Below are 110,993 nucleotides of genomic sequence, written 5' to 3'. Positions count from 1 at the left end.
CCCCGAGCGCTGGCTGAAGGTGGACCTGATCTGGAACCGGTTGGCGCCCTGGCTGGCGCGCCGCCAGGGTTTTCTGGCTGCCCGCAAGTTGAAGATAGGGGCCGATGATGAGCCCTTGCGTTACCTGCAGGAGACCATTCCCTGGGTGAAATGCGGGCCCTGGCAGGATCCCCACGACGGCTTTGCCTATGACGAGGCCGCCGCCAGGGTGAGCTGGCCGCCGCTCTGGATGATCTCGGCCAAGGCGGACAAGGTGCTGGGTCACCCCACGGACGTGCGTCGCTTTAGCGCCGAGATGGGATCGGCGACCCGCCATACCCGCCTCGGCCGGGATAACGGCAACCGGCTCGATTACGATCACATCAACATGCTGACGGCGCCCCAGGCCCAGGAGGATCACTTCCCCGAGATCCTCGCCTGGCTGCTCAATCCCCAGGCGGCCTGAGCGCCCGCTGAAACGGGCCGCCATCTGCCCGCCTCCCGCCCCGGATGCCGACACCTGACGGGTGAGGGCACCCGGTGTCGGCCTCTTCCGGCCTCTTCCGGGCTACTTCGCCGGGGGCTTGATGCCGAGCCGGAACAGGGTGGCCTCAGTGGTATCGGTCAGCTCACCGACCCCCACCACGCTCCACAGCTCCTCCTCCAGCTGCTTGGCCTTGTGAATGGCGAACTTGGCGATGTAGTCCAGCTCCCCAGCGATGAAGCTGGTGTCGGGGCGACCGGTGCGGGAGATGCCGACCAGCACCGAATAGAACTCGCCCTGCTGCAGGGCCAGCTCGATGAAGCGGCGCTTCGCCTCCGGCGAGGAAAAGCTGCTGGCCAGGTGGCTGCGAAACAGGGGGGCACCGCCCCGGGAGTGCAGGCTGGCGATGTAGACCTCTTCTTCCTCCGGCTTGTCTTCCCGCGCCAGGGTGCGCAATGGGTTGAGCAGCACTGTCTTGAGCAGGGCCCCCTGGAACAGGGGGTAGAGGTTCAGCTGCTTCTCCTGCCCGGCGCAGGCCTGCAACAGGCCGGAGAGACTGCGCGGTCGGGGGGCCATGCCCACGGCGGAAGGCCTTGCGGCCGCCTTGAGCTTGTTGACATAGACCGGCGAGTTGAACAGGTGGTGGGTATAGAGGTTGCGCAGCGCCCGTGCCATGCCGCGGTAGCGCTTGTGCTCCCGGGTGGTCTTGAGCTTGTTCTGGTTGCTCTCTATCAGCAGGCTGAAGAACTGATGGCCGATGTGGCGCTGCGCCGTGCCTTCGATGCACAGATGCAGCACGGTACGGCTCAAATTGAGGCTGACCAGCCGATAGGGCAGGCGCTGCAAGTCCATGGTCTTGGCGAGCTCCTGCAACCTGGGCAGGGCGACGGTGACCGTCTCCCCCTTCTCCCCCTCGAATGCCTCCTCCAGCTCGATCTGCATGCCATGGGCCGAGATGTCTCGGGTCCAGCCGATCCAGGCGCGATCCTTGTGCCTGAGCACTATCGCCGTCTTGTGGACATAGCGGGCCTCCTTGCGCAGTTGCACATAGTGCAGCGTCTCTATCTCGAAGGGGGCTGCCTGGGTGTCGTGGCCGAAGCGTTGCAAGGCGTTGGCGTTGGGCTGCTGGTTGTCGTAGTGGAATTCGCTGCGCTGGTGGTCCAGCCCTATCTCCTGCAGCAGGCCGACATAGCCTATCTGGCCGAGGCGTTCGCGCAGCAGCATGTCCTGCAGCTGGTGCGACTCTCCCCGCTGGCTGTCGAGGTCGGCCTCATGCAGGGCGCAGGCCTCCAGGCTGAACTTGTAGACGCGCCAGCTGGGACGACGGGCACCGACCTGGAAGAAGAGGGCGGTCAGGCCGCTCTGCTGCAACTCTTCGCGGGTGGCGGAGAAGAAGTAGAGGTGACTGCGCACCGAGTGGGTGAAGCTGTAGATCAGGGTCTCGCGCAGCCCCCCTTTGGCGGGCAACAGGGAGGGCATGCGCGCCGCCGTGAAGAGGCTGGCGAGCATGTCGCGGTTCTTGGCGTCACGCCAGTACTCGAGGATGTGCTGGTTGTTCTCGGTGCGCAGGGCGATCTCGAGACCAGGGGCGTCGCCCTTGCCGAAGTAGAGCGGCATGCCGGTCATGCGCGGCAGGTAGAACTGCTCGTATCCCTTGATGATGGCGGCCGACAGCAGGTAGTCGACACTGACCCGATAGCGGCTGCGGTTGCGCTCGATGAAGTCGCGCAGGAACTCGTCGAAGGCGGGGTGCTCGCCGCATCGAACCAGCCGCAGCCAGAATTTCCCCTCTTTCTGCTCCTCTCCCAGGATCTGGTAGCTGATCGAGTCACGCAGCAGGGGGTGGGGGTTTTCCCGCTCCAGGCCGGTGAAGAAGACCTCGATGTGGTCGCCGGTCTGGTAGTCGGGCAGATGGGGGACCGAGGCCCGGATCCCGCCCAGAGAGATGTCCGAACTCTTGGCCTGCAGCTTCTCCCCGCTCGCCAGCTTGAGCACCATGGGGGAGCTGAAGTGCATCCGCTCCTCCTGCCGGCCGTAGTGGCTGGCGAAGGGGATGGCGTTGACGTCGAAGGGGCTGAACGGGCTGACGGGCAGGGAGAGGCTATCGCTGCGCCCCTGATTGAGCCTGTACCAGGCTTGCAGCGCCTCGTAGACCCCGAGGGTGTAGCTGTCCCGGTAGAGGTAGCACTGGGACTGGAACTGCTCGATGGCCTCGGCGGGCATGAAGTGGGTCACCCCTTCGAACTCGTGCACCTGGCAGAGAGCCCCCAGCTCGTTGCGCATGTCGATCACCCGCCGACAGGGGGTGCACTTGCGTTTGAGTTCCATCTTCAGCAGGAAGCGGCCGTTGGTATTCTCGTTTTGGGTCAGGCGGTTGAAGATCTCGTCGAAGTCCTTTTCCCGGAGCAGGGGGACAAGTTGTTCTATCAGGTGGAGTGGTTGTTCTGAATCCATGTATTCCTGCCGCGGAAAGTCACTTTTCCGATTCTGGGTTTGATCTGCCGGTCGCAAACCAGTATATCAAGCAGGAATTCATCCTGTCCCCGAGTTATCCATGGCCAAAAACAAAACCGCCTATGTTTGTTCCGAATGTGGCGCCGACTTCACCCGCTGGCAAGGTCAGTGCAGCGAGTGCAAGGAGTGGAACACCATCACCGAGGTCCGGCTGGGCGTCACTACCCCCGGCAAGAGTGCCCGCTACACAGGTTATGCCGGCGCCGTCGGCAGCCAGGTGCAGACCCTGGCCGAAGTGGCGACCACCGAGATCCCCCGTTTCAGTTCGGGCTTCAAGGAGCTGGATCGGGTGCTCGGCGGCGGTGTGGTGCCAGGCTCGGCCATCCTCATCGGCGGCAACCCGGGGGCGGGCAAATCGACCCTACTGCTGCAGACCATGTGCGGCCTGGCCCAGCGGATGAAGACTCTCTATGTGACCGGGGAGGAGTCCCTGCAACAGGTGGCTATGCGGGCCGGCCGGCTGGGCTTGCCCACCGACAAGCTGCGCATGCTGTCGGAGACCAGCGTGGAGCAGATCTGCATCATTGCCCAGCAGGAGCAGCCGCAGATCATGGTCATCGACTCCATCCAGGTGATGCATGTGGCGGATGTGCAGTCATCCCCCGGCTCCGTCTCCCAGGTGCGCGAATCCGCGGCCCTGCTCACCCGCTACGCCAAGCAGAACCATGTCGCCATCTTCATGGTGGGCCATGTCACCAAGGACGGTACCCTGGCCGGCCCCAAGGTGCTGGAGCACTGCGTCGACTGCTCCGTGCTGCTGGACGGTGCCCACGACTCGCGTTTTAGGACCCTGCGCTCCCACAAGAACCGCTTCGGTGCGGTCAACGAGCTTGGCGTCTTCGCCATGACGGGGCAGGGGATGAAGGAGGTGAGCAACCCCTCCGCCATCTTCCTGAGCCGCGGCGAGGAGCAGGCCCCCGGCTCTATCGTCATGGTGATCTGGGAGGGGACGCGCCCCCTGCTGGTGGAGTTGCAGGCGCTGGTGGACTACTCCCAGGTCTCCAATCCGCGGCGGGTGGCGGTGGGCATGGATCACAACCGTCTCGCCATGCTGCTGGCGGTGCTGCACCGTCACGGCGGCTTGCAGATGGCGGATCAGGATGTCTTCATCAACGTGGTCGGCGGGGTCAAGGTCGAGGAGACCAGTGCGGATCTGGCGTTGCTGCTGGCCATGGTCTCCAGCTTCCGGGATCAGCCCCTGCCCAAGGATCTGGTGGTGTTCGGCGAGGTGGGGCTGTCTGGGGAGATCCGGCCCGTGCCCTCCGGCCAGGAGCGGTTGCAGGAGGCGGCCAAGCACGGCTTCCGCCGCGCCATAGTGCCTCATGCCAATGCCCCCAAGCACCCCATCGAGGGGATGGAAGTGGTGCCGGTGAAGAAGCTGTCCGATGCCCTCGAGGCGTTGTAGCCACCTAAAAGAGAAACAAAAAGGAGCCAGTCAGGCTCCTTCTTCATTGCTGGCGGGTCAGGAGGGGGGATTGTGCTCCCTGTGCTCTTGCAGCAACTGCTCCAGCTCGCGATACAGCAACTGCTCTTCACCTATGTTCAGCTCCATCATCCGCTTGAGGTGGGTGGCGCTGTCGATGTCGATGTGGTGGCAGTAGAACCCCAGCTTCTTGCTGGCTTCGTGGGTCAGTTCGACCTGCATCTTGATCTCGATGTCACTGCCGCCCAGCATGAAGCAGATCTCGTACTCCTTGTCGTCGCTGCCGACCCAATCCTCGGGCCTGAGCAGCAGGGCACCCTGCAGGGAGACATCCACCAGCTGGGTACGCCACTGGCGCGCCCCCTGGGTCAGCTTGGCGGCGGTCAAATAGAAGATTCGGGTAAAGTGGCGGCGCTCGGCCATGTTCATCTCCGGTCTGCGTGGGAGCACAGTGCTAACCATCCATGCCACAGAGTGTAATGTAGCCGGCGCATCAGGATGTTGAACTGGCTCCGATATTGAACATCAGACCTGCTGGCGGCTGAGGGATTCGACCACCTGAAGCGCCTTGACCAGCCTGTCTTCCTGCTTGAACCTGTCCTCCAGCACGGGACCCAGCTGATTCAGATCCTCATCGAGCTGCAACAGCTGGGCCTCGTCGGCATTGCTGTATTTGTCGTTGAACTCCAGGGCAAACTCGGTGCAGGCACGGATATGGGGATAGATGCGTTTGGCCAGTTCCAGCTTGTCACCGCTGGCTTGCTCGAAGGCGGTGACCACGTGGTTGTAAATCTCGAAATGACCGGCGCTGACGTAGTCGACCAGTTGCTCGCAGAAGCGTTGCAGTTCGACATGACCGGGAAGGGAGCGTTGCTTGGACTTGGTGGGCATGAGCCCGGCCAGTCGCATGTACTCGACCAGCAATGCCTGCCTGGCATCCAGCCAGTCATCGATTGCCCTGTGCTTGCCTGCCAACGCGCGCTTGGTTTGTTCCAGTTCAGTTAACATAGTCCCTCCATGGGCATGGCATGAAGCGCGATGGCTGCAGGCCTTCGGTCATTCTCAGCGACTGACGACACTCCTATAACTAGGGAAAATCCTGTTGACCGTCAATAGGAGTGTGGGGATATTGTTACATCAGGCGGGGGTTTGCATACAAGTCTCCGTCGGTTTCTGGTCCCGTGTCGCCTGTCAGGAGGACGCAGGGGCGAGATATGTGACTATTTCCGCAGATCTTGATGAAAACCCCAGCATTCAAGCCAATCCGGCTGATAAAGCCTTTGCCTGAGTGTTTTTTTTTGAATAGAGTGGCCCGGTGCTAAATGCCCGATCATAAAGGAAATGTTATGAACAAAGCTCAACTTGTCGATGCAATTGCCGCCAAAGCAGACCTGAGCAAAGCTCAGGCCAAAGTTGCTCTGGAAGAGATCATCAATGGTATTACCCAGAGCCTGAAAGAGGGCGATGCCGTTCAGTTGGTGGGTTTTGGTACCTTCAAGGTCAACCATCGCGCGGGCCGCACCGGTCGCAACCCGCAAACTGGCAAAGAGATCCAGATTGCAGCCGCCAATGTGCCGTCCTTTGTGGCAGGCAAGGCGCTGAAAGACGCCGTCAAGTAATCGCGTAAAGTAATCAAATGAAACCCGGCGCCTGCCGGGTTTTTTCTTGCCATCTTCGTTAAAATTTGTTTCAGATACACTCAGGATATGGCATGCGCTGTAGTGAGGTGGATATGGAACAGAAAAATGCCATCCGGCAGGTGGCCGTGCCCTGGGCACCCTCCCGCCAACTTCCCCCCGGCCTGGTTGTGGCCGAACTGCATCAGGATATCTGGAGTGACAATCTGACGGTCGTGTTGGGGCGCGCCCGCAGCATAGACCTGCCGCCGCAGCCGCTGTGCCGGGTCAGTTTCCGCCATATCTTCGCCGTGAGGGTGATGGAAGATTGCGATCTGGCGGAAGGGCGGGACAGCCACGTCATCGAGGAGCAGATCCAGCTGATCACCCCGTCCCGTTTTGCCAGCTGGTTCCATCAGGAGTCCGATGGCCTGCACCTGGACGAGGACTTGCAGCACTATCGCATCTCGACCTGGGATTACTGCGCCGACGTGCTGACCTCCTCCCCTCCGGAATTGCAGTTTGTGGCGCTGGAGGAGTGAACGGGCGCCATCATCCAGATAAAAAAGCCGGAACATCGCTGTTCCGGCTTTTTCTTGCCTGAGTGGCTGGCGGGCTCAGCCGAGCAACTGCTCCCTGTGCAGACCGAGCACTATCAGGAGCCCGAGCAGATAGAAGGCGCTGAGCTTGATGCCGAGGATGGCCAGCATGCCGGCACAGAGGCGAACCAGCGCCTTGTGCAGCCAGGAACCGGTGAAGCGATACATGCTTACTCCACCGACTCGGCGCTGGCGAATTCCGGCACCTTGGCCATGGCGTCCAGCACCACCTGGATGCCGGCCCCGGGTTTGCAGGCGTTCTCGCTCAGGTGACGGCGCCAGGCGCGGGCCCCCTGCATGTTCTGGAACAGGCCCAGCATGTGGCGGGTCATGTGGGAGAGGTAGTTGCCCTTGGCCAGCTCCTGCTCCATGTAGGGCAGCATCATGCGCACCACCTCGTGGCGGCTCGGCACCTCGCCCCCCAGACTGAATACCCGGTTGTCGACCTCGGCCAGAATGTAGGGGTTCTGGTACGCCTCGCGCCCCATCATGACCCCGTCCACCTGCTGCAGGTGCTCCAGAGTCTGCTCGAGGGAGTTGACCCCGCCGTTGATGGCGATGGTCAGCTCGGGATAGTCCTGCTTGACCCGGTAGACGCGCGGGTAGTCGAGCGGCGGGATCTCGCGGTTCTCCCGGGGGCTCAGGCCGCTCAGCCAGGCCTTGCGGGCGTGGACGATGAAGGTCTCGCAACCGGCATCGCGCACCTGCTCGATGAAGGCCTGCAAGAATTCGTAGGAGTCCTGTTCATCGATGCCGATGCGGGTCTTCACCGTCACCGGAATGCCCACCACATCGCGCATCGCCTTGATGCAGTCGGCCACCAGGGCGGGCTCTCCCATCAGGCAGGCGCCGAAACGGCCGTTCTGGACGCGATCCGACGGGCAACCCACGTTGAGGTTGATCTCGTCATAGCCGCGCTCCTCGGCCAGCCTGGCACAACGGGCCAGGTCCGCCGGGTTGCTGCCACCGAGCTGCAGGGCGAGGGGATGTTCCTGCTCGCTGTAACCCAGATAATCCCCTTTGCCATGGATGATGGCGCCCGTGGTCACCATCTCGGTATAGAGCAGGGTCTGGCGGGTCATCAGACGGTGGAAATAACGGCAATGCCGATCGGTCCAGTCCAGCATGGGGGCGATGGAGAAGCGCTGCGCCTGCATAAAAATCATCCGAGTTGGCAAAATAAGGGGCCGGATTCTACCACAAGGTGAGACAGCCTCAGAAAATGAATTTTGTCGCCGCGCACAGGGGGCCCTGTGATAGTATCCGGCTAATTGACAGGGTATCTGCGTGAACATGAATCAAGACCTACTTCTACAACGAGCGGAACGTCTCTGCGACCAGCGGGGGATCCGTTTCACCCCGACCCGGCGCCAGGTGTTCCGGCTGCTTGCCGCCCATGGCAATGCCATCAGCGCCTACGATCTGCTGGCCCAGTTGCAGCAGACCGAGGCACATGCCAAACCCCCCACCGTCTACCGGGCGCTCGATTTTCTGCTCGAGCAGGGGTTCGCCCACAAGGTGGAGTCGCTCAATGCCTTCATCTTCTGCTGCCACTTCGACCATGCCCATCCCATGCAGCTGCTGATCTGCGATCGCTGCAAGGAGGTGGTTGAGCTGCACGATCCCGCCATCGACAGCGCCTTTTCCGAGCAGGCTCGCCAGCATGGTTTTACTATTACCAACAAGACCATAGAGGCCCATGGTCAATGTGCTCGTTGCTCTGACACAGTAGGAAGTGAAGATGAAGGCTGATTTTGTAAACCCGTTCCTGCTCTCCCTGCTCAATGTGCTCTCCACCATGGCACAGCTGGAGCTCAAACCCGGCGCACCCAAGCGCAAGACGGACGAGCTGGCGCGGGGGGATGTCTCCGGTCTCATCGGCATGGTGGGTCCGCAGACCCGGGGGTCGCTCTCCATCAGCTTCGAGAAGGGGCTGGCGCTGGAGATCATGCGCCGCATGCTGGGGGAGGCACCGGCCACCATCAACGAAGAGGTGACCGACATGGTGGGCGAGATCACCAACATGGTGACCGGCGGCGCCAAGCGCATGCTGGGGGAGAAGGGCTATGAGTTCGACATGGCGACCCCTATCATTGTCTCCGGTCCCAACCACACCATCACCCACAGGGCTGACGGTGCCAAGATCATGATGCCGTTCGATTCCGAGTACGGCCGTGCCACCATAGAGATCTGCTTCGAGTAACCGCCATGTGGACGATGCTGAAATGGAGTGTCATCGGGGGAGTCGTGCTGCTTATCCTGTCGGATATCCAGATCAGCACCTCCCTCCACAAGTACGAAGACAACAGCGTGCAGATCAACTTCCCGCGCTGGCAGAGTGAGCAGCCCTGGGGCACCCTGCGCTGGCATGCCGGCCAGGTCGAGAGCCACTGGTACGGGCTGGCCGGCAAACCCAGGCCGGCATCCGTGCTCTGAGCACTAACCCGATTTGCCATGCACCCGTTGCACAAACACAAATGAAAGAGGCCAGCGAAAGCTGGCCTCTTTTTCATGTCGTCGGGATGAGGATCAGGCGGCTTCGGCGGCCAGCTTGTCACCACCGCGCACCAGGGTGCCCAGGCCGCAGGCCAGCAGGGTGGGCAGCAACCAGGCCAGACCCTTGTCGAACAGAGGCAGGAAGGCGAACGCATCCATCTTCATGCCGGCAGCACCCAGACCGTCCAGGCAGCCGAACAGGAAGGCAACCAGCAGCACGGAGCGGAACACCAGGCGGGGACGCCCGAAGTAACCCTTCAGGAAGGTGACCAGCACCAGGGCCACGGCCACCGGATAGATGGCGACCAGCACCGGGATGGAGAGGCTGATGAGCTGGCTCAGGCCGACGTTGGCCACCACGGCGCAGACGACCCCCAGCAGCACCACCAGCTTCTGGTAGCTCACGCCGGTGAGGTTGTGGAAGAAGTCGGAGCAGGCGGAGATCAGGCCCACGGCGGTGGTGAAGCAGGCCAGGGTGATGATGGCTGCCAGGATGAACTGACCCGGCTGGCCGAACAGGCTCAGCACATAGGCGTTGACGATGGCGCCGCCATTGCTGACGTCGGTGGCGACACCGGCCGCGGTGTTGCCCAGCTGGAACAGGGAGACATAGACCACGGACAGGCCGATGGCGGAGATGATGCCGGCGATGGCCAGGTACTTGAACTGGCTCTGGTAATCGTGGATGCCTTTCTTGCGCAGCAGATCGACGATCAGGGCGCCAAACATCAGGGACGCCAGGGTATCCATGGTGTTGTAGCCTTCCAGGATCCCTTTCACCAGGGGGCTGTTCTGATAGTCGCCGGACGCGGCGGGCATGGAGCCCTGCGGTGCGACGAAGACGCCGACGGCCAGGGTCAGCAGCAGCAGCATCAGCACCGGGGTCAGGAATTTGCCGATGGCGTCCATCAGCTTGCCCTGGTTGAGGGAGACCAGGATGGCGATCCCGAAGAAGACCACTGTGTAGGCGGCCAGGCCGGATTGACCCATGTCACCGAGGAAGGGCTTGAGACCCATCTCGTAGGCCACCAGGCCGGTACGGGGGGCGGCGAAGGCCGGGCCTATGATGATGTAGATGGCGACAGCCAGCGCGGTGGCGACGCCTGTGGGCAGCAACTTGGTCATGCCGGCCCAGCCGTTGCCAGCCTTGGCGACGGCGAGAATGGTGATGAGGGGCAGGCCCACTGCGGTCACCAGGAAGCCCAGCATGGCCAGGGAGAGGTGCTCACCCGCCATGTAACCGGCCAGGGGCGGGAAGATGATGTTGCCTGCGCCCAGATAGAAGGCGAAGGTCATGAAGCCCAATCCGAGTACATCGGACAATGTGAGTGATTTCGTCAAGTTCAACCTCGTCTGTCTTGTAAACTATTGCTTGTTATAGTTTTTTATTGGTCAGTGACCGGCGTTGTTCAGGGGTAAAAAAAAGGAGCCCCGCTGCTTTTTTCATCGCCACCAGTGGTTTGAGCTGGTCTTGAGCGGGCGCTCGTTTGCTAGTCAGCATAATGATGTGAAAAAATAGTTCAAGGCGAAATTTACATCTTCAAATAGAAGGGGCAGGTTAGTTGGATGTATCTGTCGGAATAGCCTCCGGCAGTAGAATGGATCACAATTTCACCCTGCTCGCACCTGCTTAATCCTCTGCCAAGTAGCAATAAAACGCGATTTGCCTCTTTCCCCTCCCTGGTGATAACAGCTGTATAACAAAGGCTGTACAGATCATAATCTGCCGAGATGCATAAAATTTCATCAGCCATGGCGGTGGGCAGCACCAGCGCCAGCCGCCCATCCTGACTCAGCAGACGACGGCTTGCCGCCAGCAGCGCATGGGGATCGAGCGCGCCAGTGTGGCGGGCGAGCGCCCTGGCCGGATCGCTAAATACCTGACCTGCAACGAAATAGGGCGGGTTGGAGACGATGAGATCGTAAGGGGCCGCCCGATAATCCTGAATGGCGCTCTCTATGATGCTGACCCGGGCGGCCCAGGGGGAGGCCGCCACGTTGTCCCTGGCCTGCTCGGCTGCATCCTTATCCAGTTCCACCCCGTCGATCCGGCAGTCGTTCGTGCTGCGCTGGGCCAGCATCAGGGCGATGAGGGCGGTGCCGGTGCCGATGTCGAGGATCCGGCGGGCGTTGTCGACCGGCGCCCAGGCCCCCAGCAGTATGCCGTCTGTGCCCACCTTCATGGCACAGCGGTCATGGTCGATGTGAAATTGTTTGAAGGTAAAACCGCTGCTACGCCCCATCTGACCCTCGTTGCTCGTCTGCCATGGCGAAAATGGTCGGCGATTATAGCGGCTAAGCCACAGTCGCCATAGGAGCCGGCGGCATAATCGCCTATAATCTGCCGTTTCCTTAATGACCGAGTATTGCCATGAGCCAGTCCTTTGATGATTTCGACCTGAATCCAGCCCTCAACCGGGCCTTGGCCGAGATGGGTTTCACCCGCCCCACCACCATTCAGCAGATGGTGCTGGAGCCAGCCCTGGACGGCCGCGATATTCTGGCATCCGCTCCGACCGGTACCGGCAAGACAGCCGCCTTCCTGCTGCCCGCCATGCAGCACCTGCTGGACTTCCCGCGTCGCAAGCCGGGCCCGTGCCGCATGCTGATCCTGACCCCGACCCGCGAGCTGGCGCTGCAGGTCAGTGCCCATGCCAGGGCGCTGGCGGTGCATACCCATCTCAGCATCGAGACCATCATCGGCGGCGTCAGCCATGAGGAGCAGTTGCCGGCCCTGACCAAGACCACCGACATAGTCGTGGCCACCCCGGGTCGCCTGCTGGAGTACATAGAGAAGGAAGAGTTCGAGAGCCACGACATTGAGGTGCTGGTGCTGGATGAAGCGGACCGCATGCTGGACATGGGCTTCATCAAGGATGTGAACCGCATAGTGGCAGAGGCCCGCTACCGCAAGCACACCATGCTCTTCTCCGCCACCCTGGAAGGGGCCGGTCTCGAGAAGTTCGCGAGCGAGATCCTCAACGATCCGGTGGAGCTGCATGCCGAGCCGCCCCGCAGCGAGCGCCGCCCCATCACCCAGTGGGTGCACCTGGCCGATGATGCCGCCCACAAACTGGCGCTGCTGATCCACATTCTGAAGGATCCCCAGACCCAGAAGGCCATCGTCTTCGTCAAGACCCGCGAGCGGCTGGCGGAGCTCTCCGGCCAGTTGCAGGCCGCCGGCGTCCCCTGTGCCTGGATCCGTGGCGAAATGGAGCAGAGCAAGCGCGTCGAGTCGATCCGCAAGTTCCATGAAGGGGAGGTACCCTTCCTCATCGCCACCGACGTGGCCGCTCGTGGCATCGACCTGCCCAACGTCAGCCACGTCATCAACTACGACATGCCCTACGGCACCGACGTCTATGTGCACCGTATCGGCCGGACCGGCCGCGCCGGCAACCGGGGCTGCGCCATCAGCCTGGTGGAAGCCCACGACATGGCCATGGTGGCCAAGATTGAGCGCTACACCGAGGAGCGTCTCAAGCGCCGGGTGATCGAGGAGCTGCGTCCGAGACACAAGGAGGCGCGGGTGCCGGTGAAGAAGAAAAAGCCGAAGGATGGCAAGAAGAAGAGCGCCAAGAAGAAAAAGAAGTAATGCCCATCGACGCTGCAACGGCCATCCTCGGATGGCCGTTTTGCTGCCTGTCACCCGGGCCCGAGCCGATGTGGTGATAAGCGCGCAGAAAAAAGCCGACGCATGAACGTCGGCCAACAAAAAGTGCTTACAACAGAGGATTCATAGGTTCAGACCCGGGGATCCCGAACTTGGTTCCCTCCATTTGTAATTAATTTTCAGCGCGCTTGAACATCAGGGTGCGATCGTCGGACTCTTGTGGCACGAAATAGTAGCCAGCCTCATTGAACCCGGTCAGCTGGGTCACCTCGGTCAGCCTGTGCTTGATGATGTGGCGAGCCATCATGCCGCGGGCCTTCTTGGCGTAGAAGCTGATGATCTTGAACTGGCCGTTCTTCTCGTCCTTGAACACCGGCGTCACTATGCGGCCCTTCAGGGCCTTTGGGCGAACCGACTTGAAGTATTCGTCGGAGGCCAGATTGATCAGCACCTCGCTGCCCTGCGCGGCCAGCGCCTTGTTCAGGTGCTCGGTGATGATGTCGCCCCAGAACTGGTAGAGATCCTTGCCGCGCTCGTTGTCGAAGCGGATCCCCATCTCCAGCCGATAGGGCATCATCAGATCCAGCGGTCGCAACACCCCGTAGAGGCCGGAGAGCATGCGCAAGTGCGCCTGGGCGAAGTCTAGGTCCGCCTCGCTGAAATCCTCCACGGCCAGGCCGGTGTAGACGTCCCCCTTGAAGGCCAGCAGCGCCTGGCGGGCATTGCTCGGGGTGAAGTCCGGCTGCCACTGGGCAAAGCGGGCGGCGTTGAGCCCCGCCAGCTTGTCGCTGATCTTCATCAGGCTGGCGATCTGATCCGGGGTCAGCTGCCTCGCCCTGTGGATCAGCCGGACGGAGTGATCCAGCAGCTCGGGCAGGGTGAAACGGGAGGTCACCAGCGGCGACTCGTAATCCAGCGTCTTGGCCGGGGAAACCACAATCAGCATAACTGTCCTTTACTAGCGGTGACGCACGCCCCTCATTCATCCAGGGTCACGTTGTCGAGTGTGCCTGCACCCAGCTGCTCGCGACCCGACAGCTTGATCAGCAGTCGCAGGTCGTTGGCGGAGTCGGCATGGGCAAGGGCCTCACTGTAGCCAATTTGGCCGGCGCAGAACAGGGCGAACAGCGCCTGATCGAAGGTCTGCATGCCGAGCTCGCCGGATTTGGTCATCACCTCCTTGAGTCTGTGCACCTCTCCCTTGCGGACTATGTCGGTGATGAGCGGGGTGTTGAGCAGTATCTCGAAGGCGGCGACACGGCGCTGCCCGTGCAGGGAGGGTAGCAGTTGCTGGGCGACGATGGCGCGCAGGTTGAAGGAGAGATCGAACAGGAACTGGCGATGCTTCTCCTGCGGCACCAGGTGGAGGATGCGATCCAGCGCCTGGTTGGCATTGTTGGCGTGCAGGGTGGCGAGACAGAGGTGGCCCGTCTCGGCAAACTGGATGGCCAGCTCCATGGTCTCCTGGGTGCGGATCTCGCCGATGAGGATGACGTCCGGTGCCTGGCGCATGGAGTTCTTGAGGGCCACGTCGAAGGATTCGGTGTCGATTCCCACCTCCCGCTGGGTCACCAGGCAGCGCCCATGCTGGTGGACGAACTCCACCGGATCCTCCACCGTCAGTATGTGACCGTCGCCGTGCTGGTTGCGGTAGCCGATCATGGCCGCCTGGGTGGTGGATTTGCCGGCCCCGGTGGCGCCGACGAACAGCACCAGGCCGCGCTTGGCCATGGCGACCTCCTGCAGTATGGGGGGCAGCGTCAGCTCCTCGAAGGTGGGAATGCGGGTCTCGATGCGGCGCAGCACCATGCCCGGCAGGTCCTGCTGCCAGAAGGCGCTGACCCGAAATCGCCCCAGCCCCTCGCGGTGGATGGCGTAGTTGGCCTCCCGGGTGCGCAGGTAGCGCTCGAAGTGCGCCTCGTCCAGGCTCTCCCTGACCAGGGCCAGCGCCGCCTGCTTGTCCAGCGGGCTCCCCCCGAGCGGCGCCAGGCGCCCGTTGACCTTGAGGGTGGGAGGGGCATCGACCGTGATGAAGAGATCCGAGCCCTTTTGTTCAACCAGTGCGGCGAGCAGAACATCCATGTTCATAGCGACTCCTTGGGTGTGAAAGTGTCTTAAATGCTGTTGGGATCGGCCGCCTTGGCCCTGGCGTCCAGGGCGGCAACCACGCCCCGGTTGACCAGCTGCTTGAGGCTCTGATCCATGGTCTGCATGCCGTGGGTCATCCCGGTCTGGATGATGGAGTAGAGCTGGGCGACCTTGTCTTCCCGGATCAGGTTTCGCACCGCCGGGATCCCCAGCATGATCTCGTGGGCCGCCACCCGGCCACCGCCGATCCGCTTGAGCAGGGTCTGGGAGATGACAGCCCGCAGGGACTCGGAGAGCATGGAGCGCACCATGTCCTTCTCCGAGCCGGGGAAGACGTCGATGATACGGTCTATGGTCTTGGCCGCCGACGAGGTGTGCAGGGTGCCGAACACCAGATGACCCGTCTCCGCCGCCGTCATGGCGAGGCGTATGGTCTCCAGATCGCGCATTTCCCCCACCAGTATGATGTCCGGGTCTTCACGCAGGGCCGAGCGCAGGGCGTTGGCGAAACTCTTGGTATCGCGATGCACCTCGCGCTGGTTTACCAGGCAGCGCTTGTTCTCGTGCACGAACTCGATGGGATCCTCGATGGTGAGGATGTGGTGGTGGAAGTTGTCGTTGATGTAATCGACCATGGCCGCCAGGGTGGTTGACTTGCCCGAACCGGTCGGGCCCGTGACCAGCACCAGGCCGCGGGGAAACTCCGCTATCTTGCGAAACATCTCCGGCGCCCCCAGATCTTCCAGGGTCAGGACCGTGCTCGGTATGGTACGAAACACGGCGCCAGAGCCCCGCGCCTGCTGGAAGGCGTTGACCCGGAAGCGCGCCATGCCGGGCACCTCGAAGGAGAAGTCCACCTCGAAATTCTCCTCCAGCTCCTTGCGCTGGTGGTCGTTCATGATGTCGTAGATGAGGGCGTGTACTTCACGGTGATCCAGGGCGGGCAAATTGATCTTGCGAACCTCCCCATCAACCCTGATCATCGGGGGAACCCCGGCCGAGAGGTGTAGATCCGAGGCCTTATGCTTTACACTGAAAGCCAATAACTCTGTGATATCCATAGATTTGTTATTCTCCCATCACAAGATCACGAACGAAATATGAGCCAGATTGCCCAGCACCTGCTTCAGGTAAAGGAACGTATTGTAGAGGCTGCACGGCGAGTTGGCCGTGGCGCCGATCATATCCAGCTGCTTGCGGTCAGCAAGACCAAGCCGCTTGAAGACATCCAGGCCGCCTATGCCGCCGGTCAGCGCCGCTTTGGCGAATCCTATGCCCAGGAGGCCGCGCTCAAGATTGATGCCCTGCGTGAGCAGGCCGCCTGCCAAGACATAGAGTGGCACTTTATCGGCCCGCTGCAATCGAACAAATCCAGGCTGGTGGCGGAGCGATTCGATTGGGTGCAAAGCGTCGATCGTGACAAACTCATCGAGCGCCTCAACAACCAGCGTCCAGCCGGGTTGGCACCGCTAAATGTCTGTCTGCAAATCAATATTAGCGGAGAGAGCAGCAAATCCGGTACGTCGGAGCAAGAGATTTTCCGGCTGGCCGCCCTGGTTGCCCAGAGCGGGCGACTGGTGCTGCGTGGCCTGATGGCCATCCCGGAGCACACCAGCGACGAGGCGGTGCTGGCCGCGCAGATGCTACGCATGCAGGCTCTGTTCACCGAGCTTGCGCAACAATACCCGAGCGTCGACACCCTTTCGATGGGCATGACCGAGGATCTCGAGGCCGCCGTCGCCCATGGCAGCACCATGGTCCGGGTCGGCACCGCCATCTTCGGTGCCCGTGATTATTCATGAACAGAAGCACGCGGTGCCGCCTCTCCCCGCCTTCGCCGGTGCGGGCACACCGCCGTATTGGAAGCCAATAACAGGAGTGTGTGATGCAACATAGAACCCTCGCCTTTATCGGGGCGGGCACGCAGGGCTCCGCAGTCATTTCATCAGCAGGAGTGCAAGATGCAGCATAAGAGAACCATCGCCTTCATCGGGGCGGGCAACATGAGCCGCAGCATCATTGCCGGTCTGATCCAGGCCGGTTATCCGGCCGGGCGGATCACTGCCGCCAACCCCAGCCGCCCCAAGCTGGACGCGCTGGCCGACCAGTTCGGCATTCGCATCACCCAGAACAACGCCGAGGCGGCCCGTGAGGCCGAGGTCATAGTGCTGGCGGTCAAACCCCAGCTGATGGCGGCCATGCTGGAGGCGCTGGTGGCCGAGCTGGGCTCCCTTGAGGGCAAGCTGCTCGTCTCCATCGCCGCCGGCATCAAGGTCGCGCGGTTGCAGGAGATGGCGGGGGGCCACGGCCGCATCATCCGCACCATGCCCAATACCCCCTCCCTGCTGGGATTGGGGATGACGGGCCTCTATGCCCCGAGCGGCATAGAACAGGTGGATCGCGACTTCGCCGAGCAGATGATGCAGGCCGTCGGCAAGACCCTCTGGGTCGCGCAGGAGAGCGGCATCAACGGCGTCATCGCCGCGGCGGGCAGCGCCCCGGCCTACTTCTTCCTGTTCATGCAGGGGATTGCCGAGGAGGCGGAGGCCATGGGCTTCACTCCCGAGCAGGCCCGTCTGCTGGTGCAGCAGACCGCTCTTGGCGCCGCCGCCATGGTGGAGCAGAACCCCGAGCTCTCCCTGCAGACCCTGCGCGAGCAGGTCACCAGCAAGGGCGGCACCACGGCCGAGGCCGTCAGGACATTCCAGGAGCAGGGGCTGAAGCCACTGACCGCTCGTGCCATGCAGGCGGCCGTCACCCGGGCCGCCGAGATGGAAACCCTTTTCTGAACCTTTTTAGCAAGGAGCCCGGATGAACACGGCTTACTTTTTGATTAACACGATTTTTGATCTCTACCTCATGGTGGTGCTGCTGCGCGTCTGGTTGCAGTGGGCCCGCGCCGATTTCTACAACCCCATGAGCCAGATGGTGGTCAAGGTGACCAATCCCCTGGTGATCCCGCTGCGCCGCATCATCCCCGGCTTCGGCGGGCTGGACATGGCCTCGGTGCTGCTGGCGCTTATCATCGCCTTCGCCAAGCTGGCGCTGCTCAAGAGCATGAACGTGCTGCTGACCGACTGGCTGACCCTCAGCCTGTTTGCCCTGCTTACTGTGCTGAAGAAGACGGGCTCCATGATCTTCTGGGTGCTGCTGATCCGCGCCATCCTGAGCTGGGTCAGCCAGGGCCGCAACCCCATCGAGTACGTGATGCATCAGCTGACCGAACCCTTCCTGGCCCCTATCCGCCGCATACTGCCGGCGCTGGGTGGCCTGGATCTTTCCGTGCTGGTCGCCTTCATCGCGCTGCAGGCCATAAACTATCTGTTGGGGGATCTGTTCGGTCAGCTGTGGTGGATGATCTGATGCCAGCCGTCCTGCTGGAAGGGGACGCGCTGATACTGCACCTGATGATCCAGCCCAAGGCGAGCCGGGATCAGATCGTCGGCTTGCACGGGGACGAGCTGAAAGTGGCCATCACGGCGCCGCCGGTGGATGGCCAGGCGAACAGCCATCTGATCAAGTATCTGGCCAAGCAGTGCAAGGTGGCCAAGGGGCAGGTCCGCATAGTGCGGGGGGAGCTGGGACGGCACAAGACGGTCGCCATCGAGGCACCAAGACAGATCCCCGCCGAGATCGCCGCCCTGCTGGAGAGTGGAACAGGAAAAGGATGACATCATGAAAACAGTCTGGATGAGCTGCCTGCTGGCGCTCTTGATGACGCTGCCGGTGCGGGCCGAGCAGATGAAGGAGCTGGGCCCCTGGCAGGTTCACTACAGCGCCTTCAACTCCAGCTTCCTCACCCCTGAGGTGGCCAAGGCCTATGGCCTGGAGCGCAGCCGCTACAACGGCATCGTCAACATTGCGGTGCAGAACAAGCAAGGGGTGGCTCAGGCGGTGGGCATAAGCGGCGAGGCCAAGAACCTCACCGGCACCATACGTACCCTGAGTTTCCAGGAGGTGAAGGAGGGGGACTCCATTTACTACCTGGCGGTGCTGCCCTACCGGAACGAGGACACCTACCAGTTCACCCTGAAGATCATGGGGGAGGGGCAGCAGCAGACGCTGACCTTCCAGCAGACCTTCTACGTCGACTAGCTGTCCGGATGGGATGAAAATGCCCCGACCCCACAGGTTCGGGGCATTTTTTTATCCGGCTAGAACCAGCCTTCGCAGTTAGTGGCTGGCCAGCGGGTAGGTGAACAGGGCCAGGTGGGCGAAGTTGAACAGGAAGTGGATCGTGATGGCGACGCCGAGGCGCCCGCTCAGCAGGAAGGCCAGGCCATAACAGGCCCCCGCCAGGGCGGCAAACAGCACCAGCAGCGGACCACCGGCCAGGTGGGCGGCCCCGAACAGCAGGCTGGCGATCAGGAGACCGAGCCAGGGCTTGCTTCGGCTCGCCACCCCTTGCTGGATGAGGCCGCGAAACAGCGCCTCTTCCGCCACGCAGGTGAACAGCAGGTTGTTGAGAGCGAACAGCCACCACCAGTGGGGCAGCCCCACTTCGGGCTTGAGGGCCCCCAGTTGCCAGGCGGCGATCAGCAGGGTCGCCAGCGGCAGTATGAGCAGGGCCAGCGGTCGCCAGCGTATCGCGCCGCCCGGGCCGAGCAGGGCGGGCCAGGCCAGCAGCAGGCCGAAGAAGATGAGCGGCTTGTCCAGATTGAGGTAGAGGGTGAAGGGGACGCTGGCGGGACCGGCCTGTACCCGATCCAGCACCTTGAGGTTGTCAAAGCCCGGCACCAGGTGCAGCGTCAGGGCCAGGGCCCACAGCAGCACCAGCGTCAGTGCGACGCCACGCCAGGGCTGGGGCAGGGTGGGCGTGCGCCAGGCCAGCAAGAGACCGGCGAGGCTGACCAGCGCGGCGATGGGGCCGAGTCGCTCCAGCCAGAGCGCGGTCAGCAGGGCGACCCCCAGCAGGATCAGACCGCTCCGCTGCTGGCGGGCCAGGCAGAGCAGCACGGCCAGTCCCAGGGCGAGCCAGATGAGAGTGTCAGGGAGTGGTAACATTGAGTCTCCTTGTGGGTTGCAAGGGGCGCACCTTAACGAGCCTTCGCCTCTGGCACAAGGCGCAATGGACTGGTCGGAGCCCAGTCGGGCTCCTTCTTGCCGACAGCGCTGACCGGCCTGGGCAATAAAAAGCCGGAGCTAGGCTCCGGCTTTGGGGATAGGTGGTGGCCCGGGTGAAGGGGCCCAGACCAGATTAACGGCCGGATTCGGCGATGACGCGGGCTATGATGTCGGCGCGCTTGCTCGCTTCCAGCTCGCCCAGGGCGATGAGGCCGGCCTTGAAGATGACATTCTTCGGCAGGCTGACGTCGTCCAGGGTGGTGATGGCTTCGACGTGCAGGCCGTTCAGGCGGCTGGCATCGCGCGGGCTCAGGTTGACCTGGGTATTCATCACCTGCTTGCCTTTCTTCTTGGCAGGCACGGCGGCTTTCTGGCTGGATTCCTGTTCTTCGTCTTCCGGCAGTTCGTCATCAAAATCGTAAATGGACATAGTCAATCCTGTTGGGTTGCAAGGGGCATGCTCGCCCGAAATGTGGGTATTCAGCCCATATCCTCGTTGCGGATAAAGGCGCGCCAGGAGCCGAGCACCTGGGCAAAGTCTTCCAGTCCGCACATGGCCAGCTGCTCATCATCGTAGTAGGCGAGATCGTCGAGATCCTCATCCAGCTCGATATTGAGGACGTTGGCTTTCACCTCGGCCTCCTCAGGGGTGAGCAGCAGCGAATAGTCACCGCCGTGACGCCTGTACTCCGTGCGGGTTCGATTGGAAAGCTGGTCGATGATGGAGAAGAGCTCGTCGAGGGTATCCTCATCCTTGCCAACTTCATCGATCAGCCACTGACCTATGGCCTCATGGCCCATGGAGAACCGGGCGCGATAGCCACCGAACGGGTCGCGGCGAAATTCATAGTCCATAGCGGAGTCCCTATCGGAAGGGTGGAGCCACCACAACACGGAACGGCGTGACGCCGGTTCCATGATCCCGGGTGGGGCACAGATAGCGTAAAGTGGCCTATTCTAGCGATCCCCCCCGCGCTTGTCTTGATGATGTGGGATCTTTAACGGGTCTGTCCCCCGGATCCAGGCCACCCGGGGGCCTGTCAACGAATGGTATGGAGAGGCAATGCAGTTCAATGACACCCTTGCCCGTCAGATAGTGAGCCGGGCGATGAAGATACTCTCCTTCTCGGTCAAGGTAATGGACGAAAGCTGCCTTATCATCGCCTTCGGCAACCCTCTGCTATCTATCCGGAGATGTTATGCAGCTCAATGACACCCTTGCCCGTCAGATTGTGAGCCGGGCGATGAAGATACTCTCCTTCTCGGTCAACGTGATGGACGAGCGGGGCCTCATCATCGCCTCCGGCAACCCGGAGCGGCTCCATCAGCGTCACGAGGGGGCCGTGCTGGCGCTGACCGAGAACCGGGTGGTGGAGATAAGCGAAGCGACCGCCCAGCAGCTCAAGGGGGTGAGGCCCGGCATCAACCTGCCCATCGCCTATCAGGGGGAGTTGCTCGGCGTCATCGGCATCTCGGGGGATCCGGAAGAAGTGCGTGCTTACGCCGAGCTGGTGCGGATGACAGCCGAGCTGATCCTGGAGCAGGCGGCGCTCACCGAGCAGTTGCAGTGGGACAAGCGCCACAAGGAGGAGCTGGTGCTGCAGCTCATTCGCGGCGAGGGGAGGGCCGATCAGCTGCAGCAGGCAGCCCGCTTCCTCGATCTCGATCTGGCCCAGCCTCGCGTCGTCGCCGTGCTGGCGCTGGAGGAGGCGGATCCCGCACGTCTGCGGGAGCTGGTGCACCTCCTGGAAAATCCGGAGCGGGACAACCTGGTGGCCATCAACGGCCTGGACGAGATAGTGGTGCTCAAGCCGGCCCAGCTCAGCGATGGCGTCTGGCAATCGGCGCAGGAGCGCAGCCGCATCAAGCAGTTGCTGGCCCGCATTCCCCATTTCAAGGTGCGCATAGGGGTGGGTGATTACTTCGCCGGGACGGGCGGATTGGCGCGCTCCTACCAGACCGCCCGCGACACCCTGCGCCGAGGCATGAGCCAGGCGCCGCGCAAGCAGGTCTACTTCTTCGAGGATTATCGCCTGCCGGTGCTGCTCGGGAGCCTGGCGGACTCCTGGCAGGCGGATCAGCTGCGGGCCCCCCTGCTCAAGCTGGCAAAAGAGGATGCAAAGGGAACGCTGCAAAAGACGCTGCGGCAATATTTCTTGCAGGATTGTGATCTGCATCCCTGTGCCGAAACGCTCTTCATCCACCCCAATACCCTGCGTTATCGGCTGACCCGGATAGAGCAGATAACAGGCTTGAATTTCAATAGGTTAGATGACAAGTTCCTGCTCTATCTCGGGCTCAATCTCGATGGCTGATTTGTTCATATGAACAAAAACATAGGCTGATGAAGCGCAAGCTTTGGCTTTTAAGCCAAAGCATTTAGGGTCGGGATCACCATAATGGCCACCACTCACTCATTTGAAAGGTGCCCGTCATGATCCCTGTATCCGCGCTCGGCGCTCTCGCCGCGCTCTCCATCGCCATCTTCCTGATTCTGAAGAAGGTGCCGCCCGCCTACGGCATGATAGTCGGTGCCCTGGCCGGTGGCCTGATCGGCGGCGCCGACCTGACCCAGACCGTCGCCCTGATGATCGGCGGCGCCCAGGGGATCACCACGGCCGTGATGCGGATCCTGGCGGCAGGCGTACTGGCCGGGGTGCTCATCGAATCGGGTGCCGCCACCACCATAGCCGAGACCATAGTCCGCAAGCTCGGCGAGACCCGTGCCCTGCTGGCTCTGGCCCTGGCGACCCTGATCCTGACCGCGGTCGGCGTCTTCGTGGACGTGGCCGTCATCACCGTCGCCCCCATAGCGCTCGCCATCGCCCGTCGCGCCGATCTCTCCAAGGCCGCCATCCTGCTGGCCATGATAGGGGGCGGCAAGGCGGGCAACGTCATGTCCCCCAACCCGAACGCCATCGCCGCGTCCGACGCCTTCCACCTGCCCCTCACCTCTGTGATGGCGGCCGGCATCATCCCGGGTCTGTTCGGTCTGGTGATGGCCTACTGGCTGGCCAAGCGCCTCAACAAGCGGGGCAGCAAGGTCGCGGCCGACGAAGTGGTGAACTTTGACGGTGGCAAGCTGCCCGGCTTCTTCGCCGCCATCAGCGCCCCCCTGGTCGCCATACTGCTGCTGGCCCTGCGCCCGGTGGCCGGCATAGTCGTGGATCCCCTCATCGCCCTGCCCCTCGGCGGCCTGGTCGGCGCCCTGATGATGGGCAAGTTCAGCAAGGTGAACCAGTTTGCGGTCTCCGGCCTCGCCCGCATGGCGCCGGTGGCCATCATGCTGCTGGGGACGGGTACCCTGGCGGGCATCATCGCGAACTCCGGCCTGAAGGATGTGCTGATCAGCGGCCTGACCGCCTCAGGTCTGCCCTCCTACCTGCTGGCCCCCATCTCCGGCGCTTTGATGTCGCTGGCGACCGCCTCGACCACGGCCGGGACAGTGGTGGCCTCCAACGTGTTCAGCTCCACCCTGATCGAGCTGGGGATCAGCAGTCTGGCGGGGGCCGCCATGATCCACGCCGGTGCCACCGTGTTTGACCACATGCCTCACGGCTCCTTCTTCCATGCCACCGGTGGCAGCGTCCACATGGGGGTGGGTGAGCGCCTCAAGCTCATCCCGTACGAAACCGCGGTGGGTCTGACCATTGCAACTGTCTCCACCCTGATGTTTGGCGTGTTTGGCCTCGCCTAAGGAATTGATATGAAGATTGTTATTGCCCCCGATTCATTCAAGGAGAGCCTGAGCGCCATGGCGGTGGCCGATGCCATCGAGGCCGGTTTCAAGCAGGTGCTGCCGGATGCCACCTACGTCAAATTGCCTATGGCCGATGGCGGCGAGGGCACGGTGCAGTCCCTGGTGGATGCCACCGGTGGCCGCATCCTGCCGGTCGAGGTGACGGCACCGCTCGGCAACAAGGTGCAGGGCTTCGTCGGCCTGCTGGGGGATGGCCAGCGTGCCGTCATCGAGATGGCGGCGGCCTCAGGTATCCATCTGGTGGCACCGGAGCAGCGCAATCCACTGCTCACCTCCAGTTTCGGCACCGGCGAGCTGATCCTGGCGGCGCTGGAGATGGGGGTCACTCACCTCATCCTCGGCATCGGCGGCAGTGCCACCAACGACGGCGGTGCCGGCATGATCCAGGCGCTCGGCGGCAAGCTCTTGAAAGCAGATGGCACCCCTATAGCCCTGGGGGGCGCGGGTCTCGGTGAGCTCGCCACCATAGACCTGAGCGGGCTGGATCCCCGCCTGAGCGAGCTGGTCATCGAGGTGGCCTGCGACGTGAACAACCCGCTGTGCGGCCCGAAAGGCGCCTCTGCCGTGTTCGGCCCGCAGAAGGGGGCGACCCCCGAGATGGTGGCGCAGCTCGATGCCAATCTGGCCCGCTACGCCGACTGCATCGAGCAGGCCCTCGGCAAGCAGGTGAAAGATATTCCGGGGGCGGGCGCCGCCGGTGGCATGGGCGCCGCCCTGGTCGGCCTGCTCGGCGCGGAGCTCAAGCCCGGCATCCAGATCGTCATCGAAGCTCTGAAACTGGCCGATGAAGTGGCCGATGCGGATCTCGTCATCACCGGGGAAGGTCGCATCGACAGCCAGACCATCCACGGCAAGACGCCAATCGGTGTCGCACGCTGCGCCAAGCAGTTCGGCAAGCCGGTGATCGGCATCGCCGGCTGCCTGACCGACGATTGCGGCGTGGTCCATGACCATGGCATCGACGCCGTGTTCGCCGTGGTCAACCGGGCCATGTCCCTGCCGGAGGCGATCGCAACCGCCACCACCAACCTGCAGCTCACGGCCCGCAACGTCGCCGCCCTCTATCTGCTGCGTCGTTAATCCTCTTCTGGCCGGAGCCCGTCACCGGCCGCACCCTGCCCCGTGTAGCGGATGTGGTTGCTCCCCTGAGGGCGGACCCTCTGACGCACCTTGCCGATCCCAGGATCGGCTTTTTTATTATCCTGCTGTCTTGTATATGGTTTTTGTATTCTGCCAGGGGCCTTTGCGGCATAGTGATCCCCCATAGTACAAGGAGCAACCCATGATCTTGCTGACCCTGGGGGTACTGCTGTTTACCCTGATCCATCTCTATCCCTGCTACGCCGCAGCGCACCGTGCCCGCCTGCGGGATCGGCTGGGGGAGAACCGTTACAAGGGACTCTTCTCGCTGCTGGTGTTCGTCGCCATCGGCTGCATCCTCGCCGGCTGGCGCAGCGCCAGCCCCCTGCCGCTCTACTTCCTGCCCGCCTGGGGGCCCATGCTGGTGATGGCGGCCATGCCGGTCGCGCTGATCCTGCTCTGCGCTGGCCAGGGGCCCAACCACCTGAGGCGTTGGCTGGTACACCCCCAGCTGCTCGGCACCCTGCTCTGGGCCTGTGCCCATCTGGCGGTCAACAGCGAGGCGCGCTCCCTGGTGCTGTTCGGAGGGTTGGGTGCCTGGGCGCTGGTCAGCATCGTCTGGATATCGGTACGGGACTGGCGCACCAAGCCGAGGCCGGCGGCCACCTGGCAGGGGACGGGGATCAGCGTGGGCGCCGGTATGGTGCTGACGGCCATGCTCATCTTCTGGGGCCACGGCTGGTTGACCGGGATCCCGCTGCACTGATCCCTGAACCTTGTGCGGGGATCTCGCGTATGATGGAGAAAACCCGAGGAGTCACGTCAATGAAATGGTTCACCCTGCTGCTGTTGCTTGGATCTGGCGCGGCATCTGCCGCCTGTCCCGACTACTTCAATGTGGAGATGCGGGAGCTCAACAACACCCAGCGCCACAACCTCTGCCAGCTGACCGAGGGCAAGGTGGTGCTGGTGGTCAATACCGCCTCTTATTGTGGTTACAGCGGCCAGTTCCGGGATCTGGAGGCGCTCTACCAGAGCTACAAGGAGAAGGGGCTGATGGTGCTGGGGTTCCCCTCCAACGACTTCTGGCAGGAGGCGGGCAACGAGAACAAGACAGCCGAGGTGTGCCGCCGGGACTACGGGGTCACCTTCCCCATGTTCAACCGGGTCTCGGTGCGTGGCGCCGATGCGGTGCCATTGTTCAAGGGGCTGGCGGCCGCCGCCGATGGGGATGCGCCGAACTGGAACTTCCACAAATACCTGGTGGGCCGCGATGGCAAGCTGATTGCGAGCTATGGCGCCAATCAGAATCCGGCCGATGATCCCCTCAAGGCGCAGCTGATCCAGGCGCTGGGACGCTGACCCTACCCCCTGGCGGGCGGCTCTGGAATAATGGGGGCCCGCCACTCACTCTGGTTATCCCGTGCTGCAACGTCTTCCCCAAATGGTGATCTTCGATGCCCTGGTCCGCGAACAGGGCATCTCGGCGGCCGCGCGGCGGCTCGGGGTCTCCAAGTCCCACATCAGCAAGCAGCTGGCCCAGCTTGAGACCGAGCTCGGCGCCCAGCTGGTGCAGCGTACCACCCGCCGTTTCTCCCTCACCGAACTCGGCCAGGAGTATGCCCGCCACTGCCGCGCCCTGGTGGCGGTGGCCCTGGAAGCTGACTCCATGGTGGCGGAGCGTCGCGGCAAGGTGAGCGGCGTGCTGCACCTGGGGGTGGGCCAGTCCTTCGGCCGCTTGCACGTGATCCCGCGGCTCAAGGCATTCCAGGCGCGTTACCCCGACCTGGAGCTGGAAGTCTCCCTGTTCGATCACCGCACCAATCTGGTGGATGAGGGGCTGGATCTCTGGATCACCACCTACGAGGACAAGCCCGAGACCCTGGTGGGGCAGCGGCTGGCGGACATCGGCTTCGTGCTGGTGGCCTCGCCGGACTATCTGCTGAGCCACGGCACCCCGCTGCATCCCAGGGATCTGGCCAGGCACAACTGCATCACCTACCAGAGCCGGGAGCGGCGCTACCACGAGTGGTCGTTTCGCCAGGGCAAGGAGCGCCAGACGGTGCAGGTGGCAGGCAACTACAGGGTGGATCTGGCGGAGGCGGTACGGGATGCCGCCCTGGCCGGGCTCGGCATCGCCTATGTTGCCAACTACTTGCTGGACAAGGAGCTGCAATCCGGCCAGCTCATTCCCCTGCTGCCCCAGTGGCGCCCGAACCAGAAGATGGCGGTGCACGCCGTCTACGCCAGGCGGGAGCACCTGGATCCCAAGATCCGCCTCTTCATCGACTTCCTCAAGGAGAGCTTCGGCCCCGAACCCTACTGGGCGCAGCGGCTGGCCCCCTGGCTGGGGGGCAGATTGTCCGGTGTGGAGGAATAATCGTTTCCATACAGGAACACTGACTTTCGCCTGATACCAAACACGAGCCAAATCAGCCAGTTGGCGCAACCGATATCGTGCAAACGTTTTTGCTAACAGGGTTGTAACCAGGTGGACTTGCAGTGATGGGGGCAGGGGAGCAGAATCCGCGCCCATCTTCAGTCCCACTAGATGGAATTCCTATGATCGCCCTGCTCGGCATCTTGAGTATCCTGGCGCTAGCCGCACTCTGCTCTGATAATCGTCGTCGTATCCCGTTGAGAACAGTGGGCTTCGCCCTCTGCCTGCAAGTCCTCTTCGCCGCCCTGGTGCTCTGGCTGCCTGCGGGTCAGCAGGTGCTCAACGGCGTCAGCGAGAGCGTCAGCAGCGTGATCGGCTACGGCCAGGAGGGGATCGCCTTCCTGTTCGGGGATCTGGCCAAGTTCAAGCTGGGCTTCATCTTTGCCTTCAACGTGCTGCCGGTCATCATCTTCTTCTCCGCGGTGATCGCCATCCTCTACCACATCGGCCTGATGCCGCGGGTCATCGCCCTGCTGGGCGGCGGCCTGCAGAAGCTGCTGGGCACCGGCCGTGCCGAGAGCCTCTCCGCTACCGCCAACATCTTCGTCGGCATGGTGGAAGCCCCCCTGGTGGTCAAGCCCTACCTCTCCAGGATGTCTGACTCCCAGTTCTTCGCGGTGATGAGCTGCGGTCTCGCCTCGGTGGCCGGTGGCACCCTGGTGGGTTATGCCAGCATCGGGGTCGAGTTGAAATACCTGATCGCCGCCGCCTTCATGTCGGCGCCTGCCGGCCTGGCCATGGCCAAGATCCTGGTGCCGCCCGGTGCCGATGAGGAAGATCATCATGAAGATGTGGTGATCCCCCGCGCCACCAACGTGATCGAAGCGGCGGCCGATGGCGCCATGTCCGGTCTCAATATCGCTGTGGCGGTGGGCGCGACCCTGCTGGCCTTCGTCGGTGTGATTGCCATGCTCAACGGCCTGCTGGGCTGGGCCGGCGACCTGGTGGGTCTGGATCTGAGCTTCCAGATCATCCTGGGCTGGCTGTTCGCCCCCGTCTCCTGGCTCATCGGCGTGCCCTGGGATCAGGCCCAGGCGGCCGGCGCCCTGATCGGCACCAAGATCGTCATCAACGAATTCGTCGCCTTCATCGCCCTGGTGCAGGATCAGACCCTGAACGAGTCGAGCAGGGCCATAGTCACCTTTGCCCTGTGCGGTTTCGCCAACATCTCCTCCATGGCGATCCTGATCGGCGGCCTGGGGGCCATGGTGCCGGAGCGCAAATCCTTCATCGCCCGCTACGGCCTGCGGGCCATCCTGGCGGGGGTGCTGGCAAACCTGATGAGCGCCTCGCTCGCTGGCCTGTTCCTCGCCCTCTGAGTGGCCTAGGCGCTCGTGCCTTCAGGTCCAAGCCCGCTTCGGCGGGCTTTGTTGTGGCCGTTGTCGGGCAAAAAAAAAGCGCCTCAGAGGAGGCGCGGGGAAAAAGACAGATTGGAAGCGTCACATGGGTGCCACTTGAATGAGGGATGAGCCGTGCCATCCAAGTGTGAGTGCATCATGCCTTTCCCAGTCTGAAGCCCTTCTGAGGCGATTCTTCATACTGTGTTCATTTTGCTAAACGCCCGGTGGCGTCAGCGCTAAGCCTCCGTTCCCCTGCTCCAATGCCAGCAAGCAGCGTTATGAACGGGATGCCGCCGGCTAATCAGGGGTCAGGGAGTCAGCGCGAAGTTGTCGACAGTCTGCTGTTCCAGTGCCAGCAACCAGCGTATGAAGGGGATGCCGCCAGCTAATCAGGGAGTCAGGGAGTCAGCGCAAAGTTGTCGACAGTCTGCTGTTCCAGTGCCAGCAACCAGCGTTTGATGGGAATGCCGCCGGCTAATCAGGGGTCAGGGGGTCAGCGTGAAGTTGTCGACCGTCTGCTGCTCCAGTGCCAGCAGCCAGCGCTTGATGGGTATGCCGCCGGCGTACCCCGTCAGCGCACCGCTGCTGCCTATCACTCGGTGGCAGGGCACTATGATGCTCAGGGGGTTGCGGCCGTTGGCCGCCCCGACGGCCCGCACCGCATTGGGGTTGCCGATGGCCTGGGCTATCTCGAGGTAGCTGACGGTCTCGCCGTAGGGGATGTCGCACAGGGCACGCCACACCGACTGCTGAAAAGGGGTTCCCCGGGCGGCGAGCGGCAGCGTGAAGTGCCGCAGCCGACCGGCAAAATAGGCCTCGAACTGCTCGAGGTAGGGGGCCAGGGTCACATCGTCCCGCTGCCATTCCGCTGTCGGGGTGACCGGCTGCTCCCCCCGCAGGAACTCCACGAAGCGCAGGCCATCCTGATCGATGGCGACCAGCAGGGGGCCCTGGGCGCTGTCACAAAAACTGTATCTCATGGATCTCTCTTCCTCGGCCTGAACGGCTCACTCCATCCCGGGCTTGCCACGGGCCGACTTGATCTCACCCTTGCGCTTCTTGGCGTCAACCCGCTTGCGCTGGGAGCTGCGGGTCGGCTTGGTGGCGTGGCGGGCCTTGGGGCGCCAGGCGGCCTTTTTCAGCAACTCGGTCAGGCGGCTCATGGCCTCCTTGCGGTTCATGTCCTGGCTGCGGTGGGTCTCGACCCTGATCTGGATGAAGCCATCGTGGACCCGGCTGTCGCTGAGCTTCTCCAGCCCCTCCTTGTAGAGATCCGGCAGGCTGGGGGAGTCGCGGTAATCGAAGCGCAGCCAGACGGCGGAGTCCGTCTTGTTGACGTGCTGGCCTCCGGCCCCCTGGGCGCGCATGGTCTGAAACTGCAGCTCATGCCAGGGAATGATCACGCTGTTGGAGATGACTAACATGGGGTGATGCTCTCATTTGGTGCATCAAGGGAGTCTGGTGCAGCTTGGTGCCTCATTATGGGGCGAGATGCGCTTCCTTGGTGATCCTGAGCCGAAATGGCTCAAGGGTTAATGGCTATCTTTATGAAAATAAACAATAAAAATACTTGGCACAAGAATTGATGACCTCTTCATGACATACCATGGATTGGGAGCAACCAGATGAAGCTGATTACTGCGATTATCAAACCTTTCAAGTTGGACGACGTGCGCGAGGCCATCGCCAACCTGGGGGTCGAGGGTCTGACCGTGTCCGAGGTCAAGGGCTTCGGTCGCCAGAAGGGGCACACCGAATTATACCGGGGGGCAGAGTACCAGGTCGACTTCCTGCCGAAGGTAAAGCTGGAGATCGCCACCGCCGACGAGAACGTGGAAGGGGTGATCGAGGCCATCTGCAAGGCGGCTTATACCGGCAAGATAGGAGACGGCAAGATCTTCGTCTATGACCTGCTGCAGGCCGTGCGCATCCGTACCGGCGAGAGCGACGACGAGGCGCTGTGATGCCGCGCCAGGGCCCCCGGCCGCTGAGCCGGTCGGGTTGAGCGCTCAGGCCCTGCCGGGTCGATAGAAAAAGAGAATGCATGGTCATGAAGAGACTGGGTGGGATTCCATCCGGTCTTTTTGTTTTAGCAGTGATTAAATATGTGGCCTTACCTCTGCAAACCGCCTTGATCCTCTCATCCTGATTCATGCAGAATGCAAACGAAAATAGTTATCACTATATGCACAGACAAGGAATGGATGATGAAAATGAAGATGCTGGCGCTGGTGTTCTCCTCGCTGATCGCCCAGTCGGCCTTTGCCGCCGCTGAAGTGAATGTCTACTCCAATCGGCAGGATGAGCTGATCAAGCCCATCATCCAGCAGTTCGAGAAAGAGACCGGGATCAAGGTCAACGTGGTGTTTGCCAAAGAGGGGCTGAACGAGCGCCTGGAGCGCGAAGGCAAGCTCTCCCCCGCGGATCTGATGCTGACCGTCGACATCAGCCGCCTGACCGACCTGGTGGACAAGGATCTGGTTCAGCCGGTGGACAGCAAGACGCTGCAGGAGAACATCCCCTCCATCTATCGTGATCCGGACAACCGCTGGTTCGCCCTGACTACCCGGGTGCGCGCCATCTACTCCAGCAAGGATCGGCTCGGCAAGCTCGACACCATCCGCTACGAAGATCTGGTCAAGCCTGAATTCAAAGGAAAAATTTGTACCCGCAGCGGCAAGCACGAGTACAATGTGGCGCTGGTTTCGTCCATGATTGCCCATCACGGCATGGCGGACACCAAGACCTGGCTGGAAGGGGTCAAGGCCAACCTGGCGCGCAAGCCGCAAGGCAACGACCGGGATCAGGTCAAGGCGATCAAGGACGGTATCTGTGACGTCTCCCTCGGCAACAGCTACTACCTGGGCGCCATGCTGAAAGACCCGGCGCAGAAGTCCTGGGCCGACGCGGTCGAGATCAACTTCCCGAACCAGGCTGATCGCGGTGCCCACGTCAACGTGAGCGGCGTGGCCATGACCAAGTACGCCAAGAACAAGGAAGCCGCCCAGAAGCTGATGGAATTCCTCTCTGGCGACACCGCCCAGCACATGTACGCGGACGTGAATGCCGAGTATCCGGTCAAGGCCGGGGTCGAGCCTTCCGCCATGGTCAAGGCCTGGGGCAGTTTCAAGTCTGACCCCATGCCGGTCAGCGACTATGCCAAGCACCGCAAGGACGCCTTGCAGCTGCTGGATGAAGTGAAATTCGACTTGTAATCAGATGGGGCCTAAGGCCCCATCAATCGCTGTGGACTCATGAAAAATTGTGGATGGATTGCCGGCAGCTGGGCCACCGCCCTGCTGCTGGGTTTGCCGGTGCTTGCCCTCATCTTCTCTGCCTTCTCGGCAGACGGAGAGCTGTTTCGCCACCTCGCCGATACGGTACTGATCGACTACCTTGGCAACACCTCAGGGCTGGTGCTGGGGGTAGTGCTGCTCAGCCTGCTGTTCGGGGTGCCCACCGCCTGGCTGGTCGCCATGTGCCAGGTGCCGGGGCGCCGCGCCCTGCAGTGGGCGCTGATGCTGCCCATGGCCATGCCCTCCTACATAGTGGCTTACGTCTATACCGACCTGCTCGACTACTCGGGCCCGCTGCAGGCGGGGCTGAGATCCCTGTTTGACTGGCAAGGCCCGGCCGATTACTGGTTCCCGGCCATCCGCTCCCTCGGCGGTGCCGCCTGGGTGCTGGCGCTGGTGCTCTTCCCCTACGTCTATCTGCTGGCGCGCGCCTCCTTCCTGGAGCAGTCGGTCAGCCTCATTCACTCCAGCCGGTTGCTCGGCTGCACCCCCTGGCAGAGCTTTCGTCGCCTCAGCCTGCCCCTGGCCCGCCCCGCCATCATGGTGGGGGCGTCGCTGGTGGCGATGGAGACACTGGCAGACTTTGCCACCGTCCACTTCTTTGCCATCAACACCCTGACGACGGCCATTTACGACACCTGGCTCGGTTACGGCAGCCTGGCCACCGCAGCCCGGCTCTCCTGCCTGATGCTGCTGGCGGTGGTGTTGCTCATCGCCCTGGAGCGCCGCTCCCGCCAGCGCCAGCAGGTATTCCAGAAATCCATGGGCCATGAGCAGCCCCTGCGCTATCCCCTCAAGGGGGCGAGCCGTCTGCTGGCCGGGCTCTGGTGCTGGGGACTGGTGCTGGCCGGTTTCGGCCTGCCGTTCGTGATCCTGCTGGATTACGGGGTGCGCTATTTCGAACTCTCGTGGACGCCGGAATTCGTGCGCTTCGCCGGCAACAGCCTGCTCATCTCGGCCCTGACTGCCCTGCTCGCCATGGCCATCGCCCTGCTGCTCGGCTTCTTCCGCCGCCTCGATGGCGGCACCCGCAGCCTGCTGCCCCTGCGCATCGCCGCCACCGGCTATGCCATGCCGGGCACTGTGCTCGCCATCGGGGTGCTGGTGCCGCTGACGGCGCTGGATTTTGGTCTCAACGATCTGGCCGAGTGGCTCGGGATGCAGGGGCCAGGTCTGCTGCTGACCGGCACCCTCACCGCCATCGTATTCGGCTACCTGGTGCGCTTCGTGGCCATCGCCATCGGCTCGGTGGAGAGCAGCATGGGCAAGATCTCCCCCAGCCTCGACATGGCGGCCCGCTCCCTGGGGCAGGGGACGGGGGGCATGCTGCGCCGGGTGCATCTGCCCCTGGTGCGACGGGGCCTCTTTGCCGGTGCCATGCTGGTGTTCATCGAATCCATGAAGGAGCTGCCTGCGGCCCTGCTGCTGCGGCCGTTCAACTTCGAGACCCTGGCGACCCATGTCTACCAGTTCGTCTCGGACGAGATGCTGGAGCGGGGGGCGCTCGGCGCCATCGTCATCGTGCTGGTGGGGCTGGTGCCGCTTATCTGGGTCAACCGCAGCCTGGACAGTCCGGGGCACTGAGTCGCCACGCCGGCCAATGAAATTGCATACGGTGTGCTTGACCGAAAGGCAGCGCACCGCCAGAAACGAGAGGAACAGTGCCGTGTCTTGCTTGCAAGTAGAGAAGGTTAGCTGCCGTTACAACGGCCAGAACGTGCTGGAGCAGCTCTCCCTGACGGTGGCCGACAACGAGATCGTCTGCCTGCTGGGGGCGAGTGGCTGTGGCAAGACCACCCTGCTCAAGGCGGTCGCCGGCCTGCTGCCACTGGCGGAAGGCAGCATTCGTCTCGGTGAGACCCTGCTGGACGGGCCCGGCGTGACGGTGTCGCCTGAGCGTCGCCACATCGGCATGATCTTTCAGGATTACGCCCTCTTTCCCCACCTGACGGTGGCCGAGAACATCGGCTTCGGGCTGACCCGGGCGCCTCGCGACACCCGCCAGCAGCAGATCGACGAGGCGCTGACCCTGGTCAACCTGCAGGGGCTGGGGGATCGCTATCCCCATCAGCTCTCCGGTGGTCAGCAGCAGCGGGTCGCCATCGCCCGCGCCCTGGTCTGCAAGCCCAGATTGATGCTGCTGGACGAGCCCTTCTCCAACATCGATACCCAGGTGAGGATGAAGCTGATCCTGGAGATCCGCACCCTGCTCAAGCGTCAGGGGATAGGCGCCATCTTCGTCAGTCACAGCAAGGAGGAGGCGTTCGCCTTCGCCGATCGGCTGGCGCTGTTCCGGGCCGGTCGCATCGAGCAGGTGGGCCAGCCGGAGCAACTCTATCGCCGCCCCGAGAACCGCTTCGTGGCGGAGTTTCTCGGCGGGGTCAACTATCTGGCGGCCGAGGTGGTGGACAGCCACTGCGTGCAGACAGCGCTCGGGGTCATCTGTGGCCATGAGCCGCACGGTCGCGCCCCGGGAGAGCGGCTGCAGCTGATGCTCAGGCCCCAGCAGCTGGCATTGGCGGCCGCCGCCGACGGCGACTTGCTGGTGCGGGAGCAGCAGTTCCTCGGCCATCACTGCCGGGTGCTGGTGGAGTGCGCCGGCCAGGTGCTGGAGGCCAGCATAGGGGAGCCTCTCGAAGGGGAGAGGGCGCGGGTGACCGTGGCCCCCCATGCCCTGGTGCTGTTCGAACAGATGCCTTGATAGTGATGTGAAATCAAGGAATTGACCCCGTTCCGGTTTATAATCGCGCCACGCCCATAGCCAATGTCTTTGGAGAGAGAAATGAAAGCCCAAGCCGGGATCTGCGCAGAGCCGAATCTGCATGCCCTCTATCTGATGTTCAATCGCACCGGTGACGGTGTCGAGCTGGCCACCCGTCTGGCCAGGCTGCCGGTTCTGTGGGATGCGGTGAGCGCCGATTTCCCCGACGCCGGTTTCAGCGGTCTGGTCGCCGTCGGCGCCGAGGGCTGGGATGCCATCTACCCGGCCGCCCGTCCGCCCCAGTTCCGTGGCTTCATGGCGCAGTCTGCCAATGGCCAGGAAGCCCCGAACACCCCGTTCGATCTCTTCGTGCAACTGCGCGCCGATCGGGTGGACGTCCTCCATCACGCCGGCCATCGTGTCATGGCGCTGCTGGCCGGTCTGGTGGAGCTGGCCGAGGAAGTCCGCGGTTTTCGCAACCAGGATTGCCGGGATCTGACCGGTTTCGTCGACGGCACCGAGAACCCCCAGGGTGAGCACAGGGCCGAAGTGGCGCTGATCGACGGGGGTGAATTTGCCGGTGGCTCCTACGTCCATGTCCAGCGCTGGGTGCACGCCATGAGCGACTGGGAGAAGCTGGCGCTGAAGGAGCAGGAGGACATCATTGGCCGTACCAAGGTGGACAACATCGAGTACGAGTCGGCCGACAAGCCGCTGACCTCCCACATCAAGCGGGTCAACCTAAAGACCCCGAAGGGAGAGTCCATGGAGATACTGCGCCAGAGCATGCCCTGGGGCACCATGCGCGAGCAGGGGCTCTACTTCATCTCCTGCTGCCGCACCCCGCAGCACTTCAATGCCATGCTGGCCAGCATGTACAAGGGGGAGGGGAGCCACTTCGATCACCTGCTGCGCTTCACCAGGGCGGTGACAGGGGCCGCCTTCTTCGCCCCTTCCATCGATTTTCTGGTCGCTCAAGGCAAGTAACTGCTTGCCGAATGCGCGGAAACGAAAAATCCCGGCCTTGACCGGGATTTTTCGTTCAGGTGGCGCGAGCGCGACCGGATCAGGGGGTCTGTTCGAACAGCTCGAGGGCGGAGAGGTAGAGCTCTTCGATGTCGGTGTCGCTGGTCGGGGTGATGAAGATGGTGTCATCACCGGCTATGGTGCCGAGGATACCTTCGGCCTTGCCGAGGGAGTCGAGCAGGCGGGCGATGAGCTGGGCCGCACCCGGGCTGGTGTGGATCACCACCAGAGCGCCGTTGTGGTCGACATCCAGTACCAGGTTCTTGAGCGGGCTGGAGGTGGTGGGCACACCCAGCTCCACCGGCAGGCAGTAGACCATCTCCATCTTGGCATTGCGGGTGCGGACGGCGCCGAAGCGGCTCAGCATGCGCGAAACCTTGGACTGGTTGATGTTCTCAAAGCCCATCTCTTGCAGGGCAGTGACTATCTCTGCCTGGGAGCCGAAACGCTCCTCTTTCAGCAAGGCTTTAAAGGCCTTGGCCAGTTTTTCTTGCTTGTCGTTATGTTTCATCTTGGACTCACGAATGAGGGAGGTGACCGCCTGTCACGCTCAGGCGGCAGATACGAACAGCGCTGCTATTTTGCATTCATATGCCTGTTTTGGCAAGGAAGCGGCGCTTGTTCTGCATATTGATTCAAATATAGCTTGCATCAACTTATGCTGGCGCTAGAATCAGGACGAAATTTTGAAAACTTATTCAATTGGGCTGTATGGGTATCGAATTAATCGGCATCGAAAAATCCTGGCACAAGGTGCCGGTACTGCAACAGGTCAGCTTCCGGACTGCACCCGGCGAGACCTTGGTATTGCTGGGCCCGAGCGGTGCGGGCAAGAGCTCGCTGCTGCGGATGATGAACCTGCTGGACACCCCGGATGCGGGTGTGCTGCGCATCGCCGACAGTGAATTTTCTTTCCCGTCCAGCCTCTCTCCCGCGGAATTCAACCGCCAGGCCCAGGCCTTGCGCCGCAAGGTGGGCATGGTGTTCCAGCAGTACAATCTGTGGCCCCATCTCACCGTGATGGAGAATCTCATCGAAGCCCCCATCAAGGTGCTGGGCATGGGCCGCGAGGCTGCCATCGAGAAGGGCGCTTATCTGCTGGCCCAGTTGCAGCTGGCCGACAAGCGGGATGCCTGGCCGGCGCGCCTCTCCGGCGGCCAGCAGCAGCGGGTCGCCATCGCCAGAACCCTGATGATGGATCCCCAGGTGCTGCTGTTTGACGAGCCCACCGCGGCGCTCGATCCTGAAATAACCAAAGAGGTGGCGGAGATCATCCGCACCCTGAGCCAGACCGGCATCACCCAGGTGGTGGTGACCCACGAGGTGGAGTTCGCCCGCAAGGTGGCCAGTCAGGTGATTTATCTGGAGAAGGGGCGGATCATCGAATCCGGCACCGCCGCCATCTTCCAATCCCCGCAAACCAGCCGGTTTGCCGAATTCTTGATGCATTGATATTGAATCGATAAGGAAGCTGTCATGAAAAAGAGTCTGTTGCTGGTTGCTGCCATGGGTCTGCTGAGCACCTCGGTGCTGGCCAAGGAGATCAAGTTCGCCACCGAGGCCACCTATGCGCCGTTCGAATACCTGGATGACAAGAACGAGTTCCAGGGCTTTGACATCGATCTGGCCCGCGCCGTCTGCGAGCAGGCCAAGCTGGAGTGCAGCTTCCACAACCAGGCCTTCGACAGCCTGATCCCCAGTCTCAAGTTCCGTCGCTATGACGCCGTCATCGCCGCCATGGACGTGACCCCGGAGCGGGCCGCCCAGGTCGACTTCTCCGACATCTATTACGAGAACTCTGCGGTCTTCGTGGCCAAGAAGGGCGCCTTCAAGGGGCCTGAAGAGCTGGTGGACAAGACAGTCGGCGTGCAGAACGGCACCTCCCACCAGTCCTACCTGGTGGACAACTGGGTGAGCAAGGGTCTGCTGACCGTGCCCTACGCCAGCTACCAGAGCGCCTTCCTCGACATGATGAACGGTCGCACCGACGGCGTCTTCGCCGACACCGCCGTTGCCGCCGACTGGCTCAAGCAGCACAAGGAGTACGGTGTCATCGGCACGCCGGTGACCGACGCCAAGTACTTCGGTACCGGCTTTGGCATCGCGGTGGCCAAGGGCAACCAGGAGCTGTTGACCCAGCTGAACAAGGGGCTGGCCGAGATCAAGGCCAACGGCACCTATCAGAAGATCTTCGACAAGTACTTCGCGCAGTAAGCCATGCTGAGCCTGTTGTTGGATGCAGCCTGGATGACCCTGGGGCTGGCCTTGGCATCACTGGTCGGGGGCATGGTGCTGGCGCTGGCGTTCAGCGCCGCCGAGCTCAGCAAGCGCAGTTGGCTGGTGTGGCCTGTGGCCACGCTGACCACGCTCATTCGTGGTTTGCCCGAGCTGCTGGTGGTGCTGTTCATCTACTTCGGCTCGACCCAGGTGTTGTTCCTCATCACCGGCGAGTACGTGGAGTTCAGCCCCTTCGCCTGCGGCGTGCTGGCGCTCTCCCTGCTGTTCGCGAGCTACGCCACCCAGACCCTGCGGGCGGCGCTCAATGCGGTGCCCGCCGGGCAGCGGCTGGCGGCGCTGGCGCTGGGCCTTGGCAAGGGCCACATCTTCTTTCGCATCGTGCTGCCCCAGGCCTGGCGTCACGCCCTGCCGGGGTTGGGCAACCAGTGGCTGGTGCTGCTCAAAGACACGGCCCTGGTGTCGCTTATCGGGGTGAACGAGATGATGCGCCAGGCCCAGATGGCCTCGGCCAGCACCTATGAACCCTTCACCTGGTACGCCGCGGCCGCCCTCATCTATCTGGCCATCAGCCTGGTGAGTGAGTTTGGCCTCAAGCAGGCTGCCCGCTACACCCGCCGTTACGGAGGCTGACCATGCAGGATTACCTGATGACCCTGCTGGGGGGGCTGGCGATTACCCTGCAGCTCACCGCGTTCAGCTTGCTGCTTGGCGTGCTGATGGCGGCGGGCATGACCTGGGTGCTGGAGCGCCGCATTCCGGTGGCGACCCAGCTGGTGCAGCTGTGGGTGCTGGTCTTCACCGGCACGCCTCTGCTCATCCAGATCTTCCTCATCTACTACGGGCCTGGCCAGTTTGAATGGCTCAAGGCGGGGCCGCTCTGGCCGTTGCTCAAGCAACCCTGGTTCTGCGCCGTGCTGGCGCTCGGGTTCAACACTGCGGCCTACTCCACCCGGCTGTTCAAGGGGGCGCTCGACGCCATCCCAGCAGGCGAGGTAGAGGCCTGCCGGGCGCTCGGCTTCTCCGCCGGCCAGACCCTGTGGATGAAGACCCGCCACGCGGCCCGTCGGCTGGTACCCGCCTACTCCAACGAAGTGATCCTGGTGCTCAAGGGCAGCTCGCTGGCCAGCACCATCACCATCATGGACATCATGGGGCTGGCCCAGCGTCTCAACGCCCAGACCTATGACACCCTGGCGGTGTTCACCGTGGCCGGGGGCCTCTACCTGACCATGAATGGATTGTTAACAATTGGTTTCCGCTGGTGCGAGAAGCGGGCACTGGCATTCCAGTCCTGAAGCAGTCGTATTTACCTCTTAATGGTGAGGGAGACACAGGAAATCTGTGTCTTTCCTCTCATTTATCGCATATTCCTCTCCGCTTTCGTCGCCGCTTGCTCCCTGGCTCACAGAACCCGTGATTACAACTGTTATCAGATTGTTTTTTAGCAGGGGATCCTTTAAGGTGAGGCGCACAATAAGAAACAGCGTTAACCCAACTAGAAACAACCTTAAACCTACGCTTAGACATGGAGTTGATCATGAAAGTTGCCGTTCTGGGTGCCGCCGGTGGCATCGGCCAAGCCCTTGCTCTGCTGTTGAAAAATCGCCTGCCTGCCGGTTCCGAGTTGAGCCTGTATGACATTGCCCCGGTCACCCCGGGCGTGGCGGCGGACCTGAGCCATATCCCGACTGACGTGAAAGTAAAAGGTTTCTGCGGTGAAGATCCGAGCCCGGCTCTGGTCGGCGCCGATGTCGTACTGATCTCTGCCGGCGTGGCGCGCAAGCCCGGCATGGATCGTTCCGATCTGTTCAACATCAACGCCGGTATCGTCAAGAACCTGGTGGAGAAGTGTGCCGCCTCCTGCCCGAAGGCACTGATCGGCATCATCACCAACCCGGTCAACACCACGGTCGCCATCGCCGCCGAAGTGCTGAAGAAGGCCGGTGTCTATGACAAGCGTCGCCTGTTCGGCGTGACCACCCTGGACGTCATCCGTGGCGAGACCTTCGTGGCCGAGGCCAAGGGCCTGAACATCGACAAGATCCGCGTCAACGTGATCGGTGGCCACAGTGGCGTGACCATACTGCCGCTGCTCTCCCAGATCGAAGGGGCCAGCTTCACCGCGGAAGAAGCGGCTGCCATGACCAAGCGCATCCAGAATGCCGGTACCGAAGTGGTGGAAGCCAAGGCCGGTGGCGGTTCTGCCACCCTCTCCATGGGTCAGGCAGCCTGCCGTTTCGGTCTGTCCCTCATCAAGGGTCTGCAGGGCGAAGCCAATGTCATCGAGTGCGCCTATGTGGAAGGCAACGGCGAGCACGCCACCTTCTTCGCGCAGCCGGTGCTGCTGGGCAAGAACGGTGTCGAGAGCGTGCTGGACTACGGCAAGCTGAGCGCCTTCGAGCAAGAGTCCATGGACAGCATGCTGGCTACCCTGAAGGCCGATATCCAGCTGGGTGTCGACTTCGTCAAGTAAGCCGCAGCGTCGATCATGAGGGGAGCCCAGGCTCCCCTTTGTCATTTCCGGGGTTTGCCATGGCGGACTAAGGAGATGGGCCCGGCTGCCGATAAAGAGGGCAGCAGGAGATCCCTATGATGAAACCCAGTACCCTCGTCGGCCTCGTCGGTCTGTGCAGCCTCCCCTTGCAGGGGGCCGAGCCGATCTCGGCGGCCGCGCAAACCCAGTCGCTGGCGGCCGCCACAGTCCCGGCGCCCTCGGCGGCCTTGGCCCCGGCATCGGCTGCATCAGCGACCCTGCCGGCCACCGCACCTGTACCGTCAGCCGCAGTGCCGGCGGCTGCCGCTGCCCCAGCGCCGGTGGCGTCGGCAGCGTTGCCTACGGCTGCTGCTCCGGCCCCTGTGCTGTCAAGCGTTGATGCCCCCGCCCCAGTGGCATCAGCCCCGGCGGCAGCGCCGCTGCCCAGGGCGGTGAGCCCTGGCTCCCTGGCCACCGGAGAGCTGCAGGCGGTGCCGCTCTATCGGCAGGACGAGCTGCTCAACTGGATAGAGCAGGGACGTCATCTGGCCCGGGTGAAGCAGGACAGGTGCCAGCTGACCCAGGACATAGAGGCGCGCGCCTCCGTGATGAAGATCCCGGCCTATCAGTTCCTGTGGGGGGACATGCTGGCCTGGGGCGTCTGCATCAAGCCGGACGCACAGATCGGGGTGCAATACATGTGGGAGGCGGCCAATCAGGGTCTGGCTCCCGCACTGGAGCAGCTGGGGCGCTATTACTGGAAAGGCATCCTGGTCCAGAAGGATCTGGTGCGGGCCGAGACCCTGATGCGGGAGGCCGCCAGCCTGGGCTTCCAGCGGGCCCAGATAGAGTGGGTCGAGATGCTGCTGCAGGGCATGGGCAGTCCGCTGGATTACGAGGAGGCCTACCACTGGCTGCACGGCGCCGTCATCGGCGACAAGGCGACCCACCAGAAGGCGGCTAGCCTGCTGAGCCGGCTCGGCAATCGCATGCCGGCCAATGCCATCGCCCGCGCCAAGGCGATGCACTAAGCCCGGCAGGCCAGGCCACTCGATACAACAAGGCCCGCGAACCTGAGTTCGTGGGCCTTGTGCATTTCTCCGGACAGGAGGCGGGATCAGAGATCCTGATGGGGGCCGAATACCTCGTAGTGCATCCGGTCGGCAGGCACGCCCAAACTGCTCAGCTGATCTTTTACCACCTTCATGAAGCCCAGGGGGCCGCAGAAGTAGTAGTGGGCGTTGGCCGGGATGAGGTCCGTGACCTGTTCCAGCACCAGGGTGCCGCTGAAGTCGTAGTCCTTCCCCTGCACGTCCTGCTCGGCAGGCACCCTGTACCAGACCCGGCTCTGCAAGCTGGCATGCTGGCGGCTCTTGGCCTGGATCTCTTCCTTGAAGGCATGCTGGGCGCCATGCTCGCAGGCATGGAGCCAGCGGATTTCAGTTTCTGGTTGCTCGGCCAGCAACTGGTTGAGCATGCTCAGCATGGGAGTCAGACCCACCCCGGCGGAGAGCAGCACCACTGGGGTGGTCGGCTCGGTTTGCAGGAAGAAGTCCCCTGCCGGTGGCATCAACGCCACCTCGTCACCGACGTGAAGCTGGTCATGCAGCAGGTTGGAGGCCTGGCCCAGGGGCTCGCGCTTGACGCTGATGCGGTAGTCGCGGCCATTGGGGGCATCGGAGAGGGAGTATTGACGGATCTCCTGATGCTCCAGCGACGGGTGATTGAGCCGGATGCTGATATATTGCCCCGGCTTGAAGCGCAGCACGGGTTTGCCGTCGACGGGGGCCAGCACGAAGGAGGTGACAAGCTCGCTCTCCTGACGCTTCTCCTTGATGAGGAAGGGGCGGGCCCCCTGCCAGCCACCGAGCTCGCTCGCCTTCTCCCGGTAGAGATCACCCTCCCGACCGATGAAAATGTCGGCCAGCACGCCATAGGCCTTGCCCCAGGCTTCCAGTACCTCGTCCGTCACCGCGTTGCCACCCATTTCTTTGAGCGTGGCCAAGAGATGACTACCCACAATGTGATATTGTTCCGGCTGGATCAGGAAACCCGTGTGCTTGTGGGCGATGCGTTCCACGGCTCCGGCCAGGGCCCCCAGGTTGTCGATGTTCCTGGCGTAGGCCGCCACGGCACTGAACAGGGCCAGGGGCTGACCGCCACTGCGCTGATGGGCCAGGTTGAACACATCCTTCAACTCGGGGTTGTGGTGGAACATGCGCTGGTAGAAGTGCTGGGTGAGGGCAGGCCCCGCCGATTCGAGCAAAGGAATGGTGCTCTTGATGACGGCGATGGTGGCTTGGTCTAACATAGGAGGTCCTTTCTAATTGAACATCTGGAATGTCACTTAATAAGTTGCATCCTAAATGTTTAATTGATCTGGATCAATCATCAATTCTTTGCGCTATGCGCCACAGGCACTATGAGACTAACAAGCTATACCGATTTTGGATTGAGAGCCCTGCTCTATCTGGCCACATTGCCGGAGGGGGAATTGTCGAGCGTGGCCAAGGTGTCTGCCTTGTATGACGTCTCTCGCAATCACATGGTGAAGGTGGTGAATCAGCTGGTGAAGCTGGGTTATCTGCAGTCCCAGCGTGGCAAGAATGGCGGGATCCGCATGGCCTGTTCTCCTGAGAGCGTGAACATAGGTCAGGTGATCCGGGCGCTGGAAGGCAATCTGGACGGCATCGACTGCAACTCGCCGGTGTGCCACATCGTCTCTGTCTGTCTGCTCAAGAGTGCCCTGAAGGAGGCGATGAACGCCTTCCTTGCGGTGATGGACGGCTATACGCTGCAAGATCTGCTGGCCAACCGCGACGAGCTGCAGCAGGTGTTCGGCGAGTTGATCCCGACTCTGGTGCTGGATCCGGATGACGAGAGCGAGTGAGACGAAAAAGGCTGCCATCGGCAGCCTTTTTTCAATCCTCGTAACCTGACTCGTTACGGTAGAGGTGTGGCATGATCCTCGCCATCTTCACCATGTTGTTCTCCACTTCGAGGATCTCGATGGGATAACCCGCCAGCCTGACGCTGATGTTGGGCTGAGGGATCTCTTCCAGGTACTCCAGGATCACCCCGTTGAGGGTGCGCGGGCCGTCGATGGGCAGGTGCCAGTGCATCTCCTTGTTCAGCTCGCGGATGCTGGCGGAGCCTTCCACCAGGAAGGAGCCATCCGGCTGGGGGTGGATCTCGTCGCTCGGCGCCGGGGCCATGGAGGTGGTGAAGTCACCCACTATCTCTTCCAGGATGTCATCCAGGGTGATCAGCCCCTGGATATCCCCATACTCGTCGACAATCAGCCCGATCCTCTCCTTGTTGCGCTGGAACTTGGCCAGCTGCACATTGAGGGGGGTGCCCTGTGGAATGAAGTAGATGGGATCGACTTCCCGCAGCAGGCTGGACTTGCTGAACTGGTCCTTGGCGACCAGTCTGAGGGCATCACGAGAGTGTAAAAATCCGACAACGTCGTCAATATTGTCGCGATAGAGCAGGATCTTGGTGTGAGCGCAGTGAGCCAGCTGGCGCAATATGCTCTTCCAGTCGTCGTTGATGTCGATGGCAGAGATCTCGCTGCGCGGCACCATGATGTTTTCCACCGTCATCTTGTCCAGATCCAGAATGCTGATCAGCATCTCCTGATGGCGCTGGGGAATGAGGCTGCCCGCCTCGTTGACTATGGTGCGCAGCTCTTCGGTGTTGAGGGAGTCATCCTTGCGATGTTCCAGTCGCAGCAGCTTGAGCAAGAGGTTGGTGATGCTGTTGATGAGCCAGACCAGGGGGGCGAAGGGCACCATCAGCCCCTTGAGAACCCAGGAGGCGGGGTAGGCGATGCGCTCGGGAAACATGGCCGCCAGTGTCTTGGGGGTGACTTCCCCGAACACCAGCACCACCAGGGTGAGGCCGAAGGTGGCGATGGCGACGCCGAGATCCCCGAACAGCCGGATGCAGACTATGGTGGCGATGGCGGAGGCCAGGATGTTGACCAGGTTGTTGCCGATGAGGATGAGGCCAAGCAGGCGATCCGGTCGAGCCAGCAGCTTTTCGACCCGACGGGCTGCCTTGTGCTTGGTTTGGGCCAGATGCCGCAACTTGTAGCGGTTGAGGGACATCAGACCGGTTTCGGAACTGGAGAAGAAGGCTGACAACACAATCAAGATAACGAGAACAATCAGTAATGTGCTCGTTGAGATACTGTCCAAGAAGGGCTCCTGTTGGGGTGGTGTTTGGGTGGCTGAACCGTCAGCTCAGCAAGACTTCCTTGACGAAGCGGCTGCCAAAGTAGGCCAGGGTCAGGATGACGCTGCCGATGAGGCTCAGCATGATGACCTTGCGACCACGCCAGCCACGGGTGTGGTGACCCCACAGCAGCAAGGCATAGACGCACCAGGCCAGGATCGAGAGGATGGCCTTGTGGGACTTGCCCTGGGCGAACATGTCTTCCAGGAAGAACAGACCCGAGGCGATGGAGAGCGTCAGCAGCAAGAGGCCCGCGGAGATGAGCTGGAACAGGCGCTTCTCCACCGTCATCAGGGGCGGCATGGCCGGCAGATGGCTTATCTTTCTGGACTTCAGCTGCCGATCCAGACAGGCAAGCTGGAGCGCAAACAGGCAGGCGATCATCAGTACCGAATAGGCCATCAAGGCGAGCCCGATGTGCAGCAGCAGTTGGGGGTGCGCTTCCAGATGGGTGATGTAGCGACCCGGAATGAGGGCGCTGGCGGCGAGCAGCAAGGCCGAGAAACTGTAGACCACGGGCAGCAGGATCCAGCCGTTGAAACGGCGGGTAACGCAGGTCATGAAGCAGCTGATGATGAGGCTGACCAGGGAGGCGACGTTCAACATGCTGAGATTCTGGCCGGAATGGGTGGCCAGCACCTCGCTGCCCACCGCCACGCCATGGGCGGTCAGGGCCAGGCCGACACAGGCGAACAGCGACACCTGCCCGACGGGCTTGGCGCTGAGCAGCAGGTGCAGAGAGGCGATGATGGCCAGCAGGTAAAACGCCAGGGCCAGAACAGAGATCACGATCATAACCAGGTCGTTGTCGAACAAGCTTTTATGGATAAGAGGGGCAGTATACCTTGCACAAGATATGCTCGCCAGTTGTGCCAGGGGCTAACTGCCCATATATAAGTAGCAGCTGACAGCCCCGTGCGGCGAATAATCGTCCTCCGGCGTTGACTGGGGTATAATGCCCTCCATTTGTTACACCCGCTCATTCGATGGCGGGTCACCGCCGCAAGCGGTGAGTAATCGTCCTCACAGTGCTGACTGGGGTATAATGCCCCACTAGTTACGCCAAGAATCGGAATGCGTCATGTTTGAGAATTTGACTGAACGACTCTCGCGCACCCTGCGCAATGTCAGTGGCCGTGGCCGGCTGACCGAAGAGAACATCAAGGATACCTTGCGTGAAGTGCGCATGGCGCTGCTCGAGGCGGACGTGGCCCTGCCGGTGGTGCGTGACTTCGTTGCCCGCGTGAAAGAGCGTGCCGTCGGCCAGGAAGTGGCCAAGTCCCTGAGCCCGGGCCAGGCCTTCATCAAGATAGTCCATGGCGAGCTGGTCTCTGTCATGGGAGAGGCGAACGAGCAGCTCAATCTGGCCGCACAGCCGCCGGCCATCATCCTGATGGCGGGCCTGCAGGGTGCCGGTAAGACCACGACTGTGGGCAAGCTGGCCAAGCTGCTCAAGGAGCGCCACAAGAAGAAGGTGCTGGTGGTCAGTGCCGACGTCTACCGCCCGGCGGCGATCAAGCAGCTCGAGACCCTGGCCAATGACATCTCGGTCGATTTCTTCCCGAGTGATGTGACCCAGAAGCCGGTGGCGATCGCCACCGCCGCCATTGATCAGGCGCGCAAGAAATTCTATGACGTGGTGATCGTCGATACCGCCGGTCGTCTGCACGTGGACACCGAGATGATGGCGGAGATCCAGGATCTTCACGCCACCATCAAGCCGGTCGAGACCCTGTTCGTGGTGGATGCCATGACAGGTCAGGATGCTGCCAATACCGCCAAGGCGTTCAACGAAGCGCTGCCGCTCACCGGCGTCATCCTCACCAAGGCGGACGGCGACGCCCGCGGCGGTGCCGCCCTGTCGGTGCGCCACATCACCGGCAAGCCGGTCAAGTTCATCGGTATGGGCGAGAAGACCGATGCCCTTGAGCCCTTCCACCCGGACCGACTCGCATCCCGCATCCTCGGCATGGGGGACGTGCTGTCGCTCATCGAGGAAGTGGAACGCACGGTCGACAAGGAGAAAGCCGCCAAGCTGGCCAGCAAGGTCAAGAGCGGCAAGGGCTTCGATCTGGAAGATTTCCGTGAGCAGCTGGCCCAGATGCGCAACATGGGCGGCATGATGGGCATGCTCGACAAGTTGCCCGGCATGTCCGGTCTGCCGGATAACGTGAAAGATCAGATGGATGACAAGATCACCGTGCGGATGGAGGCCATCATCAGCTCCATGACGCCCAAGGAGCGTGCTCATCCCGACCTCATCAAGGGCTCCCGCAAGCGTCGCATCGCCGCGGGTTCCGGCATGCAGGTGCAGGACGTGAACAAGCTGCTCAAGCAGTTCACCGAGATGCAGCGCATGATGAAGAAGATGTCCGGCAAGGGTGGCATGCGCAAGATGATGGGCCAGATGAAGAACATGCTGCCCCCCGGATTCGGTGGCGGCGGACGCGGTCCGTTCTGATTTTCCTGCTTGTCAGGCAAAAAGGCTCACCGCGGTGAGCCTTTTTCATGCCAACTCCTGCGCAAAAAATAGCAGGCTTGGTTGCAATTATTACGAATCCAAGTAGAATTACGCGGCTTATTTTAAGCTAGGGTCTGCGTATTTGCAGGCCTTGTTCATTAGATGTTCATGAGGACGATATGGTAACCATTCGTTTACAACGTGGTGGCGCGAAAAAGCGTCCGTTCTACCAGGTAGTAGTTTCTGACAGCCGTTGCGCCCGTGACGGTCGCTTCATCGAGCGCGTTGGTTTCTTCAACCCGGTTGCTGCTGGTAACGCTGAGAAGCTGAACCTGGACCTGGCTCGTATCGAGCATTGGGTTGCTACTGGTGCCACTGTTTCTGACCGTGTTGCCAAGCTGATCAAAGACGCTAAAAAAGCTGCTTAATCAGCCAAGCGGTAAGGAGTTAAGGTGGAAAAACCTATAGTTCTGGGCACCCTGGGTACCGTCTACGGCATCAAGGGCTGGCTTAAAGTGAACTCCTTCACCGATGTTGCCGAAGCGATTTTCGATTACAACCCCTGGCTGATCAATCAGAACGGGGTGTGGCGTGAGATTCAGGTTTCGGCCTGGAAGCGTCACAACAAGGGTCTGATCTGCAAGCTCGATGGTATCGATGTGCGCGAGGATGCCCTGGCATTGACCAATGTCGAGATTGGCGTAGCCGCCGATCTGTTGCCTGCGTTGCCTGAAGGTGAGTTTTACTGGCGTGACCTGATTGGTTGCTCCGTGATGACCACCAAGGGATACGACCTGGGCAAGGTGACCGAATTGATGGAAACCGGCTCCAACGATGTGTTGGTGGTTGAGGCCAATGTAAAAGATGCCTTTGGTGCAAAGGAGCGGCTGATCCCGTTCCTGGAAGAGCAGGTGATCAAGAACATTGATCTGACTGCTCGAACAATCGAAGTTGATTGGGATCCTGGTTTCTAGTTTCCCGCGCTAACACGGGTGCCGGAGGTTTCTTATGTGGATTGGGGTGATTAGCCTCTTCCCGGAAATGTTCCGAGCCATTACCGAGCACGGGGTAACGGGTCGGGCCGTCAAGAGTGGCCTGCTGCAGATTGAGTGCTGGAACCCTCGGGATTTCACCCACGACAAACACCGTACGGTCGATGATCGTCCTTATGGTGGTGGGCCTGGGATGCTGATGATGGTTCAGCCGCTGCGTGATGCGATTCATGCAGCCAAGCAAGCGGCGGGAGACGGGGCGAAAGTCATCTATCTCTCTCCTCAGGGACGCAAGCTGACTCAAGCGGGCGTAACCGAGTTGGCGACGAATCAGAAACTGATTCTGGTTGCCGGTCGATACGAAGGTATCGATGAACGCGTGATACAAACCGAAGTCGACGAAGAGTGGTCTATCGGGGATTACGTGTTAAGTGGTGGCGAGTTGCCTGCCATGACCCTGATCGATGCGGTTTCGCGTCTGGTCCCCGGGGTCTTGGGCGATCAGGCCAGTGCCGAGCAGGACTCCTTCACGGATGGCCTGCTGGATCATCCCCACTACACTCGGCCGGAGTTGTTGGATGGATTGGCGGTGCCCGAGGCGCTGACTAGCGGCAATCACGAAGTGATTCGGCGCTGGCGTCTCAAGCAGTCGCTCGGACGAACCTGGCAGAGAAGGCCGGAACTTATTAACAACCTAGCTCTGACTGACGAGCAAGAATCACTTCTTGCCGAGTATGTCCGCGAAGTGCGTGACAGCGTTAAGTAGAGTTTTCAGTTTATCCTAGGTAAGGAAAGACAATGAGCAAGATTATTCAGCAGCTTGAACAAGAGCAACTGCGTACCGACATCCCGGCTTTTGCCCAGGGCGACACCGTACGTGTTCAAGTTCGTGTTAAAGAAGGTGGTAAAGAGCGTCTGCAGGCTTTCGAAGGCATCGTCATTGCCAAGCGTAACCGCGGTCTGCACTCTGCTTTCACCGTTCGCAAGATCTCCAACGGCGAAGGTGTTGAGCGTGTATTCCAGACTCACTCTCCGCTGATCCACAGTGTAGAACTGAAGCGTCGTGGTGATGTTCGCCGCGCCAAGCTGTACTACCTGCGCAACCTGTCCGGCAAAGCTGCTCGTATCAAAGAGAAGCTCAACTAATTCGATTCGAATTGGTGTCGGTATGTCGACGAATAGCTCGACAGGTAGTGAAAAGGCTCGCCAATGGCGAGCCTTTTTTGTATCCGTCATTTGAGGCGGTGGGTTCAACCTGGCTGGCTGACCCGCACCACAGAGTTGTCGCGCCCGAAGGGGCCGGGCACATAGTCGTCCGCTTCCCAGTCGTTGTCATAACGGGTCTCCCCGTCTGGCTGCACCAGTTGATAGCAATACTCGAAATGACTGGGGCCATCGGTGGGAAGGTTGAGGGTCGCCTTGAACTCCCCGCTCTTCATTCTTTTCAATTCAATGGGTTGCCACTGGCTGAACTCCCCCAGCAGCAAGACCTGTTCGGCCTCGCCTGCGGCCTCTTTTTCCACTGCGAAGGTCACCTTGACCTCGGGGCGGGACTTGAGAAATTGCTTGTTGATCGGCATATCGACTCCTTGTCACTGACTGCGAAGAAAGTAGCGCTGTTCATTTTTATATCACCTTATGACAAGAATGTTGATAGCAATCGTCAGGCAGGCAGGGCGAAATGACGCCGAAGCAGCTGGTGAGTGAACTCAATCTTGAGGTAGAAACCCCGTGGCAGTGTCTGGATTGGCTGGCCATTGCGGCCGATGGCGCGAGTCAGCGCCTTGCTGTTGGCCGCCTTGGGGCGCAGTTGCATGACCTGACCGTGGCGGGCGCTGATCTGCTCCACCTCCCCCAGCACTATCATGTCCATCAGCTCCTCCCAGTCCTGACGCAGCAACCTGTCTTCTTCTTCGCTCGGGCTCCACAGCAACGGCATGCCGACCCGGCGTTCACCGACGGGGATGGTGCGGCTGCCCTCCACCGGGATCCAGAGTACCCGCGACAGCTTGTTGCGCACATTGGACTCCTCCCAGCGCTGGCCACTGATCCCGATGAGGGGAGCGACGCAGACGAAGGTGGTTTCCAGCGGTTTGCCCTGAGGATCGATCGGGATCGTCTTGAGCTCGATGCCGAGATCGGGGAAGTCCTGCTCCGGCCGGCTGCCCGCGCTGGCGCCCAGCTGCCACTCGATCAACTGGCCGATCCAGCCCTTGTCCCGCCTGAGATCCCGTGGCACCGGGATGGCGGCCATCGCGGCGAGCTGGGCCAGGGTGAAGCCCGCCATGGCGTAGGCGCGCGCCATCAATTCCTGCTCTGACTGTGGATTGGCGGACATGAGGGGCTCCTGTTGGCGAGAAGGGGGTGGACAAGTGTGATCCTGACAGAGGATCGCTGTTTTTGTAACCGATCCTTGCCCGGCTATGCACAGGGGGGGCAAGATTGTGAATTATCATCTATGACAATGATTTTAAAGGAATTTGACTTTTTTCTCCAGCCTGGAGAACGGGAGGATCCCGGTTGCAACGAGTTGTCCAAGGGTTTGGCCTGGCTGTTGCACATAGTTATCCACAGAAATCTTGGATAACTGACATAAAGTGGTGATACAGGGCCCGGCATCAGAAATAAATGTGAGAGCACGCCAATTTTTCTCGCCATATCGGTGCAGATAATGCGCCATCCTTGTGGATAAACTAGCCTTGGTGGATCTTTGAACAGTCGAACTTGTTCACAATTGACAGTCAGGATCCTCGGGCGCAAAAGACATGGATCTTGATCCAGTTTTTAAATATTAACTATATGTATTTAAATGAATATTTTGTTTTTATATGAATCGGGTATGATACGGCATGATTTGAAGTCGTAGTATAAAACTACTGTATATACCCGCTTGATCACAGGCTTATGCACAGTCTGGGTGGGCAACTTGCGGAGCTTGTCCTTCAGGTTTGTTTATAACTTTGCTTGAAATGCCAAGTTATTCATGAGTGGAAGATGACAGTCCCTGTTTGCCGCCACGGGGTGAATGTGGAACAATCTCTTTATAGATTCAGCCTTTATAAGGTGATCACGTGATAGATGGCGACGGATTTCGTCCCAATGTCGGCATCGTGATCTGTAACCGTGACGGGCAAGTATTGTGGGCTAAGCGCTATGGGCAGCACTCCTGGCAGTTTCCGCAGGGGGGAGTTGATGATGGTGAATCGCCGGAGCAGGCCATGTATCGTGAGCTGTATGAGGAGATAGGCCTCAAGCCCGACGATGTGACCATACTGGCGACCAGTCGCAACTGGCTGAAGTATCGCTTACCCAAACGACTCGTTCGCTGGGACAGTTCACCGGTCTGTATTGGCCAGAAGCAGAAATGGTTTTTGCTGCAGCTCGATCCTGGCAAAGAGTCCAGGATCCAGTTCGGTTGTCATGGTCACCCGGAATTTGATGATTGGCGTTGGGTTAGCTTCTGGTACCCGGTTCGTCAGGTCGTCTCCTTCAAGCGGGAAGTTTACCGCCGGGTGATGAAGGAGTTTGCCCCGCTGGCCATGCCGGTGCCGGTGGTGCAGGTTAATCGAAAGGATGGGCGGCGCAACCGCTCGCGCTAAGGAGCACAACTAGTTGCTGACGGAACTCAGACGCATCGTCGAGAGCATGGCCGAGGCCAACACCCTCGAACAGGCCTTGCAAGCATTGGTGAGCCAGACCCGGCTCGCCATGACGGTGGACTGCTGCTCCGTTTATGTCGCCGAACCGGACATGCGCCGCTATCGACTGGCGGCGACCGACGGTCTGGCCGAGTCTGCGGTGGGCAAGGCCACCCTGCCGTTCGAGCAGGGCATAGTCGGTCTGGTGGGTCAGCGGGAAGAGCTGATCAACCTGGCCGATGCGCCTTCTCACCCCAGTTTCAAGTTCCTGCCCGATGTCGCGGAAGAGGCGTTTCGCTCCTTCCTCGGCGCCCCCATCATGCACCAGCGCCAGGTGGTCGGCATTCTGGTGGTGCAGCAGAAAGAGAGCCGGCTGTTCGATGAAGGGGAAGAGTCCTTCATGGTCACCCTGGCGGCACAACTGGCGGCCCGCATCGCCCAGGCCCAGGCCAAGGGCTGGTTGCAGAAGACCGACTGGAGCAAGCCGCTGCGCGGCATCGCCGGTGCCAGCGGCATCGCCATCGCCAAGGCCTGGGTGTGGCGCCCGCGCAAGGCGCTCAACAGCATCACCCCGCGCAAGGACGAGGAGCACGGCAAGCAGCTGGCCCGGCTGGAGCTTGCGGTGGAAGAGGTGCGCCACGACCTGGAGAGCCTGGCGCTGCGCTTTCGTGAGAGCTACAGCCAGGATTCGGTCGCCATCTTCGACATCTATCTGCACCTGCTGAACGATCCCGGCTACATCAAGCCCATCCGCAACAAGGTCAGCAAGGAGCACTGGACTGCCATCTCCGCGGTCAAGATCATCAGCGATCGGCTGATCGAGCAGTTCAAGGGGATGAAGGATCCCTACCTGCGGGAGCGCTCCACCGATGTGAAAGACATCGCCCAGCGGCTCATCAGCCGGCTGGTGCAGGACGAACCCGAGCAGCTCACCATAGGTGAGCCGGTGGTGCTGGTCGCCGACGAAGTGACCGCCACCATACTCGCCGAGATCCCGCGGGAGTTTCTGAGCGGCGTGGTCTCCCTCAAGGGGGGGACCAACTCCCATGCCGCCATCCTGGCCCGCGCCATGGGGGTGGCAGCCATCATGGGGGTGGATCTGCCCCTGGGTGACATAGGCGGGCGCACCCTGGTCATCGACGGTTACAGCGGCGATCTCTTCATCGAACCCAATCAGGTGATCCTGACCGAGTACCGGCAACTGCTCAACGAGGAGCGGGCGCTCGATACCCTGGTGCGCAGCGTCGACAACCAACCCTCGGAGACGGCTGACGGCACCTCTGTCTCCTTGCTGCTCAACGCCGGCCTCAGCGCCGACACCGAGATCTCCCTCAACCATCTGGCGGACGGGGTCGGGCTCTATCGCACCGAGATCCCCTTCATGCTGCAGGACAGCTTCCCCTCCGAATGGGAGCAGACGGCGCGCTATCGGGGGATTCTGGAGACCTATCGGGATCGCCCGGTCTGCATGCGCACCCTGGACGTGGGGGGGGACAAGCAATTGCCCTATTTCCCCATAGTGGAGGAAAATCCCTTCCTTGGCTGGCGGGGGATCCGGCTCACCCTGGATCACCCCGAGTTGTTCCTGGTGCAGCTCAAGGCCATGCTGCGCGCCAGCGAAGGGCTGGACAATCTGGCCATCATGCTGCCGATGATCAGCAGCGTCAGTGAAATCAAGGCTTCCCGCCGGCTGCTGGATCAGGCCTGGCGTGAAGTGTCGGAAGAGGCGGCGAGCCGCGAGGCGGTGATCCGCTACCCCAGCCTGGGGGTGATGATAGAGGTGCCCTCCGCCCTTTACATCCTGCCGGAGATGGCCCCCCTCATCGACTTCTGGTCGGTGGGCAGCAATGACCTGACCCAGTATCTGCTGGCGGTGGATCGCAACAACGCCCGGGTCGCCAGCATCTATGACGCCTTCCATCCCGCGGTGATCCGCGCCCTGCAACTGCTGGTCGATGCCTCCCATCGCTATCAGAAGCCGGTCTCGGTCTGTGGCGAACTGGCCGGGGATCCGGTCGGCGTGCTGCTGCTGCTGGCCATGGGCTATCGCCGTTTCAGCATGAACACCCACAACATTTCCCGCATCAAGTACGTGCTGCGTCAATCCGATCTCGGCGAGCTGAAGGCGCTGATGGCGGATGGCCTCAAGCACGACAATCCCCACGTGCTCCGTGGCCTGTTTGCCCGCTACCTGGAAGAGCACGGTCTGGGCGGTTTGCTGCGCGCAGGCCACAAGACCAAGCTGCCCGATTGATATTCAGTCTTGTTCCTGCTGACGAATGATCGGAGAATGCGGCTTTTCTTATGACTGGGGCCGCGCCATGCAGCACGACGGATATTGGGTTTTCTCGCAGATTGATCCCGTAGCATTCAGTTTGGGACCACTATCGGTACGCTGGTATGGTCTCATGTATTTGTTTGGTTTCGCCTTTGCCATGTGGCTTGCGGGCCGCCGCGCCGACGCGCCCAACAGTGGCTGGACCCGCAACGAGGTCTCTGACCTGCTGTTCTATGGCTTCCTCGGGGTGATCCTGGGTGGTCGCATCGGCTATGTGCTGTTCTACAACTTCGATCTCTTCCTGGCCGATCCCACCTACCTGTTCAAGATCTGGACCGGCGGCATGTCGTTCCACGGCGGCCTGATCGGGGTCATCTCCGCCATGATCTGGTTTGCCCACAAGACCAAGCGTCACTTCTTCACCGTGGCAGACTTTGTGGCGCCGCTCATTCCGTTCGGCCTCGGCGTCGGCCGCATCGGCAACTTCATGAATGGCGAGCTGTGGGGCCGGGTCACGGACGTGCCCTGGGCCATCATCTTCCCGGAGGCCGGCCCCGAGCCGCGTCACCCCTCCCAGCTCTACCAGTTCGCCCTGGAAGGGGTGGTGCTGTTCATCATCCTGAACCTGTTCTGGCGCAAGAACCCGCCACGGGGCGCCATCTCCGGCATGTTCCTGCTGTTCTACGGCCTGTTCCGCTTCCTGGTGGAGTTCGTACGCCAGCCTGACAGCCAGCTGGGCCTCTACTTCCAGGAGATCAGCATGGGCCAGATCCTCTCTACCCCGATGATCATCATCGGCGCCCTGATGATCTGGGTTGCCTACAAGCGTCCTCAGCTGTTCGGCAACGCGGCGAAGGAGGCAAAGCAATGAGGGTATATCTCGACCTGATGCAGAAGATCCTCGATGAAGGCACCGTCAAATCCGATCGCACCGGCACGGGGACAGTCTCCCTGTTCGGTCATCAGATGCGCTTCAATCTGGCGGAAGGCTTCCCGCTGGTCACCACCAAGAAGTGCCACCTGCGCTCCATCATTCACGAGCTGCTGTGGTTCCTCAATGGCGACACCAACACTGCCTACCTGAAAGAGCACGGCGTCAGCATCTGGGACGAGTGGGCTGACGAGCATGGCGATCTGGGTCCTGTCTACGGTGCCCAATGGCGTTCCTGGCCGGCGGCCGATGGCACCGTCATCGACCAGATCCAGAAGGCGGTGGATGACATCAAGCACAACCCGGATTCCCGCCGCATCATAGTCTCCGCCTGGAACGTGGGTGAGCTGGACAAGATGGCGCTTGCCCCTTGTCACGCCTTCTTCCAGTTCTATGTGGCGGACGGCAAGCTCTCCTGCCAGCTCTATCAGCGCAGCTGCGACGTCTTCCTCGGTCTGCCGTTCAACATCGCGAGCTACGCCCTGCTGACCCACATGATGGCGCAGCAGTGCGATCTGGCCGTGGGCGACTTCGTCTGGACCGGTGGCGACGTGCACCTCTACTCCAACCACATGGAGCAGACGGCGCTGCAGCTCTCCCGCGAGCCGCGTTCCTTGCCGCAGCTGGTGATCAAGCGCAAGCCGGACTCCATCTTCGACTACCGGTTCGAGGACTTCGAGATCCAGGGCTATGATCCCCATCCGGGTATCAAGGCCCCTGTCGCCATCTGATCCTGCATCCGCCGTGATGGCGAGCGGTGCTCGGCGGGATCTCCCGCTTTGCTATTCCACCTGTTCGAAAGGCGCCTGCGGGCGCCTTTTTCATGTCTGGAAAGCATGAATATGCAAAGAAATGAATGCTCCAGAGGCGAGGGAAGGCGGGGGAAAACGTGCTTATAGCAGACATGATTTGCTTTGCCTTCGGTTTTTCCGTTGTTATTGGCAGTTAGAAACGATTTTTCATTAGTTCACTCGCCCCCTAGACTGAAAAAGTACAATTTTATGGATAGTTAGACCATGAGCGATGTGTTCAAGCGATTTCTCAAACTGGAGTCAGCCTCCGGAATAATTCTGATCCTGGCCGCCCTGTTGGCCATCGGTCTGGCCAACTCTGCCCTGGCGGAGCACTATCAGAGCTTCCTCAATACCCAGGTGCAGGTGCGCATTGCCGCCCTCGACATCAACAAGCCGCTGCTGCTCTGGATCAACGATGGCTTCATGGCGATCTTCTTCCTGCTGGTCGGGCTGGAAGTAAAGCGTGAGATGCTGGAGGGGGCGCTCTCATCACGGGTGCAGGCCACCTTCCCGGCCATCGCCGCCGTGGGCGGCATGCTGGCCCCTGCGCTCATCTATGCCTTCTTCAACTACGAGGATGAAATCACTCGGGCCGGCTGGGCCATTCCGGCCGCAACCGACATCGCCTTCGCCCTCGGGGTGATGGCGCTGCTCGGCAAGCGGGTGCCGACCAGCCTCAAGGTATTCCTGCTGGCCCTGGCCATCATGGATGACTTAGGGGTCATCATCATCATCGCCCTCTTCTATACCCAGCAGCTGTCGCTGACTGCACTGGCGGTCGGCATAGTGGCGACCCTCACTCTGCTCTGGATGAATCGTCGTGGTGAGGACAGGATCGGCCTCTACATGCTGGTGGGTCTGGTGCTCTGGGTGGCCGTGCTCAAGTCGGGCGTCCATGCGACCCTGGCCGGCGTCATCGTTGGCTTCATGATCCCGCTCAACGGCAAGCGTTATGCCTCGCCGCTCAAGCACCTGGAGCATGTGCTGCATCCCTGGAGTGCGTACCTGATATTGCCGTTGTTTGCCTTTGCCAACGCCGGGGTCTCCCTCGACGGCATCCAGCTGTCGGATCTGCTCAGCCCGGTACCCATGGGTATCATTTTGGGGCTCTTCATCGGCAAGCCCCTCGGCATCTTCACCATCAGCTGGCTGTCGGTGAAACTCGGTATCGCCCAGCTGCCGAGTGGCGTCAATTTCAGACAGATCTTTGCCGTCAGCATCCTGTGTGGCATCGGCTTCACCATGTCGATGTTCATCGCATCGCTGGCATTCGAGCATGGCGGACTGGACTACGGCAGCTACTCGCGCCTCGGGATCCTGGTGGGATCCACCCTGGCGGCCGTGATCGGTTTTATCGCCCTGCGGATATCGCTGCCCAATCGGGAGGCGAATCAAAGCACGGAGGGGTTATGAGAAGACTCGGATGGTTAGTCTTGCTGGCGAGCCCGGCAGTCTGGGCGAATAGCCTGGCGGATTGCCAGCAGGATGCGGCGTCGGCCAGTTGTTCGGCCTATCTCAACGGGGTGGTGGACAGCGCCCTCATGCTGGGAGACAAGCAGGCCAAGGCCCGATTCGGTGAAACCTTCACCGAACGAGCCCTGAGCAGCCGGGCCGGCGAGCGAGTCAAGCAGTCGAACAAGCGCTACTGCGGGGAGCGGATGCCGGATCCGACCCGCCTCAAGCTGACCCTGCAAGAGCAGTTCGGCGCAAACAAAGTTGACTCGATCAGCGACATGTATGACATTCTGGCGGTTGAACTCAGCTGCTACCGGAGCCCGCGCAGCGCGGGAACCCCATCGGATGTCACACCTTAATTACAACCACCTCTACTATTTTTGGATGACTCAGAAGAAGGGCTCCGTCACCCAGGCGGCGGAAGCCCTCTTCCTCACTCCCCAGACCGTCACCGGTCAGATCAAGTTGCTGGAGCAGCGTCTCGGCGGCAAGCTGTTGATCCGCAAGGGGCGCTCCCTGGAGGCCACCGAGCTGGGCCAGCTGGTGTTTCGCTATGCCGACAAGATGTTCAGCCTCTCCTACGAGATGCTGGATATCGTCAACTACCGCAAGGAGAGCCAGATCCTGTTCGACGTCGGCATCGCCGATGCTCTCTCCAAGCGCCTCGCCAGCAGGGTGCTGCTCTCCGTCATCCCCAACGACGGCTCCATCCACCTGCGCTGTTTCGAATCGACCCACGAGCTGCTGCTGGAGCAGCTGAGCGAGCACAAGCTCGACATGATCCTCTCCGATTGTCCGGTGGACTCCAGCCAGCATGCCGGTCTGCTCTCCAAGCGGCTGGGGGGCTGCGGCGTCAGCTTCTTCTGCAAGGCGCCGCTGCCCGAAAAGCCGTTTCCCGCTTGTCTGGAGGAGCGCAAGCTGCTCATCCCTGGCCGCCGAACCGCCATGGGGCGTCAGCTGACCCAATGGTTCGAGCAGCAGGGCATCTCTCCCAGCATCCTGGGGGAATTCGACGATGCGGCCCTGATGAAGGCATTTGGCTTCTTCAATCAGGGTATCTTCATGGCGCCGACCATCTATCGGGAGGAGATCCTGGAGGGGGAGGAGGTGATGCTGATCGGGGAGACCCAGGATCTGATGGAGGAGTACTACGTCATCTTCGCCGAGCGGATGATCCAGCATCCGGCAGTGAAGCGGGTGTGCGAGAGTGATTTCTCCTTCCTCTTTGCCGGTCAGGAGGACTTCACCACCATTCAGCCGGCGACCCTGTCATTTTAAATCGACGGGGCAGGGGGTATGATTCCTGTCTTGCAGGGGAGGGAATGCGATGCAGTTGGAAGAGATGGAGGCGAATGCCGGACGTGCGGTGACCCTGCTCAAGGCGCTGGCCAATGAACGGCGCTTGTTCATTCTGTGCCAGTTATTGGACAGAGAGCTATCGGTAGGGGAACTCAACGGGGTGCTTGGACTGAGTCAATCGGCCCTGTCACAGCATCTGGCGGTGTTGCGGCGCGATGAGCTGGTGGCGACGCGAAAAGAGGCCCAGACGGTCTACTATTCGCTGCGCAGCCATGAGGTACGCGAGATGATTGGATTGTTGCACAGGTTGTATTGCAGCGAACCCAAATAAAAAACCGGCACTAAGGCCGGTTTTTTTAGCTTTGTTCAGCCGAAGCTGATTAAGCCATGGCTTTGATCTGGGAAGACAGGCGGCTCTTGTGACGAGCAGCTTTGTTCTTGTGGATCAGGCCTTTGGTCGCCATACGATCCATGATCGGCTGAGCAACAGCGAAAGCGGCAGTGGCTGCAGCCTTGTCGCCAGAGGCGATGGCAGCGATCACTTTCTTCAGGTAGGTACGGGTCATGGAACGACGGCTGGCGTTGTGCTGACGACGTTTCTCTGACTGAAGAGCACGCTTCTTAGCAGATTTGATGTTAGCCAAGGTAAAACTCCTAAAACTGTCTTAGCGAGTGTATTGAAAAGGCCCGGAAATATGCCTTCCCAACCACATATTGTCAAATGATTTGTGCAAATAAACACCGCCCCCCGGTGGTGTGTCAGTTGGGAGACGGTTAAACTGTCGGCCGATTCTAACAGCATTCTTTTCTTTCTGACAGTTCCAGAGGCCTCGTCTTGAGTAAGAAATTGATCAAATCCGGCATGATAGTGTCCGGAATGACGCTGGCGTCCCGCGTGATGGGCTTGGTGCGCGATGTGGTCATCGCCAATCTGCTCGGTGCCGGGGTGGCCGCAGACGTCTTCTTCTTCGCCAACCGCATTCCCAACTTCTTGCGCAGGCTGTTCGCAGAAGGGGCTTTCAACCAGGCCTTCGTGCCGGTGATGACGGAGTACAAGAAAAACGGTGACGAGCAGGCCGTGCGCGAGCTGCTGGCTGCGGTGGCGGGCACCCTTGGGGGTATAGTCACCATAGTCACCCTGCTCGGGGTGCTGGGCTCGGGTGCGCTGACTGCCATCTTTGGCTGGGGCTGGTTCTGGGACTGGCTGCACGGCGGGCCGGCGGCCGAGAAGTTCGAGCTTGCCAGCCTGATGCTCAAGATCACCTTCCCCTATCTCTGGTTCATCACCTTCACCGCCATGGCCGGTGCCATCCTCAACACCTTCGGTCGCTTCGCCGTCTCCTCCTTTACGCCGGTGTTTCTCAACCTCACCATGATTGCGGCGGCCTGGTGGATAGCCCCGTTGCTGGAGCGACCCGAGATCGCGCTGGCGATCGGTGTCTTCCTTGGCGGCCTGGTGCAGTTTCTGTTCCAGTACCCCTTCCTGCGTCAGATCAACATGCTGGTGTGGCCCAAGTGGGGTTGGCACCATCCCGGTGTGGTGAAGATCCGCACCCTGATGATACCGGCGCTGTTCGGCGTCTCGGTCAGCCAGATCAATTTGCTGATCAACACCATGCTGGCCTCCTTCCTGGCGACCGGGGCCATCAGCTACCTCTATTACTCGGATCGCCTGCTGGAGTTCCCCCTCGGTCTGTTCGCTGTCGCCATCAGCACAGTGATCCTGCCGGCGCTGGCCAGGAAACATGTGGATGCAGATCCTGCCGATTTCTCCCGCACCATGGATTGGGGGGTGCGCATGGTGATGCTGCTTGGCCTGCCCGCCATGGTAGGGATTGCGGTATTGCGCGAACCCATACTGCGGGTGCTGTTCATGCGCGGCGAGTTCGGCATGCACGAGGTGGCCATGTCGAGCGCCAGCCTGCTGGCGTCCACCACGGGCTTGCTGTCGCTGATGCTGATCAAGGTGCTGGCCCCTGGCTACTACGCCCGCCAGGACACCAGGACCCCGGTGCGGATCGGCATCATGGCCATGGTGGCTAACATGGTGTGCAACCTCATCTTCATCTATCCGCTTGGCTATGTGGGGCTGGCGCTCGCCACCGCCTGCTCCGGCACCCTGAATGCGGCCCTGCTGTTCAAGGGACTGTATCAGCAGGCGGTCTATCGCCCTTCCCGCAACACTGGCCTGTTCTGCCTCAAGCTGCTGGCAGCGACCGTGCTGATGGGGGGCGTGCTTGGCTATCTGTCACCGGATCTTGCCCAGTGGGGGGCCTGGAGCATGGGCAAGGCCACTCTGGAGCTGACCTTGCTGCTCTGCCTTGGGGGCGCATTGTATGGAATCGTCCTGCTGGTGCTGGGGGTCAGGCCAAGACACCTGAAATCGGGTCAGCAATGAGGCTGATGAGGCCCGGGTTCCGGGCCAGATACCTGAAATCGGCTCAACAGCAGGGCTGACCCTGATTGCTGCCTGATATATAATCCGCCGATTTCCATGGCAGCAACGCACAAGGCACTGATGGAGCTCATTCGCGGCATTCACAATATCAAGCCCCGTCACCGGGGCTGTGTATTGACCATAGGCAACTTCGATGGGGTTCATCAGGGACACCATGCGGTGTTGGCCCGCTTGCAGGAGAAAGCCGCCCAGCTTGGCCTGCCCGCCTGCGTCATGCTGTTCGAACCGCAGCCCCTTGAGCTCTTTGCGGGGGATGCCGCCCCTGCCCGGCTCAGCCGCTGGCGAGAGAAGTACGAAGCCCTCAAGGGGATGCAGATAGATCGCATGCTCTGCGTGCGGTTCACGCACCGCTTCGCCGAGCAGGCCGCCAGCACCTTCATCGAGCAGCTGCTGGTGGAGAAACTTGGCGTGCACTACCTGGTGGTGGGCGATGATTTTCGCTTCGGCAAGGGGCGGGAAGGGGACTTCCACCTGCTGGAGGAGGCGGGTCATCGCTTCGGCTTCGAGGTGATCAGCACCCAGAGCTTCCAGGTCGAACGCCAGCGGGTCAGCAGCACCCTGGTGCGCGAGGCCTTGAAGGCCGGGCGGATGGCGGAGGTGGAGCTGATGCTCGGCCGCCCTTATGCCATCAGCGGCCGGGTGGCCCACGGCGACAAGCTGGGGCGCACCATAGGTTTTCCTACCGCCAATATCGCGCTCAAACGGCAGGTGATCCCGGTCGGTGGCGTGTTCGCGGTGGAAGTGTTATGTTCCGGCAAGACCTTCCCCGGTGTCGCCAATGTGGGTGTACGGCCGACCTTGAGCGGTACACAAGCCAGATTGGAAGTACATCTATTTGATTTTTCTGGTGATCTATACGGTCAGCAGGTCAAGGTGCTGCTTCGCCACAAGCTGCGCGAAGAGCAGAAGTTTGCCTCTTTCACCGCCTTGAAAGAGCAGATCGAACGAGATGCCCTGGCGGCCCGAGCCTGGTTCGGGCTGCCACCATTCAATTTACCCAGCACTCTTTTAGAAAAGAAGGGAACCCAGGACTGATGAGCGACTATAAACACACCCTGAATCTGCCGGAAACCGAGTTTCCGATGCGTGGCGATCTGGCCAAGCGCGAACCCAACATGCTCAAGCGTTGGTACGATCAGGATCTTTACGGCGCCATTCGCCGCGCCAAAGCGGGCAAGCCTTCTTTCATTCTGCATGATGGCCCTCCCTACGCGAACGGCAGCATTCACATCGGTCACTCGGTCAACAAGATCCTCAAAGACATCATCATCAAGTCCAAGGGCCTCTCCGGCTTCGACTCCCCCTATGTGCCGGGCTGGGATTGCCACGGTCTGCCCATCGAGCTGAAGGTGGAAGGCATGGTCGGCAAGCCGGGGGAGAAGGTTTCCGCCGCCGAGTTCCGCGCCGAGTGCCGCAAATACGCCAAGACCCAGATCGAGGCGCAGAAGACCGATTTCATCCGCTTAGGCGTGCTGGGTGACTGGGAACACCCCTACCTGACCATGGATTTTGGCACCGAAGCCAACATCATCCGCTCCATGGCCAAGATTGTCGCCAATGGCCACCTGCACAAGGGTTCCAAGCCAGTGCACTGGTGTACCGACTGTGGCTCCGCGCTGGCGGAAGCCGAGGTGGAGTACTACGACAAGAATTCTCCCTCCATCGACGTGCGCTTCAAGGCCGTCGACGAGGCGGGCGTTGCCGCCAAGTTCGACTGCCCTGAAGGTCACTTCGGCCGTGGCCCGCTCTCTGCCGTGATCTGGACCACCACCCCCTGGACCCTGCCGGCCAACCGCGCCATCGCCATGCACGCCGATCTGGACTACGCCCTGGTACAGGTGGAGGGTGACAACCCCGAGCGCCTGATCCTGGCCGCCGAGCTGGTCAAGGACGTGATGGACCGCGCCGGTATCGAGAAATTCCACAACCTGGGCTATGCCAAGGGCGCGGCGCTCGAGCTGCTGCGCTTCAACCACCCCTTCTACCGCTTCGACGTGCCTGTGGTGCTGGGTGATCACGTCACCCTGGATGCCGGTACCGGCGCCGTGCACACCGCCCCTGGCCACGGTCAGGAAGACTTCGTGGTCGGTCAGAAGTACGGTCTGGAAGTGGCCAACCCGGTGGGCAGCAACGGCGTCTACCTGCCGGATACCGAACTGTTTGCCGGCCAGCACGTGTTCAAGGCCAATGCGGCCGTGGTCGAGGTGCTGACCGAGCGTGGCGCCCTGCTGCACCACAAGGTGTTCAACCACTCCTACCCGCATTGCTGGCGTCACAAGACCCCGATCATCTTCCGTGCCACCCCCCAGTGGTTCATCAGCATGGAGCAGAAGGGGCTGCGCAAGCGCGCGCTGGAAGAGATCGAGCGCATCGAGAAAGATGGTATCAAACAACACGGCCAGAGCGGCTGGGTGCCGGCTTGGGGCAAAAACCGCATCCAGGCCATGGTCGAGAACCGTCCTGACTGGTGTATCTCCCGTCAGCGTACCTGGGGCGTGCCCATCTCCCTGTTCGTACACAAGGAGACTCAGGCGCTGCACCCTGAATCCGTGCGCCTGATGGAAGAGGTGGCCAAGCGGGTCGAGCAGTCCGGCATCCAGGCCTGGTGGGATCTGGACAAGGCCGAACTGCTGGGCAGCGACGCCGACCTGTATGACAAGGTGCCAGACACCCTGGACGTCTGGTTCGACTCAGGTTCGACCCACTCCTCCGTGGTAGACGCCCGTCCCGAGTTCAACGGCAACCCGGCCGACATGTATCTGGAAGGCTCTGACCAGCACCGCGGCTGGTTCATGTCCTCCCTGATGATCGGCGTGGCCATGAAAGACAAGGCTCCGTACAACCAGGTGCTGACTCACGGCTTCACCGTGGACGGCCAGGGCCGCAAGATGTCCAAGTCCATCGGCAACGTGGTCAGTCCGCAGGACGTGATGAACAAGCTGGGCGCCGACATCCTGCGTCTGTGGGTAGCGAGCACCGACTACACCGGCGAGATGACCGTCTCCGACGAGATCCTCAAGCGCTCCGCCGATGCCTATCGCCGTATCCGCAACACAGCCCGCTTCCTGCTGGCCAACCTGAACGGCTTCAATCCGGCGACCGACATGGTGGCACCTGCCGACATGGTAGTGGTGGATCGCTGGGCCGTGGGTCGTGCCAAGGCGGTACAGGCCGAGATCATGGCTGCGTTCGACGAGTACAACTTCCACGGCGTGACCCAGAAGCTGATGCAGTTCTGCTCCATCGAGATGGGCTCCTTCTATCTGGACGTCATCAAGGATCGCCAGTACACCGCCAAGGCGGACAGCCTGGCCCGTCGCTCCTGCCAGACCGCCCTCTATCACATCGCCGAGGCCATGGTGCGCTGGATGGCGCCCATCATGAGCTTCACCGCCGACGAGATCTGGGCTCTGCTGCCGGGTGAGCGCGGTGAGTTCGTGTTCACCGAAGAGTGGTACGACGGCCTGTTCGGACTGGAAGCGGGCGAAGTGCTGAACGACGATTTCTGGGCCGAGATCCTCACCGTGCGCGGTGAAGTGAACAAGGCGCTGGAAGCCGCCCGTGGCGAGAAGCGCATCGGTGGCTCCCTGCAGGCCGAGCTGACCCTGTTCGCCAAGCCCGAGCTGGCCAAGCGCCTGAATGCCCTGGCCGATGAGCTGCGCTTCGTGCTGCTCACCTCCAAGGCCAAGGTGGTGGTGGCTGACACAGCACCGGAAGGTGCCGTTGCGACCGAGCGCGATGATCTGTGGCTGAACGTGGCCCAGTCTGCTGCCGCCAAGTGCGACCGCTGCTGGCACCATGTGGAAGACGTGGGCACCATAGCCGGTCACGAAGAGATCTGTGGCCGCTGCGTCACCAACGTCGAGGGTGACGGCGAAACGCGTCAATTTGCCTGATGAACATGACTCAAGACACTCAAAAAACCGGCCTGCGTTGGCTGTGGCTGGCTGTGCTGGCCTTCGTACTGGACCAGGCGAGCAAGCTCGCCGTGGTCAAGCTGCTGCCGTTTGGCTATCCGGGGGTGGAGATCACCCCCTTCTTCAACCTGGTGCATGTCTACAACAAGGGCGCCGCGTTCAGCTTCCTGGCCGATCAGGGGGGCTGGCAGCGCTGGTTCTTCGCGGTCCTGGCGTTTGCCATCTGTAGCCTGCTGACGCACTGGCTGCGCAAGCAGTCGGTCACCCAGCGCTGGAGTGGCATCGCCTATTCCCTCATCATCGGCGGCGCCCTTGGCAACGTCTTTGATCGCCTGGTGCTGGGCCACGTGGTCGATTTCCTCGATTTCTACTGGCAGCGCTCCCATTGGCCCGCATTCAACCTGGCGGACAGCTTCATCTTCATCGGCGCCGCCATGATAGTGCTGGAAGGCTTCCGCTCCGAAAAGCAGAAGGAGGCGGCATGAGCCAGGCCATAGGTGCTGACAGCAGCGTGCTGTTCCACTTCTCCATCAAGCTGGAAGACGGCTCGGTGGCCGACAGCACTGCGTTGCACGGCAAACCGGCCCGCCTGCGGATGGGCGACGGCAGCCTGACATCGAGCTTCGAGCAGTGCCTGCTGGGGTTGCAACAGGGAGAGGCCAAGAGCTTCACGCTGGCGCCCGAGCAGGCATTCGGCCTCTCCAATCCCGACAACATCTACCATCTGGACAGAGCCAAGTTTGGTACCGATGTGGAGCCAAAAGTCGGCACCATCATCCTGTTCGATCAGCCCAATGGCAGCGAGCTACCAGGCATCATACGGGCGGTGGAAGGGATGTCGGTCACGGTCGATTTCAACCACCCGCTGGCGGGCCACACCGTCACCTTCGAGGTGGAGATCCTGGGTGTGGATGACGAGGAGAAGGTGCACTGATGGACATTCTGCTGGCTAACCCCCGTGGTTTCTGCGCCGGTGTCGACCGTGCCATCAGCATAGTCGAGAGCGCTCTGGAGAAATTCGGTGCCCCCATCTATGTCCGTCACGAGGTGGTACACAACCGCTATGTGGTGAACAAGCTCAAGGATGCGGGAGCCGTGTTTGTCGAGGAGCTCGACGAGGTGCCGGACGACAGCATCGTCATCTTCTCCGCCCACGGCGTTGCCAAGACGGTGCGCGAGATGGCCAAGTCCCGTGCCCTCAAGGTGTTCGATGCGACCTGTCCGCTGGTGACCAAGGTGCACATGGAAGTTCATCGCGCCAGCCGCAAGGGTTCCGAGGCCGTGCTCATCGGTCACGCCGGTCACCCCGAGGTGATCGGCACCATGGGGCAGTACGAGAATCCGGAAGGGGGCATGTATCTGGTGGAAACGCCGGACGATGTGGCCAGGCTCAAGGTGAAGAACCCGGATGACCTCTGCTTCGTCACCCAGACCACCCTGAGCGTGGACGAGACCTCGGACGTCATCGATGCGCTGCGCAAGCACTTCCCCAAGATCCAGGGGCCGCGCAAGGATGACATCTGTTACGCCACCCAGAACCGTCAGGATGCAGTCAGGGAGATGGCCGGGCTGGTGGATGCCATGCTGGTAGTGGGATCTCGCAACTCTTCCAACTCCAATCGCCTGCGGGAGCTGGCCGAGAAAGTGGGGGCGCGAGCCTACCTCATCGACGATGCCTCCATGATTGAATCCCCCTGGCTGGAAGGGGTCGAGCGTATCGGGGTGACGGCGGGGGCCTCTGCCCCCGATGTGCTGGTTCAGAATGTCATCGCCCGTCTGCGTGAGCTGGGTGGCAAGATAGTGACAGAACACCCGGGTCGCGAAGAGAACGTGGTCTTCGAGGTGCCGCCCGAGCTTAGAATCATTTGAATGTGGCCAGGATGGCCTAAGAATAAAGAGTGATGTTCCTGATGCCGGATTTGTCGCTGCGACCTATCCGGCATTAGACTAACAAGACCGCCAGTCACCAAGGATGGGATATGATTGGGTTCTATCGAGGCTTTTCCCTCATTGAATTGATGATTGTCGTCGCCATAGTGGCGATTCTTGGCACCATTGCTTATCCCTCATATCAGCGCTATCTGCTGGCCAGCCACCGTATTGATGCAAAAAAGATGCTGTTGGATGCCGCCAACAGACAAGAAACCTATTTTATGGACTTCAATCGGTACACCTCATCCGCTGCCGACCTGAATATCTCCGACGACTCCGAGTCCGGGTTCTACCATCTGGTCATCTCTGCCGGCACCAATACGTTCATTCTCTTTGCCACGGCTTCCGGCGCACAAGGTTCCGATAGCGACTGCATAATCTTCTCCATCGATCAGGATGGCACCAGAAGCGCCACCCGACTCGGCGATACCGTCAACGACGCCTGCTGGGACTAGCCGATGAAACGACAACACCGTCACCAGATGACCGGATTCAGCCTGCTGGAAGTGATGATAGCCGCAGTGGTGCTCTCCTTTGGTCTGTTGGGCTTGGTTGGCATGCAGGCCACGGCCAAGTTTTCCGGCTATGAGGCCCGCCAGCGCACCATTGCCAACTGGCTGGCAAATGACCTCGTTGAGCGCGCCAGGATCAACCAGGACAGCTGGACTGCCCAGGGCACGACAGTCGTGTCCGGCAACACTATCCTGAACATGCCGAGTTGTGCCAACAGCAATGGCACCATGTCGGATTGCAGCAGGACCGAGCGGCAGGCGCTGGATCTCTTCTATTGGCAACAGTCCCTGCTTGGCTCCGCCGTGTCCGGTGCAGCCTCATCTCTGCAGGCCCCGGTCGGCTGCGTGATCCGTGGGGCCAACAACAGCCTGACGGTGGGGATCTTCTGGCGCGGCCGGGAGTCTCTGTCTGATGGCGCCGATGCGGTCACCGCCGTGCGCAACAGTTGTGGGCTGGGGAATGCCGCAGATCGGCAGAGGCGTCAGTTCGTGCTGACGACCACGTTATGAGTGCCCGTGGCTTTACCCTGGTCGAGTGGCTGATCGCCATGCTGATCGGCGTATTTCTGGTCGGTGGCGGCCTGAGCATCTTTGTCGCCTCCCGCGCCACCACTGAGGATGCCTTCGATCAGAGCGAGCTGCAGGAGAATGGCCGTATCGCCATGCGCCTGCTCACCCAGGACCTGAAATGGGCTGGCTTTTGGGGGGACTACACCGGTTCTCCGATGGTGGTGGGGTTAGGAGTTACCGTAGACGCGAAGCCATCAGCTAACAATTGTCTAAATAATTCGGGTCAAGAAGGCAGTTTGCCATCGAGCATGGGTGCTAACAGATCACTTTGGGTGGTAAGAATAAATGCCAGCAAGGCAATTGTGGGGGGGGCGTTTTCGTGTATCCCTGTTAGTGAACGTATAGCTGGCACGGATGTCATTAGTGTAAAAAGACTAATAGGCCACGCCTTGCCATCATTATCGACAGCTGCTGATCTTATTAAAAATGACGATAATAAATATTATATGGCTACAACGACGCAGGCCGCACATATATTCCCCATTGATGAAGCTCGTGGCGATAAATCTATTCCTGTAGATATAAATGATGAAAAAATGCCTAACCGTCAATTTTGGGTGTATCAGCATTTTTTATACTATATATCTCCGAACGATAAAACTGGTAATCCAGAACTTAAAAAGCGTTTTCTGACACCTAATGGTGGTTCGGTGGTGATTGGTGGTGCAATGGCAGAGGGGGTTGAAAAAATCAGCGTGCTATTTGGTGTCGACGACAGCCCAGTACCGAATGGCGTCATCGATCGCTATGTGGCAACCAGTAATGTGACCGAACAGGAATGGAGTGAAGGTCGGGTCGTGGCGGCACGCATCTTTATCTTGGTGCGTTCACTGCAAGCGTCCGGCAGTTATGTAAATAACAATGTCTATCAAGTTGGTGATGTACCAGTTTTTGGAAATGGCGATGGTTATCGCCGTCTGCTATTGGAATCGAGTGTTTCATTACGTAATCCAACGGTAATAGCAGGAGGGGGGAAATGAGATCCCAGCGCGGTGTGGCTCTGATCGTTGCCCTGATCATTTTACTGCCCCTTACCCTGATTGCCGTGGTGGTGATGCAATCTTCGGGGCAAGACCTCAAGATGGCAGGCTCGTCTGCCAGCTTTCGGCAGGCGGAGCATAGGCTCGAAGGCATTATCGAAGCCGCGATGCAGAGCAACAACATATCGACTGTGATTGCCGGCATGGGCTCCACTCTGGGGGCCAGTGCGGCGATCAGCGTCAATAGCAGCAATGCTTCGGCAGCTGTCGCTCTTACCAATCGCACCGAAACCGTCTGCAAGCGTAAGGTTGACGCCAGCAGCAGCAATGTGATCCCTGCGTGCAAGTATGTCGAGCTGCAGGCCAATGTGAATTATGGCAAATATGTTCGCCCGTTGACTTGGATTGCGGGTGTAGAACAACCACTGCTCACCGAATAGGAGCGAAGGATATGTGGTTACGACGACTTGGAGTGATTTTATGCTGGTGTAGCCTTGTTTTGGGCATTACATCGACGAAAGCCGATGACACCGAGCTGTTTATTTATGACTTCAACAAGGCGGGGGACTTTCGCCCCAAGGTGCTGCTGATATTCGATAACTCGGGCAGTATGAGAGACACCATGGAGCAGATCAAAGAGGCCTATAATCCGGCTACGGTATATCCCGCTCTGAGTAATGACCCAGATTCCAGTAATAGCAAAAAATATATCTATTTTTCAACGGATGGAAGTGTTCCTGCGATCACCACCAGTAGGCGATTCTCCGACAAGCTGAATGCCTGTGCGACTTCAAAAACGCCATTGTCGAATATTGGTTATTTTCAGTCGCAAATGTGGAGTTATGAGGTTACGAGTGGTAACCCACCAGGACGTGGGCGAGGTGAATGGAATTCGCTCAGTGGTGATCAAGAGGACGATATCAATCTGGTAGATTGCAAGCAGGATATTACGGCAAGCAACCCGGCTAATCCCTATAGCGGTAGCTGGACGGTTGGGGCTGGTTATCCAGTAGACAAGGACAGTAGCAGAAGTGGTGAGTGGTTTTACACGACCAATAAAAATAATGCCGTCAATGCCAGCAATACCGCTGTGACCATTTATTCTGCAAATTATATCCGCTGGTATCATGGCCCAACCGGATACTCAGTGGAATCTCGACTCCGTATTGCCAAAGATGCAGTGAAAGGCTTGATTTCATCCACGCCAGGGGTGGACTTTGGTCTGGCTATCTTTAATAGAAATGATGATAGCGATAATAATGGTGGACGCATTGTCAGGGATATATTAGGCAGTGAGATTACCTTGGCAAATGGCAAGACGGGGGAGCAGGACCTGCTGGACCGGGTTGAAGGTTTGACCGCCAGTACCAATACACCGCTATGCGAGACGTTGAGTGAGGCATATCAATTCTTTGGGGGCAAGAGCGTTGTGTATGGACTGCAAGGTAGCCCGAGAGATACTACAGCCGAGAGTCCGACTGGTACCTATGAGGCACCCTATGATAACTGCTCAAATAACGGCTATGTCATCTATATCACCGATGGCGAGCCGACCCAGGACGGTGATGCGAATACTCTTGTCCAGGGACTGATAACTACATTGTCCAGCGATGAAAAAGCGGCCTATGGGACTGTGGTTTCTTATGGTTCTGGAAGAAACAGAGAAAACAGCTATCTGGCTGCCTTGGCCGGTTATATGAAGCACAAGGATGTCAATGCAGTTTCACCAGGGACCCAGACTGTGACCACCTTTACCGTCGGATTCGGTGATGAAGCCATCTCGGGGGCGGGTAATCTGCTGGCGGAGACGGCCAGACGGGGAGGTGGTGAGTACTACCCAGCGACCGATGCCTCAGCCTTGACCGACGCGCTAAAGGCCTCTTTGCTGGCGATCCTGCGTATCAATACCTCACTGGTGTCCCCTGCGATTGCCAGCAACAACTTTGACCGAACCCGTAGCCTCAATAACATCTATTACGCCATGTTTGAACCGGATGATGGTCCTAGGTGGCGGGGCAATCTGAAAAAACTGGTATTTTCCCCGGACGGCTACGTTGCTGACAGCCGAGGCCTGCCCGCTATCAAGTTTGATGGCACCATCATCGACAGCGCCCAGACCTTCTGGTCATCCGGCCGTGATGGCAACAAGGTGGCTGAAGGGGGGGCCCAAGAGATGCTGGCGGCAAAAAGCAATCGTAGCCTCTATGTGATCAATAATGCCCAGAATCGACTCGATGCGCTCACCAAGGCAAATCTGGTGACGCAGGCGGGCAGTGAGGCGGCGCTCACGACCTGGATGCAGGCCAGCAGCACGACAGATCTGGATGCACTGATCAACTGGACCAAGGGGCTGGATGTCGACGACGAAGATTTTGATACGTCGACCCTGATCCGTAGCCACATCATGGGAGACCCCCTGCACTCCCGACCCCTGGTGTTGAACTATGGCCCTCAATCCGGCAACCCGACCGATGCGCCTGATTTGCGGATCTTGTTTGGGACTAATGCGGGCTTCCTTCATATGTTCAAGGATATGGGCAGCACCATAGACGAGAGTTGGGCCGCCATTCCCTATGAGTTTTTACCCAATCAGAGGGCATTGCGTATCAACGCCGAATCTGCGGACCATATTTATGGTGTTGACTCCTCTCCTGTCGCCCTTGTCAAAGATGCCAATCGCAATGGGGTGTTGAAATCTTCAGAGAATGACTTCGTTTGGGTATTCACCGGATTGAGGAGCGGTGGCAAAGCCTATTACGCCTTCGATATCTCCAGCCCCAATACGCCGACGCTGAAATGGCACCTGAACTCCCAGACGACGGGTTTTGGCGAGCTGGGGCTGACCTGGTCGGTGCCTGAGGTCGCTTTTGTGCCTGGTGTCACCACGCCAGTGCTGATCTTTACTGGCGGTTATGACGTGAACAAGAGTGCCCAGGGGTTGGGTGCGAATGACAGCATGGGGAGGGGGATCTATATCGTCAACGCCGAGACAGGGGCCCTGGTGTTCAGTGCGACCCCGGCAGCTACCTCAACCACCAATCTCCAGGTAACAGGGATGGCCGACAGTATGCCTGGCTCGGTGGCCACCCTGGACAGTGATGGTGATGGCAAGACCGACCGCATCTATGCGGGGGATACCGGAGGCAATATCTGGCGCATGGATCTCCCTAATGCCACCAAATCAGATTGGCGGGTATTCAAATTTGCCAGTCTGGGATCCGACAGCACTCAGGCTGCTGATCGCCGCTTCTTTACGCAGCCCATAGTGGTGCGCACCATCAACAAGGAGGTGACGAGTACGGTGGTGGGGGGAAATACGGTCTATTCCTATCAGGATCGCCCCTTTGATGCTGTGCTGATCGGCAGTGGTGATCGCAATCGTCCTTCCTCGGAAGCGACTGTACGCAATGGTTATTTCATGTTGCGTGACTATGACGTCATGCCCCGTTCAGCTACTGCGCAGGCGAGAAACCCCATCTTGATCTCCGATCTTTATGATGTGACCTCTGATCCTTTGTCTGCCCAGACAAGTCCAGATGGGATATTGGCGACCAAAGCGGGGATCACCACCGCCAAGGGGTGGGTCAACTGGTTGAACGAACCCGGCGAGAAGTCCATGGGGGCGGGCGTGGTGTTGCAGGGCAAGCTTTACTTCACCTCCTTCCTGCCTCAGGTGCAGTCCTTCCAGCAGTGCACCATCCAGTCCATCGGTGCGGCGCGTCAGTATATGGTGGACATGCACTATGGCAGCTCCTTCCGTTATGTGGTCGATCTCGACGGCAATGAAACGCCGGAACGCTACGTGGAAGTGCAAAACAAGGTGGCGGATGATCTGGTGGTGCATGCCGGGGATGATGCCAAGGTCCGTATCATCGGAGGAGGTGTTGGGGAGGAGGTGATTCTCAAGGATGAGGGGGATGGTGAGCCTGAGCGCTGTACTGGTGCCGGGGAGTGCAACCAGGGCGCGGAAGAGGCGGAAATGGACATGTCGCCCAAGAAAATTTACCTGTATGAAGGAGAGGCGCAATGAAACCACTGAGTACGGTGTTGGGCCTGAGCCTGTTGTTATCGGGGGCGGCGCTGGCGGAGGACATGAAGTGTTACGCCGAGCTGGCGAATGGGCAGCGAGTCGTGTTGCACGGTTCTGTTACGGACAGTTCTCCCCAGGCCGTGCACGAGAAATTCAGGCTGAGAGGGTATGAGGTCGACGGGGCGGTGCAGCCGGTGAAAACACTGTTGGAGTGCCGCCAGCTGGGGGAGAAGTTTCAGTCAAAAGAGGGACAGCAGCAGGACGTCAGCCAGTTACGCTAGTGAGCCGGGGTTTTCAGGGGCAGACGTTGGCCTGGGTTGATTGACTGGAGCGTCCCGATTGGGCAATGACCAAGTTGACTTGGGCATTGCCTGAGCTGCAGAGGCTGATAGTGGCATTGCTGCCGAGGCTGGTGCCATCCGGGCTGAAGGTGGTGGAAATCCGGTTATTGGAGATTGTCAGTGTTCCGGCAAATGCAGCGGTTCTGGCCAGAAATTGATCGCTGTTGTTCAGAATGTTGTCTGCCGGAGCATCATTATCGACGAAGACCAGCAACTGGGTCGGGTTGGCTGTGACGCAGTTGTCGCTGGCATTGGCCAGGCAGGCGGTGACTGATTGCTGGTTGTCGATGGCTTGGCTGCGGGCAAAGCGCAGGTATTTCAGGAGAGTGCGTGATTCAAATCGCAAGCTGTTCTCACTGAGCAGGCTCGACATGGCCGGAGCGCCAATCCCGAGCAAGATGACCCCGAGACTGACGGCTATCATCAGTTCCAGCAGAGTGAATCCTTTCACATCCTTGATCATGGCAAATATCTCCCTCGATTAGTTACATCTTATCTCCAGACAGCCAGAACACCAGTGCAAAGGCCAAGTGTTGAGCTGGCACAGCCAGCCCCTTTTCTTTATCATTCCCCATCATTTTCGAATTCAAGATGCATCGCCATGGCAAAAGCCCTCTCTCTGATGCTTGCCCAGTTAAATCTGACGGTAGGCGCCATCGAAGATAACTGTGACAAGGTGCTGGCTGCCGCCGCAGAGGCCGACCAGCAAGGCGCCGATCTGCTGGTCTGCTCCGAGCTGGCGCTGACCGGTTATCCGCCTGAAGATCTGCTGCTGCGCAGCGATCTGATGATACGGGTGGAGGCGGCCCTGGCGCGTGTCGCGGCCTGGCAGGGTCGTTGCGCCATTCTGGTGGGACACCCCTGGCGTGAAGGAGACGCGCTCTACAATGCAGCCTCTCTCTATGAGCAGGGCAATCTCATCGCCCGTTACTTCAAGCAGGATCTGCCCAACTACGGGGTGTTCGACGAGAAGCGTTACTTCACCGCGGCGAGCGATACCTGCGTGGTGTCGTTCCGTGGCCACCAGCTGGGCTTGCTCATCTGTGAAGATCTGTGGCAACCGGGCCCGGCACTCGCGGCCAAGGCGGCCGGTGCCGAGCTGCTGCTCACCATCAATGCCTCTCCATACGATCAGGAGAAACCCTGGATCCGCCGCGAGCTGATGGCCGAGCGTTGCGAGCAGACCGGTTTGCCGCTGGTTTACCTCAATCAGGTCTGTGGTCAGGATGAACTGATCTTCGATGGTTGCTCCAAGGTGTTCAACGGCCAGAGCGAGCTGACCCACAAGCTGACCCCCTTTGCCGAAGAGCTGGCGTTGGTGCGCTTTGTCGACGGCCAGCCGTTGAAAGAGCGGGAACCGGCTGCGCCGCTGGAGCCCCTGGCCGAGACCTATCAGGCGCTGGTGCTGGCGGTGCATGACTACGTCACCAAGAACGGCTTCCAAGGAGCCGTGCTGGGCCTCTCCGGCGGCATCGACTCCGCCCTGACGCTTGCCATCGCGGCCGATGCCATAGGTGCGGACAAGGTACAGGCGGTGATGATGCCGTTCCGCTACACCGCTCAGATGAGCGTGGAAGATGCCAAGGAACAGGCCGAGCGGATGGGGGTCGAGTTCAACATCATCTCCATCGAGCCCATGTTTGAAGGCTTCATGACTCAGCTGGCGCCGCTGTTTGAGGGGACGGCCCGGGATACCACCGAAGAGAACCTGCAGGCTCGCTGCCGTGGCGTGCTCTTGATGGCGCTCTCCAACAAGCGTCGCCGTATCGTATTGACCACCGGCAACAAGAGCGAGATGGCGGTCGGCTATGCCACTCTGTACGGTGACATGGCGGGCGGTTTCGACGTGCTGAAAGATGTGCCCAAGACCCTGGTCTTCAAGCTGTGCGAATATCGCAACTCGGTCGACTACGTGATCCCGCAGCGGGTCATTGATCGTCCCCCTTCGGCAGAGCTGGCACCGGATCAGGTGGATCAGGACAGCCTGCCTCCCTACGACATCCTGGACGCCATCCTCAAGCGCTATGTGGAAGAAGACGCCTCGGTCGCCGACATGGTGGCGGAGGGCTTCGAAGAAGCCGTGGTGCGCAAGGTGATCCGTCTGGTGGATCTCAACGAGTACAAGCGCCGTCAGGCTGCCGTCGGGCCCCGCATCACGGCTCGAAACTTTGGTAAGGATCGCCGCTACCCCATCACGTCCGGGTTCGGCAAACAGAACTGGTAAGGAGTCACCATGAAGAAGATTGAAGCCATCATCAAACCGTTCAAGCTGGACGATGTGCGCGAAGCCCTGGCCGAGATCGGCATCAACGGCATGACTGTATCCGAAGTCAAAGGCTTCGGACGCCAGAAGGGCCACACCGAGCTCTACCGCGGTGCCGAGTACATGGTCGACTTCCTGCCCAAGGTGAAAGTAGAGCTGGTGGTGCAGGACGAAGAGCTGGACGCCTGTCTGGAAGCGATCCAGAACACCGCCCGCACCGGCAAGATCGGTGACGGCAAGATCTTCGTCTGCGAGGTGGAGCGCGTGATCCGCATCCGTACCGGCGAAGAGAACGAAGACGCGATTTGATGTGATGGATGTGCCTCGACACGACCAAGCGTACGAAGATGCCGCCCCCTTGATGTCAGGGATGCGTCTCGTGGTGGCGGTAGGCCTGCTGATGGCGCTGACTGCTTGCAGTAGCCGGCCACCGGCCCAGCCGGAAAACCTGTGCCAGATCTTTCGGGAAAAGCCGGAGTGGCACAAGGCGGCACTCAAGATGAACGAGAAGTGGGGGACCCCGGTGCATGTGGTGATGGCCATGATGTATCAGGAGTCCTCCTTCGTGCACGATGCCCAGCCGCCGATGCAATACTTCCTCTTCATCCCGACCGGGCGCGCCAGCTCTGCCTATGGCTACGCCCAGGTCAAGGATGAGACCTGGGACGATTACCAGCGTGAAACCGGCAACGGCTGGAGCGATCGCGACGACTTCGCCGACGCCATCGATTTCATGGGCTGGTACACTAACAAGGCGCAGCGGCTCAATGGCACCTCCAAGTGGGATGCCTATGGCCAGTATCTCAACTATCACGAAGGCTGGGGTGGCTACCGGCGTGGCAGCTACCGCAGCAAGGGGTGGCTGATGAAGGTCTCCCGCAAGGTGGAGGCCCGTGCCCAACGCTACGGCGCCCAGTATCGACAATGCAAGGATCGGCTCCCCAGCGGGGGCTGGTTCTCGTAACCAATCAGGAGTCAGAAATGCCGTTATTGGACAGTTTTACCGTCGACCATACCCGCATGGCAGCCCCGGCAGTCCGGGTGGCGAAGACCATGCAGACCCCGAACAAGGACACCATTACCGTGTTCGATCTGCGCTTCTGCGTGCCGAACCAGGAGATCCTCTCCGAGCGCGGCATCCACACGCTGGAGCACCTCTTTGCCGGTTTCATGCGTGATCACCTGAACGGCAATGGGGTCGAAATCATCGACATCTCCCCCATGGGCTGCCGTACCGGCTTCTACATGAGCCTGATCGGCGCACCGGACGAGGCCCGCGTGGGCGCGGCCTGGCAGGCGGCCATGAGCGATGTGCTGACCGTGCAGGAGCAGGGCAAGATCCCCGAGCTGAACGAATACCAGTGCGGGACCTACAGCATGCACTCCCTGGAAGAGGCCCATGCCATCGCTCGCCACGTGCTGGAGCGCGGCATCGGCGTCAACCACAACGATGAGCTGGCGCTGCCGGAAGAGAAGCTGAAAAGCCTCTGAGCCAACAGCGGAAAAATGAAGAAGGCCGGTCAGTGACCGGCCTTTTTTTTGTGTCTGACGGGCTCAGGAGGGGAGCGGCATCACCCGGTTGCGACCCAGCTCCTTGGCCTTGTAGAGCAGCTTGTCGGTGCGCTCTATCAGGGCGTCCGCCGTCTCCTGGCCATTGTATTCCCCCACACCGAAGGAGGCGGTGATGTGATCGATGCGGCGGCCCGATTTGCGATCCAGCAGCGACATCCGCTCTATGACCCGGCGCAGGCTCTCCGCCATCTGGCGGGTCAGCGCCAGAGCCCGGCCCGGCACCAGCAGGGCAAACTCCTCCCCCCCGAGCCGATAGGCGGTGATCCCTTCCTTGCTGACTTCCCGCAGCCGCTTGCCGACGATGCGCAGCACCTGATCCCCCAGCAGGTGGCCATATTCGTCGTTGAAGTTCTTGAAACGATCGATGTCGGTCATGATCAACGAGAAGGGTTGCTTGTTGCGGATCAGGCTGTCCAGCTCCAGATCGAAGGCACGGCGGTTAAGCAGGGTGGTGAGAGCGTCCTCGGTGGCCATCTTGCGCGTCTCGTTCAGCGCCGCCTTGAGCTCCTTGATCTCCTTCTCGGCGCTGCTGAGCTGGTTGCGAAAGTGCAGGGTGGACATGCGCACATCCCGGGACTCGCGCACCAGCTCCCGCAAGATGGCCATGGTGTCGTCCAGGCTCAGCCCCTCGTCATCGATGAGGCTCAACTTGTCGAAGCTCTTGTCGAGCATCGCCTGGAACTGGCCGGTGTCGACCAGCGCATCCTGCATGGAGTGGCCGAGCTCGTTGGCCATGGCAACCAGATTGAGCTTCATCGTCTCCATCTGCTGTTCGTCCTGGCTGGCCAGATGCTGGTGATAGAGACGCTCACAGGTGGTGAGGGAGAAGGTGCCCTGCAGTTTTATGGCGTGATCGACGGCATGGTTCAGCTCGGGCATGGCGCCGGAGACATAGTTGTACCAAAGATGGTAATTGTTCGGGGTGGTGGGGATTTGATACTTGATCATCAGGGGGACCGCCTGCTTCAAATAGGCGGCCGATTGGGCGAACGAGTCCTTGCTCATGAGTTCCGAGTCTCACATACCTGCAAACTGTGCCCAGTATGACAGAGAGATTGGGCAAAAGGCAGTCGATGGATGCCATTAGCTCCCCCCTTCGATATAATGTCTGCGTTACTACCTACCCTAAGGCCTGCTTATGTCTCAAAAAGATCCTTTCCTCCAACGCGAGGCCGAAAAATACGATAACCCCATCGCCAGCCGCGAGATGCTGCTGGAACTCATCAAGGGCCATGAAAAACCCATGTCCCGGGAAGAGTTGGCCAAGGTCCTCAAGCTGACCGACGAAGAGCCGCTGGAAGCCTTGCGCCGTCGTCTGCGCGCCATGGAGCGTGATGGACAGCTCGTGTTCACCAGGAACCAATGTTACGCCCTGCCGGATCGCCTGAATCTGGTGAAAGGCTATGTGCTCGGCCACAAAGATGGATTCGGTTTTCTGCGTCCCGAGGGTGGTGGATCGGATCTCTTCCTGAACAACCGCGAGATGCAGCGGCTGATGCACGGTGACTACGTGCTGGTGCAGCCGACCGAGATTGACCGCAAGGGTCGTCAGGAAGCGCGTCTGGTGCGCCTGCTCAAGGCCCGCGAGGCGGACATCGTCGGCCGTTACTTCGTCGAGAACGGCGTTGGCTTCGTGGTGCCGGATGACAGCCGCATCGGCCAGGACATCATCATCCCGGACGGTGAGAACAAGGGGGCCCGCCAGAGCCAGGTGGTGGTCGTTCGCATCACCCAGCGCGCCACCGCCCGTATCAATGCGGTCGGTACCGTGCTGGAGGTGCTGGGCGAAAACATGGCGCCGGGCATGGAAATTGAAATTGCCCTGCGTACTCACGGCATCCCCCATACCTGGCCGGAGGAGGTGACCAAGGAGGTCGCCGGTCTGGGCGAGCAGGTGCCGGAGAAGGCCAAAGAGGGTCGCATCGATCTGCGCGCCCTGCCGCTGGTCACCATAGACGGGGAAGATGCCCGTGACTTCGATGACGCCGTCTTCTGCGAAGCCAAACGCGGCGGCGGCTGGCGCCTGTGGGTGGCCATCGCGGACGTTTCCGCCTATGTGAAGCCGGGGACGGCGCTGGATGCCGAAGCCTATCAGCGCGGCAACTCCGTCTATTTCCCCGAGTTCGTGGTGCCCATGCTGCCCGAGGTGCTCTCCAACGGCCTCTGCTCCCTGAACCCGCAGGTTGACCGTCTCTGCATGGTGTGCGAGATGACCATCTCCGCCGCCGGCCGCATGTCCGGTTACAAGTTCTACGAAGCGGTGATGAACTCCCACGCCCGCATGACCTACAGCAAGGTGGCGGCGATCCTGGATGGCGAGCCCAAGCTGCGTCAGCAGTACGAGCCGCTGGTGGGTCACATCGAGGAGCTCAACAACCTCTACAAGGCGCTCAAGCACGCCCGTCACCAGCGTGGCGCCGTGGAGTTCGAGAGCGAGGAGACCCGCTTCATCTTCAACGCCCAGCGCAAGATCGACCAGATAGTGCCGCTGGTGCGCAACGACGCCCACAAGATCATCGAAGAGTGCATGATCCAGGCGAACGTGGCGGCCGCCCGCTACATCGAGAAGAACGAAGCCTCAGCCCTGTTCCGGGTGCACGACCGTCCGGGCGAAGAGCGTCTGACCGGTTTCCGCGACTTCCTGGCCGAACTGGGCCTGGAGCTCAAGGGAGGCCTCGAGCCCGAGCCGAAGGACTTCGCCGAGCTGGCCGCCAAGTTTGAAGGGCGCCCGGATGCGGAGCTGCTCTCCACCATGCTGCTGCGCTCCATGCGTCAGGCCATCTATCAGGCCGACAACATAGGTCACTTCGGTCTGGCGCTGAAGTCCTACGCCCACTTCACCTCGCCGATCCGTCGCTATCCCGACCTGATCCTGCACCGTGCCATCAAGTACCAGACGGCCAAGGAGCAGCAGGGCAACCTGCGCCACAAGTGGACGCCGAGCGGTGGTTACCACTACCAGCTGGAAGAAGTGGATCCCATGGGCGAGCACTGCTCCATGACAGAGCGCCGTGCCGACGATGCGACCCGCGACGTAGCCGACTGGCTCAAGTGCGAGTACATGCTGGATCACGTGGGTGACGACTTCGACGGCGTCATCGCCAGCGTCACCGGCTTTGGCTTCTTCGTGCGCCTGGCGGATATCCACATCGACGGTCTGGTGCACGTCAGCACCCTCACCAACGACTACTACCAGTTTGATCCCCTGCACATGCAGCTGATCGGCGAGAACTTCCGCCGTCGCTACCGTCTGGGTGACAAGGTGCGGGTCAAGGTGATGGGGGTGAACCTGGACGATCGCAAGATCGATTTCGTGATGGTGGAAGAGCCGCTCCAGGCCACCGGCAAGAACGCCAAGGAGATGGCGCGCAAGCAGGCCGAGATCAAGAAAGAGAAGGCCAAGAGCGCCCAGCGCCACGAGAAACGCAAAGAGGGCAAGGATCACGGCAAATCCGACAAGGGTGGCCGCGCCAAGCCCAGCAACAGACGACCGAGCAAAAACGCTCGCGACAAGGCCAAGAGCACTAAATGAGTACAGAACTGATCTACGGCATTCACGCTGTATCCGCGCTGCTTGAGCGCACCCCGGAGCGTTTCATCGAGGTATGGGCCCTCAAGGGGCGCGATGACGACCGGCTGCAACCCTTGCTGACCGAGCTGGAATCCCTCGGCATCAAGGTGCAGAGCGTGAACCGCAAGACGCTCGATGACAAGGCGGAGGGCAACAATCACCAGGGCATCATGGCCAAGGTGATAGAGGCGCCCAAGCTGGCCGAGCACGACCTGGCCAGCCTGCTGGACGGCCTGGCGGTGCAAGAGACAGCCCCCTTCCTGCTGGTGCTGGACGGGGTAACCGATCCGCACAACCTCGGCGCCTGCCTGCGCAGCGCCGATGCGGCCGGGGTCCATGCTGTGATAGTGCCGCGGGACAAGGCCACCGGCCTGACCTCCATAGTGCGCAAGGTCGCCTGTGGCGCCGCCGAAGTGGTGCCGCTCATCCAGGTCACCAACCTGGCGCGCACCCTGCGCGAGTTGCAGGAGCGCGGCGTCTGGATAGTCGGCACCGCCGGCGAGGCGGACCACGACCTCTATCAGGCCAAGCTGACCGGCCCCATGGCGCTGGTGATGGGCGCCGAGGGCAAGGGGATGCGTCGCCTGACCCGCGAACATTGCGACGAGCTGGTGAGCATACCGATGGCGGGGGCGGTATCCAGCCTCAACGTCTCGGTGGCGAGCGGCGTCTGCCTGTTTGAAGCCGTGCGTCAGCGCCGCAGCTGACACCGTGATGATGGACAGACCTCCCTTTTTCCGGGACAGGGTCGCAGATGAGCAGGAGGCCAGGCGCCTCCTCTCTTTTGCCCGGCCGCTGACCCTGGCCCCCAAATCCTGCCTCTGGCACGCCGGTGACAGTCCGGATCTGCTGATCAGGGTGGAGCAGGGGTTGCTGCGGGCCAGGGTAGTGCTGGCGGATGGGCGGGAGTACATCAAGGAGTTCTACTGGGAGGGGGACGAGTTTCTCGACTTCCACCACCTGCTCAGTGGCGAACCCGCCCGCTACAGCGTGGAGGCGCTGGAGCCTTGCCGGTTGCAGCTGTTCCAGCTGGCCGATCTGCGCCAGCTCTCCTGCTGGTCCGCCTGGTATCAGCACCTGCTGGAAGTGCAGCTACGCATCAAGGAAGAAAAAGAGCTGCTGCTGTTGACCGAGAGCCCCCAGGCCCGCTATCAGCACTTCCTGGACTGCTTTCCCGCGCTGGATGCCAGGGTGCCGGATCACCAGATCGCCGCCTATCTCGGCATCAGCCCCATCAGCCTGAGCCGCATTCGCAAGCGGTTGAAAGCGCTTAACAAGCAGTAGTGTTGCCGATGCGCCATGAGGGGTTGTGTTGCCACCAGATATCAAACCTTTCATACAGTGCGTCTCGGCATCACGCCTGCCAGTCAGCCTGAGCCGCATTCGCAAACGGCTTAAAAGTCTTAACAAAGGTTAATGCCGCCCTGGCTGCGCTCGCCTATGCTGGCAGGCCGAATTGATAAGGAGTCGCCGATGAACTGGATCCTGAAACCCTGGTCTGCACTGACCACGGACGAGTTGTATGAGTTGCTGGCATTGCGGGCCGAGGTGTTCGTGGTGGAGCAGAGCTGCCCCTTCCAGGATCTGGATGGGGTGGATCGCCGGGACGGTGTGCTGCACCTGCTCGGTTATGAAGGCGATCATCTGGCCGCCTATGCCCGCATCATGGCCCCCGGCATCGGCGACGCCGGTGGCGCCGCCATAGGCCGGGTGGTCACCTCCCCCCGGTCGAGAGGGGGCGGTCTGGGCCACAGCTTGCTCGATGAGGCGGTGACCGCCTGCACGGCCCGCTGGCCGGCGCACAGCATCTGGCTCGGTGCCCAGGCTCACCTGCAGGGCTTCTACGGCCAGCACGGCTTCGCGCCGGAAGGGGAGGGCTATATCGAAGACGACATCCCTCACATGGGGATGCGCAAAGCCCCCTGAGTCGATGGCAAGTCCAGGGAGCCTTCATGAGCTGGCTCCCACATTGCTGCGACGCAAACGGGTATGATTTCGTCCCCTTGTTGATTGGAACCCCGTCGTGACCCTCCCCATCTTCGCGGCCATCTTGCTGGCCGCCTTGCTGCACGCCCTGTGGAATGCGCTGGCCAAGCGCCAGGCCGAGGGGCGTGTCAGCGTGTTGCTGGTCTCCCTCTGCTCCGGCCTCTTCTCCCTGCCTTTCCTGCCGCTGGTGGGGTGGCCTGCCCCGGTCGAGTATCCCTGGTTGGCACTCTCCATCCTGTTGCACTGCGGATATTGCCTCTTTCTCGGTCGGGCCTACCGTTTGGGGGAGTTTGGCCAGATCTATCCGCTGGCCCGTGGCAGCGCGCCCCTGGTGACCCTGCTGCTCGGCGCCCTGCTGCTGGGGGAGGTGCCCGGTGTCGTGGCTGTGGCGGGGGCCATGGTGCTGGTGGGCGGAGTCTTGCTGATGGCCTGGCGCGGCGGCATCCGGCTGGCGCCTGCGGCCCTGTGCGCCGTGCTGATCACGGCGCTGTTTACCGCCGCCTATACCCTGTCTGACGGGGTCGGGGCCCGCTCGGCGGGGGAGCCGATACGCTATACCCTCTGGCTCTTTACCCTGACGGCCCTGATGATGCCGCTGCTGATGAGATGGCAGAGCCGCACCGCCTTGCGCAGCCTGACCCGGGCCGAGTGGTATTCGGGCGCCCTGGGCGGCGCCCTCTCGCTGCTTGCCTATGGGATCGTCATCTGGGCCATGACCCTGGCCCCCATCGGGCTGGTGGCGGCGCTGCGCGAGAGCAGCGTGCTGTTTGCCGTGCTGCTCTCCTGGCTCTGGTTGGGGGAGCGGCTGGGGCGGGTCAGGCTGATGGCGGCCCTGGTGATCCTCTGCGGCATATTGTTGATCCGGCTTGGCTGAGGGGAGAGGCCGGATCGTTCGTCGACTCAGGGGGTGACTTCGGAGAGCAGGCTGAACCCCTCCTCTGCAGGGGCGAGCCGCACCCTGACCTGACCCAGCTCCGCCAGAGTGCCGGCATGGGTGCCGCCGCAGGGGATGGTCAGCTCTTTTCCCTCAAGCGTGCAGTGCCAGTAGCGGGAGTCGATGATGGCCTCGCCTGCGCGCGAGCGGCGGATCTCGCCCCCCGCAGCCAGCCAGTCGGCGAGCTGCCGGTTGACCGTTTCTTCTATCAGCGCCAGATCCGCCAGCAGCGCCTCGCCGTTGACCCCCTTCTTGCGCAGGCTCTTGCCGATGCGGTAGTGCTCCCGGGAGCCCAGGGGCTCGACCCGCGAGCTCTGGATGGCGAGGCGGTCGAAGTCGGGCTGATCCAGTGCATCGCGCTCGCTCACCTCCTTGCGCCAGTAAGGGACGAGTGCCCGGTTGAGGGCCTGCGCCACCAGATGGCAGCCGCTGTGGCCCAGACTCAGGGCGTGGCGGGCCTCGGCGTCCACAATCAGTTCCACCTGGGTGCCGATGGTAAGTTGATGGGAGTCGGCGAGGGGATGCACCACCACGAAGGTCCAGCCCTCGGCGCCCCGCTTGACCGGAATATCCTGATCCACGAACAGCCTGCCTTCCGGGCTGATGGCCCCCATCCGGCAGGCGCCCACGGCCGCCTCGCCGCCATCCCAGCGCACAGTGCCCACATCTCCCGGTTGATCGGGCCAGAGGTGGCTCTGGGGGTGGAAGGGGGTGAGATCGGTGACCAGCAGGCTGGGTTGCCCCTGCTCGCAATAGACGACGCAGGCCTGTTCCTGATGATGGCCCAGCACGAAGCTGACTCGGGTATGTTCCATGGCAAGGCTTCCGCAACGAGAAATGGAGAAGAGAAAGCGGCAGCATACGCCAAAGCGGGGGCCGGCTCATTAACCTCTGTTAACGAGCCGGCCCGAAGATGGCGGGGTGAGCACTAGATCATGGTGACCAGCAGATAGGCGTTGAGGCCGATCACCAGCGCGACGATGACGCGACCTGTTGCCTGGGTCAGCGGATGGTTGCGATGCTCCCCCATCAGGGCGCGATCGCCGGTCAGGATCAGCAGCGGAATGAGTGCGAGGGCTATGCCAAAGCTCAGAATGACCTGGCTCAGCACCAGGATCTCCGTGGTGTTGAGTCCCATGGCGATCACCACGAAGGCGGGGGCCATGGTGATGGCCCGGCGCAGCCAGAGCGGTATGGTGAAGCGCACGAAGCCCTGCATCACCACCTGGCCTGCCAGGGTTCCGACCACGGTGGAGGAGATGCCGGACGCGACCAGAGACAGTCCGAACAGGGTGGCGGCAGCCTGACCCAGCAAGGGGGTGAGCGTCTGGTAGGCCGTTTCAAGCTCCGCCACCTGCTGGTGGCCAGCGTCGTGGAAGGCCGCGGCGGCCATGGCCATCATGGCCAGGTTGACGAAGCCGGCTATGGTCATGGCGATGGCCACATCGACCCGGGTGCTGTGCAGCCGCTGGGAAAGGGTTCCCTGATCCTGGGTGTGCTGGGTCAGTGCCGAGTGGAGGTAGATGACGTGAGGCATGACTGTCGCCCCCAGCACGCCGGCGGCGAGATAGACGGCATCGCCGTTGGGCAGGCCGGGGAAGAGGGCGCCTTCCAGCAGGCTGGGCAGATGGGGGCGGGAGAACACCAGCTCGACTATGTAGGCGGCGGCCACGAACAGCAGAAGACCGCCCACCACGAACTCCAGCGGCTTCTGGCCGCGGGATTGCAGCATGAGAATGCCCCAGGTGACCACGGCCGTGATGCAGGCCCCTTCCAGCAGTGTCACCCCAAACAGCAGCTTGAAGCCCACGGCCGCACCGATGAACTCGGCGAGATCCGTAGCCATGGCGATGATCTCCGCCTGCACCCAATAGGCCCAGACTGCCGGTTTGGGTAATTTGTCCCGGATGTGCTCCGCCAGATTCTTGCCGGTGACTATGCCGAGCTTGGCGGAGAGGGTCTGCACCACCATGGCCATCAGGTTGGCCCAGACCACCACCCATAGCAGTTGATAACCAAAGGTGGAGCCGGCCTGGATGTTGGTGGCGAAGTTGCCCGGATCTATGTAGCCGATGGCGGCGATGAAGGCGGGGCCAAGCAGGGTCAGCTTGAATTTGCGGGCCGGGATGGCCGTGGTCAATGCGGGTTGCATGGTGTCACCCTCCATAAGAGCATGGAGATAGAATAGATCTAAATGATAATTGTTATCAATTGAAGTTTTGCATCAGGCTCATCGACAAAAACATCTGCCGACGCCAGTTGCAGTGGGAGAGGCGATTTCGTACAATACGCCGCCCTAGAAAGCAGCGTCTAAACACCACTATGTTCCTTGCCTCCGAGGTCTGGCTGCACCTGGGCGGAGGCTGAATTAATCCGTAAGGAGCTAAAATGCGTCATTACGAAATCGTCTTCATGGTTCATCCGGACCAGAGCGAGCAAGTACCTGGCATGATCGAGCGTTACACCGGCGCTATCACCACCGCTGGTGGCACCATTCATCGCCTGGAAGATTGGGGCCGTCGTCAGCTGGCTTACCCGATCGACAAGCTGCACAAGGCTCACTATGTTCTGATGAACGTAGAAGCTGAGCAGGCCGTTATCGACGAACTGGAAACCAACTTCCGCTTCAACGATGCCGTTATCCGCAACATGATCATGCGCACCAAGCACGCCGTGACTGAAGTTTCTCCGATGGCCAAGGCCAAGGAAGAGCGCTTCACCCGTCGTGACGACGAGCGCCGCGAAGATGCTGTTGAAGCGTCTTCCGAAGAGTAATTCTTAGATCACCGCATTAGAGGATAAAGGCCATGGCACGTTATTTCCGTCGTCGTAAGTTCTGCCGCTTCACCGCCGAGAACGTTACCGAGATCGACTACAAAGATATCGTTACTCTGAAAAACTACGTCACTGAATCTGGCAAGATCGTACCGAGCCGTATCACCGGTACCCGCGCCAAGTATCAGCGTCAGCTGGCACGCGCCATCAAGCGTGCTCGTTACCTGGCTCTGCTGCCGTACACCGATCTGCACAACAAGTAAGAATCGGTCCGGCACTTAAGCCTAACTCAACTTTTATAGAGGAAAGGTAATGCAAGTTATCCTGCTCGACAAAATCGCCAAACTGGGCGGTCTGGGTGATCAAGTCGCTGTTAAAGCTGGCTACGCCCGTAACTATCTGATCCCGCAAGGCAAAGCCGTTATGGCTACCAAGGCCAACATCGAGACCTTCGATGCTCGCCGTGCTGAACTGGAAGCCAAGCTGGCTGCCGGTAAAGCTGCCGCTGAAGAGCGCGCTGCCAAGCTGGGTGAACTGGCTGCCGTTGTCATCGCCTCCAAGTCTGGCGACGAAGGCAAGCTGTTCGGTTCCATCGGTACCCGTGACGTGGCTGAAGCCATCACTGCTGCCGGCGTCGCCGTTGCCAAGAGCGAAGTCCGTATGGGCAACGTTCTGCGTAACACCGGCGAGTACGAAGTTGTTGTTCAGCTGCACGCTGACGTCAAGGCAACCGTACAGATCCAGGTTGTTGCTCTGTAATAGCGATTCGCTTTGCAGAAAAAACCCGCGCACATGCGCGGGTTTTTTTCTTTTTGAATCAAAGGGGATCCAGGGGTAAAGTGAGGTTCTGTTCCTCTGTAGGAGAACCTGTATGGCAGCCTGGGTCGAAGGTCGGGTACTCGAGCGCATCGAGTGGACGCCCACCCTGTTTTCCCTGCGCATAGCGGCGGAGCTCGCCCCCTACAAGGCGGGGCAATTTACCAAGCTGGCCCTGCAACGGGGCGAGCAGCGGATCCAGCGCGCCTATTCCTTCGTCAATCCCCCCTCTGCCCCCTATCACGAATTCTATCTGGTGGAGATCCCGGATGGTGAACTGACTCCCTCTCTCGGTGCCTTGCAACCGGGGGATACCTTGCTGGTTCAGTCCCAGGCCACGGGATTCCTGACCCTGGACGAGCTCCCGCCGGGACGGGATCTCTGGCTGCTCTCCACCGGCACGGCCATAGGCCCCTTCCTCGCCATGCTGGCGGAGGGGGAGGCCTTCGAGCGTTTCGAGAATCTGGTGCTGGTGCACGGGGTGCGCAAGGGGGAGGAGCTCACCTATCAGGGCCTGATCACCAGCCTGGTCGAGCAGTATGGGCCCCGTTTTCACTACGTGCCCTTCGTCAGCCGCGAGCCCTGGCCCGGTGCGCTGCCAGGCCGGATCCCGGCGGCCATCGCCAGCGGCGAGCTGCAGGCCAGGGTCGGGCTCCCCTTCTCGGCCGAGCACAGCCAGGTCATGATCTGCGGCAATCCCGCCATGGTGAAGGAGACGCAGCTAACCCTGCTGGATCTCGGTCTTGCCAAGAACCTGCGCCGGGCCCCCGGCAACATCAGCATGGAAAACTACTGGTAGACGCCAGCAGGGGACGGTCAGCGACCTATCTTGTCACCGTCGTGCTTGCCGGAGCCCTCGGCGAAGGCGCTGTCGCCCGGTGGCGACCGTCTGATGCCCTGTGCTTCCTGATGGGCACCGGGATCCTGGGCGGCGCCGCGTCGGGCAAGAGGGGCTTCAAAAGCTGCGCCGCTGTTCAATAGCCGGGCGAGCAGATGGGAGACGGTGTTGCGCATGATGGCCTCGATGACGGCTGGAGGGGAGGCAGTCTATCGTCGCCAGCCTTAACCGGGGCGGAACGGCACCTTGGCATCATTGCGTGGAACTGGTGAGAAATGAGCGGCGAACGTTTGTGAAATGGCTTGGTTCATGCTTTTTTGCCAAGGGTATCAAGGTGTTCCATTGAGCCTTGGCTGGCAGGATGGCAGTCGCCGATACTCGTGAGCCTAGCGTAGAATATGGCGGCCACTGCCTGCACCTGCGACCGCATTCAGGGGCCGGAGCCCCCGAACCATCACTTGTTGTTACCTTTCCCGCTTCCCTTATCCTTGTGTTTCCCGTTGCCGTGACTGTCCCAGTCTCCCTTGTCGTGGCCCTTGCCCGGGTTGTTGCCGCTGTGGATGCTGCGGTTGTAGTGGTCGCGATACTTGGCATCCATGTCGTCGCAGTTGAGCTTGATGCGGCTGCTGCGGGTGCTGACATCCAGGCAGTTGTCCTGCCACCAGCCATACTCCTTGTCGTCCCAATCCAGGCTGACCTGGCCACGATCGGTGGAGATCCTGACGTCGTCGTTGCTCTTGGAGGGAGGGGCCGCAAAGGCGACGCCCTGAGCCATCAGCAGGGCGCACAACAGGGCGCTCCTGTGCATGATGGCACTGCGCTTGAAGTGGGTCATATCAGAGAGGCTCCTGGGTGACAGGTCACTCTTCCTGGCTGGTCGGGACCTGGTTGCTGCTGGGGGGCTGGTTGCGAGGCGTCTCATCATCTAGGTTGAGCTTAGTGCCCTTGCAATCGGGCGAGGTCTCCTCACCGACCCCCAGATCGAGACAGCCGGTCTGCGACCAGTCAAATTGCGTGTCATTCCAGTCCAGTTTGAAGGTGAGTGCGTCAACGGAGAAAGTTTGATCCCCCTGCTCCTGAGCCTGGACCGATGAGGTGGCGGTGCCGGCAACCAGAAGAAGGGAGAGCAGCAGCGTAGTCGTTCTGTTCATGATGGCCTCGGATAATGGCAATAGGGAGTCAGTGTAGCGCGCCGGGCTGAACCCGGGCACAACGAAAACATGCCCTGCAAGTCTGAGGTCGATTGTAGCGGTTTTCTGCTGCCGATTTGTCCGTTTTGGTCGCACTATGGACAGCTGGTTATCCATATGAAGGAATTCAGGTATTTGCCCTTCTCTCCGACCGCCCGGTGACTATAATCGGCAGCCAACTTTTCCTGCACGGCACTCCCTCTTCATCATGACCACACAGGCTCCTGCCGCATTGCGCTATCCCAAGGGCTGGTTCGCACTGACCACGGTATACAGTTTTACCGGGTTGGCCATTCTGGCCTCCATCGTCTTCTCCCTGCTGCTGTTTCTCTCCATCGACGACAACCCGCTGATGAAGTGGCTGTTTGGCGGCCTGGCCATCATCTTCGAGCTGGGCAAGTTCTATGTCTGGTATGAATACGGCGAGTGCAAGGCGAGGCGGGATCTCGGCGGTGCCTTCTGGTCGCTGCTGTTTTACAGCGTGCTGGCCGCCATCTCCATAGGTGGCAGCATAGGCGGCATCAACAGCGCCACCAACACCATCCTGAGCCAGCAGGCGCGCCACGAGCGGGAGATCGCCCGCTTCGACGAGCAGATCGCCAGCATAGAGCGGCAGATCCAGCTCAACGAGGAGGCGGCGCGCAAGTACATAGAGATGGCGCGGATCTCCAGCGGCGTGAGCGGGCTGCAGCAGGCCAACACCCGGCTCAGGCTGAAGCAGGATGAGCTGCGCCAGGAGCGTGACGCCAAGCCTGTCAATGAACAGTCCTCCATGCTGGGGCTGATGAGCAGCCTGGCGGACGGGGTGGGCATGAGCATCAGCCAGGTGCAGTTCCTGCTGGTCTGCTTCCTGTCCGTGTTGCTGGATGCGTTCGGTGCCTTTTTCGTCAGCCTGATCGGCGAGGAGAACCGCTTCCGCCGCCAGTGGCAGTGGCTGCGGGCGCGAGAGCGGGCCGAGGCTAGCGCGAGCGAGTCAGCTGCCGCCGCGTCCATGGTGGTGACCAGACCCGAGCCCGCACCGGCCGTGGTGGCCCAGGTGCGCAGCGCGCTGGAGAGCGGCGAGCTCAAGTGCAGCAAGCGCAAGGTGGCCGAGGCTCTCTCCCTCTCGCTGGAAGAGGTGGACAGGGTGTTCCAGCATCTGATGGCCGAGGGAGTGCTGGGGCAGGGCAGCAACCGCCACTACCACCTCAGTGCGCAGGCGGGTTGAGATCCGGGCCACCTCAGGGTGGCCTTTTGTTGCCGCAGGGGGCGTCAGTGGGTGAGCACCATCATCAGGCTGAAGAAGGCGGCAAGTCCCCCACCTATGCCGATGATCCAGTAAAACCCCTTGGCACCCTGCTTGAGCGGAATGCGGAAGTAGAGCAGAAATGCCCACCACCCCAGGGCCAGCAACAGAGGAATAAGAAACATTCGAGCCATGGTGTCCTCGCTGTTATTCTGTTGATCCTTGATCAATCAACAGGATGGATTGTGCAATGACGCAGCTACAGATTACCGCATTCGGCGACCCCTCGGTACTTAAGCTCAACCCCTCCCTCGACAAGGTGCCCGCCGAGGGGGAAGTCCGGGTGCGCATCTGCTTTGCGGGGGTCAACCCCATCGATGCCAAGACCCGGGCCGGCCTCGGCTGGGCGGCGGCCCAGAACAAGGACAAGCTGCCCTGGACCCCGGGCTATGACGTCTCCGGCGTGGTGGAGAAGGTCGGCCCTCATGTCACCAACCTGGTGGAAGGGGATGCGGTGTGCGGCATGGTGGGTTTTCCACTGACGGCCGGTGGCTATGCGGAATCTGTGGTGGTACGCGAAGACGAGCTGGTCAGGCTCGACGGGGTCAGTCTCAAGCAGGGGGCTGCGCTGCCCCTGGCGGGCCTCACCGCCTGGCAGGGACTGTTCGAACTCGGTGCCCTCAAGGGCGGACAGCGCGTGCTGATCCTGGCCGGTGCCGGTGGCGTGGGCCATCTGGCGGTGCAGTTTGCCGCCGCCTACGGGACCCAGGTCGTGGTCACGGCCGGGCCTGACAACCACAGCTTCCTGCACGGGCTGGGGGCCAGCCAGATGGTGGATTACCACGACGCCGACTGGCCTTCACAGGTGGTGGCGGCCGGCGGCCCGGTGGATCTGGTACTGGATCTGGTGGGGGGCGAGAGCGGCAAGGCGGCACTGGCCTGCGTCAAACCGGGTGGCCGCCTGGTGACTGTGCCCACCATCACGGCCCAGCAGATCAAGGAAGCGGGGGCCGAGGCGGGCATAGAGGTGCTCGGCATGCTGGTTCACCCCGATCAAAAACAGCTGACCCAGGTGCTGATGCTGCTGCGTCAGGGGGATGTGCATATCACCATCTCCGGTGAATATGCGTTGGCGGAAGGGGCGCTGGCCCATGGCGCCATCGAGGACGGCCATGTGCGGGGCAAGCTGCTGCTGCGCATGCCTGCCGCCGACGGCCAGCCCGGATGAACGACATTGCCGAGATGGGGCTGGGCTGGCTGTTCCTGAGCGCCTTCACCTCGGCCACCCTGCTGCCCGGCAGCTCGGAAGTGCTGCTGGGGGCCATGACCACCCGGGGAGAGTGGAGCATGGCCAGCCTGCTGCTGTGGGCGACGCTGGGCAACACCCTGGGCTCCATGACCACCTGGTGGCTGGGCCGACTCGCCACATTGAAGAAAAAACCGGAAGATTTTCAAGGCCGTGGGGAACAAAAGGCGCTCGCCTGGCTCAAACAACATGGTCACTGGTGCCTGCTGCTCGCCTGGACGCCGGTGATCGGCGATGGCCTCTGCCTGCTGGCCGGTTGGCTTCGCTTCTCCTTCTGGCGCTCTCTCATCCTGATCGGGCTCGGCAAATTGTTTCGTTATGCCCTGGTGTTTCTGCTGGCCAGCCAGATCTTCTAGCCCATTCTTGTCACTCACGAGGTAACCGTGAACAAACTCATTCCATTAAGCATTCTCCTGGGGTTTTCCCTGCCCGTGCTGGCAGCGCCCACCCTGGTGTCCGAGCAGGTCAAGCAGGAAGGCAAGCTCGGCATTCCCTATCAGATGTACAGGCTGGACAACGGCCTGACCGTGATCCTGGCGCCGGACAAGTCTGATCCCCTGGTGCACCTGGATGTCACCTATCACGTGGGGTCGTCGCGCGAGACGGTCGGCAAGTCGGGGTTTGCCCACTTCTTCGAGCACATGATGTTCCAGGGCTCCAAGCACGTCGGCGATCAGAAGCACATGCGGATCATCAACGAGGCCGGTGGCGAGATGAACGGCACCACCAACAAGGACAGAACCAACTATTTCGAGACGGTACCGGCCAACCAGCTGGAGAAGGTGCTCTGGCTGGAGGCGGATCGCATGGGCTTCCTGCTCGATGCGGTGAGCCAGAAGAAGTTCGAGATCCAGCGCGCCACCGTCAAGAACGAGCGGGCCCAGCGCATCGACAACCAGCCCTACGGCCTGCTGAGCGAGAAGGTGGGGGAGGCGCTCTATCCGCGCACCCATCCCTACTCCTGGCAGCCCATCGGCTATGTGGAGGATCTGGACAGGGTCGATGTGAACGACCTCAAGCAGTTCTTCCTGCGCTGGTATGGCCCGAACAACGCCACCCTCACCCTGGGGGGCGACTTCGACACCCAGCAGGCGCTGGCCTGGATTGAGCAGTACTTCGGCCCCATCCCCCGTGGCCCCGAGGTGGCCGAACCGACGCCCCAGCCTGCGACCCTGCCCGAGACCCGTTATGTGACGCTGGAAGACAAGGTGCACCTGCCGCTGCTCTATATCAGCTACCCGACCGTGTCCCTTGGCGACCCGCAAGAGCCGGCGCTGGACATCTTTGCCGACGTGCTCGGCGGCTCCGCCAGCTCCATGCTCTATCAGTCCCTGGTCAAGACCGGCAAGGCCATCGAGGTGGGGGCCTCCCACTCCTGCGAAGAGCTGGCCTGTACCCTGGCGGTCTATGTCTATCCGAACCCGGCGGTGGATGGCAGCCTCAAGACCCTCAAGGGGGAAGTGGACAAGGTGATCGGCGAGTTTGCCGGTCGCGGCATCAAGCCAGAGGATCTGGAGAAGGCCATCAGCAGCTATCGCGCCTCGGCCATCTGGGGGCTGGACAGCGTGTCCGGCAAGGTGAGCCAGCTCGCCATGGGGCAGGTGCTGGCCCAGGATCCCAACTATGTGTTCAAGAACCTGGATGCCATAGGTCAGGTGAACGCCCAGCAGGTCAAGGCGGCCTACGACAAGTTCATCGCGAACAAGCCAGCCGTGGTGCTGAGCGTGGTGCCCAAGGGCAAGACCCAGTGGCAGGCGGGCACACCCAACTTCACCCCGGCCAAGCGCGAGCTGCCGGATTACAGCCAGCATGGGGAGCCGCTGGCCCAGCAAACGATCAAGGACAGCTTCGATCGCAGCGTGCAGCCCAGGACGGCGGAAGCGGTCAGCGTCAAGGTGCCGGCCATCTGGCACGGCAAGCTGGACAAGGGCATCGAGATCATCGGTACCCGGAGTGACGAGATCCCGGCCGTCTCCATCATGATTGCCCTGCCTGGCGGCATCCGGGCCGAGGGCAAGGGCGAGCTGGGGCTGGCCAGCCTCACCGCCGCCATGCTGGGGCAGGGGACGGCGCGCCTCTCCGAGGCCGAGCTCAGCGACGAGCTGCAAAAGCTCGGCGCCAGCATCAGCGTCTCGACCGCCCAGTACAACAACCTCATCACCATCAGCAGCCTGACCGACAAGCTGCCCCAGACGCTGGCACTGGTGCGCGAGGTGCTGCTGCAACCCGGCCTGCGGGAGGCGGACTTCGAACGGCTCAAGGCGCAGATGCTGCAAGGCATGAAGCAGAGCGAGCAGCAGCCCGAGTGGCTGGCGGGGCAGGCGTTCCGTGAGCTGGTGTACGGCAAGCAGAACCGCCTCGGCCAGCCGACCGACGGGGTGCTGACCGACGTCGAGAAGCTGACCCTGGCAGACGTGAAGCGCTTCTATCACGCCTACTACAACCCGACCAACGCCAAGGTGGTGGTGACCGGGGATGTGACCCAGCAGCAGGTCGAACGGCAGCTCGGCTTCCTCACCCAGTGGCAGGGGGCGGCGCCGACCCTGGGGGATCTCAAGCTCAAGGGGGAGCAGGCCAAGCCGGGCATCTACCTGGTGGACAAGCCGGGGGCACCCCAGTCGGTGATCCGCATCGGCCGCCGTGCCATGCCGTTTGACACCACGGGGGATTACTTCGTCGCCAACCTGATGAACTTCAACCTGGGGGGCAACTTCAACAGTCGCATCAACCTCAACCTGCGGGAAGACAAGGGCTACACCTATGGTGCCAGCTCGGGCTTCCAGGCGAACCGCGAGGCCGGCGTGTTCGCCACCGGCGCCAACGTGCGCACCGATGCGACCGCGGATGCCATCCGTCAGTTCCTCAAGGAGATGGATGGCTACCGCGTGAGCGGACCCACCCCGGTGGAGCTGGCCTACATGCGCAGCGCCGTCTCCCAGCAGGATGCCCTCTCCTACGAGACCCTTGGCCAGAAGGCGGGCTTCCTGCTGCAGATGATCATGTACGACCTGAAGCCGGACTATGTGCAGGCCCAGAGCCAGCTGATCAAAACGGTGTCGCCCGAGACGCTAAAAGCCAGTGCGGCACGCTGGCTGGACCCGGCCGACATGGTGATTGTGGTGGTGGGGGACAAGCAAAAGCTTGAAAAACCCTTGAGCGAGCTTCATCTTCCCATCTATCCGCTGCAACTGCCCTGAGGGGCGTTGCAAAAAAATGAGCGCCGCCCCAGGTGGGGCGGCCATACATGAGCCGTGAATATGACTACTACTAGCTTGTCGCTCACCGAGTTGCTGGCTGCGCTGGGTACCCCGGATCGGGTGACCGCCCTCAAGGGGATCCGGCGCGGGATCGAACGTGAATGTCTGCGCATCACCCCAGAAGGGACCCTGGCCCAGACCGATCACCCCAGAGGACTGGGGTCGGCCCTGACCCATGCCAACATCACCACCGACTACTCCGAGAGCCTGCTGGAGTTCATCACCCCGGCGACCGACTCCATCGAGAGCCTGATCGAGCAGCTTGGCGACATCCATCGCCACGCCATTCATCACCTGGGGGATGAGCGGATCTGGCCGCTCTCCATGCCCTGCTTCGTCGGTGACGAGGAGAGCATCCGCCTGGCCCAGTACGGCAGCTCCAACATAGGCCGGATGAAGACCCTCTATCGCCAGGGCTTGAAGAACCGCTACGGCAGCCTGATGCAGGTGATCGCCGGGGTGCACTTCAACTTCTCCATGCCGGACAGCTTCTGGTGCGAGTGGCAGGACCTGGTGGGCGAGGGGTGCTGCAGCCAGCGCTTCATCTCCGACAAGTACATGGGGCTTATTCGCAACGTCTACCGCTTCGGCTGGCTGGTGCCCTACCTGTTCGGTGCCTCCCCGGCCATCTGCGACTCCTTCCTCAAGGGACGCAAGAGCAGCCTGCCGTTCCAGAAGATTGGCAAGGGGACCCTCTATCTGCCCTATGCCACCGCCCTGCGCCTGTCCGATCTCGGTTATACCAACAGCGCCCAGGCGGGGCTCAAGATCAGCCACGACAACCTGCCGGCCTATGTCAGCAGTTTGCGCCGCGCCATCAACACCCATGATCCCGAGTTTGCCAAGATAGGGGTCAAGGTGAACGGCGAGTACCGCCAGCTCAACGACAACGTGCTGCAGCTGGAGAACGAGCTGTATGCCCCTATCCGGCCCAAGCGCACCCCCCGCAGCGGCGAGAAGCCCTCGGATGCGCTGGAGCAGCGCGGCATCGAGTACATCGAGCTGCGCACCGTGGACGTCAATCCCTTCACGCCGTTCGGCATCGAGGTGGATCAGATCCGCTTCTTCGATCTGTTCCTGGTCTGGTGCCTGCTGCGCCCGTCTCCCGTGCTGGGTGACGAGGAGATTGCCCGCAACCGTCGCAACCAGAACAAGGTGGTGCTGGAAGGGCGCCGCCCCGGTCTCGAGCTTGAAGACGAGCAGGGCAATGCCATCGGTCTCAAGGAGTACGGGCTCAAGCTGTTCGACGAGCTGGCCCAGGTCGCCGAGCTGCTGGATCGCTGCTGTGGTCGCAACCGCTACCGCGAGACGCTGGCCATGCACCGCGAGAAGCTGCTCAACCCCGAGCTGACCTACTCCGCCCGCCTGCTCAAGCAGTTGCTGGAAAGCGGCCAGGACAACGGCTGCTTCGGCGATGCCCTGGCGAGCCGTTACCGGGAAGAGATGCTGAGCGGTGAGCTGCAGTACTGGGATGAGGCCTACTTCGCCGGCGAGGCGCGGGACTCCCTGGCCAAGCAGCGGGAGCGGGAGCGCAGTGACAGCCTCTCCTTCGATGACTTCCTCGCCGACTATTTCGGCACCCGGCAGACCAGTTGAAGACCTTCCCCTGATGACGAGAGCCGCTCCCTTGAGCGGCTTTTTGATGGGCCTAGAGGTGGGATCTGGCCCGCAGCGGGCATAAAAAAACGGCCCCGAGGGGCCGTCTGCAAGGAGTGACGCGTCATCAGAGGATGAGACCGCCGAAGAAGAAGCCCAGCGCCACTGCCATGGCGATGGTGGCCACGCCCGGGATGAAGAAGGGGTGGTTGAACACCGCCTTGCCAATCCGGGTGGAGCCGGTGTCGTCCATCTCGACCGCCGCCAGCAGGGTCGGGTAGGTCGGCAGCACGAACAGGGCGCTCACGGCGGCGAAGGAGGCGATGGCCGCCAGCGGGCTGACGCCCAGGGCCAGCGCGGCCGGCATCAGTGCCTTGGTGGTGGCACCCTGGGAGTAGAGCAGCATGGAGGAGAAGAACAGCACCACGGCCAGCAGCCAGCTGTACTGGCTCAGCAGATCGCCGGCGAACGCCTGGATCTCGACCATGTTGCCCTTCACGAAGACGTTGCCGAGCCAGGCCACACCCAGTACGCAGATACAGGCGGACATACCGGACTTGAAGGTGGGCATGTTGGTGATCTGGGCGGCGTCCAGCTTGCAGAACAGCACCATCAGGGTGGCGGCGGAGAGCATGATGCCCATGATGGCGCCATCGCGGGGGATGGGCGGGCTGCTGATCAGACCCACGTTGCCGGAGATGGCGGTGGCATAGGCCATGACGGCGACGATGGCGACGATGAAGATGCCGACGGAGAGCTTGGCGTAAGGCTTGAGTTCCACCTTGCTGGTGCCGCGCAGCTTGATCAGGCCCTTGGCCTTGCGCTCCAGATAGACTTCATCCTGCTCCAGCGGCTTGCCCAGCATGTTGGCCACGAAGGCCCCCAGCAGACAGGCGATGAAGCTGGACGGGATGCAGATGGCCAGCAGGGTCAGGTAGTCGACACCGAGGGGTTCCAGCATGCCGGAGAAGGCAACCACGGCCGCCGAGATGGGGGAGGCGGTGATGGCGATCTGGGAGGCAACGACCGCGATGGAGAGCGGACGGGACGGGCGAATGCCCTGCTCCTTGGCCACCTCGGCGATCACCGGCAGGGTGGAGAAGGCGGTGTGACCTGTCCCGGCCAGCATGGTCATCAGGTAGGTGACGACAGGGGCGGCGAAGGTGATGTGCTTGGGATTCTTGCGCAGTGCCTTCTCGGCCAGGTGCACCAGGTAGTCCATCCCGCCGGCGAGCTGCATGCAGGCGATGGCGCAGATGACGGACGCGATGATCATGATCACGTCCCAGGGCAGGTAGGTCACCAGCTGATCGCTCGGGATGGGCATGCCCAGACCCCAGGTCAGCACCAGCACCCCCAGACCACCGGCAAAGCCGATGCCGATGCTGCCTATCCGGGCCCCCAGATAGATAGCGGCGAGCACCACAAGTAACTCGATTCCAATCATAGCGAACACTCCATTTTCCAGTTTTTTTAGGTTTTATTAGGCAGAAAGCCAATTCCCGACGGGACTAGCAGGAGGCCGCTCGGGAACTGACTCTATGGGGCCGGGATATACCCGGCCCAGGATTCCGTTTATACGGTGGCTTCGCGGGTGTAACGCTTGGCCTTGTATTGCGGATTCATCAGGTTCTCGATGGAGAGGATCTCGTCCAGCTGCTCGGCGGTCAGCAGGCCGCGCTCAAGCACGACTTCGCGGACGTTCTTGCCGGTCTGGGCACAGATCTTGCCGACGATGTCACCTTCGTGGTGACCGATGAAGGGGTTCAGGTAGGTCACGATGCCGATGGAGTTCAGCACGTGGTTCATGCAGATGTCCGGGTTGGCGGTGATGCCTTCCACGCACTTCTCGCGCAGGGAGATGCAGGCTTTTTCCATCAGGCTCAGGGATTCGAACATGGCCTGACCAATCACCGGCTCCATGACGTTCAGCTGCAGCTGACCGGCTTCGGCGGCGAAGGTGATGGTGACGTCGTTGCCGAATACCTTGAAGCAGGACTGGTTGACCACTTCCGGGATGACCGGGTTGACCTTGGCCGGCATGATGGAAGAGCCAGCCTGCATTTCCGGCAGGTTGATCTCTTTGAGCGCGGTACGGGGGCCCGAGGAGAGCAGACGCAGGTCGTTGCAGATCTTGGACATTTTCATGGCCAGACGCTTGATGGCGCCGTGCAGCATCACATAGGCGCCGCAGTCGGAGGTCGCTTCGATGAGATCCTCTGCCGGCACATAGGCACGACCGGTGATCTCGGCCAGACGCTTGATGGCCAGGGCGGAGTACTCGGGCGGGGTGTTCAGGCCGGTACCGATGGCGGTGGCGCCCAGGTTCACTTCCAGCAGCAGCTCCTGGCAACGCTTGATGGACTTGATCTCTTCGCGCAGGGTGACGGCGAAGGCATGGAACTCCTGACCCAGGGTCATGGGGACTGCATCCTGCAGCTGGGTACGACCCATCTTCAGAATGCTCTTGAACTCGGCAGCCTTGGCATCGAAGGCAGCGATCAGCGCTTCCAGGGCATGCAGGGTGGTGTCGGTGCTGTTGACCACGGCCACGCGGAAACCTGTGGGGTAGGCGTCGTTGGTGGACTGGCACTTGTTGACGTGATCGTTGGGGTTGATGACGTCGTAACGGCCCTTCTCCAGACCCATCAATTCGAGGGCGATGTTGGCCAGCACTTCGTTGGTGTTCATGTTGACGGAGGTACCGGCGCCGCCCTGATAGACATCGACCGGGAACTGGTCGAAGCATTTGCCGGTGTTCAGCATCAGGTCACAGGCTTCGATGATCTTGTCAGCGATCTCGGGACGTATGGTGCCCAGCTCACCGTTGGCCAGTGCGGCGGCCTTCTTGGTCAGCACCATGCCACGGACAAATTCGGGAACGTCAGAAATCTTCTGAGTGCTGATCTTGAAGTTCTCGACGGCGCGCAGGGTGTGCACACCGTAATAGAGATCGTTGGAAACTTCTTTGGTGCCCAGCAGGTCTTCTTCAATGCGGACGTTCTTGATGTCGCTCATTGTAATGCCTCAGAAATCAGATAAATGGAAACGATCCTCACCGAGTGGTCGCGACTTCCTTACGCACATTTCATCCTGAAGCACCACACATCGGGTGGGGCAGTGGGGAGCCGATGGCTCCCTGTGCAATGACTGGGATAGATCTTACCTCAATTGAGGTATCTGATATTAGACTTGGATCACTAAATTTGAGGCAACCCCAAATATCTTGTGGTCATTAAACAGATATTGCAATTGAGCGATTAACTTTGACAGAACAATCACTTCAATCACAGTTGGGCGACCAAATATTTCTCCCGAATCCGGGTTGTCTGATGCCGCGGACTTGAAAAACCGGCATGGCTCCCCATTTTAGTGACAAGAGACCTGCGCGATGGCGATTTGGCATGGGCCATACTCCGCTCACTGCGTGATGGCAGGTTCATTTATTCACCGCACTGAGGTTGCTATGGGCAAGTTGTTACTGTTGTTGGTTGGCCTGGTATTGCTGGAGCTCACCGTGATGATAGAGGTGGGCTCGGTGATAGGCGCCTTGCCGACCGTGGGCCTGCTGGTACTGACTGCGGTGCTGGGCTCTTCCCTGGTGCGCAGCGAAGGGATCAAGACCCTGTTCAGCGCCCAGCAGAAGATGCAGCAGGGCGAGATGCCGGGCCGCGAGGTGATGGGCGGCATGATGCTGGCGCTGGCCGGTCTGCTGCTGATCATTCCGGGATTCGTGACCGACTTCTTCGGCATCCTGCTGCTGCAGCCCTGGCTGCGCAACAGGCTGGCCGACAAGCTGGTGGGCAGCAGCCAGTTCAGGATGCAGATGGGGGGCTTCCAGGCACAGCAACCGCCGTTCGGGGCGCGCCCAGGCGAGGGGCAGCCGGATCAGGCCAAGGGTGGTGGAACCACGATTGAAGGGGAATTTGAACGCAAAGAGTGAGTGAACGGAATCGGCCGCCATATCGGGGCCCTCGCCGTCAGGGGTGGACCTGATGGCAGAGTCCCTCAAACCTGCGGTGGGCATAGCCCCAGGCCAGCAGTCCCGCCGCCAGGTTTGCCAGCAATATCCCCAGATAGATCCCCTGCTCTCCCCCCAGTTTTGCCCCCAGCCAGGCCCCTGGCAGCAAGAAGACGAACAGCCGCATGCCGTTGAAGACGAATGATACCGTCGAGGCTCTGACCCCATTGAGGGCCGAGGCCAGCAGCATCACCATGCCCTGAAAACCGTAGCCGATGGGCACCAGATGCAGATAGAGCACGATGAGGCGCACGACTTGCGGGTGATCGCTGAACAGGTTGGCGATGAGGGGGGCCAGCAGCCAGACGAGGCCGTAGATGGCGAGCTGGAACAGCAGGGCGAACCGCATGCAGAGCAGCAGGGCGGCCCTGGCCCTCGCCGGATTGCCCGCCCCGCAGTTCTGCGAGACGAAGGGGGCCAGCACGGAAGAGAGCGCCATCATCACGATCAGCAGCAGCGCCTCTACCCTGGAGGCGGCGCCGTAGGCGGCGACCACCTCGGTACCCAGGCCGGCGAAGATGACCATCAGCACGGCATTGGCCAGCGGGTTGAGCATGTTGGTAAAGGATGCGGGCACGGCCACCTGCAGCAGGGCGCGCCAGTGGGCCAGCAGCCGCGGGCGAGGGGAGAGGCGCCATGACAGCAGTTGCTCCCGCTGGCGCAGTATGTGCAGGCTGACCAGCATGGCCATCAGCCAGGAGAGGGAGGTGGCGATGGCGGCGCCGCGGATGCCCCACTCGGGGAAAGGGCCGGGCCCGAAGATGAGCAGGGGATCCAGTACCCCGTTGACCAGGCCGGCCACCCCCATCACCAGGCTGGGGGTCTTGGTATCCCCCGTGGTCCGGATGGCGGCATTGCCGACCATGGGGATGACCAGCATGGGCACGGTCAGATACCAGATCAGCATGTAGTCGTGGATCAGCGAAATGAGCTCGGCACTGGCCCCCAGCAGGGTAAAGAGGGGCTCTATGGTCAGCGCCCCCAGCACGGCGAGCAGGGTCACCAGGATGACGGCGAGGAACAGGCAGTCGGTGGTGATGCGGGCGGCCTCGTCGTGACGGCCCTGGCCCAGGGCATGGCCGAGCAGGGCGCACAGTCCCGCTCCCAGCCCCATGGTGAGGGAGGTGACCACGAAGGTGACCGGGAAGGTGAAACTGATGGCGGCGAGCGCCTCCGTGCCCAGCATGCCGATAAAGAAGGTATCGACCAGGTTGAAGGCGAGGATGGCAACGATGCCGAGGATCATGGGCCCCGTCATGCGCAGCAGCACTGGCGTCATGGGGGCGGTCAGCATGGGGTTGGGTCGGCTCAAGGCAGGGTCTCTATGTGCTCTGGGCCGAAATGCTGGCCGCGTCCATCCGCCTTCCTGATTGGGGGTGGGTGATCCATCGAAGATACTCATAGTACGTGAAAATATTTTTTTTGTATTTGCCCTTGAAGGGCTACCCATATTGCCCCAGATCAGGGGCATAACAAATTTGGCCGACTGCGGCCATTCCTCAAGCAACACAGAGACTCATTTTGGGAGAGTTATCGATGAAAATTCGTCCACTGCACGACCGCGTCATCATCAAGCGCATCGAAGCTGAAGCCAAATCCGCTGGCGGCATCGTCTTGACTGGCACTGCGGCCCAGAAGTCCACCCGTGGTGAAGTTCTTGCCGTGGGGACTGGCCGAATTCTGGACAATGGCGATGTCAAAGCCCTCGCCGTCAAGGTGGGTGACAAGGTGATCTTCAACGAAGGCTACGGCGTGAAGACCGAGAAGCTGGATGGCCAGGACGTGCTGATCCTGTCCGAGACCGACATCCTGGCGATTGTCGAAGAGTAATCACCTCCCCCCTTTTTCCCGAATTGATTTAAGGACTGAAGAACATGGCAGCTAAAGAAGTTAAGTTTGGCAACGAAGCCCGCATCAAGATGCTGGAAGGCGTCAACATCCTGGCCGACGCCGTCAAGGTGACCCTGGGCCCGAAAGGCCGCAACGTGGTACTGGACAAGTCCTTCGGTGCCCCGACCATCACCAAGGATGGCGTCTCCGTTGCCCGCGAGATCGAGCTGGAAGACAAGTTCCAGAACATGGGCGCCCAGATGGTCAAGGAAGTCGCTTCCAAGGCCAACGACGCCGCCGGTGACGGTACCACCACTGCGACCGTACTGGCGCAAGCCATCGTCAACGAAGGCCTGAAGGCCGTCGCCGCCGGCATGAACCCCATGGATCTGAAGCGCGGTATCGACAAGGCCGTCGTGGCCGCCGTCGCCGAGCTGCAGGCCCTGTCCCAGCCCTGTGCCGACAACAACGCCATCGCCCAGGTCGGCACCATCTCCGCCAACTCCGACGAGAAAGTGGGTGCACTGATCGCCGAGGCCATGGACAAGGTCGGTCGTGACGGCGTGATCACGGTAGAAGACGGTCAGGGTCTGGAAGACGAGCTGGCCGTGGTAGAAGGCATGCAGTTCGACCGTGGCTACCTCTCCCCCTACTTCATCAACAAGCCGGAAACCGGCTCCGTCGAGCTGGATGACCCCTTCATCCTGCTGGTGGACAAGAAGATCTCCAACATCCGCGAAATGCTGCCGGTGCTGGAAGGCGTGGCCAAGGCGGGCAAACCGCTGATCATCGTGGCCGAAGACGTGGAAGGTGAAGCGCTGGCGACTCTGGTGGTCAACACCATGCGCGGCATTGTGAAAGTCGCCGCCGTCAAGGCACCTGGCTTCGGTGACCGTCGCAAGGCCATGCTGCAGGATATTGCCATCCTGACCGGCGGTACCGTGATCTCCGAAGAAGTGGGCATGGAGCTGGAAAAAGCGACCCTGGAAGATCTGGGCCGTGCCAAGCGCATCGTCATCACCAAAGAGAACACCACCATCATCGATGGCGTGGGTGATGCCGCCCTGATCGAGAGCCGCGTGGCTCAGATCCGTCAGCAGATCGAAGATACCTCTTCCGACTACGACCGTGAGAAGCTGCAAGAGCGCGTGGCCAAGCTGGCCGGCGGTGTTGCCGTCATCAAGGTTGGCGCTGCCACCGAAGTCGAGATGAAAGAGAAGAAAGCCCGTGTTGACGATGCCCTGCACGCCACTCGCGCTGCCGTAGAAGAAGGCGTGGTTGCCGGTGGTGGTGTGGCGCTGGTGCGCGTGGCCGCCAAGCTGGCCTCCCTGCGTGGTGACAACGAAGACCAGAACGTGGGTATCAAGGTTGCCCTGCGCGCCATGGAAGCTCCGCTGCGTCAGATTGTCATCAACGCCGGCGAAGAAGCCTCCGTCATTGCCAACGCCGTGAAGAACGGTGAGGGTAACTTCGGCTACAACGCCTACACCGAACAGTACGGTGACATGCTGGCCATGGGCATCCTGGATCCGACCAAGGTGACCCGTTCTGCCCTGCAGTTCGCCTCTTCCATCGCCGGCCTGATGATCACCACAGAGTGCATGATCTCCGAACTGCCGAAGAAAGATACCCCTGCCATGCCTGATATGGGTGGCATGGGCGGTATGGGTATGATGTAATTCCGTCATAGTCATCAAACGGCTCGCTTTTGCGGGCCGTTTTTTTTAGTGCTACTAAGCTGAAGTTGTTGATAGTGAAATGATCTGAGGTGAGCATGCGAACATTAGGTTTGATCCCGTTACTGTTTTCCCTTGTCGTTCCCACCATGGCATTGGCCGCTCCCGAGGGGCCCGTGATCCTCAAGGTAACGGGGAATCTGGATCCCGCAAATCCGGCTGATGGTGAGGTTGATTTCGACATGGCCATGATCCAGGCCCTGCCACAGCATGAGATAGTGACGAGTAATCCCTGGGTGGATAAACCGCACAAATACGTGGGGCCCAGGCTGGCAGACGTGCTGACGGCGGTGAAGGCCAACGGCAAGAGCATCACGCTCACCGCCTTGAATAGTTTCCAGATCCGGATCAACTGGGATAAGGTCAGGCAATACGATCCCATCCTGGCCTGGCAGGATGATGGGGTGACCATGCGGGTACGTGACAAGGGGCCGCTCTGGTTTATTCTGCCGCTGGATCAGCATCCCGAACTCAAGCGATCCGAGTTCACCGACATGATGATCTGGCAATTGAGCGCAATCGATATTCAGCAGTAAAGACGGTGACTTGCGGGAGCATTGGGTGAAAGCGAAGACCAGGGCCTGGCCCTTACTCGGCGTTCTTTATCTATCCATTCTGTTATTCACGGGTAGCACGCTCTATTGCCTGGTGCAGATACAGAATGCGACCCGGGTGATGGAGAAGTACACCTATGACGTCTCCTGGGCCTTGATGCAACTGCAGCTCGAGCTGGGGCGCTTTCTCAATGCCGTCGAGATTTACCACTACGGCGGCATAGACCATGAAACCCTGCTGCTGCGTTACGACATTCTCTGGAGCCGGACGCCGATCCTGCTGAGCGGCCAGCTGCGCAAGAGCCTGTCGGACAATCCGAAGACGCTGCGGCTGGTCCAGCTGACCGAGAACAATATCCGCAAGCTGGAGCCGGAGCTGACCAGGCTGAAGCCGGGGATGTCGGACTACCAGCAGGTCATGATGACCCTTGCGCCCTTGCAGGAGCCGCTCTCCTACTCCCTCGCCTCCATGATGCAGAAGAACATCAACGTCTATTCGGGCAATGACAAGCGCTTCGGCCAGCTGCGCGATGCGCTGCTGTTCATGGTGTTGGGGCTGGTGATATCAGTCATTCTGCTCAGCGGCCTGCTGGTGCGCGAAGCCCGGCGCCATTTCAGAACGGCCCGGGTCGATCCGCTGACCGGCCTGGCCAACAGGCTGGCCTTGCTGGAGAAGATGGAGTCCTATGTCAGCCGTGATACTCCCTTTGGTCTGGTACTGATCGACATCAACGATTTTCGGGACATCAACAGCAAGTTTGGCTACAGCACAGGGGACATACTGCTGCAGGAGCTGGCGAAGCGGCTACGTGCCCTGTGTGAAAACGGCGAGTGGGTGGCGCGTCTCGGGGGCGATCAGCTCGCCATGCTGCAACGGGACAGCAGCGATCTGCGCCAGGTCAGGGAGCTGGTGGCGAGGGTGCTCCACGCCATCAAGCAAGACATCATCATCGACAGCTACCCCTTCCGGCTGGAGGTGGGCATAGGCATCGCCTTCTTCCCCACGGACAGCAACCAGACCCAGGAGCTGCTGAGCCGGGCGGAGCAGGCGCTGTTCCACAGCCGCAAGACCCATGTGCCCTATGTCATCTATGACAGCTCCCTGCTCAACGAAACCGCCAGGCGCAAGCACCTCGCCTCCGACATGGTGATGGCCCTTGAACACAATGCCCTGGAGCTCTATTACCAACCCATAGTCAACCTGGAGAGCGGTCGCTGCGAGGCGGTGGAGGCGCTGCTGAGATGGCGTCATCCCGAGCTTGGCTTCATCCCGCCCAACGAGGTGATCCAGGTGGCGGAAGAGTTCCAGCTTGCCGAGAAGCTGGGGAGCTGGGTGCTGAACACGGCGTGCGAGCAGCTCCACCAGTGGCAGCACCTGGGCTTGGTCGATCTGCAGATGTGCGTCAACATCTCCCCTGGCATGTATCAGCGCAACCTGTTGAAGCTGGTGGCCAAGGCGTTGATGGAACACCATATTCCCGCTTCCTGCCTGGTACTGGAGGTGACGGAAGACACCACAATGCGCGAGGTGAAGAACTCGCTGCAGCTGATGCAGGATCTCAGTCAGCAGGGGGTTCACCTGGCGCTGGATGACTTCGGGACCGGTTACTCCTCTCTCAGCTATCTGCAGAAGCTGCCGGTGAGCAAGGTGAAGATAGACAGATCCTTCATCCAGGGCATAGACACCTCCATCGAGGCGGCCGAGCTGGTGGCCAACATCTGCCGCATGGGCTCCATGCTGGGCAAGAAGCTGGTGTGTGAAGGCATCGAGACCCAGGGGCAGCTCGACGTGCTGCGCTCATTGACCGACATCCATCTCTACGGACAAGGCTATCTGTTCAGCCGCCCGGAGCAGGCGTCCAAGGCCTATCAGACCCTGCTGGAGATGGAGGAGCGCTGGCTGGCACGGCGTGCACCGGACAAGGCATACCTGCTCTGAACAATATGGCTCATGTCTCGCGGGGCCCGGCCGATAGTCTCTTGGCAGGAGGTACACAATGGATATTTCTAGCTCTGCAAATGCGTCGTTTGGTTCTGCTCTGATGGTGGCCAGCCTGGCCAAGAAGCAGCAGACCCAGGAGGGCGAATCCGCACTGAAACTGCTGGAAACGGCAGCTCAGTCCGCGCCGGCGGCGCCGACATCGGCCAGCGCTTCCCTCGGAAGCAGGATCGATATTCGCGTCTGACCTGAACGAAAAAGCCCCCATCTTTCGATGGGGGCTTTCTTTTTTATCGGGTTTTATCTGACGGCCTCACTGCTCGGTGCAATGCTCAGACCGGGAAGGGGGCCGGGGCCTCGAAGGTCATCCGCTCGCCGCTGCGGGGGTGGCTGATGGTCAGCATGGCCGCATGCAGGTAGAGATGAGGGGCTGCTGCCAGCGCATCCGGATGGGCATAGAGGTTGTCACCCAGGATCGGGTGCCCCAGCTCCAGCATGTGGACGCGCAGCTGGTGAGAGCGACCTGTGATGGGGGTCAGCTTGATCAGGCTGTTGCCGTTCTCCACCTTCAGTTTCTCCCACAGGGTCAGGGCGTGACGCCCCTCCTCAAAGTCCACCTTCTGTTTCGGGCGGTTGGGCCAGTCGACGCAGAGCGGCAGGTCGACCTGACCCGAGTCCGCCTCCGGCTCGCCCCACACCCAGGCGAGGTAGTGCTTCTCGGTCTCCCGCTCGCGAAATTGCCGGCTCAGCTCCCGATGGGAATTGGGATTGAGGGGTATGACAATGACGCCAGTGGTGGACATGTCGAGGCGATGGGCTGCCGCTGCCTTGGGGTGCTGCTGTTTCACCCGATGCAGGACGCTGTCTTCATTCTCGGGGCCGCGCCCGGGGACGCTCAGCAGGCCAGTGGGCTTGTTGACCACCATGATGTCCTTGTCCTTGAACAGGATATCGAGCCAGGGTTCCAGAGGCGGTGAGTATTCAAACATAAATGTCTCGCATCAGAAGGTGGGGGCAAGCCCCCATCAGTTATGGGTAACCACAATCATAAAGGGCATGAGGTTCCGCGTGAGCCGAAGCCGTTCATGCCACTTCACTGCCTTGTCAGTTATGGTTGACCACGACAAAGCGGCATTGAGTATCCAGTTTGAGCTGGGTCTGGCCGCTGTCGGTCGGTACCTTGTCAGTTATGGGTGACCACGATAAAGCGGATTGCATCCAGCTTGAGTTGGGTCTGATCGATCAGGTGGTGCAATTCTGCCTGCAGATTGCGCAGATAATCCAGTTCGCTGTCGCGCACGTTCGGGTTGACCGCCTTGAGCGCTTCCAGACGATCCATATCCTGTTGCAGGGTTTGCGCCATCTGGGCACGGGCCTTGTCGACAATCCCGGCTTTCAGCTCTTCGGCAATGGCCTGGCCCTTGCCAATCAAACCGTGGATCACCGGCTGCGACGCAGTGACCAGCTTGCTGCCGAGGTGGCGGTTGACCGGGGTCAGCTGGCGGTTGAAGGCATCGAACGCTACTTTCTCGCCCAGATTCTGGCCGTTCTTGTCCATCAGCAGACGGATCGGGGTCGGCGGCATGAAGCGGTAGAGCTGGGGATGGGCCGCAGACTCGGCAACGAAGATCAGCTCAAGCAGGATGGAGCCGATGGGCAGCGCCTTGTTCTTGAGCAGTGCGACCGAGGTGGCACCGATCTCGGAGCCCAGGATCAGGTCGATACCGCCGCGCATCATGGGGTGATCCCAGGAGAGCAGCGCCATGTCATCCCGCGACAGGGCGGTGTTGCGATCGAAGGTGATGGTCATGCCGTCTTGCGGCAAGCCCGGGAAGCTGGAGACCAGCATGTGATCCCCCGGGGTCAGCACCAGCGCGTTCTCGCCTCTGTCATCCTGATTGACGCCGATCTCGTCGAACATCTTGAGGGCGAAGGAGATCATGCCGGTGTCGTCATCTTCGGCGGCCAGCTTGTCGACCAGCTGCTGGGCGGCAGCGCCACCGCTGGAGTGGATCTCCAGCAGGCGATCGCGGCCCTGCTCCAGCCGGGCCTTGAGCGGCTCGTGCAGCTCGCGGGTCTTGATCAGCAGGGCATCCAGCGGGCCTTGCTCGCCGCTGTTGGCGGCCAGCAGCTCGAACAGCTCGTCACGCACAGCTTCGAATACCGGGCGCGCCGTCGGGCAGGTCTGCTCGAACGCATCCAGGCCATCGTGATACCAGAGCTGCAGGGCGCGCTGGGCAGTCCCTTCCAGATAGGGAACGTGGATCTCGACGGTATTCTGCTGACCGATACGATCCAGTCGGCCGATACGCTGTTCCAGCAGATCCGGGTTGAGGGGCAGATCGAACAGCACCAGATGGCTGGCAAACTGGAAGTTGCGGCCTTCTGAGCCGATCTCGGAGCAGAGCAGCACCTGGGCGCCACCCTCTTGCTGGGCGAAATAGGCGGAAGCCTTGTCCCGCTCGAGGATAGACATCCCTTCGTGGAACACGGCACCACGGATCCCTTCACGGGTGCGCAGTGCCTCTTCCAGCGCGATGGCGGTGGCCGCTTCGGAGCAGATCACCAGCACCTTCTGTTGGCGGGCTGAGAGCAGCAGCTCCAGCAACCACTCGACGCGCGGGTCGAACTGGGTCCAGGTGGCGTTGTCGCCTTCGAACTGCTGGAAGATCTTCTCCGGATAGAGGTAGCGCAGAGCGCGGGTCTGCAGATCCCCACCGTTGCCACCCATCATGCCCATCACCTTGATGGCAGTCTTGTACTGCTCCGGCAGCGGCATGGGGTAGACGTTGAGGTGACGCTCGGGGAAGCCCTGGATATTGGCTCGGCTGTTACGGAACAGCACCCGGCCGGTGCCGTGCTGATCCAGCAGCTTGGCGACCGCCTGCTGGCGGGCAGCTGCATCGCTCAAATCCAGCCCTTCCAGCTGGCTGGCGAGGATCTGCCTGGCTTCATCGCTCAGGGTCTCGCCATCCAGCAGCTCCTGCGCGGCGCTGGCGACCTGACCGTAGGCTTGCTCCTCGGCGAGGAAGGCCTCATAGTCGTAGAAACGCTCCGGGTCGAGCAGACGCAGACGGGCAAAGTGGCTCTGGTGGCCCAGCTGATCCGGGGTGGCGGTCAGCAGCAGCACGCCCGGCACCTGTTCGGCCAGCGCTTCCACCATCTCATAGGCACGGCTGGGGGCCTCTTCGCTCCACTCCAGGTGGTGCGCCTCGTCGACAACCAGCAGATCCCACTCGGCTTCCAGCACCTGCTCGAAGCGACGACGCTTCTTGCGCAGGAAGTCGAGGCTGCAGATCACCAGCTGTTCGGTCTCGAATGGGTTCTCTGCATCGGCGAACGCCTCGATGCAGCGCTCCTCGTCAAACAGGGAGAAATGCAGGTTGAAGCGACGCAGCATTTCGACCAGCCACTGGTGCTGCAGGGTTTCGGGCAGCAGGATCAGCACCCGATGGGCACGGCCGGAGAGCAGCTGCTGATGGATGATCATGCCCGCTTCTATGGTCTTGCCCAGACCCACTTCGTCCGCCAGCAGTACGCGCGGGGCGTAGCGATGACCCACTTCATGGGCGATATAGAGCTGGTGCGGGATCAGGCTGACCCGGCCACCGGCCAGACCGCGAGTCGGGTTACGGCGGCGCTGGTGCTGGTTGATCAGCGCCTCGTAGCGCAGGGTGAAGCGGGACATCCGGTCGATCTGGCCGGCGAACAGGCGATCCTGCGGCTTGTTGAACTTGATAAAGTTGTTGAGAAACACTTCCTTGAGGGCAACGGGCTCATCATTGTCGGTGCGCACACCTACATATATAAGCAGGCCGTCTTTCTCCTGCACTTCTTCGACCGTCATGGTCCAGTCTTCGTGACTGGCAATCTGATCGCCCACATTGAAGCTGACCCGGGTGACCGGCGCCTCTTCTTTGGCATACATGCGGTTTTCACCGGTAGCCGGAAACAACAGGGTAACCATGCGTCCTTCAACAGCAACGACAGTCCCCAACCCCAGATCCGTCTCTGTATCACTAATCCAACGCTGGCCAAGTGCAAAAGGCATTAAACTCTCCAAAGCCCAAGAGTGTGAGAATCGCAAAGGGGCGCTATGTTACCCGAAGGCCGGATCCCGATCACCATGGTTATGGCGTTCGGGAAAGGCAATTCGATACAACCTTGATCTACCGACACCCTTGACCCCGCAAGGGGTAGAAAGTGCCTGCATACGGAACCCTGCTTGAGCATTTAAACATCAGTCTGGTTGATTGGTGAGCGGTTGAGCCGGAAATGCGAATTTTATGCGAAATCACCCTTGCCAATCCGAGCTGGCTCCCTATAATGCGCCTCCATCGACAGGGCAAGCGGCAACGCAGAAAGCCAAGTCGATAACCTCGAAAAGCCTTTGAAAATAAGGCTTGACTCGAGAAAGCGGTTGAGTAGAATTCCACTCCCGCAGCAACACACTGTTGCGTCGCTCTTTAACAATTTGAATCAAGCAATCTGTGTGGGCACTCACAGCATCGAACATCAAAAACAATT

118 protein-coding genes and 1 pseudogene (1 of these 119 running past the window's edge) are annotated in these 110,993 nt (G+C 61.0%); 82 read left to right on the top strand and 37 right to left on the bottom strand.

Going from position 1 to position 110,993, the window contains the following annotated elements; all coding sequences use genetic code 11:
* Positions 1-445 carry the end of an alpha/beta hydrolase family protein gene (locus tag HB860_RS16080; protein WP_247627281.1) on the top strand. It extends 461 nt beyond the left edge of the window, so the window shows 445 of its 906 coding nt (coding positions 462-906); its start codon lies beyond the left edge, outside the window; its stop codon occupies positions 443-445.
* Between the two features lie 102 nt (positions 446-547).
* Here HB860_RS16080 and HB860_RS16075 read toward each other — a convergent pair whose 3' ends face one another.
* Entirely contained in the window at positions 548-2,917 is a 2,370-nt protein-coding gene (locus tag HB860_RS16075; RefSeq protein ID WP_247627280.1) for a PilZ domain-containing protein, read from the bottom strand.
* A 100-nt stretch (positions 2,918-3,017) separates the two neighbouring features.
* Between HB860_RS16075 and radA the strand changes: the two genes are divergently transcribed.
* Positions 3,018-4,382 (top strand): DNA repair protein RadA, encoded by a 1,365-nt coding sequence (radA, locus tag HB860_RS16070; protein ID WP_025325651.1) that lies wholly within the window; start codon positions 3,018-3,020, stop codon positions 4,380-4,382.
* A gap of 57 nt (positions 4,383-4,439) precedes the next feature.
* On the opposite strand, the gene HB860_RS16065 is transcribed toward radA, so the two are convergent.
* Both HB860_RS16065 and rsd read right to left on the bottom strand, forming a co-directional pair.
* Entirely contained in the window at positions 4,440-4,823 is a 384-nt protein-coding gene (locus HB860_RS16065; protein ID WP_247627438.1) for a PilZ domain-containing protein, read from the bottom strand.
* A gap of 102 nt (positions 4,824-4,925) precedes the next feature.
* Entirely contained in the window at positions 4,926-5,408 is a 483-nt protein-coding gene (gene rsd, locus HB860_RS16060; RefSeq protein ID WP_139436892.1) for a sigma D regulator, read from the bottom strand.
* A 338-nt stretch (positions 5,409-5,746) separates the two neighbouring features.
* Between rsd and hupA the strand changes: the two genes are divergently transcribed.
* Together hupA and HB860_RS16050 are read left to right on the top strand one after the other, a co-directional pair.
* On the top strand, positions 5,747-6,019 hold the full coding sequence (gene hupA / locus HB860_RS16055; RefSeq protein WP_005305063.1) for a nucleoid-associated protein HU-alpha: 273 nt from the start codon (positions 5,747-5,749) through the stop codon (positions 6,017-6,019).
* 113 nt (positions 6,020-6,132) lie between these two features.
* Positions 6,133-6,558 (top strand): hypothetical protein, encoded by a 426-nt coding sequence (locus HB860_RS16050; protein WP_106887789.1) that lies wholly within the window; start codon positions 6,133-6,135, stop codon positions 6,556-6,558.
* A 75-nt stretch (positions 6,559-6,633) separates the two neighbouring features.
* Here HB860_RS16050 and HB860_RS16045 read toward each other — a convergent pair whose 3' ends face one another.
* The gene (locus tag HB860_RS16045) at positions 6,634-6,783 is read right to left on the bottom strand and encodes a hypothetical protein (RefSeq protein WP_106885023.1); all 150 of its coding nucleotides are present in this window, start codon (positions 6,781-6,783) and stop codon (positions 6,634-6,636) included.
* 2 nt (positions 6,784-6,785) lie between these two features.
* Complete coding sequence (dusA, locus tag HB860_RS16040; RefSeq protein ID WP_247627279.1) at positions 6,786-7,772, bottom strand: tRNA dihydrouridine(20/20a) synthase DusA; 987 nt, start codon at positions 7,770-7,772, stop codon at positions 6,786-6,788.
* A 136-nt stretch (positions 7,773-7,908) separates the two neighbouring features.
* Between dusA and zur the strand changes: the two genes are divergently transcribed.
* From zur to HB860_RS16025, 3 genes are read left to right on the top strand one after another with little or no spacing between them, the layout of a single operon-like run.
* Positions 7,909-8,367, top strand: coding sequence for a zinc uptake transcriptional repressor Zur (gene zur / locus HB860_RS16035; protein ID WP_139436890.1), 459 nt, complete (start codon positions 7,909-7,911; stop codon positions 8,365-8,367).
* Positions 8,357-8,818 carry a chemotaxis protein CheX gene (locus HB860_RS16030; RefSeq protein ID WP_025325657.1) on the top strand — a complete coding sequence of 154 codons (462 nt, stop codon included), beginning with the start codon at positions 8,357-8,359 and terminating at the stop codon, positions 8,816-8,818. The genes zur and HB860_RS16030 overlap by 11 nt, the downstream gene beginning before the upstream one ends.
* 5 nt (positions 8,819-8,823) lie before the next feature.
* Complete coding sequence (locus HB860_RS16025) at positions 8,824-9,051, top strand: hypothetical protein (RefSeq protein ID WP_247627278.1); 228 nt, start codon at positions 8,824-8,826, stop codon at positions 9,049-9,051.
* Between the two features lie 93 nt (positions 9,052-9,144).
* On the opposite strand, the gene brnQ is transcribed toward HB860_RS16025, so the two are convergent.
* Both brnQ and HB860_RS16015 read right to left on the bottom strand, forming a co-directional pair.
* Positions 9,145-10,407 (bottom strand): branched-chain amino acid transport system II carrier protein, encoded by a 1,263-nt coding sequence (gene brnQ, locus HB860_RS16020; RefSeq protein ID WP_247627437.1) that lies wholly within the window; start codon positions 10,405-10,407, stop codon positions 9,145-9,147.
* A 236-nt stretch (positions 10,408-10,643) separates the two neighbouring features.
* Positions 10,644-11,354, bottom strand: coding sequence for a tRNA1(Val) (adenine(37)-N6)-methyltransferase (locus HB860_RS16015; RefSeq protein ID WP_247627277.1), 711 nt, complete (start codon positions 11,352-11,354; stop codon positions 10,644-10,646).
* Between the two features lie 128 nt (positions 11,355-11,482).
* Between HB860_RS16015 and srmB the strand changes: the two genes are divergently transcribed.
* Positions 11,483-12,706, top strand: a complete 1,224-nt coding sequence (gene srmB / locus HB860_RS16010) for an ATP-dependent RNA helicase SrmB (protein WP_202047435.1) — start codon at positions 11,483-11,485, stop codon at positions 12,704-12,706.
* Between the two features lie 190 nt (positions 12,707-12,896).
* Here the strand turns inward: srmB and yaaA are convergent, their stop codons facing one another.
* Genes yaaA through tapT form a run of 3 tightly spaced genes read right to left on the bottom strand, consistent with a single transcriptional unit; the run spans position 12,897 to position 15,873 of the window.
* A complete protein-coding gene (gene yaaA, locus HB860_RS16005; RefSeq protein ID WP_247627276.1) occupies positions 12,897-13,670 on the bottom strand; it encodes a peroxide stress protein YaaA in 774 nt (257 codons plus the stop codon).
* A gap of 32 nt (positions 13,671-13,702) precedes the next feature.
* The gene (locus HB860_RS16000) at positions 13,703-14,812 is read right to left on the bottom strand and encodes a PilT/PilU family type 4a pilus ATPase (RefSeq protein WP_247627275.1); all 1,110 of its coding nucleotides are present in this window, start codon (positions 14,810-14,812) and stop codon (positions 13,703-13,705) included.
* Positions 14,813-14,838: 26 nt separating this feature from the next.
* On the bottom strand, positions 14,839-15,873 hold the full coding sequence (gene tapT, locus HB860_RS15995; protein ID WP_139436883.1) for a type IVa pilus ATPase TapT: 1,035 nt from the start codon (positions 15,871-15,873) through the stop codon (positions 14,839-14,841).
* Positions 15,874-15,912: 39 nt separating this feature from the next.
* Here tapT and HB860_RS15990 point away from each other — a divergent pair, with 39 nt between their 5' ends.
* The 5 genes from HB860_RS15990 to HB860_RS15970 all read left to right on the top strand — a co-directional run bounded on the left by HB860_RS15990 (position 15,913) and on the right by HB860_RS15970 (position 18,907).
* The gene (locus HB860_RS15990; protein ID WP_202047431.1) at positions 15,913-16,614 is read left to right on the top strand and encodes a YggS family pyridoxal phosphate-dependent enzyme; all 702 of its coding nucleotides are present in this window, start codon (positions 15,913-15,915) and stop codon (positions 16,612-16,614) included.
* 159 nt (positions 16,615-16,773) lie between these two features.
* A complete protein-coding gene (gene proC, locus HB860_RS15985) occupies positions 16,774-17,601 on the top strand; it encodes a pyrroline-5-carboxylate reductase (RefSeq protein WP_247627274.1) in 828 nt (275 codons plus the stop codon).
* Between the two features lie 22 nt (positions 17,602-17,623).
* The gene (locus HB860_RS15980) at positions 17,624-18,175 is read left to right on the top strand and encodes a YggT family protein (protein WP_202047429.1); all 552 of its coding nucleotides are present in this window, start codon (positions 17,624-17,626) and stop codon (positions 18,173-18,175) included.
* Entirely contained in the window at positions 18,175-18,483 is a 309-nt protein-coding gene (gene yggU / locus HB860_RS15975) for a DUF167 family protein YggU (RefSeq protein ID WP_247627273.1), read from the top strand. The genes HB860_RS15980 and yggU overlap by 1 nt, the downstream gene beginning before the upstream one ends.
* Positions 18,484-18,487: 4 nt before the next feature.
* Positions 18,488-18,907: a DUF4426 domain-containing protein gene (locus HB860_RS15970; protein ID WP_025325669.1), complete on the top strand. Its 420-nt coding sequence runs from the start codon at positions 18,488-18,490 to the stop codon at positions 18,905-18,907.
* A gap of 78 nt (positions 18,908-18,985) precedes the next feature.
* On the opposite strand, the gene HB860_RS15965 is transcribed toward HB860_RS15970, so the two are convergent.
* The 3 genes from HB860_RS15965 to HB860_RS15955 form a co-directional block, all read right to left on the bottom strand.
* A complete protein-coding gene (locus tag HB860_RS15965) occupies positions 18,986-19,816 on the bottom strand; it encodes a CPBP family intramembrane glutamic endopeptidase (protein WP_247627272.1) in 831 nt (276 codons plus the stop codon).
* A gap of 193 nt (positions 19,817-20,009) precedes the next feature.
* A complete protein-coding gene (locus HB860_RS15960) occupies positions 20,010-20,306 on the bottom strand; it encodes a hypothetical protein (protein WP_025325671.1) in 297 nt (98 codons plus the stop codon).
* Between the two features lie 50 nt (positions 20,307-20,356).
* On the bottom strand, positions 20,357-20,731 hold the full coding sequence (locus HB860_RS15955) for a YacL family protein (protein WP_139436877.1): 375 nt from the start codon (positions 20,729-20,731) through the stop codon (positions 20,357-20,359).
* A gap of 208 nt (positions 20,732-20,939) precedes the next feature.
* Here HB860_RS15955 and HB860_RS15950 point away from each other — a divergent pair, with 208 nt between their 5' ends.
* The 8 genes from HB860_RS15950 (at position 20,940) to HB860_RS15915 (ending at position 28,475) form a co-directional block, all read left to right on the top strand.
* The gene (locus tag HB860_RS15950; RefSeq protein ID WP_432612684.1) at positions 20,940-21,089 is read left to right on the top strand and encodes a sugar diacid recognition domain-containing protein; all 150 of its coding nucleotides are present in this window, start codon (positions 20,940-20,942) and stop codon (positions 21,087-21,089) included.
* Positions 21,076-22,191, top strand: a complete 1,116-nt coding sequence (locus HB860_RS15945) for a sugar diacid recognition domain-containing protein (protein ID WP_247627271.1) — start codon at positions 21,076-21,078, stop codon at positions 22,189-22,191. Before HB860_RS15950 ends, HB860_RS15945 begins: the two co-directional genes overlap by 14 nt.
* 119 nt (positions 22,192-22,310) lie before the next feature.
* The gene (locus HB860_RS15940; protein ID WP_025325674.1) at positions 22,311-23,573 is read left to right on the top strand and encodes a GntP family permease; all 1,263 of its coding nucleotides are present in this window, start codon (positions 22,311-22,313) and stop codon (positions 23,571-23,573) included.
* A gap of 9 nt (positions 23,574-23,582) precedes the next feature.
* Positions 23,583-24,716 carry a glycerate kinase gene (locus HB860_RS15935; RefSeq protein ID WP_247627270.1) on the top strand — a complete coding sequence of 378 codons (1,134 nt, stop codon included), beginning with the start codon at positions 23,583-23,585 and terminating at the stop codon, positions 24,714-24,716.
* A gap of 202 nt (positions 24,717-24,918) precedes the next feature.
* A complete protein-coding gene (locus HB860_RS15930; protein WP_247627269.1) occupies positions 24,919-25,482 on the top strand; it encodes an NnrU family protein in 564 nt (187 codons plus the stop codon).
* 59 nt (positions 25,483-25,541) lie between these two features.
* Entirely contained in the window at positions 25,542-26,078 is a 537-nt protein-coding gene (locus HB860_RS15925) for a glutathione peroxidase (RefSeq protein WP_139436872.1), read from the top strand.
* 82 nt (positions 26,079-26,160) lie between these two features.
* Positions 26,161-27,096: a LysR family transcriptional regulator gene (locus tag HB860_RS15920; RefSeq protein WP_247627436.1), complete on the top strand. Its 936-nt coding sequence runs from the start codon at positions 26,161-26,163 to the stop codon at positions 27,094-27,096.
* Positions 27,097-27,278: 182 nt separating this feature from the next.
* Positions 27,279-28,475, top strand: a complete 1,197-nt coding sequence (locus tag HB860_RS15915) for a NupC/NupG family nucleoside CNT transporter (RefSeq protein WP_247627268.1) — start codon at positions 27,279-27,281, stop codon at positions 28,473-28,475.
* A 329-nt stretch (positions 28,476-28,804) separates the two neighbouring features.
* Here HB860_RS15915 and HB860_RS22310 read toward each other — a convergent pair.
* From HB860_RS22310 to arfB, 3 genes and pseudogenes are all read right to left on the bottom strand, one after another.
* Positions 28,805-28,882, bottom strand: a pseudogene (locus HB860_RS22310) (methylated-DNA--[protein]-cysteine S-methyltransferase); the annotation flags it as partial.
* A gap of 99 nt (positions 28,883-28,981) precedes the next feature.
* Positions 28,982-29,476, bottom strand: coding sequence for a methylated-DNA--[protein]-cysteine S-methyltransferase (locus HB860_RS15905; RefSeq protein WP_247627267.1), 495 nt, complete (start codon positions 29,474-29,476; stop codon positions 28,982-28,984).
* Positions 29,477-29,503: 27 nt separating this feature from the next.
* Positions 29,504-29,920, bottom strand: coding sequence for an alternative ribosome rescue aminoacyl-tRNA hydrolase ArfB (gene arfB / locus HB860_RS15900; protein WP_005332323.1), 417 nt, complete (start codon positions 29,918-29,920; stop codon positions 29,504-29,506).
* Between the two features lie 201 nt (positions 29,921-30,121).
* Between arfB and glnK the strand changes: the two genes are divergently transcribed.
* The 5 genes from glnK (at position 30,122) to HB860_RS15875 (ending at position 35,480) form a co-directional block, all read left to right on the top strand.
* On the top strand, positions 30,122-30,460 hold the full coding sequence (gene glnK / locus HB860_RS15895; RefSeq protein WP_005332325.1) for a P-II family nitrogen regulator: 339 nt from the start codon (positions 30,122-30,124) through the stop codon (positions 30,458-30,460).
* A 243-nt stretch (positions 30,461-30,703) separates the two neighbouring features.
* On the top strand, positions 30,704-31,711 hold the full coding sequence (locus HB860_RS15890; RefSeq protein WP_247627266.1) for a Fe(3+) ABC transporter substrate-binding protein: 1,008 nt from the start codon (positions 30,704-30,706) through the stop codon (positions 31,709-31,711).
* A 39-nt stretch (positions 31,712-31,750) separates the two neighbouring features.
* Positions 31,751-33,376, top strand: a complete 1,626-nt coding sequence (locus tag HB860_RS15885; RefSeq protein ID WP_247627265.1) for an ABC transporter permease — start codon at positions 31,751-31,753, stop codon at positions 33,374-33,376.
* 82 nt (positions 33,377-33,458) lie between these two features.
* Positions 33,459-34,493 (top strand): ABC transporter ATP-binding protein, encoded by a 1,035-nt coding sequence (locus HB860_RS15880; protein ID WP_247627264.1) that lies wholly within the window; start codon positions 33,459-33,461, stop codon positions 34,491-34,493.
* 81 nt (positions 34,494-34,574) lie between these two features.
* Positions 34,575-35,480, top strand: a complete 906-nt coding sequence (locus HB860_RS15875) for a Dyp-type peroxidase (RefSeq protein WP_247627263.1) — start codon at positions 34,575-34,577, stop codon at positions 35,478-35,480.
* Positions 35,481-35,559: 79 nt separating this feature from the next.
* Here HB860_RS15875 and argR read toward each other — a convergent pair whose 3' ends face one another.
* Positions 35,560-36,030, bottom strand: a complete 471-nt coding sequence (argR, locus tag HB860_RS15870) for a transcriptional regulator ArgR (protein WP_005308670.1) — start codon at positions 36,028-36,030, stop codon at positions 35,560-35,562.
* Positions 36,031-36,230: 200 nt separating this feature from the next.
* On the opposite strand from argR, the gene HB860_RS15865 reads away from it, so the two are divergent.
* The 6 genes from HB860_RS15865 to HB860_RS22305 all read left to right on the top strand — a co-directional run bounded on the left by HB860_RS15865 (position 36,231) and on the right by HB860_RS22305 (position 41,261).
* Positions 36,231-36,971 (top strand): ATP-binding cassette domain-containing protein, encoded by a 741-nt coding sequence (locus HB860_RS15865; protein ID WP_247627262.1) that lies wholly within the window; start codon positions 36,231-36,233, stop codon positions 36,969-36,971.
* A 24-nt stretch (positions 36,972-36,995) separates the two neighbouring features.
* The gene (locus tag HB860_RS15860; protein ID WP_005332335.1) at positions 36,996-37,733 is read left to right on the top strand and encodes a transporter substrate-binding domain-containing protein; all 738 of its coding nucleotides are present in this window, start codon (positions 36,996-36,998) and stop codon (positions 37,731-37,733) included.
* Between the two features lie 3 nt (positions 37,734-37,736).
* Positions 37,737-38,387 carry an arginine ABC transporter permease ArtQ gene (gene artQ / locus HB860_RS15855; RefSeq protein ID WP_139436856.1) on the top strand — a complete coding sequence of 217 codons (651 nt, stop codon included), beginning with the start codon at positions 37,737-37,739 and terminating at the stop codon, positions 38,385-38,387.
* Positions 38,388-38,389: 2 nt separating this feature from the next.
* On the top strand, positions 38,390-39,052 hold the full coding sequence (artM, locus tag HB860_RS15850) for an arginine ABC transporter permease ArtM (protein WP_139436854.1): 663 nt from the start codon (positions 38,390-38,392) through the stop codon (positions 39,050-39,052).
* Positions 39,053-39,294: 242 nt separating this feature from the next.
* Positions 39,295-40,230, top strand: a complete 936-nt coding sequence (mdh, locus tag HB860_RS15845) for a malate dehydrogenase (RefSeq protein WP_139436852.1) — start codon at positions 39,295-39,297, stop codon at positions 40,228-40,230.
* Between the two features lie 440 nt (positions 40,231-40,670).
* Positions 40,671-41,261, top strand: coding sequence for a tetratricopeptide repeat protein (locus tag HB860_RS22305; RefSeq protein WP_348773040.1), 591 nt, complete (start codon positions 40,671-40,673; stop codon positions 41,259-41,261).
* Positions 41,262-41,347: 86 nt separating this feature from the next.
* Here HB860_RS22305 and hmpA read toward each other — a convergent pair whose 3' ends face one another.
* Positions 41,348-42,541: an NO-inducible flavohemoprotein gene (hmpA, locus tag HB860_RS15835; RefSeq protein WP_247627260.1), complete on the bottom strand. Its 1,194-nt coding sequence runs from the start codon at positions 42,539-42,541 to the stop codon at positions 41,348-41,350.
* A 111-nt stretch (positions 42,542-42,652) separates the two neighbouring features.
* Between hmpA and HB860_RS15830 the strand changes: the two genes are divergently transcribed.
* A complete protein-coding gene (locus HB860_RS15830) occupies positions 42,653-43,120 on the top strand; it encodes an Rrf2 family transcriptional regulator (RefSeq protein ID WP_139436847.1) in 468 nt (155 codons plus the stop codon).
* A gap of 31 nt (positions 43,121-43,151) precedes the next feature.
* Here HB860_RS15830 and HB860_RS15825 read toward each other — a convergent pair whose 3' ends face one another.
* Together HB860_RS15825 and HB860_RS15820 are read right to left on the bottom strand one after the other, a co-directional pair.
* Positions 43,152-44,432, bottom strand: coding sequence for an HlyC/CorC family transporter (locus HB860_RS15825; protein ID WP_139436845.1), 1,281 nt, complete (start codon positions 44,430-44,432; stop codon positions 43,152-43,154).
* Between the two features lie 40 nt (positions 44,433-44,472).
* Positions 44,473-45,264: a cytochrome C assembly family protein gene (locus HB860_RS15820; RefSeq protein ID WP_041204421.1), complete on the bottom strand. Its 792-nt coding sequence runs from the start codon at positions 45,262-45,264 to the stop codon at positions 44,473-44,475.
* 286 nt (positions 45,265-45,550) lie between these two features.
* On the opposite strand from HB860_RS15820, the gene ffh reads away from it, so the two are divergent.
* From ffh to rplS, 5 genes are all read left to right on the top strand, one after another.
* The gene (gene ffh, locus HB860_RS15815) at positions 45,551-46,930 is read left to right on the top strand and encodes a signal recognition particle protein (RefSeq protein ID WP_139436841.1); all 1,380 of its coding nucleotides are present in this window, start codon (positions 45,551-45,553) and stop codon (positions 46,928-46,930) included.
* Positions 46,931-47,109: 179 nt separating this feature from the next.
* The gene (gene rpsP / locus HB860_RS15810) at positions 47,110-47,358 is read left to right on the top strand and encodes a 30S ribosomal protein S16 (protein WP_042649810.1); all 249 of its coding nucleotides are present in this window, start codon (positions 47,110-47,112) and stop codon (positions 47,356-47,358) included.
* Positions 47,359-47,382: 24 nt separating this feature from the next.
* Positions 47,383-47,904, top strand: coding sequence for a ribosome maturation factor RimM (gene rimM / locus HB860_RS15805; RefSeq protein ID WP_005332346.1), 522 nt, complete (start codon positions 47,383-47,385; stop codon positions 47,902-47,904).
* 34 nt (positions 47,905-47,938) lie between these two features.
* Positions 47,939-48,688, top strand: coding sequence for a tRNA (guanosine(37)-N1)-methyltransferase TrmD (gene trmD, locus HB860_RS15800; protein WP_011704631.1), 750 nt, complete (start codon positions 47,939-47,941; stop codon positions 48,686-48,688).
* 32 nt (positions 48,689-48,720) lie between these two features.
* Positions 48,721-49,068, top strand: coding sequence for a 50S ribosomal protein L19 (rplS, locus tag HB860_RS15795; RefSeq protein WP_005313505.1), 348 nt, complete (start codon positions 48,721-48,723; stop codon positions 49,066-49,068).
* Between the two features lie 104 nt (positions 49,069-49,172).
* Here the strand turns inward: rplS and HB860_RS15790 are convergent, their stop codons facing one another.
* Positions 49,173-49,502 (bottom strand): isoamylase early set domain-containing protein, encoded by a 330-nt coding sequence (locus HB860_RS15790; protein WP_025325698.1) that lies wholly within the window; start codon positions 49,500-49,502, stop codon positions 49,173-49,175.
* A gap of 83 nt (positions 49,503-49,585) precedes the next feature.
* Positions 49,586-50,260: a DNA mismatch repair endonuclease MutH gene (mutH, locus tag HB860_RS15785; RefSeq protein ID WP_247627259.1), complete on the bottom strand. Its 675-nt coding sequence runs from the start codon at positions 50,258-50,260 to the stop codon at positions 49,586-49,588.
* 733 nt (positions 50,261-50,993) lie between these two features.
* Here mutH and rppH point away from each other — a divergent pair.
* The 8 genes from rppH (at position 50,994) to HB860_RS15745 (ending at position 58,648) form a co-directional block, all read left to right on the top strand.
* Positions 50,994-51,521, top strand: a complete 528-nt coding sequence (gene rppH / locus HB860_RS15780) for an RNA pyrophosphohydrolase (protein WP_139436835.1) — start codon at positions 50,994-50,996, stop codon at positions 51,519-51,521.
* 13 nt (positions 51,522-51,534) lie between these two features.
* Positions 51,535-53,814, top strand: coding sequence for a phosphoenolpyruvate--protein phosphotransferase (ptsP, locus tag HB860_RS15775; protein ID WP_247627258.1), 2,280 nt, complete (start codon positions 51,535-51,537; stop codon positions 53,812-53,814).
* A 67-nt stretch (positions 53,815-53,881) separates the two neighbouring features.
* Positions 53,882-54,709 carry a prolipoprotein diacylglyceryl transferase gene (lgt, locus tag HB860_RS15770; RefSeq protein WP_247627257.1) on the top strand — a complete coding sequence of 276 codons (828 nt, stop codon included), beginning with the start codon at positions 53,882-53,884 and terminating at the stop codon, positions 54,707-54,709.
* On the top strand, positions 54,706-55,500 hold the full coding sequence (thyA, locus tag HB860_RS15765; protein ID WP_247627256.1) for a thymidylate synthase: 795 nt from the start codon (positions 54,706-54,708) through the stop codon (positions 55,498-55,500). The genes lgt and thyA overlap by 4 nt, the downstream gene beginning before the upstream one ends.
* A 285-nt stretch (positions 55,501-55,785) precedes the next feature.
* Positions 55,786-56,976, top strand: a complete 1,191-nt coding sequence (gene nhaA, locus HB860_RS15760; RefSeq protein ID WP_247627255.1) for a Na+/H+ antiporter NhaA — start codon at positions 55,786-55,788, stop codon at positions 56,974-56,976.
* Positions 56,973-57,377, top strand: a complete 405-nt coding sequence (locus tag HB860_RS15755) for a hypothetical protein (protein WP_247627254.1) — start codon at positions 56,973-56,975, stop codon at positions 57,375-57,377. Before nhaA ends, HB860_RS15755 begins: the two co-directional genes overlap by 4 nt.
* The gene (nhaR, locus tag HB860_RS15750) at positions 57,364-58,296 is read left to right on the top strand and encodes a transcriptional activator NhaR (protein WP_005332358.1); all 933 of its coding nucleotides are present in this window, start codon (positions 57,364-57,366) and stop codon (positions 58,294-58,296) included. Before HB860_RS15755 ends, nhaR begins: the two co-directional genes overlap by 14 nt.
* Positions 58,297-58,345: 49 nt before the next feature.
* Positions 58,346-58,648, top strand: a complete 303-nt coding sequence (locus HB860_RS15745; RefSeq protein ID WP_202047411.1) for an ArsR/SmtB family transcription factor — start codon at positions 58,346-58,348, stop codon at positions 58,646-58,648.
* A gap of 49 nt (positions 58,649-58,697) precedes the next feature.
* Here the strand turns inward: HB860_RS15745 and rpsT are convergent, their stop codons facing one another.
* Complete coding sequence (gene rpsT / locus HB860_RS15740) at positions 58,698-58,961, bottom strand: 30S ribosomal protein S20 (protein ID WP_139436823.1); 264 nt, start codon at positions 58,959-58,961, stop codon at positions 58,698-58,700.
* A gap of 191 nt (positions 58,962-59,152) precedes the next feature.
* On the opposite strand from rpsT, the gene murJ reads away from it, so the two are divergent.
* The 12 genes from murJ to HB860_RS15680 all read left to right on the top strand — a co-directional run bounded on the left by murJ (position 59,153) and on the right by HB860_RS15680 (position 72,997).
* A complete protein-coding gene (gene murJ / locus HB860_RS15735) occupies positions 59,153-60,715 on the top strand; it encodes a murein biosynthesis integral membrane protein MurJ (protein ID WP_247627253.1) in 1,563 nt (520 codons plus the stop codon).
* A gap of 120 nt (positions 60,716-60,835) precedes the next feature.
* Complete coding sequence (gene ribF / locus HB860_RS15730) at positions 60,836-61,810, top strand: bifunctional riboflavin kinase/FAD synthetase (RefSeq protein ID WP_247627435.1); 975 nt, start codon at positions 60,836-60,838, stop codon at positions 61,808-61,810.
* On the top strand, positions 61,810-64,671 hold the full coding sequence (ileS, locus tag HB860_RS15725) for an isoleucine--tRNA ligase (RefSeq protein WP_247627252.1): 2,862 nt from the start codon (positions 61,810-61,812) through the stop codon (positions 64,669-64,671). Before ribF ends, ileS begins: the two co-directional genes overlap by 1 nt.
* Entirely contained in the window at positions 64,671-65,177 is a 507-nt protein-coding gene (gene lspA / locus HB860_RS15720; protein WP_247627251.1) for a signal peptidase II, read from the top strand. The genes ileS and lspA overlap by 1 nt, the downstream gene beginning before the upstream one ends.
* Positions 65,174-65,626, top strand: a complete 453-nt coding sequence (gene fkpB / locus HB860_RS15715) for an FKBP-type peptidyl-prolyl cis-trans isomerase (RefSeq protein ID WP_247627250.1) — start codon at positions 65,174-65,176, stop codon at positions 65,624-65,626. The genes lspA and fkpB overlap by 4 nt, the downstream gene beginning before the upstream one ends.
* The gene (gene ispH / locus HB860_RS15710) at positions 65,626-66,561 is read left to right on the top strand and encodes a 4-hydroxy-3-methylbut-2-enyl diphosphate reductase (protein ID WP_247627249.1); all 936 of its coding nucleotides are present in this window, start codon (positions 65,626-65,628) and stop codon (positions 66,559-66,561) included. The genes fkpB and ispH overlap by 1 nt, the downstream gene beginning before the upstream one ends.
* 110 nt (positions 66,562-66,671) lie before the next feature.
* On the top strand, positions 66,672-67,079 hold the full coding sequence (tppA, locus tag HB860_RS15705; protein ID WP_139436811.1) for a type IVa pilus pseudopilin TppA: 408 nt from the start codon (positions 66,672-66,674) through the stop codon (positions 67,077-67,079).
* 3 nt (positions 67,080-67,082) lie between these two features.
* Positions 67,083-67,646 carry a type IV pilus modification protein PilV gene (gene pilV, locus HB860_RS15700; protein ID WP_162852231.1) on the top strand — a complete coding sequence of 188 codons (564 nt, stop codon included), beginning with the start codon at positions 67,083-67,085 and terminating at the stop codon, positions 67,644-67,646.
* Complete coding sequence (locus HB860_RS15695) at positions 67,643-68,686, top strand: PilW family protein (RefSeq protein ID WP_247627248.1); 1,044 nt, start codon at positions 67,643-67,645, stop codon at positions 68,684-68,686. Before pilV ends, HB860_RS15695 begins: the two co-directional genes overlap by 4 nt.
* Complete coding sequence (tppD, locus tag HB860_RS15690) at positions 68,683-69,126, top strand: PilX N-terminal domain-containing pilus assembly protein (RefSeq protein WP_247627247.1); 444 nt, start codon at positions 68,683-68,685, stop codon at positions 69,124-69,126. The genes HB860_RS15695 and tppD overlap by 4 nt, the downstream gene beginning before the upstream one ends.
* Positions 69,127-69,137: 11 nt before the next feature.
* A complete protein-coding gene (locus tag HB860_RS15685; protein WP_247627246.1) occupies positions 69,138-72,716 on the top strand; it encodes a pilus assembly protein in 3,579 nt (1,192 codons plus the stop codon).
* A complete protein-coding gene (locus tag HB860_RS15680) occupies positions 72,713-72,997 on the top strand; it encodes a TapY2 family type IVa secretion system protein (protein WP_247627245.1) in 285 nt (94 codons plus the stop codon). The genes HB860_RS15685 and HB860_RS15680 overlap by 4 nt, the downstream gene beginning before the upstream one ends.
* 13 nt (positions 72,998-73,010) lie before the next feature.
* Here HB860_RS15680 and HB860_RS15675 read toward each other — a convergent pair whose 3' ends face one another.
* A complete protein-coding gene (locus HB860_RS15675; protein WP_247627244.1) occupies positions 73,011-73,520 on the bottom strand; it encodes a GspH/FimT family pseudopilin in 510 nt (169 codons plus the stop codon).
* 138 nt (positions 73,521-73,658) lie between these two features.
* Between HB860_RS15675 and HB860_RS15670 the strand changes: the two genes are divergently transcribed.
* The 4 genes from HB860_RS15670 (at position 73,659) to luxS (ending at position 76,811) form a co-directional block, all read left to right on the top strand.
* Positions 73,659-75,281 (top strand): NAD+ synthase, encoded by a 1,623-nt coding sequence (locus HB860_RS15670; protein WP_247627243.1) that lies wholly within the window; start codon positions 73,659-73,661, stop codon positions 75,279-75,281.
* Positions 75,282-75,290: 9 nt separating this feature from the next.
* Positions 75,291-75,629: a nitrogen regulatory protein P-II gene (gene glnB / locus HB860_RS15665; protein WP_025325723.1), complete on the top strand. Its 339-nt coding sequence runs from the start codon at positions 75,291-75,293 to the stop codon at positions 75,627-75,629.
* A 61-nt stretch (positions 75,630-75,690) separates the two neighbouring features.
* Positions 75,691-76,284: a transglycosylase SLT domain-containing protein gene (locus HB860_RS15660; RefSeq protein WP_247627242.1), complete on the top strand. Its 594-nt coding sequence runs from the start codon at positions 75,691-75,693 to the stop codon at positions 76,282-76,284.
* Between the two features lie 17 nt (positions 76,285-76,301).
* Positions 76,302-76,811 carry an S-ribosylhomocysteine lyase gene (gene luxS / locus HB860_RS15655; protein ID WP_017782209.1) on the top strand — a complete coding sequence of 170 codons (510 nt, stop codon included), beginning with the start codon at positions 76,302-76,304 and terminating at the stop codon, positions 76,809-76,811.
* Positions 76,812-76,874: 63 nt separating this feature from the next.
* On the opposite strand, the gene HB860_RS15650 is transcribed toward luxS, so the two are convergent.
* Complete coding sequence (locus HB860_RS15650; protein WP_247627241.1) at positions 76,875-77,897, bottom strand: GGDEF domain-containing protein; 1,023 nt, start codon at positions 77,895-77,897, stop codon at positions 76,875-76,877.
* Between the two features lie 133 nt (positions 77,898-78,030).
* Here HB860_RS15650 and rnr point away from each other — a divergent pair, with 133 nt between their 5' ends.
* The 5 genes from rnr to HB860_RS15625 all read left to right on the top strand — a co-directional run bounded on the left by rnr (position 78,031) and on the right by HB860_RS15625 (position 83,323).
* Positions 78,031-80,424 carry a ribonuclease R gene (gene rnr / locus HB860_RS15645; RefSeq protein WP_139436795.1) on the top strand — a complete coding sequence of 798 codons (2,394 nt, stop codon included), beginning with the start codon at positions 78,031-78,033 and terminating at the stop codon, positions 80,422-80,424.
* Complete coding sequence (gene rlmB, locus HB860_RS15640) at positions 80,421-81,170, top strand: 23S rRNA (guanosine(2251)-2'-O)-methyltransferase RlmB (RefSeq protein ID WP_025325727.1); 750 nt, start codon at positions 80,421-80,423, stop codon at positions 81,168-81,170. Before rnr ends, rlmB begins: the two co-directional genes overlap by 4 nt.
* Positions 81,171-81,180: 10 nt before the next feature.
* Entirely contained in the window at positions 81,181-81,747 is a 567-nt protein-coding gene (locus HB860_RS15635; protein WP_247627434.1) for a Crp/Fnr family transcriptional regulator, read from the top strand.
* A 189-nt stretch (positions 81,748-81,936) separates the two neighbouring features.
* Positions 81,937-82,389 (top strand): GNAT family N-acetyltransferase, encoded by a 453-nt coding sequence (locus HB860_RS15630; protein WP_247627240.1) that lies wholly within the window; start codon positions 81,937-81,939, stop codon positions 82,387-82,389.
* A gap of 97 nt (positions 82,390-82,486) precedes the next feature.
* Complete coding sequence (locus tag HB860_RS15625; protein WP_247627239.1) at positions 82,487-83,323, top strand: EamA family transporter; 837 nt, start codon at positions 82,487-82,489, stop codon at positions 83,321-83,323.
* Between the two features lie 26 nt (positions 83,324-83,349).
* On the opposite strand, the gene HB860_RS15620 is transcribed toward HB860_RS15625, so the two are convergent.
* Together HB860_RS15620 and HB860_RS15615 are read right to left on the bottom strand one after the other, a co-directional pair.
* Positions 83,350-84,198 carry a hypothetical protein gene (locus HB860_RS15620; protein ID WP_247627238.1) on the bottom strand — a complete coding sequence of 283 codons (849 nt, stop codon included), beginning with the start codon at positions 84,196-84,198 and terminating at the stop codon, positions 83,350-83,352.
* A gap of 113 nt (positions 84,199-84,311) precedes the next feature.
* Complete coding sequence (locus tag HB860_RS15615; RefSeq protein ID WP_247627237.1) at positions 84,312-85,535, bottom strand: Nramp family divalent metal transporter; 1,224 nt, start codon at positions 85,533-85,535, stop codon at positions 84,312-84,314.
* A gap of 236 nt (positions 85,536-85,771) precedes the next feature.
* On the opposite strand from HB860_RS15615, the gene rpsF reads away from it, so the two are divergent.
* From rpsF to HB860_RS15595, 4 genes are all read left to right on the top strand, one after another.
* Complete coding sequence (gene rpsF / locus HB860_RS15610; RefSeq protein WP_005331771.1) at positions 85,772-86,158, top strand: 30S ribosomal protein S6; 387 nt, start codon at positions 85,772-85,774, stop codon at positions 86,156-86,158.
* Between the two features lie 32 nt (positions 86,159-86,190).
* On the top strand, positions 86,191-86,421 hold the full coding sequence (rpsR, locus tag HB860_RS15605; protein ID WP_005313392.1) for a 30S ribosomal protein S18: 231 nt from the start codon (positions 86,191-86,193) through the stop codon (positions 86,419-86,421).
* Positions 86,422-86,470: 49 nt separating this feature from the next.
* Positions 86,471-86,917 carry a 50S ribosomal protein L9 gene (rplI, locus tag HB860_RS15600; protein ID WP_005331773.1) on the top strand — a complete coding sequence of 149 codons (447 nt, stop codon included), beginning with the start codon at positions 86,471-86,473 and terminating at the stop codon, positions 86,915-86,917.
* Positions 86,918-87,029: 112 nt separating this feature from the next.
* A complete protein-coding gene (locus HB860_RS15595; RefSeq protein WP_247627236.1) occupies positions 87,030-87,773 on the top strand; it encodes a ferredoxin--NADP reductase in 744 nt (247 codons plus the stop codon).
* Between the two features lie 17 nt (positions 87,774-87,790).
* Here HB860_RS15595 and HB860_RS15590 read toward each other — a convergent pair whose 3' ends face one another.
* From HB860_RS15590 to HB860_RS15580, 3 genes are all read right to left on the bottom strand, one after another.
* Positions 87,791-87,988 (bottom strand): hypothetical protein, encoded by a 198-nt coding sequence (locus HB860_RS15590; protein ID WP_247627235.1) that lies wholly within the window; start codon positions 87,986-87,988, stop codon positions 87,791-87,793.
* Positions 87,989-88,266: 278 nt separating this feature from the next.
* On the bottom strand, positions 88,267-88,647 hold the full coding sequence (locus HB860_RS15585; RefSeq protein WP_247627234.1) for a hypothetical protein: 381 nt from the start codon (positions 88,645-88,647) through the stop codon (positions 88,267-88,269).
* A gap of 25 nt (positions 88,648-88,672) precedes the next feature.
* Positions 88,673-88,963, bottom strand: coding sequence for a hypothetical protein (locus HB860_RS15580; RefSeq protein WP_247627233.1), 291 nt, complete (start codon positions 88,961-88,963; stop codon positions 88,673-88,675).
* Positions 88,964-89,210: 247 nt separating this feature from the next.
* On the opposite strand from HB860_RS15580, the gene HB860_RS15575 reads away from it, so the two are divergent.
* Positions 89,211-90,209, top strand: coding sequence for a Preprotein translocase subunit SecY (locus tag HB860_RS15575; RefSeq protein ID WP_247627232.1), 999 nt, complete (start codon positions 89,211-89,213; stop codon positions 90,207-90,209).
* 44 nt (positions 90,210-90,253) lie between these two features.
* Here the strand turns inward: HB860_RS15575 and HB860_RS15570 are convergent, their stop codons facing one another.
* Entirely contained in the window at positions 90,254-90,421 is a 168-nt protein-coding gene (locus HB860_RS15570; protein ID WP_162472074.1) for a hypothetical protein, read from the bottom strand.
* A gap of 56 nt (positions 90,422-90,477) precedes the next feature.
* Here HB860_RS15570 and HB860_RS15565 point away from each other — a divergent pair, with 56 nt between their 5' ends.
* The 4 genes from HB860_RS15565 to gshA are packed head-to-tail and all read left to right on the top strand — an operon-like array spanning position 90,478 to position 96,386.
* Entirely contained in the window at positions 90,478-91,455 is a 978-nt protein-coding gene (locus HB860_RS15565) for an NADP-dependent oxidoreductase (RefSeq protein WP_247627231.1), read from the top strand.
* The gene (locus HB860_RS15560) at positions 91,452-91,889 is read left to right on the top strand and encodes a YqaA family protein (RefSeq protein WP_139436772.1); all 438 of its coding nucleotides are present in this window, start codon (positions 91,452-91,454) and stop codon (positions 91,887-91,889) included. Before HB860_RS15565 ends, HB860_RS15560 begins: the two co-directional genes overlap by 4 nt.
* Positions 91,890-91,916: 27 nt before the next feature.
* Complete coding sequence (locus tag HB860_RS15555; protein WP_247627230.1) at positions 91,917-94,730, top strand: M16 family metallopeptidase; 2,814 nt, start codon at positions 91,917-91,919, stop codon at positions 94,728-94,730.
* A 60-nt stretch (positions 94,731-94,790) separates the two neighbouring features.
* Positions 94,791-96,386, top strand: coding sequence for a glutamate--cysteine ligase (gshA, locus tag HB860_RS15550; protein ID WP_139436767.1), 1,596 nt, complete (start codon positions 94,791-94,793; stop codon positions 96,384-96,386).
* A gap of 127 nt (positions 96,387-96,513) precedes the next feature.
* On the opposite strand, the gene HB860_RS15545 is transcribed toward gshA, so the two are convergent.
* Both HB860_RS15545 and aspA read right to left on the bottom strand, forming a co-directional pair.
* Complete coding sequence (locus HB860_RS15545; protein WP_202047385.1) at positions 96,514-97,833, bottom strand: anaerobic C4-dicarboxylate transporter; 1,320 nt, start codon at positions 97,831-97,833, stop codon at positions 96,514-96,516.
* A 128-nt stretch (positions 97,834-97,961) separates the two neighbouring features.
* On the bottom strand, positions 97,962-99,404 hold the full coding sequence (gene aspA / locus HB860_RS15540) for an aspartate ammonia-lyase (protein WP_139436763.1): 1,443 nt from the start codon (positions 99,402-99,404) through the stop codon (positions 97,962-97,964).
* Positions 99,405-99,852: 448 nt separating this feature from the next.
* Here aspA and HB860_RS15535 point away from each other — a divergent pair, with 448 nt between their 5' ends.
* On the top strand, positions 99,853-100,329 hold the full coding sequence (locus HB860_RS15535) for an FxsA family protein (RefSeq protein WP_205641007.1): 477 nt from the start codon (positions 99,853-99,855) through the stop codon (positions 100,327-100,329).
* A gap of 37 nt (positions 100,330-100,366) precedes the next feature.
* Here HB860_RS15535 and HB860_RS15530 read toward each other — a convergent pair whose 3' ends face one another.
* Positions 100,367-101,701: an MATE family efflux transporter gene (locus tag HB860_RS15530; RefSeq protein ID WP_247627433.1), complete on the bottom strand. Its 1,335-nt coding sequence runs from the start codon at positions 101,699-101,701 to the stop codon at positions 100,367-100,369.
* 242 nt (positions 101,702-101,943) lie between these two features.
* Between HB860_RS15530 and HB860_RS15525 the strand changes: the two genes are divergently transcribed.
* The 5 genes from HB860_RS15525 (at position 101,944) to HB860_RS15505 (ending at position 106,713) form a co-directional block, all read left to right on the top strand.
* Positions 101,944-102,237, top strand: a complete 294-nt coding sequence (locus HB860_RS15525) for a co-chaperone GroES (RefSeq protein WP_005309514.1) — start codon at positions 101,944-101,946, stop codon at positions 102,235-102,237.
* 44 nt (positions 102,238-102,281) lie between these two features.
* A complete protein-coding gene (groL, locus tag HB860_RS15520; RefSeq protein WP_025325745.1) occupies positions 102,282-103,916 on the top strand; it encodes a chaperonin GroEL in 1,635 nt (544 codons plus the stop codon).
* A gap of 95 nt (positions 103,917-104,011) precedes the next feature.
* The gene (locus tag HB860_RS15515) at positions 104,012-104,509 is read left to right on the top strand and encodes a molybdopterin-binding oxidoreductase (RefSeq protein ID WP_139436757.1); all 498 of its coding nucleotides are present in this window, start codon (positions 104,012-104,014) and stop codon (positions 104,507-104,509) included.
* A 25-nt stretch (positions 104,510-104,534) separates the two neighbouring features.
* A complete protein-coding gene (locus tag HB860_RS15510; RefSeq protein WP_247627229.1) occupies positions 104,535-106,466 on the top strand; it encodes a putative bifunctional diguanylate cyclase/phosphodiesterase in 1,932 nt (643 codons plus the stop codon).
* 58 nt (positions 106,467-106,524) lie between these two features.
* The gene (locus tag HB860_RS15505) at positions 106,525-106,713 is read left to right on the top strand and encodes a hypothetical protein (protein ID WP_043757779.1); all 189 of its coding nucleotides are present in this window, start codon (positions 106,525-106,527) and stop codon (positions 106,711-106,713) included.
* Positions 106,714-106,798: 85 nt separating this feature from the next.
* Here the strand turns inward: HB860_RS15505 and rluA are convergent, their stop codons facing one another.
* From rluA to HB860_RS15490, 3 genes are all read right to left on the bottom strand, one after another.
* Positions 106,799-107,455 (bottom strand): bifunctional tRNA pseudouridine(32) synthase/23S rRNA pseudouridine(746) synthase RluA, encoded by a 657-nt coding sequence (gene rluA, locus HB860_RS15500; RefSeq protein WP_139436753.1) that lies wholly within the window; start codon positions 107,453-107,455, stop codon positions 106,799-106,801.
* A gap of 194 nt (positions 107,456-107,649) precedes the next feature.
* Positions 107,650-110,517, bottom strand: a complete 2,868-nt coding sequence (gene rapA / locus HB860_RS15495) for an RNA polymerase-associated protein RapA (RefSeq protein WP_247627228.1) — start codon at positions 110,515-110,517, stop codon at positions 107,650-107,652.
* Between the two features lie 270 nt (positions 110,518-110,787).
* Positions 110,788-110,993 (bottom strand): hypothetical protein (locus HB860_RS15490; RefSeq protein WP_247627227.1); only part of this gene is annotated, 206 nt, incomplete at its 5' end.

Source organism: Aeromonas genomosp. paramedia (genome assembly GCF_023093515.1).
GTDB lineage: Bacteria > Pseudomonadota > Gammaproteobacteria > Enterobacterales > Aeromonadaceae > Aeromonas.
The sequence above is the reverse complement of the archived record's forward strand: the minus strand, read 5'-3'. Positions and strand labels throughout refer to the sequence as shown.

Bases quoted from the DNA above. Each gene is read 5' to 3' on its own strand.
- HB860_RS16075 (WP_247627280.1), bottom strand. From the start codon at position 2,917: ATGGATTCAGAACAACCACTCCACCTGATAGAACAACTTGTCCCCCTG.
- radA (WP_025325651.1), top strand. From the start codon at position 3,018: ATGGCCAAAAACAAAACCGCCTATGTTTGTTCCGAATGTGGCGCCGAC.
- HB860_RS16065 (WP_247627438.1), bottom strand. From the start codon at position 4,823: ATGGCCGAGCGCCGCCACTTTACCCGAATCTTCTATTTGACCGCCGCC.
- rsd (WP_139436892.1), bottom strand. From the start codon at position 5,408: ATGTTAACTGAACTGGAACAAACCAAGCGCGCGTTGGCAGGCAAGCAC.
- hupA (WP_005305063.1), top strand. From the start codon at position 5,747: ATGAACAAAGCTCAACTTGTCGATGCAATTGCCGCCAAAGCAGACCTG.
- HB860_RS16050 (WP_106887789.1), top strand. From the start codon at position 6,133: ATGGAACAGAAAAATGCCATCCGGCAGGTGGCCGTGCCCTGGGCACCC.
- HB860_RS16045 (WP_106885023.1), bottom strand. From the start codon at position 6,783: ATGTATCGCTTCACCGGTTCCTGGCTGCACAAGGCGCTGGTTCGCCTC.
- dusA (WP_247627279.1), bottom strand. From the start codon at position 7,772: ATGCAGGCGCAGCGCTTCTCCATCGCCCCCATGCTGGACTGGACCGAT.
- zur (WP_139436890.1), top strand. From the start codon at position 7,909: ATGAATCAAGACCTACTTCTACAACGAGCGGAACGTCTCTGCGACCAG.
- HB860_RS16030 (WP_025325657.1), top strand. From the start codon at position 8,357: ATGAAGGCTGATTTTGTAAACCCGTTCCTGCTCTCCCTGCTCAATGTG.
- HB860_RS16025 (WP_247627278.1), top strand. From the start codon at position 8,824: ATGTGGACGATGCTGAAATGGAGTGTCATCGGGGGAGTCGTGCTGCTT.
- brnQ (WP_247627437.1), bottom strand. From the start codon at position 10,407: ATGACCTTCGCCTTCTATCTGGGCGCAGGCAACATCATCTTCCCGCCC.
- HB860_RS16015 (WP_247627277.1), bottom strand. From the start codon at position 11,354: ATGGGGCGTAGCAGCGGTTTTACCTTCAAACAATTTCACATCGACCAT.
- srmB (WP_202047435.1), top strand. From the start codon at position 11,483: ATGAGCCAGTCCTTTGATGATTTCGACCTGAATCCAGCCCTCAACCGG.
- yaaA (WP_247627276.1), bottom strand. From the start codon at position 13,670: ATGCTGATTGTGGTTTCCCCGGCCAAGACGCTGGATTACGAGTCGCCG.
- HB860_RS16000 (WP_247627275.1), bottom strand. From the start codon at position 14,812: ATGAACATGGATGTTCTGCTCGCCGCACTGGTTGAACAAAAGGGCTCG.
- tapT (WP_139436883.1), bottom strand. From the start codon at position 15,873: ATGGATATCACAGAGTTATTGGCTTTCAGTGTAAAGCATAAGGCCTCG.
- HB860_RS15990 (WP_202047431.1), top strand. From the start codon at position 15,913: ATGAGCCAGATTGCCCAGCACCTGCTTCAGGTAAAGGAACGTATTGTA.
- proC (WP_247627274.1), top strand. From the start codon at position 16,774: ATGCAGCATAAGAGAACCATCGCCTTCATCGGGGCGGGCAACATGAGC.
- HB860_RS15980 (WP_202047429.1), top strand. From the start codon at position 17,624: ATGAACACGGCTTACTTTTTGATTAACACGATTTTTGATCTCTACCTC.
- yggU (WP_247627273.1), top strand. From the start codon at position 18,175: ATGCCAGCCGTCCTGCTGGAAGGGGACGCGCTGATACTGCACCTGATG.
- HB860_RS15970 (WP_025325669.1), top strand. From the start codon at position 18,488: ATGAAAACAGTCTGGATGAGCTGCCTGCTGGCGCTCTTGATGACGCTG.
- HB860_RS15965 (WP_247627272.1), bottom strand. From the start codon at position 19,816: ATGTTACCACTCCCTGACACTCTCATCTGGCTCGCCCTGGGACTGGCC.
- HB860_RS15960 (WP_025325671.1), bottom strand. From the start codon at position 20,306: ATGTCCATTTACGATTTTGATGACGAACTGCCGGAAGACGAAGAACAG.
- HB860_RS15955 (WP_139436877.1), bottom strand. From the start codon at position 20,731: ATGGACTATGAATTTCGCCGCGACCCGTTCGGTGGCTATCGCGCCCGG.
- HB860_RS15950 (WP_432612684.1), top strand. From the start codon at position 20,940: ATGCAGTTCAATGACACCCTTGCCCGTCAGATAGTGAGCCGGGCGATG.
- HB860_RS15945 (WP_247627271.1), top strand. From the start codon at position 21,076: ATGCAGCTCAATGACACCCTTGCCCGTCAGATTGTGAGCCGGGCGATG.
- HB860_RS15940 (WP_025325674.1), top strand. From the start codon at position 22,311: ATGATCCCTGTATCCGCGCTCGGCGCTCTCGCCGCGCTCTCCATCGCC.
- HB860_RS15935 (WP_247627270.1), top strand. From the start codon at position 23,583: ATGAAGATTGTTATTGCCCCCGATTCATTCAAGGAGAGCCTGAGCGCC.
- HB860_RS15930 (WP_247627269.1), top strand. From the start codon at position 24,919: ATGATCTTGCTGACCCTGGGGGTACTGCTGTTTACCCTGATCCATCTC.
- HB860_RS15925 (WP_139436872.1), top strand. From the start codon at position 25,542: ATGAAATGGTTCACCCTGCTGCTGTTGCTTGGATCTGGCGCGGCATCT.
- HB860_RS15920 (WP_247627436.1), top strand. From the start codon at position 26,161: ATGGTGATCTTCGATGCCCTGGTCCGCGAACAGGGCATCTCGGCGGCC.
- HB860_RS15915 (WP_247627268.1), top strand. From the start codon at position 27,279: ATGATCGCCCTGCTCGGCATCTTGAGTATCCTGGCGCTAGCCGCACTC.
- HB860_RS15905 (WP_247627267.1), bottom strand. From the start codon at position 29,476: ATGAGATACAGTTTTTGTGACAGCGCCCAGGGCCCCCTGCTGGTCGCC.
- arfB (WP_005332323.1), bottom strand. From the start codon at position 29,920: ATGTTAGTCATCTCCAACAGCGTGATCATTCCCTGGCATGAGCTGCAG.
- glnK (WP_005332325.1), top strand. From the start codon at position 30,122: ATGAAGCTGATTACTGCGATTATCAAACCTTTCAAGTTGGACGACGTG.
- HB860_RS15890 (WP_247627266.1), top strand. From the start codon at position 30,704: ATGAAAATGAAGATGCTGGCGCTGGTGTTCTCCTCGCTGATCGCCCAG.
- HB860_RS15885 (WP_247627265.1), top strand. From the start codon at position 31,751: ATGAAAAATTGTGGATGGATTGCCGGCAGCTGGGCCACCGCCCTGCTG.
- HB860_RS15875 (WP_247627263.1), top strand. From the start codon at position 34,575: ATGAAAGCCCAAGCCGGGATCTGCGCAGAGCCGAATCTGCATGCCCTC.
- argR (WP_005308670.1), bottom strand. From the start codon at position 36,030: ATGAAACATAACGACAAGCAAGAAAAACTGGCCAAGGCCTTTAAAGCC.
- HB860_RS15865 (WP_247627262.1), top strand. From the start codon at position 36,231: ATGGGTATCGAATTAATCGGCATCGAAAAATCCTGGCACAAGGTGCCG.
- HB860_RS15860 (WP_005332335.1), top strand. From the start codon at position 36,996: ATGAAAAAGAGTCTGTTGCTGGTTGCTGCCATGGGTCTGCTGAGCACC.
- artQ (WP_139436856.1), top strand. From the start codon at position 37,737: ATGCTGAGCCTGTTGTTGGATGCAGCCTGGATGACCCTGGGGCTGGCC.
- artM (WP_139436854.1), top strand. From the start codon at position 38,390: ATGCAGGATTACCTGATGACCCTGCTGGGGGGGCTGGCGATTACCCTG.
- mdh (WP_139436852.1), top strand. From the start codon at position 39,295: ATGAAAGTTGCCGTTCTGGGTGCCGCCGGTGGCATCGGCCAAGCCCTT.
- hmpA (WP_247627260.1), bottom strand. From the start codon at position 42,541: ATGTTAGACCAAGCCACCATCGCCGTCATCAAGAGCACCATTCCTTTG.
- HB860_RS15830 (WP_139436847.1), top strand. From the start codon at position 42,653: ATGAGACTAACAAGCTATACCGATTTTGGATTGAGAGCCCTGCTCTAT.
- HB860_RS15820 (WP_041204421.1), bottom strand. From the start codon at position 45,264: ATGATCGTGATCTCTGTTCTGGCCCTGGCGTTTTACCTGCTGGCCATC.
- ffh (WP_139436841.1), top strand. From the start codon at position 45,551: ATGTTTGAGAATTTGACTGAACGACTCTCGCGCACCCTGCGCAATGTC.
- rpsP (WP_042649810.1), top strand. From the start codon at position 47,110: ATGGTAACCATTCGTTTACAACGTGGTGGCGCGAAAAAGCGTCCGTTC.
- trmD (WP_011704631.1), top strand. From the start codon at position 47,939: ATGTGGATTGGGGTGATTAGCCTCTTCCCGGAAATGTTCCGAGCCATT.
- rplS (WP_005313505.1), top strand. From the start codon at position 48,721: ATGAGCAAGATTATTCAGCAGCTTGAACAAGAGCAACTGCGTACCGAC.
- HB860_RS15790 (WP_025325698.1), bottom strand. From the start codon at position 49,502: ATGCCGATCAACAAGCAATTTCTCAAGTCCCGCCCCGAGGTCAAGGTG.
- mutH (WP_247627259.1), bottom strand. From the start codon at position 50,260: ATGTCCGCCAATCCACAGTCAGAGCAGGAATTGATGGCGCGCGCCTAC.
- lgt (WP_247627257.1), top strand. From the start codon at position 53,882: ATGCAGCACGACGGATATTGGGTTTTCTCGCAGATTGATCCCGTAGCA.
- thyA (WP_247627256.1), top strand. From the start codon at position 54,706: ATGAGGGTATATCTCGACCTGATGCAGAAGATCCTCGATGAAGGCACC.
- nhaA (WP_247627255.1), top strand. From the start codon at position 55,786: ATGAGCGATGTGTTCAAGCGATTTCTCAAACTGGAGTCAGCCTCCGGA.
- HB860_RS15755 (WP_247627254.1), top strand. From the start codon at position 56,973: ATGAGAAGACTCGGATGGTTAGTCTTGCTGGCGAGCCCGGCAGTCTGG.
- nhaR (WP_005332358.1), top strand. From the start codon at position 57,364: ATGTCACACCTTAATTACAACCACCTCTACTATTTTTGGATGACTCAG.
- HB860_RS15745 (WP_202047411.1), top strand. From the start codon at position 58,346: ATGCAGTTGGAAGAGATGGAGGCGAATGCCGGACGTGCGGTGACCCTG.
- ribF (WP_247627435.1), top strand. From the start codon at position 60,836: ATGGAGCTCATTCGCGGCATTCACAATATCAAGCCCCGTCACCGGGGC.
- ileS (WP_247627252.1), top strand. From the start codon at position 61,810: ATGAGCGACTATAAACACACCCTGAATCTGCCGGAAACCGAGTTTCCG.
- lspA (WP_247627251.1), top strand. From the start codon at position 64,671: ATGAACATGACTCAAGACACTCAAAAAACCGGCCTGCGTTGGCTGTGG.
- fkpB (WP_247627250.1), top strand. From the start codon at position 65,174: ATGAGCCAGGCCATAGGTGCTGACAGCAGCGTGCTGTTCCACTTCTCC.
- ispH (WP_247627249.1), top strand. From the start codon at position 65,626: ATGGACATTCTGCTGGCTAACCCCCGTGGTTTCTGCGCCGGTGTCGAC.
- tppA (WP_139436811.1), top strand. From the start codon at position 66,672: ATGATTGGGTTCTATCGAGGCTTTTCCCTCATTGAATTGATGATTGTC.
- pilV (WP_162852231.1), top strand. From the start codon at position 67,083: ATGAAACGACAACACCGTCACCAGATGACCGGATTCAGCCTGCTGGAA.
- HB860_RS15695 (WP_247627248.1), top strand. From the start codon at position 67,643: ATGAGTGCCCGTGGCTTTACCCTGGTCGAGTGGCTGATCGCCATGCTG.
- tppD (WP_247627247.1), top strand. From the start codon at position 68,683: ATGAGATCCCAGCGCGGTGTGGCTCTGATCGTTGCCCTGATCATTTTA.
- HB860_RS15685 (WP_247627246.1), top strand. From the start codon at position 69,138: ATGTGGTTACGACGACTTGGAGTGATTTTATGCTGGTGTAGCCTTGTT.
- HB860_RS15680 (WP_247627245.1), top strand. From the start codon at position 72,713: ATGAAACCACTGAGTACGGTGTTGGGCCTGAGCCTGTTGTTATCGGGG.
- HB860_RS15675 (WP_247627244.1), bottom strand. From the start codon at position 73,520: ATGATCAAGGATGTGAAAGGATTCACTCTGCTGGAACTGATGATAGCC.
- HB860_RS15670 (WP_247627243.1), top strand. From the start codon at position 73,659: ATGGCAAAAGCCCTCTCTCTGATGCTTGCCCAGTTAAATCTGACGGTA.
- glnB (WP_025325723.1), top strand. From the start codon at position 75,291: ATGAAGAAGATTGAAGCCATCATCAAACCGTTCAAGCTGGACGATGTG.
- HB860_RS15660 (WP_247627242.1), top strand. From the start codon at position 75,691: ATGCGTCTCGTGGTGGCGGTAGGCCTGCTGATGGCGCTGACTGCTTGC.
- luxS (WP_017782209.1), top strand. From the start codon at position 76,302: ATGCCGTTATTGGACAGTTTTACCGTCGACCATACCCGCATGGCAGCC.
- HB860_RS15650 (WP_247627241.1), bottom strand. From the start codon at position 77,897: ATGAGCAAGGACTCGTTCGCCCAATCGGCCGCCTATTTGAAGCAGGCG.
- rnr (WP_139436795.1), top strand. From the start codon at position 78,031: ATGTCTCAAAAAGATCCTTTCCTCCAACGCGAGGCCGAAAAATACGAT.
- rlmB (WP_025325727.1), top strand. From the start codon at position 80,421: ATGAGTACAGAACTGATCTACGGCATTCACGCTGTATCCGCGCTGCTT.
- HB860_RS15635 (WP_247627434.1), top strand. From the start codon at position 81,181: ATGGACAGACCTCCCTTTTTCCGGGACAGGGTCGCAGATGAGCAGGAG.
- HB860_RS15630 (WP_247627240.1), top strand. From the start codon at position 81,937: ATGAACTGGATCCTGAAACCCTGGTCTGCACTGACCACGGACGAGTTG.
- HB860_RS15620 (WP_247627238.1), bottom strand. From the start codon at position 84,198: ATGGAACATACCCGAGTCAGCTTCGTGCTGGGCCATCATCAGGAACAG.
- HB860_RS15615 (WP_247627237.1), bottom strand. From the start codon at position 85,535: ATGCAACCCGCATTGACCACGGCCATCCCGGCCCGCAAATTCAAGCTG.
- rpsF (WP_005331771.1), top strand. From the start codon at position 85,772: ATGCGTCATTACGAAATCGTCTTCATGGTTCATCCGGACCAGAGCGAG.
- rpsR (WP_005313392.1), top strand. From the start codon at position 86,191: ATGGCACGTTATTTCCGTCGTCGTAAGTTCTGCCGCTTCACCGCCGAG.
- rplI (WP_005331773.1), top strand. From the start codon at position 86,471: ATGCAAGTTATCCTGCTCGACAAAATCGCCAAACTGGGCGGTCTGGGT.
- HB860_RS15595 (WP_247627236.1), top strand. From the start codon at position 87,030: ATGGCAGCCTGGGTCGAAGGTCGGGTACTCGAGCGCATCGAGTGGACG.
- HB860_RS15590 (WP_247627235.1), bottom strand. From the start codon at position 87,988: ATGCGCAACACCGTCTCCCATCTGCTCGCCCGGCTATTGAACAGCGGC.
- HB860_RS15585 (WP_247627234.1), bottom strand. From the start codon at position 88,647: ATGACCCACTTCAAGCGCAGTGCCATCATGCACAGGAGCGCCCTGTTG.
- HB860_RS15580 (WP_247627233.1), bottom strand. From the start codon at position 88,963: ATGAACAGAACGACTACGCTGCTGCTCTCCCTTCTTCTGGTTGCCGGC.
- HB860_RS15575 (WP_247627232.1), top strand. From the start codon at position 89,211: ATGACCACACAGGCTCCTGCCGCATTGCGCTATCCCAAGGGCTGGTTC.
- HB860_RS15570 (WP_162472074.1), bottom strand. From the start codon at position 90,421: ATGGCTCGAATGTTTCTTATTCCTCTGTTGCTGGCCCTGGGGTGGTGG.
- HB860_RS15565 (WP_247627231.1), top strand. From the start codon at position 90,478: ATGACGCAGCTACAGATTACCGCATTCGGCGACCCCTCGGTACTTAAG.
- HB860_RS15560 (WP_139436772.1), top strand. From the start codon at position 91,452: ATGAACGACATTGCCGAGATGGGGCTGGGCTGGCTGTTCCTGAGCGCC.
- gshA (WP_139436767.1), top strand. From the start codon at position 94,791: ATGACTACTACTAGCTTGTCGCTCACCGAGTTGCTGGCTGCGCTGGGT.
- HB860_RS15545 (WP_202047385.1), bottom strand. From the start codon at position 97,833: ATGATTGGAATCGAGTTACTTGTGGTGCTCGCCGCTATCTATCTGGGG.
- aspA (WP_139436763.1), bottom strand. From the start codon at position 99,404: ATGAGCGACATCAAGAACGTCCGCATTGAAGAAGACCTGCTGGGCACC.
- HB860_RS15535 (WP_205641007.1), top strand. From the start codon at position 99,853: ATGGGCAAGTTGTTACTGTTGTTGGTTGGCCTGGTATTGCTGGAGCTC.
- HB860_RS15530 (WP_247627433.1), bottom strand. From the start codon at position 101,701: ATGCTGACCGCCCCCATGACGCCAGTGCTGCTGCGCATGACGGGGCCC.
- HB860_RS15525 (WP_005309514.1), top strand. From the start codon at position 101,944: ATGAAAATTCGTCCACTGCACGACCGCGTCATCATCAAGCGCATCGAA.
- groL (WP_025325745.1), top strand. From the start codon at position 102,282: ATGGCAGCTAAAGAAGTTAAGTTTGGCAACGAAGCCCGCATCAAGATG.
- HB860_RS15515 (WP_139436757.1), top strand. From the start codon at position 104,012: ATGCGAACATTAGGTTTGATCCCGTTACTGTTTTCCCTTGTCGTTCCC.
- HB860_RS15505 (WP_043757779.1), top strand. From the start codon at position 106,525: ATGGATATTTCTAGCTCTGCAAATGCGTCGTTTGGTTCTGCTCTGATG.
- rluA (WP_139436753.1), bottom strand. From the start codon at position 107,455: ATGTTTGAATACTCACCGCCTCTGGAACCCTGGCTCGATATCCTGTTC.
- rapA (WP_247627228.1), bottom strand. From the start codon at position 110,517: ATGCCTTTTGCACTTGGCCAGCGTTGGATTAGTGATACAGAGACGGAT.